General features: G+C 53.5%; 119 protein-coding genes, 1 tRNA gene and 2 riboswitches (2 of these 122 only partly in view). Of the genes, 80 read left to right on the forward strand and 40 right to left on the reverse strand.

The window, feature by feature from the left end:
- Nucleotides 1-565, forward strand: the 3' portion of a protein-coding gene (locus DPEP_RS08395) for a putative PEP-binding protein (protein WP_005661257.1). It extends 275 nt beyond the left edge of the window; 565 of the gene's 840 nt are visible here — the last part of the coding sequence; the start codon falls outside the window, past its left edge; it ends in the stop codon at nt 563-565.
- Nucleotides 566-669: 104 nt separating this feature from the next.
- On the opposite strand, the gene DPEP_RS08400 is transcribed toward DPEP_RS08395, so the two are convergent.
- From DPEP_RS08400 to DPEP_RS08410, 3 genes are all read right to left on the reverse strand, one after another.
- Entirely contained in the window at nt 670-1,305 is a 636-nt protein-coding gene (locus DPEP_RS08400) for a tetratricopeptide repeat protein (RefSeq protein ID WP_005661258.1), read from the reverse strand.
- 136 nt (nt 1,306-1,441) lie between these two features.
- Nucleotides 1,442-2,500, reverse strand: coding sequence for a FlgT C-terminal domain-containing protein (locus DPEP_RS08405; protein WP_005661260.1), 1,059 nt, complete (start codon nt 2,498-2,500; stop codon nt 1,442-1,444).
- Nucleotides 2,501-2,536: 36 nt separating this feature from the next.
- Nucleotides 2,537-3,307 carry an SIR2 family NAD-dependent protein deacylase gene (locus tag DPEP_RS08410; RefSeq protein WP_005661264.1) on the reverse strand — a complete coding sequence of 257 codons (771 nt, stop codon included), beginning with the start codon at nt 3,305-3,307 and terminating at the stop codon, nt 2,537-2,539.
- An 82-nt stretch (nt 3,308-3,389) separates the two neighbouring features.
- On the opposite strand from DPEP_RS08410, the gene DPEP_RS08415 reads away from it, so the two are divergent.
- From DPEP_RS08415 to DPEP_RS08435, 5 genes are all read left to right on the forward strand, one after another.
- Nucleotides 3,390-4,760 (forward strand): uracil-xanthine permease family protein, encoded by a 1,371-nt coding sequence (locus DPEP_RS08415; protein WP_005661265.1) that lies wholly within the window; start codon nt 3,390-3,392, stop codon nt 4,758-4,760.
- Nucleotides 4,761-4,851: 91 nt separating this feature from the next.
- Nucleotides 4,852-5,343, forward strand: coding sequence for a ferritin (locus tag DPEP_RS08420; protein ID WP_005661266.1), 492 nt, complete (start codon nt 4,852-4,854; stop codon nt 5,341-5,343).
- 379 nt (nt 5,344-5,722) lie between these two features.
- Nucleotides 5,723-6,253, forward strand: a complete 531-nt coding sequence (locus tag DPEP_RS08425) for a flavin reductase family protein (RefSeq protein WP_005661267.1) — start codon at nt 5,723-5,725, stop codon at nt 6,251-6,253.
- The gene (locus DPEP_RS08430; protein WP_156775186.1) at nt 6,228-7,064 is read left to right on the forward strand and encodes a TIGR02757 family protein; all 837 of its coding nucleotides are present in this window, start codon (nt 6,228-6,230) and stop codon (nt 7,062-7,064) included. Before DPEP_RS08425 ends, DPEP_RS08430 begins: the two co-directional genes overlap by 26 nt.
- Nucleotides 7,057-7,638: a 3'-5' exonuclease gene (locus tag DPEP_RS08435; protein ID WP_005661269.1), complete on the forward strand. Its 582-nt coding sequence runs from the start codon at nt 7,057-7,059 to the stop codon at nt 7,636-7,638. Before DPEP_RS08430 ends, DPEP_RS08435 begins: the two co-directional genes overlap by 8 nt.
- Here the strand turns inward: DPEP_RS08435 and DPEP_RS08440 are convergent.
- Nucleotides 7,635-8,015 carry a response regulator gene (locus DPEP_RS08440; RefSeq protein WP_005661270.1) on the reverse strand — a complete coding sequence of 127 codons (381 nt, stop codon included), beginning with the start codon at nt 8,013-8,015 and terminating at the stop codon, nt 7,635-7,637. The genes DPEP_RS08435 and DPEP_RS08440 overlap by 4 nt on opposite strands.
- A gap of 63 nt (nt 8,016-8,078) precedes the next feature.
- Here DPEP_RS08440 and DPEP_RS08445 point away from each other — a divergent pair, with 63 nt between their 5' ends.
- Nucleotides 8,079-8,264: a hypothetical protein gene (locus DPEP_RS08445; RefSeq protein WP_005661271.1), complete on the forward strand. Its 186-nt coding sequence runs from the start codon at nt 8,079-8,081 to the stop codon at nt 8,262-8,264.
- A 2-nt stretch (nt 8,265-8,266) separates the two neighbouring features.
- On the opposite strand, the gene DPEP_RS08450 is transcribed toward DPEP_RS08445, so the two are convergent.
- Entirely contained in the window at nt 8,267-9,520 is a 1,254-nt protein-coding gene (locus DPEP_RS08450; protein WP_005661272.1) for an MFS transporter, read from the reverse strand.
- Nucleotides 9,521-9,607: 87 nt separating this feature from the next.
- On the opposite strand from DPEP_RS08450, the gene DPEP_RS08455 reads away from it, so the two are divergent.
- From DPEP_RS08455 to DPEP_RS08500, 10 genes are all read left to right on the forward strand, one after another.
- Nucleotides 9,608-10,093, forward strand: a complete 486-nt coding sequence (locus DPEP_RS08455; RefSeq protein WP_005661273.1) for a deoxycytidylate deaminase — start codon at nt 9,608-9,610, stop codon at nt 10,091-10,093.
- An 11-nt stretch (nt 10,094-10,104) separates the two neighbouring features.
- Nucleotides 10,105-10,683: an HDIG domain-containing metalloprotein gene (locus tag DPEP_RS08460; protein ID WP_005661274.1), complete on the forward strand. Its 579-nt coding sequence runs from the start codon at nt 10,105-10,107 to the stop codon at nt 10,681-10,683.
- Between the two features lie 121 nt (nt 10,684-10,804).
- The gene (locus tag DPEP_RS08465) at nt 10,805-11,440 is read left to right on the forward strand and encodes a response regulator transcription factor (protein WP_005661276.1); all 636 of its coding nucleotides are present in this window, start codon (nt 10,805-10,807) and stop codon (nt 11,438-11,440) included.
- The gene (locus tag DPEP_RS08470; RefSeq protein ID WP_005661277.1) at nt 11,437-12,819 is read left to right on the forward strand and encodes a sensor histidine kinase; all 1,383 of its coding nucleotides are present in this window, start codon (nt 11,437-11,439) and stop codon (nt 12,817-12,819) included. The genes DPEP_RS08465 and DPEP_RS08470 overlap by 4 nt, the downstream gene beginning before the upstream one ends.
- Before the next feature lie 59 nt (nt 12,820-12,878).
- Nucleotides 12,879-14,480 carry an MBL fold metallo-hydrolase RNA specificity domain-containing protein gene (locus DPEP_RS08475; RefSeq protein ID WP_005661279.1) on the forward strand — a complete coding sequence of 534 codons (1,602 nt, stop codon included), beginning with the start codon at nt 12,879-12,881 and terminating at the stop codon, nt 14,478-14,480.
- A 170-nt stretch (nt 14,481-14,650) separates the two neighbouring features.
- Nucleotides 14,651-15,850, forward strand: a complete 1,200-nt coding sequence (locus tag DPEP_RS08480; protein ID WP_005661280.1) for a hypothetical protein — start codon at nt 14,651-14,653, stop codon at nt 15,848-15,850.
- A gap of 29 nt (nt 15,851-15,879) precedes the next feature.
- The gene (gene tyrS, locus DPEP_RS08485; protein ID WP_040383293.1) at nt 15,880-17,160 is read left to right on the forward strand and encodes a tyrosine--tRNA ligase; all 1,281 of its coding nucleotides are present in this window, start codon (nt 15,880-15,882) and stop codon (nt 17,158-17,160) included.
- An 18-nt stretch (nt 17,161-17,178) separates the two neighbouring features.
- Nucleotides 17,179-18,084, forward strand: coding sequence for a hypothetical protein (locus DPEP_RS08490; RefSeq protein ID WP_005661283.1), 906 nt, complete (start codon nt 17,179-17,181; stop codon nt 18,082-18,084).
- On the forward strand, nt 18,081-18,962 hold the full coding sequence (locus DPEP_RS08495) for a lysophospholipid acyltransferase family protein (protein ID WP_005661285.1): 882 nt from the start codon (nt 18,081-18,083) through the stop codon (nt 18,960-18,962). Before DPEP_RS08490 ends, DPEP_RS08495 begins: the two co-directional genes overlap by 4 nt.
- A gap of 46 nt (nt 18,963-19,008) precedes the next feature.
- Nucleotides 19,009-19,941 (forward strand): hypothetical protein, encoded by a 933-nt coding sequence (locus DPEP_RS08500; protein ID WP_005661287.1) that lies wholly within the window; start codon nt 19,009-19,011, stop codon nt 19,939-19,941.
- 50 nt (nt 19,942-19,991) lie between these two features.
- Here the strand turns inward: DPEP_RS08500 and DPEP_RS08505 are convergent, their stop codons facing one another.
- A complete protein-coding gene (locus DPEP_RS08505) occupies nt 19,992-20,645 on the reverse strand; it encodes an amino acid ABC transporter permease (RefSeq protein WP_005661290.1) in 654 nt (217 codons plus the stop codon).
- A gap of 15 nt (nt 20,646-20,660) precedes the next feature.
- On the reverse strand, nt 20,661-21,416 hold the full coding sequence (locus DPEP_RS08510; RefSeq protein ID WP_005661291.1) for an amino acid ABC transporter ATP-binding protein: 756 nt from the start codon (nt 21,414-21,416) through the stop codon (nt 20,661-20,663).
- Nucleotides 21,417-22,113: 697 nt separating this feature from the next.
- Between DPEP_RS08510 and DPEP_RS08515 the strand changes: the two genes are divergently transcribed.
- The gene (locus DPEP_RS08515) at nt 22,114-23,142 is read left to right on the forward strand and encodes a dipeptidase (RefSeq protein WP_005661294.1); all 1,029 of its coding nucleotides are present in this window, start codon (nt 22,114-22,116) and stop codon (nt 23,140-23,142) included.
- 49 nt (nt 23,143-23,191) lie between these two features.
- Here the strand turns inward: DPEP_RS08515 and DPEP_RS08520 are convergent, their stop codons facing one another.
- A complete protein-coding gene (locus DPEP_RS08520) occupies nt 23,192-24,580 on the reverse strand; it encodes a phosphomannomutase/phosphoglucomutase (protein ID WP_005661297.1) in 1,389 nt (462 codons plus the stop codon).
- A 133-nt stretch (nt 24,581-24,713) separates the two neighbouring features.
- On the opposite strand from DPEP_RS08520, the gene DPEP_RS08525 reads away from it, so the two are divergent.
- The 5 genes from DPEP_RS08525 (at nt 24,714) to DPEP_RS08545 (ending at nt 28,463) form a co-directional block, all read left to right on the forward strand.
- Nucleotides 24,714-25,643, forward strand: coding sequence for an AEC family transporter (locus tag DPEP_RS08525; RefSeq protein WP_005661299.1), 930 nt, complete (start codon nt 24,714-24,716; stop codon nt 25,641-25,643).
- 90 nt (nt 25,644-25,733) lie between these two features.
- Nucleotides 25,734-26,939 (forward strand): MFS transporter, encoded by a 1,206-nt coding sequence (locus DPEP_RS08530; RefSeq protein ID WP_005661301.1) that lies wholly within the window; start codon nt 25,734-25,736, stop codon nt 26,937-26,939.
- Between the two features lie 44 nt (nt 26,940-26,983).
- Nucleotides 26,984-27,667, forward strand: a complete 684-nt coding sequence (locus tag DPEP_RS08535) for a class II aldolase/adducin family protein (protein WP_156775105.1) — start codon at nt 26,984-26,986, stop codon at nt 27,665-27,667.
- 7 nt (nt 27,668-27,674) lie between these two features.
- A complete protein-coding gene (locus DPEP_RS08540) occupies nt 27,675-27,896 on the forward strand; it encodes a hypothetical protein (RefSeq protein ID WP_156775106.1) in 222 nt (73 codons plus the stop codon).
- Between the two features lie 96 nt (nt 27,897-27,992).
- Nucleotides 27,993-28,463, forward strand: coding sequence for a hypothetical protein (locus tag DPEP_RS08545; RefSeq protein WP_005661307.1), 471 nt, complete (start codon nt 27,993-27,995; stop codon nt 28,461-28,463).
- Here DPEP_RS08545 and DPEP_RS13310 read toward each other — a convergent pair.
- Nucleotides 28,460-28,615 carry a hypothetical protein gene (locus DPEP_RS13310; protein WP_005661309.1) on the reverse strand — a complete coding sequence of 52 codons (156 nt, stop codon included), beginning with the start codon at nt 28,613-28,615 and terminating at the stop codon, nt 28,460-28,462. The two genes, DPEP_RS08545 and DPEP_RS13310, sit on opposite strands and share 4 nt — an antisense overlap.
- Nucleotides 28,616-28,705: 90 nt before the next feature.
- Nucleotides 28,706-28,823, forward strand: a riboswitch (cobalamin riboswitch).
- A gap of 243 nt (nt 28,824-29,066) precedes the next feature.
- Here DPEP_RS13310 and DPEP_RS08550 point away from each other — a divergent pair.
- The 8 genes from DPEP_RS08550 (at nt 29,067) to DPEP_RS08585 (ending at nt 36,101) form a co-directional block, all read left to right on the forward strand.
- A complete protein-coding gene (locus DPEP_RS08550) occupies nt 29,067-30,140 on the forward strand; it encodes an ABC transporter substrate-binding protein (protein ID WP_198003063.1) in 1,074 nt (357 codons plus the stop codon).
- Nucleotides 30,109-31,137: a FecCD family ABC transporter permease gene (locus DPEP_RS08555; RefSeq protein WP_050771316.1), complete on the forward strand. Its 1,029-nt coding sequence runs from the start codon at nt 30,109-30,111 to the stop codon at nt 31,135-31,137. Before DPEP_RS08550 ends, DPEP_RS08555 begins: the two co-directional genes overlap by 32 nt.
- The gene (locus DPEP_RS08560; protein ID WP_005661313.1) at nt 31,134-32,114 is read left to right on the forward strand and encodes an ABC transporter ATP-binding protein; all 981 of its coding nucleotides are present in this window, start codon (nt 31,134-31,136) and stop codon (nt 32,112-32,114) included. The genes DPEP_RS08555 and DPEP_RS08560 overlap by 4 nt, the downstream gene beginning before the upstream one ends.
- Nucleotides 32,115-32,191: 77 nt before the next feature.
- Nucleotides 32,192-32,695: a hypothetical protein gene (locus tag DPEP_RS08565; protein ID WP_005661314.1), complete on the forward strand. Its 504-nt coding sequence runs from the start codon at nt 32,192-32,194 to the stop codon at nt 32,693-32,695.
- Nucleotides 32,696-32,760: 65 nt separating this feature from the next.
- Nucleotides 32,761-32,862, forward strand: a riboswitch (SAM riboswitch).
- 299 nt (nt 32,863-33,161) lie between these two features.
- Nucleotides 33,162-33,959 carry a MetQ/NlpA family ABC transporter substrate-binding protein gene (locus tag DPEP_RS08570; RefSeq protein ID WP_005661316.1) on the forward strand — a complete coding sequence of 266 codons (798 nt, stop codon included), beginning with the start codon at nt 33,162-33,164 and terminating at the stop codon, nt 33,957-33,959.
- An 11-nt stretch (nt 33,960-33,970) separates the two neighbouring features.
- A complete protein-coding gene (locus DPEP_RS08575) occupies nt 33,971-35,032 on the forward strand; it encodes a methionine ABC transporter ATP-binding protein (protein WP_005661317.1) in 1,062 nt (353 codons plus the stop codon).
- A gap of 31 nt (nt 35,033-35,063) precedes the next feature.
- A complete protein-coding gene (locus tag DPEP_RS08580; protein ID WP_241760470.1) occupies nt 35,064-35,654 on the forward strand; it encodes a methionine ABC transporter permease in 591 nt (196 codons plus the stop codon).
- Between the two features lie 69 nt (nt 35,655-35,723).
- On the forward strand, nt 35,724-36,101 hold the full coding sequence (locus tag DPEP_RS08585) for a pyridoxamine 5'-phosphate oxidase family protein (protein WP_005661321.1): 378 nt from the start codon (nt 35,724-35,726) through the stop codon (nt 36,099-36,101).
- A 286-nt stretch (nt 36,102-36,387) separates the two neighbouring features.
- Here DPEP_RS08585 and DPEP_RS12855 read toward each other — a convergent pair whose 3' ends face one another.
- From DPEP_RS12855 to DPEP_RS08670, 17 genes are all read right to left on the reverse strand, one after another.
- Complete coding sequence (locus DPEP_RS12855; RefSeq protein ID WP_005661323.1) at nt 36,388-37,218, reverse strand: energy transducer TonB; 831 nt, start codon at nt 37,216-37,218, stop codon at nt 36,388-36,390.
- A complete protein-coding gene (locus DPEP_RS08595) occupies nt 37,215-37,595 on the reverse strand; it encodes an ExbD/TolR family protein (RefSeq protein ID WP_005661325.1) in 381 nt (126 codons plus the stop codon). Before DPEP_RS08595 ends, DPEP_RS12855 begins: the two co-directional genes overlap by 4 nt.
- Nucleotides 37,592-38,209, reverse strand: a complete 618-nt coding sequence (locus DPEP_RS08600; protein WP_005661328.1) for a MotA/TolQ/ExbB proton channel family protein — start codon at nt 38,207-38,209, stop codon at nt 37,592-37,594. The genes DPEP_RS08595 and DPEP_RS08600 overlap by 4 nt, the downstream gene beginning before the upstream one ends.
- On the reverse strand, nt 38,191-39,189 hold the full coding sequence (gene hemB, locus DPEP_RS08605; protein ID WP_005661329.1) for a porphobilinogen synthase: 999 nt from the start codon (nt 39,187-39,189) through the stop codon (nt 38,191-38,193). The genes DPEP_RS08600 and hemB overlap by 19 nt, the downstream gene beginning before the upstream one ends.
- 1 nt (nt 39,190) lies before the next feature.
- A complete protein-coding gene (gene hemL, locus DPEP_RS08610; protein ID WP_005661332.1) occupies nt 39,191-40,480 on the reverse strand; it encodes a glutamate-1-semialdehyde 2,1-aminomutase in 1,290 nt (429 codons plus the stop codon).
- Nucleotides 40,481-40,486: 6 nt separating this feature from the next.
- Complete coding sequence (gene cobA / locus DPEP_RS08615; RefSeq protein ID WP_005661334.1) at nt 40,487-41,944, reverse strand: uroporphyrinogen-III C-methyltransferase; 1,458 nt, start codon at nt 41,942-41,944, stop codon at nt 40,487-40,489.
- Nucleotides 41,941-43,305, reverse strand: a complete 1,365-nt coding sequence (gene hemC, locus DPEP_RS08620) for a hydroxymethylbilane synthase (protein ID WP_005661336.1) — start codon at nt 43,303-43,305, stop codon at nt 41,941-41,943. Before hemC ends, cobA begins: the two co-directional genes overlap by 4 nt.
- Complete coding sequence (locus tag DPEP_RS12860; RefSeq protein ID WP_005661338.1) at nt 43,302-44,426, reverse strand: NAD(P)-binding domain-containing protein; 1,125 nt, start codon at nt 44,424-44,426, stop codon at nt 43,302-43,304. The genes hemC and DPEP_RS12860 overlap by 4 nt, the downstream gene beginning before the upstream one ends.
- Entirely contained in the window at nt 44,423-45,139 is a 717-nt protein-coding gene (locus DPEP_RS08630; protein ID WP_005661340.1) for a precorrin-2 C(20)-methyltransferase, read from the reverse strand. The genes DPEP_RS12860 and DPEP_RS08630 overlap by 4 nt, the downstream gene beginning before the upstream one ends.
- A complete protein-coding gene (locus DPEP_RS08635) occupies nt 45,136-46,842 on the reverse strand; it encodes a cobalamin biosynthesis protein (protein ID WP_005661342.1) in 1,707 nt (568 codons plus the stop codon). The genes DPEP_RS08630 and DPEP_RS08635 overlap by 4 nt, the downstream gene beginning before the upstream one ends.
- Entirely contained in the window at nt 46,839-47,612 is a 774-nt protein-coding gene (gene cobM / locus DPEP_RS08640; protein ID WP_005661344.1) for a precorrin-4 C(11)-methyltransferase, read from the reverse strand. The genes DPEP_RS08635 and cobM overlap by 4 nt, the downstream gene beginning before the upstream one ends.
- Nucleotides 47,609-48,196 (reverse strand): bifunctional cobalt-precorrin-7 (C(5))-methyltransferase/cobalt-precorrin-6B (C(15))-methyltransferase, encoded by a 588-nt coding sequence (locus DPEP_RS08645; RefSeq protein WP_005661346.1) that lies wholly within the window; start codon nt 48,194-48,196, stop codon nt 47,609-47,611. The genes cobM and DPEP_RS08645 overlap by 4 nt, the downstream gene beginning before the upstream one ends.
- Nucleotides 48,193-48,831 (reverse strand): precorrin-6y C5,15-methyltransferase (decarboxylating) subunit CbiE, encoded by a 639-nt coding sequence (gene cbiE / locus DPEP_RS08650; RefSeq protein WP_005661348.1) that lies wholly within the window; start codon nt 48,829-48,831, stop codon nt 48,193-48,195. Before cbiE ends, DPEP_RS08645 begins: the two co-directional genes overlap by 4 nt.
- Nucleotides 48,810-49,943: a cobalt-precorrin-5B (C(1))-methyltransferase CbiD gene (gene cbiD, locus DPEP_RS08655; RefSeq protein ID WP_005661349.1), complete on the reverse strand. Its 1,134-nt coding sequence runs from the start codon at nt 49,941-49,943 to the stop codon at nt 48,810-48,812. The genes cbiE and cbiD overlap by 22 nt, the downstream gene beginning before the upstream one ends.
- Nucleotides 49,940-50,572 (reverse strand): precorrin-8X methylmutase, encoded by a 633-nt coding sequence (locus tag DPEP_RS08660; protein WP_005661351.1) that lies wholly within the window; start codon nt 50,570-50,572, stop codon nt 49,940-49,942. Before DPEP_RS08660 ends, cbiD begins: the two co-directional genes overlap by 4 nt.
- A gap of 229 nt (nt 50,573-50,801) precedes the next feature.
- The gene (locus tag DPEP_RS08665) at nt 50,802-52,184 is read right to left on the reverse strand and encodes a cobyrinic acid a,c-diamide synthase CobB (RefSeq protein WP_005661353.1); all 1,383 of its coding nucleotides are present in this window, start codon (nt 52,182-52,184) and stop codon (nt 50,802-50,804) included.
- The gene (locus tag DPEP_RS08670) at nt 52,181-52,696 is read right to left on the reverse strand and encodes a cob(I)yrinic acid a,c-diamide adenosyltransferase (RefSeq protein ID WP_005661354.1); all 516 of its coding nucleotides are present in this window, start codon (nt 52,694-52,696) and stop codon (nt 52,181-52,183) included. The genes DPEP_RS08665 and DPEP_RS08670 overlap by 4 nt, the downstream gene beginning before the upstream one ends.
- 65 nt (nt 52,697-52,761) lie before the next feature.
- Between DPEP_RS08670 and DPEP_RS08675 the strand changes: the two genes are divergently transcribed.
- The 24 genes from DPEP_RS08675 (at nt 52,762) to DPEP_RS08785 (ending at nt 72,451) form a co-directional block, all read left to right on the forward strand.
- Nucleotides 52,762-53,988 carry a sensor histidine kinase gene (locus DPEP_RS08675; RefSeq protein WP_005661355.1) on the forward strand — a complete coding sequence of 409 codons (1,227 nt, stop codon included), beginning with the start codon at nt 52,762-52,764 and terminating at the stop codon, nt 53,986-53,988.
- Nucleotides 53,985-55,553: a helix-turn-helix domain-containing protein gene (locus DPEP_RS08680; RefSeq protein ID WP_005661356.1), complete on the forward strand. Its 1,569-nt coding sequence runs from the start codon at nt 53,985-53,987 to the stop codon at nt 55,551-55,553. Before DPEP_RS08675 ends, DPEP_RS08680 begins: the two co-directional genes overlap by 4 nt.
- Before the next feature lie 227 nt (nt 55,554-55,780).
- A complete protein-coding gene (locus tag DPEP_RS08685) occupies nt 55,781-56,128 on the forward strand; it encodes a BMC domain-containing protein (RefSeq protein ID WP_005661357.1) in 348 nt (115 codons plus the stop codon).
- On the forward strand, nt 56,125-56,613 hold the full coding sequence (locus DPEP_RS08690; protein WP_005661358.1) for a EutP/PduV family microcompartment system protein: 489 nt from the start codon (nt 56,125-56,127) through the stop codon (nt 56,611-56,613). The genes DPEP_RS08685 and DPEP_RS08690 overlap by 4 nt, the downstream gene beginning before the upstream one ends.
- On the forward strand, nt 56,610-56,891 hold the full coding sequence (locus DPEP_RS08695) for a BMC domain-containing protein (protein ID WP_005661359.1): 282 nt from the start codon (nt 56,610-56,612) through the stop codon (nt 56,889-56,891). Before DPEP_RS08690 ends, DPEP_RS08695 begins: the two co-directional genes overlap by 4 nt.
- Nucleotides 56,892-56,921: 30 nt before the next feature.
- A complete protein-coding gene (gene pduB / locus DPEP_RS08700; RefSeq protein ID WP_005661360.1) occupies nt 56,922-57,743 on the forward strand; it encodes a propanediol utilization microcompartment protein PduB in 822 nt (273 codons plus the stop codon).
- 30 nt (nt 57,744-57,773) lie between these two features.
- Nucleotides 57,774-59,444: a propanediol/glycerol family dehydratase large subunit gene (locus tag DPEP_RS08705; RefSeq protein WP_005661362.1), complete on the forward strand. Its 1,671-nt coding sequence runs from the start codon at nt 57,774-57,776 to the stop codon at nt 59,442-59,444.
- Nucleotides 59,445-59,458: 14 nt separating this feature from the next.
- Complete coding sequence (locus DPEP_RS08710) at nt 59,459-60,130, forward strand: propanediol/glycerol family dehydratase medium subunit (protein ID WP_005661363.1); 672 nt, start codon at nt 59,459-59,461, stop codon at nt 60,128-60,130.
- Between the two features lie 6 nt (nt 60,131-60,136).
- Entirely contained in the window at nt 60,137-60,682 is a 546-nt protein-coding gene (locus tag DPEP_RS08715; protein ID WP_050771318.1) for a diol dehydratase small subunit, read from the forward strand.
- 9 nt (nt 60,683-60,691) lie between these two features.
- Nucleotides 60,692-62,524: a diol dehydratase reactivase subunit alpha gene (locus DPEP_RS08720; RefSeq protein ID WP_005661366.1), complete on the forward strand. Its 1,833-nt coding sequence runs from the start codon at nt 60,692-60,694 to the stop codon at nt 62,522-62,524.
- On the forward strand, nt 62,521-62,991 hold the full coding sequence (locus DPEP_RS08725) for a glycerol dehydratase reactivase beta/small subunit family protein (RefSeq protein ID WP_005661368.1): 471 nt from the start codon (nt 62,521-62,523) through the stop codon (nt 62,989-62,991). The genes DPEP_RS08720 and DPEP_RS08725 overlap by 4 nt, the downstream gene beginning before the upstream one ends.
- Nucleotides 62,988-63,749, forward strand: a complete 762-nt coding sequence (locus tag DPEP_RS13685; protein ID WP_005661369.1) for a BMC domain-containing protein — start codon at nt 62,988-62,990, stop codon at nt 63,747-63,749. The genes DPEP_RS08725 and DPEP_RS13685 overlap by 4 nt, the downstream gene beginning before the upstream one ends.
- 23 nt (nt 63,750-63,772) lie before the next feature.
- On the forward strand, nt 63,773-64,078 hold the full coding sequence (locus tag DPEP_RS08735; protein ID WP_005661370.1) for a BMC domain-containing protein: 306 nt from the start codon (nt 63,773-63,775) through the stop codon (nt 64,076-64,078).
- Nucleotides 64,079-64,091: 13 nt separating this feature from the next.
- On the forward strand, nt 64,092-64,745 hold the full coding sequence (locus tag DPEP_RS08740) for a PduL/EutD family phosphate acyltransferase (protein WP_005661371.1): 654 nt from the start codon (nt 64,092-64,094) through the stop codon (nt 64,743-64,745).
- Nucleotides 64,742-65,593 (forward strand): ethanolamine utilization protein EutJ, encoded by an 852-nt coding sequence (gene eutJ / locus DPEP_RS08745; RefSeq protein ID WP_005661372.1) that lies wholly within the window; start codon nt 64,742-64,744, stop codon nt 65,591-65,593. Before DPEP_RS08740 ends, eutJ begins: the two co-directional genes overlap by 4 nt.
- Entirely contained in the window at nt 65,580-66,224 is a 645-nt protein-coding gene (locus DPEP_RS08750; protein WP_005661373.1) for a hypothetical protein, read from the forward strand. Before eutJ ends, DPEP_RS08750 begins: the two co-directional genes overlap by 14 nt.
- A complete protein-coding gene (locus tag DPEP_RS08755) occupies nt 66,218-66,520 on the forward strand; it encodes a hypothetical protein (protein ID WP_005661374.1) in 303 nt (100 codons plus the stop codon). Before DPEP_RS08750 ends, DPEP_RS08755 begins: the two co-directional genes overlap by 7 nt.
- The gene (locus DPEP_RS08760; protein ID WP_005661376.1) at nt 66,517-66,819 is read left to right on the forward strand and encodes a EutN/CcmL family microcompartment protein; all 303 of its coding nucleotides are present in this window, start codon (nt 66,517-66,519) and stop codon (nt 66,817-66,819) included. Before DPEP_RS08755 ends, DPEP_RS08760 begins: the two co-directional genes overlap by 4 nt.
- 4 nt (nt 66,820-66,823) lie before the next feature.
- The gene (locus DPEP_RS08765) at nt 66,824-67,792 is read left to right on the forward strand and encodes a cob(I)yrinic acid a,c-diamide adenosyltransferase (RefSeq protein WP_005661378.1); all 969 of its coding nucleotides are present in this window, start codon (nt 66,824-66,826) and stop codon (nt 67,790-67,792) included.
- Nucleotides 67,789-69,195, forward strand: coding sequence for an aldehyde dehydrogenase family protein (locus DPEP_RS08770; protein ID WP_005661380.1), 1,407 nt, complete (start codon nt 67,789-67,791; stop codon nt 69,193-69,195). Before DPEP_RS08765 ends, DPEP_RS08770 begins: the two co-directional genes overlap by 4 nt.
- Nucleotides 69,196-69,210: 15 nt before the next feature.
- Entirely contained in the window at nt 69,211-70,539 is a 1,329-nt protein-coding gene (locus DPEP_RS08775; protein ID WP_005661382.1) for a 4Fe-4S dicluster domain-containing protein, read from the forward strand.
- Nucleotides 70,539-71,096 (forward strand): BMC domain-containing protein, encoded by a 558-nt coding sequence (locus tag DPEP_RS08780; protein ID WP_005661384.1) that lies wholly within the window; start codon nt 70,539-70,541, stop codon nt 71,094-71,096. Before DPEP_RS08775 ends, DPEP_RS08780 begins: the two co-directional genes overlap by 1 nt.
- Nucleotides 71,097-71,150: 54 nt before the next feature.
- Nucleotides 71,151-71,297, forward strand: a complete 147-nt coding sequence (locus DPEP_RS13315; protein WP_156775108.1) for a hypothetical protein — start codon at nt 71,151-71,153, stop codon at nt 71,295-71,297.
- Between the two features lie 50 nt (nt 71,298-71,347).
- The gene (locus DPEP_RS08785) at nt 71,348-72,451 is read left to right on the forward strand and encodes a glycerol dehydrogenase (RefSeq protein WP_005661386.1); all 1,104 of its coding nucleotides are present in this window, start codon (nt 71,348-71,350) and stop codon (nt 72,449-72,451) included.
- A 72-nt stretch (nt 72,452-72,523) separates the two neighbouring features.
- On the opposite strand, the gene DPEP_RS08790 is transcribed toward DPEP_RS08785, so the two are convergent.
- From DPEP_RS08790 to otsB, 3 genes are read right to left on the reverse strand one after another with little or no spacing between them, the layout of a single operon-like run.
- Entirely contained in the window at nt 72,524-73,744 is a 1,221-nt protein-coding gene (locus tag DPEP_RS08790; RefSeq protein WP_005661388.1) for a glycosyltransferase, read from the reverse strand.
- 22 nt (nt 73,745-73,766) lie between these two features.
- Nucleotides 73,767-75,263, reverse strand: a complete 1,497-nt coding sequence (locus DPEP_RS08795; RefSeq protein WP_005661390.1) for an alpha,alpha-trehalose-phosphate synthase (UDP-forming) — start codon at nt 75,261-75,263, stop codon at nt 73,767-73,769.
- 6 nt (nt 75,264-75,269) lie between these two features.
- Nucleotides 75,270-75,992, reverse strand: a complete 723-nt coding sequence (gene otsB / locus DPEP_RS08800; RefSeq protein ID WP_005661391.1) for a trehalose-phosphatase — start codon at nt 75,990-75,992, stop codon at nt 75,270-75,272.
- 167 nt (nt 75,993-76,159) lie between these two features.
- Here otsB and DPEP_RS08805 point away from each other — a divergent pair, with 167 nt between their 5' ends.
- The 11 genes from DPEP_RS08805 (at nt 76,160) to DPEP_RS08855 (ending at nt 86,468) form a co-directional block, all read left to right on the forward strand.
- Nucleotides 76,160-76,696: a hypothetical protein gene (locus DPEP_RS08805; RefSeq protein WP_005661393.1), complete on the forward strand. Its 537-nt coding sequence runs from the start codon at nt 76,160-76,162 to the stop codon at nt 76,694-76,696.
- A gap of 24 nt (nt 76,697-76,720) precedes the next feature.
- Complete coding sequence (locus DPEP_RS08810; RefSeq protein WP_005661394.1) at nt 76,721-78,205, forward strand: cobyric acid synthase; 1,485 nt, start codon at nt 76,721-76,723, stop codon at nt 78,203-78,205.
- Nucleotides 78,202-79,059, forward strand: coding sequence for a GHMP family kinase ATP-binding protein (locus DPEP_RS08815; protein ID WP_005661395.1), 858 nt, complete (start codon nt 78,202-78,204; stop codon nt 79,057-79,059). The genes DPEP_RS08810 and DPEP_RS08815 overlap by 4 nt, the downstream gene beginning before the upstream one ends.
- Complete coding sequence (cbiB, locus tag DPEP_RS08820) at nt 79,056-79,967, forward strand: adenosylcobinamide-phosphate synthase CbiB (RefSeq protein WP_005661396.1); 912 nt, start codon at nt 79,056-79,058, stop codon at nt 79,965-79,967. The genes DPEP_RS08815 and cbiB overlap by 4 nt, the downstream gene beginning before the upstream one ends.
- Nucleotides 79,964-81,079 (forward strand): pyridoxal phosphate-dependent aminotransferase, encoded by a 1,116-nt coding sequence (locus tag DPEP_RS08825; protein ID WP_005661397.1) that lies wholly within the window; start codon nt 79,964-79,966, stop codon nt 81,077-81,079. The genes cbiB and DPEP_RS08825 overlap by 4 nt, the downstream gene beginning before the upstream one ends.
- Nucleotides 81,080-81,081: 2 nt before the next feature.
- Nucleotides 81,082-81,663: a bifunctional adenosylcobinamide kinase/adenosylcobinamide-phosphate guanylyltransferase gene (gene cobU, locus DPEP_RS08830; RefSeq protein WP_005661398.1), complete on the forward strand. Its 582-nt coding sequence runs from the start codon at nt 81,082-81,084 to the stop codon at nt 81,661-81,663.
- Nucleotides 81,660-82,394: an adenosylcobinamide-GDP ribazoletransferase gene (gene cobS, locus DPEP_RS08835; RefSeq protein ID WP_005661399.1), complete on the forward strand. Its 735-nt coding sequence runs from the start codon at nt 81,660-81,662 to the stop codon at nt 82,392-82,394. Before cobU ends, cobS begins: the two co-directional genes overlap by 4 nt.
- Before the next feature lie 97 nt (nt 82,395-82,491).
- Nucleotides 82,492-84,132 carry a nucleoside kinase gene (locus tag DPEP_RS08840; protein ID WP_005661401.1) on the forward strand — a complete coding sequence of 547 codons (1,641 nt, stop codon included), beginning with the start codon at nt 82,492-82,494 and terminating at the stop codon, nt 84,130-84,132.
- 2 nt (nt 84,133-84,134) lie between these two features.
- Entirely contained in the window at nt 84,135-84,722 is a 588-nt protein-coding gene (locus DPEP_RS08845; RefSeq protein WP_050771319.1) for a L,D-transpeptidase, read from the forward strand.
- A 12-nt stretch (nt 84,723-84,734) separates the two neighbouring features.
- Entirely contained in the window at nt 84,735-85,565 is an 831-nt protein-coding gene (locus tag DPEP_RS08850) for a LacI family DNA-binding transcriptional regulator (RefSeq protein WP_005661407.1), read from the forward strand.
- 84 nt (nt 85,566-85,649) lie between these two features.
- The gene (locus DPEP_RS08855) at nt 85,650-86,468 is read left to right on the forward strand and encodes a P-loop NTPase (RefSeq protein WP_005661409.1); all 819 of its coding nucleotides are present in this window, start codon (nt 85,650-85,652) and stop codon (nt 86,466-86,468) included.
- 28 nt (nt 86,469-86,496) lie between these two features.
- On the opposite strand, the gene DPEP_RS08860 is transcribed toward DPEP_RS08855, so the two are convergent.
- Together DPEP_RS08860 and DPEP_RS08865 are read right to left on the reverse strand one after the other, a co-directional pair.
- Nucleotides 86,497-87,504 (reverse strand): sensor domain-containing diguanylate cyclase, encoded by a 1,008-nt coding sequence (locus tag DPEP_RS08860; RefSeq protein ID WP_156775109.1) that lies wholly within the window; start codon nt 87,502-87,504, stop codon nt 86,497-86,499.
- Nucleotides 87,505-87,695: 191 nt separating this feature from the next.
- A complete protein-coding gene (locus DPEP_RS08865) occupies nt 87,696-88,505 on the reverse strand; it encodes an MBL fold metallo-hydrolase (protein WP_005661413.1) in 810 nt (269 codons plus the stop codon).
- 186 nt (nt 88,506-88,691) lie between these two features.
- Here DPEP_RS08865 and ychF point away from each other — a divergent pair, with 186 nt between their 5' ends.
- The 3 genes from ychF to DPEP_RS08880 are packed head-to-tail and all read left to right on the forward strand — an operon-like array spanning nt 88,692 to nt 92,081.
- The gene (gene ychF / locus DPEP_RS08870) at nt 88,692-89,783 is read left to right on the forward strand and encodes a redox-regulated ATPase YchF (RefSeq protein ID WP_005661415.1); all 1,092 of its coding nucleotides are present in this window, start codon (nt 88,692-88,694) and stop codon (nt 89,781-89,783) included.
- A 17-nt stretch (nt 89,784-89,800) separates the two neighbouring features.
- Nucleotides 89,801-90,229, forward strand: coding sequence for a hypothetical protein (locus DPEP_RS08875; protein ID WP_005661417.1), 429 nt, complete (start codon nt 89,801-89,803; stop codon nt 90,227-90,229).
- Nucleotides 90,230-90,233: 4 nt separating this feature from the next.
- Nucleotides 90,234-92,081: a polysaccharide biosynthesis protein gene (locus DPEP_RS08880; RefSeq protein WP_040382551.1), complete on the forward strand. Its 1,848-nt coding sequence runs from the start codon at nt 90,234-90,236 to the stop codon at nt 92,079-92,081.
- Nucleotides 92,082-92,104: 23 nt separating this feature from the next.
- On the opposite strand, the gene DPEP_RS08885 is transcribed toward DPEP_RS08880, so the two are convergent.
- Nucleotides 92,105-92,800, reverse strand: a complete 696-nt coding sequence (locus DPEP_RS08885) for a lipid-binding SYLF domain-containing protein (RefSeq protein WP_005661421.1) — start codon at nt 92,798-92,800, stop codon at nt 92,105-92,107.
- A 354-nt stretch (nt 92,801-93,154) separates the two neighbouring features.
- Between DPEP_RS08885 and DPEP_RS08890 the strand changes: the two genes are divergently transcribed.
- A complete protein-coding gene (locus tag DPEP_RS08890; protein WP_005661423.1) occupies nt 93,155-94,126 on the forward strand; it encodes an HAD-IA family hydrolase in 972 nt (323 codons plus the stop codon).
- Complete coding sequence (locus DPEP_RS08895) at nt 94,123-95,394, forward strand: replication-associated recombination protein A (RefSeq protein ID WP_005661424.1); 1,272 nt, start codon at nt 94,123-94,125, stop codon at nt 95,392-95,394. Before DPEP_RS08890 ends, DPEP_RS08895 begins: the two co-directional genes overlap by 4 nt.
- Here the strand turns inward: DPEP_RS08895 and DPEP_RS08900 are convergent.
- The 3 genes from DPEP_RS08900 to DPEP_RS08910 form a co-directional block, all read right to left on the reverse strand.
- Nucleotides 95,345-95,962, reverse strand: a complete 618-nt coding sequence (locus DPEP_RS08900) for a YdcF family protein (protein ID WP_050771320.1) — start codon at nt 95,960-95,962, stop codon at nt 95,345-95,347. The genes DPEP_RS08895 and DPEP_RS08900 overlap by 50 nt on opposite strands.
- A gap of 199 nt (nt 95,963-96,161) precedes the next feature.
- The gene (locus tag DPEP_RS08905; protein WP_005661429.1) at nt 96,162-96,842 is read right to left on the reverse strand and encodes a GntR family transcriptional regulator; all 681 of its coding nucleotides are present in this window, start codon (nt 96,840-96,842) and stop codon (nt 96,162-96,164) included.
- Between the two features lie 66 nt (nt 96,843-96,908).
- A complete protein-coding gene (locus tag DPEP_RS08910) occupies nt 96,909-97,430 on the reverse strand; it encodes a cob(I)yrinic acid a,c-diamide adenosyltransferase (protein ID WP_005661431.1) in 522 nt (173 codons plus the stop codon).
- Between the two features lie 231 nt (nt 97,431-97,661).
- Between DPEP_RS08910 and DPEP_RS08915 the strand changes: the two genes are divergently transcribed.
- The 4 genes from DPEP_RS08915 (at nt 97,662) to DPEP_RS08930 (ending at nt 101,564) form a co-directional block, all read left to right on the forward strand.
- Complete coding sequence (locus tag DPEP_RS08915; protein ID WP_005661433.1) at nt 97,662-98,612, forward strand: TAXI family TRAP transporter solute-binding subunit; 951 nt, start codon at nt 97,662-97,664, stop codon at nt 98,610-98,612.
- Nucleotide 98,613: 1 nt separating this feature from the next.
- On the forward strand, nt 98,614-99,819 hold the full coding sequence (gene gltS, locus DPEP_RS08920) for a sodium/glutamate symporter (protein ID WP_005661435.1): 1,206 nt from the start codon (nt 98,614-98,616) through the stop codon (nt 99,817-99,819).
- A gap of 67 nt (nt 99,820-99,886) precedes the next feature.
- Nucleotides 99,887-99,972, forward strand: a tRNA-Leu gene (locus DPEP_RS08925).
- Between the two features lie 320 nt (nt 99,973-100,292).
- On the forward strand, nt 100,293-101,564 hold the full coding sequence (locus tag DPEP_RS08930) for a GNAT family N-acetyltransferase (RefSeq protein WP_005661437.1): 1,272 nt from the start codon (nt 100,293-100,295) through the stop codon (nt 101,562-101,564).
- A 62-nt stretch (nt 101,565-101,626) separates the two neighbouring features.
- On the opposite strand, the gene DPEP_RS08935 is transcribed toward DPEP_RS08930, so the two are convergent.
- The 5 genes from DPEP_RS08935 to DPEP_RS08955 form a co-directional block, all read right to left on the reverse strand.
- Nucleotides 101,627-103,264, reverse strand: a complete 1,638-nt coding sequence (locus DPEP_RS08935) for a M20/M25/M40 family metallo-hydrolase (RefSeq protein ID WP_005661439.1) — start codon at nt 103,262-103,264, stop codon at nt 101,627-101,629.
- Nucleotides 103,265-103,275: 11 nt separating this feature from the next.
- On the reverse strand, nt 103,276-104,580 hold the full coding sequence (locus tag DPEP_RS08940; RefSeq protein ID WP_005661440.1) for a TRAP transporter large permease: 1,305 nt from the start codon (nt 104,578-104,580) through the stop codon (nt 103,276-103,278).
- A gap of 34 nt (nt 104,581-104,614) precedes the next feature.
- Entirely contained in the window at nt 104,615-105,154 is a 540-nt protein-coding gene (locus DPEP_RS08945) for a TRAP transporter small permease (protein WP_005661442.1), read from the reverse strand.
- 66 nt (nt 105,155-105,220) lie between these two features.
- Nucleotides 105,221-106,231, reverse strand: a complete 1,011-nt coding sequence (gene dctP, locus DPEP_RS08950; protein ID WP_005661443.1) for a TRAP transporter substrate-binding protein DctP — start codon at nt 106,229-106,231, stop codon at nt 105,221-105,223.
- Nucleotides 106,232-106,302: 71 nt separating this feature from the next.
- The gene (locus tag DPEP_RS08955) at nt 106,303-107,055 is read right to left on the reverse strand and encodes an IclR family transcriptional regulator (protein ID WP_005661445.1); all 753 of its coding nucleotides are present in this window, start codon (nt 107,053-107,055) and stop codon (nt 106,303-106,305) included.
- 350 nt (nt 107,056-107,405) lie between these two features.
- Here DPEP_RS08955 and DPEP_RS08960 point away from each other — a divergent pair, with 350 nt between their 5' ends.
- The 5 genes from DPEP_RS08960 to DPEP_RS08980 all read left to right on the forward strand — a co-directional run.
- On the forward strand, nt 107,406-108,044 hold the full coding sequence (locus DPEP_RS08960; protein ID WP_005661447.1) for a class I SAM-dependent methyltransferase: 639 nt from the start codon (nt 107,406-107,408) through the stop codon (nt 108,042-108,044).
- Nucleotides 108,045-108,106: 62 nt separating this feature from the next.
- Nucleotides 108,107-108,304, forward strand: a complete 198-nt coding sequence (locus DPEP_RS08965; protein WP_005661449.1) for a YwbE family protein — start codon at nt 108,107-108,109, stop codon at nt 108,302-108,304.
- Between the two features lie 89 nt (nt 108,305-108,393).
- Complete coding sequence (locus tag DPEP_RS08970; RefSeq protein WP_005661451.1) at nt 108,394-109,455, forward strand: DUF2157 domain-containing protein; 1,062 nt, start codon at nt 108,394-108,396, stop codon at nt 109,453-109,455.
- Nucleotides 109,456-109,459: 4 nt separating this feature from the next.
- Nucleotides 109,460-110,680, forward strand: coding sequence for an exonuclease SbcCD subunit D C-terminal domain-containing protein (locus tag DPEP_RS08975; protein ID WP_005661453.1), 1,221 nt, complete (start codon nt 109,460-109,462; stop codon nt 110,678-110,680).
- Nucleotides 110,677-112,098 carry the start of an AAA family ATPase gene (locus DPEP_RS08980; protein WP_005661455.1) on the forward strand. The gene runs 2,163 nt beyond the window's last position, so 1,422 of the gene's 3,585 nt are visible here — the first part of the coding sequence; the start codon lies at nt 110,677-110,679; its stop codon lies beyond the right edge, outside the window. Before DPEP_RS08975 ends, DPEP_RS08980 begins: the two co-directional genes overlap by 4 nt.

The following is a 112,098-nucleotide window of genomic DNA, read 5'->3' on the forward strand; positions in this document are numbered from 1 at the left end:
GTTTCCGATGATCTCCGGGATAGAGGAACTTCGACTGGCCAAGGGGGTTCTTGAGGATGTTAAAAACGACCTCAGAAAGGACGGAGTTCCCTTCAATCCGGAAATAGAGGTCGGCGTTATGATAGAGGTGCCTGCCGCAGCGGTGGTATCGGACCTTATCGCCGAGGAAGTGGATTTCATGAGTATTGGTACCAACGATCTCATCCAATATACCTTAGCGGTGGATCGTACCAACCGTAACCTATCCCATCTCTTCAGCCCATTTCATCCTGCAGTTCTTCGTTTGGTCAAGATGACAATAGATAACTGCAGAAAGGCCGGGGTAAAGGTGAGTCTCTGCGGAGAGATGGCAAGCGATTCACTTTTGATCCCCGTTCTTATGGGCATGGGGCTTGAGAGATTCAGCATGAACGTGGATTCCATTTTAAAGGCCCGATGGATAATTTCTCAGCTTGGCAAAAAAAATATGGAGGATACTCTGTCGGAAATATGGGAATTGGCTACTGCTAAGGATGTCCGCCGTTTCTGCGAGGATCGATTCGGATCCCTCAGGAAGGCTTTCTGATGGAGAACTATAAAGGGGAGGATCTATCATAGGATAGATCCTCCCCTTTATTTTTTGTAGTAACCTTATAAAATTCACATCCAGGTTTTTTCATCAGGTGGTTTTTACGGGGTTTCTGATGTGTCGAGGTTGGGCTTGGGCGGTACATATACAGGTTTTTTGTCATTCGAGCTACCCTGAAGGGGTATTTCCTCTACCTCCACTGTCGGAATACCCGGTCCTTCCGGTTCCCCTGTCAGTTCTTTCACGGGAGGGATGGGAACTGCCTTGACCGGGGTTCTGTCGTGGTTCCCCTGCGGAGGTAGTATGATTTTTCTCGCTCCCATTGCTGAGAATCCTGGAACGGTCTGTACCGTTTCTTTCTGTGTCGTCAGATTGTCGTTGGGGCCAGGATCAGGCGGGGTAGGGCAAGGTATCGGGGCCGGTCTCGCTTCGACGTGGTCCCTGTATATATCCCTGCCAGGGTCTATAACCGGAAGTGCATGTCTATATGCTTTCCTCGATCTATCCCACAGAGGTATGGCTTCGCCTTCTTTCCTGTTTTGAAGGACCCTGGATAGCTGAGGAAACTCGGGATCTATCTCCAGGACTTTGGTGAAGGCTCTTTGGGATTCCTGAAGTTTTCCCATGCCCTGAAGACCTTTTGCTAGCCAGTACCAGCCGTCGCTTGAATTTGGACGCTGTTCCAGGTAGGCCTGGAGGTAATCGACTCCTCTGTGGTAGAGTCCAGCCTCTATCATCTGTTGTCCTCCCCGCCAGGCTTGTTCCATAACTATGTCCGTTTTACCTCCTCCGTATAGGGACGTAGCAGTTGCCGACAGCAAGATTAAAACATAAAAAAATCGAATTATTCCGTTCAACGTCAGATCCCCCTGTCTACTTGTGGTCTATATAGAGAGGCATGACTACCAGATCCTTTAACTTTATAGGTTCGTCCTTGTCCTCTTTCACTACCTCTACGATCGCTTCGTGGCTCTGTACCTTGAGAACCTTTACGGTACCGCCTTCCGTAGGTAGGATTACGACCGGCCTTTCAGGGTCTACCGTATCGTATCTATCGCTTCTCATCACTTTCAGAAGATCTCCTTCTCTGACTCCCTCTACCATCCCTAAGCTGATTATGTACCTTCTCCTCTTGGGAGGATGTTTTTTTAGTTCGTCCTTTGTAGGTGATATTATCCGTCCTACCATCTTATAACCCGAGATCCCGTCAAATAAGGTGTCCCTGCTTTTTCGGAGGGCTTTTTTGAAGGCGTTCCAGTAGGGGGTTCCCTTAAAGGAGTTCCAGAGAGGTTTTCTCATAGGCTGCTCATATTCCTTAGGATCCGGAAAGAGTTGCCAGAAGTCCAGCCCTCTTGGGAACATCTTGTTCACCGGTAGAAGGTCCAGAGGGCGGAGGAACAGCAGTTTTCCGCTCTCCGGCTGGTGGGTCAGATAGAAGATCCTTCCATCCCCGGGAGAGAAGGTAAAGCGCCTGTCCTCGCCTGCGATGGAGGACGCATAGGAGAGTTGTCTGGTCACTCCATCGAATATCTCCATCCTGAGAGCTACGTAACCCATCCTATCGGATCCTAGATGTTGTCTGTCGGTCATCTTTAGCCTGTAGAAATGGAGCCTTATGCCGATGTCGGTATCTGGGGCACCACCTCTAAGCCAATAGGGCTCTTCCTCTTTCGTGAGTGTTACGATCCTGGCATATGGATATTCCATCAGGAGGGCGATGAATTCCTCTGTGACCTTTTGATCGAAGACGTCGAGCGGGTAGTATTTGCTTTCCCATACCTCTATAGGGGTATCGTTTATCACCGGAAGCACGGCGATATCGATTCCCGGAGTATCCAGTACGTTCCCCCTGGCATCGGAAGGAGCTAGGGCGAGCGTCGAATAAGACAGGATGATGCAGAGAATCAGCTTTATGGAACGATGTAAGCTCATGGTTTACTTCCTCTCTTCCTGGGTACGGACATCCTCTTATTGTATCGTCAGATTTAGCTCTTCGTTTAAATCTCCGAAGAATTCGTCCAGGTCTCCGTCTATTCTAAGATCTATCCTGTTGGGAGAGAGGTATGCTCCCGAGACATCGCCTTTGTTTACCACCACTATTTTGCCATTGCAACAGGAGGGTAGCAGAGCGGCGGGAACCACGGTCAAGGACGATCCCAACACGAGTAGCAGGTCTGCCTGAGAGATTATGGAGCGACTTTCCTCCAGATGTTTTACGTCTTCTCCGAAGAAGACTATGTCCGGTTTTATCACTCCGCCGCATTTTTCGCAGTGCGGGATCTCCTCCTCCATGGTCTTTTTCCAGGATGTCTCGTAGTCGTAGCTTTTTCCGCAGGAGAGACAGGTGCTTTTCCAGACTCCGCCGTGTATCTCCAAGACGTTTTTCGATCCGGCCTTATGATGGAGTGCGTCGATATTTTGGGTCACTATGCCTTTTAAGCTTCCTTCTCTTTCGAGAGCGGTGAGAAAACGATGGGTATAGCTGGGGGATACCTCCTTCAGGGCCTTCAGAAATTCTCTGTGAAACTTGAAGAAAAAAGCTGGGTCTCTGGAGAAGAAATCAATGTCGAATATCCTTTCTGGCTCGATATCGTATTTTCTCCTGTATATACCGTTAGGTCCCCTGAAATCTGGGATGCCTGAACTGGTCGAGACTCCCGCGCCGCTCAATACGGCGATGGATTCGGCTTCCTTCACCATCGATGCGCATTTTAATATCGTTTCGTGGTTATATTTCATTGAGCTTCCTCCTTTTTGTTAATGCAACCGGTTACGCGAGGTGATACAATCCCTGTGACGAAATTACTGAGGAGGTTTTACTATGTCGAAGCTGATTTACGGAGTGGACGACAAACCGCGTTTTCCCATAATGGTTCTGGCCGGGGCCCAGCATGTTTTGACCCTTTTTGGAGCGACGACCCTGGTCCCTCTTATCTTCGGTCCCGCCATGAGCATGACCCCGACCCAGATAGGTTTTTTCATAAGCTGTGTGTATATGTCTATGGGGTTGGCTACCCTGATCCAGACCAGCACGATGGGTTCTCGCCTGCCGATAGTACAGGGATCCAGTTTTAGCTTCATCCCCCCCATAATGACCATTATAGGGGTTTATGGAGCTCAGGGGGCTAACGTTTGTCTTCAGTACATAGGAGGGGCTTTGATTCTCGGCGGCGTCCTCATGGCGTTGATCGGATACACAGGTTTGGTGGGAAAGGTGAGAAGGTTCATCACCCCTGTCACGGTGGGACCTACCATAATGGCCATAGGTTTTTCCCTCGCTCCTGTAGCTATAGGTGGCAACGCGGCGAACTATTGGCCGGTCTCCATTGCCGTCGTCGTCCTGATCTTCCTTTTCAGTCTCGGCATGAAAAATCGTTACATCAATATATTTTCGATTCTATCCAGCGTCGTCATAGTTTACCTTCTCTGTCTGGTCCTGAGTTTTTCCGGAGTTTTTACTCCCGATCATCCTGCCTACATAGATCTTTCTAGCGTAATCGCTGCCAAGTGGTTCCAGTTTACCGGCATTGCACCTTGGGGCGCTCCTAAGTTCAGTCTGGTGGCCTTCGGGGCTATCGTTGCCGGGTTCTTTGCCGTCTTTATAGAGAGCATAGGCGACTATTATAACGTAAGCCACGCATGCGGTCTGAACGATCCCAGCGAGGAGACCATAAATAAAGGAATCGGAGCCGAAGGGCTGGGATGTGCTATCGGAGGCCTTTGCGGCGGCGTCGCCTGTACCTCTTATACGGAGAACATCGGCCTTATAGGACTGACCGGAGTCGGATCCAGGTGGGTCGTTAGAACCGGAGCTGTGCTTCTGATCGTCATGAGCTGCATCGGGAAGCTTGGCGCTCTGGTAGCGACCATACCTACACCTATAATAGGAGGCTGTTATATCGCCCTGTTCGGCATTATAGGGGCCTTGGGAATACAGGCTTTGTCCAGGGCTGATATGAACTCTCAAAGGAACGTCATGATAGTGGGATTTTCTTTTCTTATGGCGCTTGGTTTGCCTGGATGGGTAGAGGGACAGCAGGAGATGTTCTTCTCACTGGGAATCTTTGGACAGGTTCTGTGGGCCATAGGTAAGACCGCTATGGCGGTCGCGGGAATATGTGCAGGCGTTTTGGATAACGTTATTCCCGGAACCGATGAGGAGAGAGGAATAAGGGAAAAAAAGTCCCATTGACGAAACGTCTTGTCAATGATATGCTATCCCCAGCAAGTAACTAGGAATTATTCCTGTTTTGTATGGATAGGATATCACTGGAGGGATTTAGATGGTATTTACAGAGAAGATGCAAAAAGCTATGAACGATCAGATAAACGCGGAGATGTTTTCCGCATATCTCTATCAGTCTATGGCAGCTTGGCTGGAGTCGACGGATATGCCCGGTATGGCTCATTGGATGGAGGTTCAGGCTAAGGAAGAGATGGAACACGCCTTCAAGTTCTACAGCTATATCATGGAGAGAGGCGGGAAGGTTACGTTACAGGCCATAGAGGCCCCTCAGTCCGAGTGGGATTCTCCCGTCAGCGTTTTCAGCGATGCCCTGGATCATGAAAAGTACATATCCAAGCGCATAGACGATCTCATGGATATGGCCATATCGGAGAAGGATCACGCCAGCAGGATAATGCTCAACTGGTTCGTAGAGGAGCAGGTGGAGGAAGAGGATAATGCCTCTACTAATTTGGCCAAGATCCGTCATCTTGAGGGATCTAAAAGAGGCATGTATATGTTGGACAAGGAGTTCAGCTCTAGAGATTAGCGTAATCGCTACAATGCTTGATTTCTGATCTGTTTTGAAAGACGGAGCTCTGTCTCCGTCTTTTTCTCTTTAGGGCACCTCTAAAAACTAACGTTCGGGTCTCCTCGTAGAGGTCGTCCCACCTGCGCCCTGTCTCGCACGAGCGTCTTTTCGACCTGCCTGTTTCGTACGGACCGCCTCGGAGGGCACGTCCTGTGCCCCCTCGGCTTGGGACGACGTCCTGTCGCCCCATTCGTACTACACGACGGCAGGTCGAAAAGACAGGCTCGAACGGGCTCCGTCGGAACGACCTCTACGAGGATCAGCGTTTTTAGAGGTGCCCGTTATATCGATCTCTAGATGATATAGTTATAAAAAAACATAGAGGAGGTCTCGAATCATGAACGTAGTAGATCCTAGAGCTCTTTACTCTCTTTCCTACGGTGTATACTTGGTGAGCAGTGTCAACGAGGACGGTCGCTTCAACGGTCAGATTGCCAACTCGGCCATGCAGGTTTCGGCGGAACCTCCGACCATCGCTGTGTCCATACATAGAGAAAATCTGACCGGAGAGTATATCGAACGCAGCGGCGTTTTTTCGCTTTCCGTGCTTGATCAGTCCGTTCCAATGATCTTCATCGGCCCCTTCGGTTTCAAGTGTGGCAGATCTGTGGATAAATTCGTAGATTGTCGTTATAAGGTCGGTTTGACCGGTGCTCCTCTGGTGCTGGATTACACGGTGGCCACAATGGAGGCGAGGGTTATCTCCGTTACGGAGGTTTATACCCACAGGATTTTCGTCGGAGAGATCGTTGGGGCCACCGTGGTAGGCGACGGAGAACCCCTTACCTACGCCGAGTATCACACGGTCAAGAAAGGAAAGTCGCCAGCTAATGCCCCGACCCATGCGTTCAACGAAGTTCCGCGCTAATGTAGACGTGGAGAGACTGGCTCCCTTTCTGGAGGATATATACGGTAAGTACAACAGGAAGGACCTGATCCATCCCGATCCTCTGGAGTTTCTCTACGATTATTCCAGGGTAGAGGATCGGGAGATAGTCGGCTTGATAGCCTCGTCCCTGGCTTACGGGCGGGTTGTCCAGATACTGAAGAGCGTCTCTAGCGTACTTGCTACCATGGGTAGTTCTCCCTTCGATTTTGTGGTTGCTGGCGATCGCTCCGTATGGAAGAGGTGTTTTTCCGGTTTTCGTCATCGTTTTTCTGGAAGCGAAGACATGGTAGACCTTTTCTGTGGAGTAAGGAGAGCCATCGATCTTTACGGTTCTCTGGATAGAACCATGGCGCAGGCGTTGAAAGAGACGGATTCTGCTTTTCAAGGGTATTGCAGATTTGCGGAATGGCTCGTGGGGAAGGAGAAAAGGAACTCTTTGCTTCCCTTCCCGGGAAGAGGAAGCGCCTGTAAGAGGCTGATGCTGTATTTTCGTTGGATGGTCCGTAGAGATGAGGTCGACCCTGGAGGTTGGTCCTCCCTTTCTCCATCGGACCTGGTAGTTCCTCTCGATACCCATATGCATAAGATAGCTCGCGTTTTAGGTTTTACATCTAGAAAGAACGGTGATTTCAGGACTGCCGTCGAGGTCACCGAGGCCTTTGGACTCATTGACCCGGGAGACCCTGTGAAGTACGATTTTGCCTTGACCAGATTCGGTATAAGGGACGATATGGAGTTGGAGGCCCTTTTCGAGGAGGTAAAACCGAAAGTAGGTGGTACCGTTGGATAAAAGTCTTTGGGATTCCGGCTTCGTCGCGATAGACGTGGAGACCACAGGGCTTTCCAATAGATGGGACAGAATAGTGGAGATAGGGGCGATCAGATTTACCCCTGGTTCGGAGACAGAGTCTTTTCAGACCTTCGTGTCTCCCGGTAGACCTATACCTTCCGAGGCGGTGGCAATACACGGGATAACAGACGAGATGGTCGAGGGGGCTCCGGGCCTTTCGGAGGCTTCAATAGCCTTGGCGAGCTTTCTGAAGGATGAAGAGCCGATGGTGTTCCATAATCCATCCTTTGACCTTGGTTTTTTGGATGCCAATATGAGAGCTATAAAGGGATCATGGAATGTCATGCCGGTTTTCGATACCTGCGGGTTGGCTCGGAAGGCTTTTCCCGGCATAAAGGGATACAGCCTAGTCGCTTTGGCCCGTCACTTCGGACTTTCCGGAGGAGGACACCATAGAGCTTTGGAGGATTGTAGGTATAGCGCATCGCTTTTCAATCTCATACTGGAAGCTATAGACGGTTTCCGTTGTATGAGCCTGAAAGATCTGATATTGGACTACAGCTTTAAGCGTTAACGGAACTTGTTGAGGGTTTTCAGCACCCTAGGGACCTCGAAGGGTTTTACGATAAAGTCCTGAGCGCCAGCCTCTATGGCCTTCACCACCATGGGTTTTTCGCCTCTGGCACTGATGATGACTATCTTTGCGTCCGGATCGATTTGACGTATCTTCTTGGTGGCCTCCAAACCATCCATGAGAGGCATGGTTATGTCCATTATGACGAGTTCCGGCTGTATGCTTTTGTAGAGTCTCGTGGCCTCTTCGCCGTTTTCCGCCTCTCCGGCCACGAGAAAACCGTTATCCTCTATCAGTCTTTTCAGCATAGCTCTTATGAAGGCGGCATCGTCCACTATCAGGACCTTTTTGAATATGCTCGTTTTGTCCGACGTCATGTAGAAGTCCTCCTCTCCGCTTTTTCGGGATGTCGTTTTGTACTTTGCCAAGGAGATGTTTTTATGAAAAAACACCTGATAAGAGTGTGGAAGAGCACTCATTGGGGACACCAATTTGCCATGTTGTTTCTCGTTATATTCCTGGCTTTAACGATGGTTTTCGTCGTGGATGTCCTAAGCCATCCCGGTCGAAGCTGGACTGAATCTTTGTTGGTGAAGATGATAGTAGAACGCAGAGTTCAGGATTAATACTAATAAGACCGTCTCATTATACCCTTTTGTCTGCCCCTGTCCACGTCGACGAAGGATAGAAGGAAAAGTCCGATTATGAAGGTGCTTCCGATGGCTAAAACCGCCAGCCTCGGGGATCCGGTCAGCTGGGTTATGATTCCGAAAGCTGCCGGACCGGCTATGCCGGCGAACTTGCTCGATATATCGTAGAAACCGAAGAACTCGGCGCTTCTTTCCGGCGGGAGCATCGACGCATATATGCTTCTGCTTATGGCCTGGGCTCCGCCCTGTACCATTCCCACCGATATGGCTAGCATCCAGAAATGCAGGGAGGTCCTCATCCAGTAGGCTCCTATGGCTATCAACAGATACCATGACAAAGCTCCGTATAGGCTTTTCTTGCTGCCTATTTTTTTTGCGATCTTTCCGAATAGCAGTGAGAAGGGGATACCTATGAACTGGGTGGCCAACAGTGCCATGACCATGGATTTTCGATCGAGGCCTACCTGGGCTCCGAATATGGCGGACATCCTTATTACCGTCCCTATGCCGTCGTTGTATAACCAGAAGGCCAGCAGAAAAACAAAGGCGTCCCTGTACTCTCTGATCTCCCGAAAGGTCTTAGCCAGAGAAGCGAAGGTTCCCATTTTCTTCAAGCCGTCGGGGAACGCTCTTTGCGGTTCCGGAACCACTATCATAAGGGGAACGGCGAAAGCGATCCACCATAGACCTACGGACATGAAGGAAAGCCTCGCCCCTAACGCTCCTGGAAATAGGCTCATGGTTCCCAGATTAAGGGCCAGCAGGGTTCCCCCTCCCAAGTATCCCATAGCGTACCCCTTGGTGGATATCTCGTCCATCCTCTCGACGGGTGCTATGTGAGGCAGCAGGGAATCGTAGCATATGGCGGAACCTGAAAAGCCTACGGAGCCTAATACCAAGAATAAAAGTGCTGTCTTCCAGTCTCCGGATTCTACCGATCCCATCGCCAATGCCGAGATAGCTCCTAACGCTGTGAATATTGCGACGAACTTCTTCCTTATCGATCTGATGTCGGCGAAGGTCCCCAGAAAAGGGGCTAGAAAAGCCCCTATAAGGAGTCCTAGAGAGGAGGCATATCCCCAATAAGCGGTGGCGGACGACGGAGATAGCGTGGATGCCGCCACCTGTTGGAAGTATATGGGATATATAACTGCCATTATAGTCGTGGCGAATGCCGAATTGCCTACGTCGTAAAGGCACCATGCTAGGATGGAACGGTCGTTTTCTTTCATTCTGTCCTCCGTGAGACGATATTTTTATTTCGTAATTGGTTAATTCGTGCCGAGTTCTGCCGCGTAGATGTCGAGGAAGGGGTCTTCATGATGAAACACATTCGTCCCGACTGGGACACTTATTTTATCAAAATAGCCCAGGTGGTGTCGGATAGATCCACCTGTCTCAGGCGCCGTTACGGTGCCGTCTTGGTAAAGGATCACGTTATAATAAGCACCGGTTATAACGGGGCCTGTAGAGGAGAGCCTAACTGCGTAGACGTAGGGGTATGTCACAGAGAAGCCCTCAAAATTCCCAAAGGGGAGAGATACGAGCTCTGCGTGGCTGTCCATGCGGAGCAAAACGCTATAATAAACGGGAACCCAGAGAAGATGGTCGGTGGAACCATATACATAGCGGGGGTCAACGCCTCCGACGGTACGTTGGCCAACGGCGAGCCCTGTATGCTGTGTCGCAGGATGATAAAAAACGCCAGAATCGAGAGGGTGGTCTACCAGAATACGGACGGTACCGTATCCTCCGTCGCAGTGGAGGATATGAAGGAGCCGGTTTTCAAGAAAGACATCGAATAGGAGGGATTCGTATGACCGTAACCAGAGAGGATGCGTGGGAACTCCTGAAGGAGTATAACCAGGACGAGGGACATCTCAGACATGCCCTGGCTGTGGAGGCCTGTATGAGATATTTTGCCTCTAAGTCGGGAGAGGACGAGGATATGTGGGGGCTTGCCGGACTAGTTCACGACCTTGATTGGGAAAGGGTCTCAGATAAGGAACCGGAAAACCATACCAAGTTGGCCGCTGCTGTTCTGGAGGAGAAGGGGTACCCTAGGGAAGTGATCAGGGCTGTTCAGGCTCACGGTTGGGGAATCTGCTCCGACGTGGAGCCTCTGTCCGAGATGGAAAAAACCCTCTACTCCGTGGACGAGTTGACCGGTTTGGTCATGACCACAGCTTTGGTGAGGCCGAGTCGATCTCTTTCGGATTTGACCGTAAAGTCGGTGAAGAAGAAATGGAAGGATAAAAGATTTGCCGCAGGTGTGGACAGAGAGCTCATAGAGAGAGGGACCGCAATGATGGGAATCGAGCTGTCCGACCTGATAGATGGGGTTATACAGGCCATGAGATCCATAGAAAAGGATCTGGGGCTTGGAGCCTCTTAGTGTGATATATAGGAGTTTTATGTATATATGCCGATGAGATTCTCTCTCATCGAGAGGTATACTAGGTACCCTAGAGGCTGGGCTTTGCTCGGCCTCCTTTCTTAGTGAGGAGGCTGATATCGTGGAAAAGATCACAGTTGTACTGGCGGACGATCATCCCTTGACCAGACAGGGATTGAAGGCTTATCTGGCCAGGGAGAGCGGTGTGGAGCTGGTAGGAGAGGCTTCAGACGGCAAAGAGGCCTGGGAAATGATAGAAAAACTCCGTCCCAGAGTGGCATTGTTGGATATCCGTATGCCGGTGGAGGACGGAATCTCCTTGGCTAGAAAGATAAAGGATGCCGGTCTTCCGGTCGCTCCCGTGATGTTGACGTCTTACGATTCTCAACAGTACGTTCTGGCATCCCTGAGGGCTGGAGCCAAGGGTTTTCTCCTTAAGACGACATCGCCGGAGGCTTTGGCCAAGGCTCTTCAGACGGTGGTATCCGGTGGTCTTTATCTCGACAGCGAGGTAGCCTCCGCCATGGGAGAGGTCCCTCAGATGGAGGACCTCTCTCCGAGAGAAAGGGAAGTCTTGCTCTTTGCTGCCAGAGGACTTTCCAGCAAAGAGGTGGCCTCCCATCTTTTCATAAGCGAGAGGACAGTTCAAACCCACTTGGCCTCGATCTACGATAAGTTAGGGGCTCATAATAAGACGGAGGCCATGTTATTGGCTTTGAAGTACGGCCTTTTGACCTTGGAGGAGCTGATAGAATGATTCGAAGGGGCATGCCTATAAGATGGAGTCTTCCCGCTATATTTCTGGTAGCAGTGCTCCTTCCGACAGCTGCTGTATTGGTCACAGCCGGAATAGGTATAGTCCACCACGATAGGGCGATGAAGAGGGTTATGGCTTCCTATGTGGAGAATTTAGCCGATAACGTGGCTTCCAGAGTTGATCTAGAAGATTCCAAGTGGGTTTTGCCCATTCCGATGGTTGAGCTTTTACGGCAGCTTCAGGTCTTTTCCTGGGGGCCTTCATTGCCGGGATGGGTGGTCGTGGTAGACGGAGATGGCAAGATCCTGTTGGCCTCTCCTGGAGCGGAGGTCACCTTCAAACGGCTTTGGCGGAAGGACGTTCCAATAGGTAGGGCAGTCGAGCTCATGGACGATAAGGGCGATCGCTACACCGTGGCGGTGTATCCTGCCGCGTCCACTTTCGTCGTCGCGGCGGTTGCATGGAACCAGCTGATGGGTCCTATGGTACAGGCATCCAGGTTATGGTCCATCCTTATAGGAGCGGTGATAGTAGCATCGGTTATCTCCGGGGTCATGTTATGGCGGTGGGCCATAGGCCCTATAAAGAGACTTTCCGACGAGCTTACCGATCTCAAATGGGGATGCGAGGTCCCTATCGCCGAGGACAACCGGAATACCATCTGGGAGGTTCGCCATCTCAGGACGGTCCTGTGTCGTCTTTCCAAAGCCGCCAGAGAAAAGGTAGAGCTCTGGAATCGTTATCTTCAGGATGTCGTGAGGGTTCAGGAGAGCGAAAAGTCCCGTATAGCCAGAGACATACACGATGGGCCCGTCCAGGAGGTGACGGCCCTTATCCAGAGGATAAGACTAGCTTCTCTTGAGCCTCTCGAAAAAAGAGAGGAGCACCTTCGTCTTGCCGAGGACATCGGGAAGGAGACCATAAAGCAGCTCAGAGAGATGTGCAACCAACTATCTCCTCCATGGCTCGATCTCGGCATGAGGCACGCGTTGGACGAGTTGGCCGACAGGCTTTCGAGACATCTGGGTTTATTCGTCCAGCTCGATATATCCGACGATGTCGAGGCGGATCCCGACGCGATCCTGGCTTTCTTCAGGATCATACAGGAGGCCATTCATAATTCTTCCAGACATGGAGGGGCGAAGAACGTCGATATAGAGATATCCAGGGATGAAGAAAATATCTATCTCTCCATAAAGGACGACGGTTCGGGGTTCCATTGGCCGGAGGATTTTGAGCTGCTTCGATCGACGGGGCACCGCGGTTTATTGAATATGAGGGAAAGAATAGAGCTAATAGGTGGTTCGATGACAGCGGAGACCTCGCCGGGTGAAGGGTGCTCCCTTTTTTTCACCGTTCCTGTAATCGATCGAACGTGATACGATCTTGTCGTTTATACTTGTATCGAATCGATACATCCTTTTGAGGAGGTGTTCTTATGAGGTTGAAGGTCTTGGGTGCTGCTGAAGAGGTTACAGGATCCAGCTATATGCTGGAGGTCGCCGGACATAGGATTCTCATCGACTGCGGACTTCACCAGGGCAGAAACGAGGACGAGAGAAACAGAGAGCCCTTTCACTTCGATCCCCTGTCCTTAGATGTCGTTCTTTTGACCCACGCTCACATCGACCATACCGGAAGGGTCCCTCTTCTGGTCAAACAGGGATTCTCCGGCAAGGTCATGTCAACCTTGCCAACAGTGGAGCTTACCGAGGTCCTGTGGAGGGATTCTGCCCGTCTGATGAAAGAAGAGGCTGAGTGGAAGACCAAAAAGAACGCCCGTAAGGGGCTCCCAGCAGTGGAACCCCTTTTCGAGGACGAGGACGTCTCCGAGGCGTTGAACCTATTGGCGCCGGTTACCTACGACGACAAGATAGAGCTGTTTCCCGAGGTGTTCGTCAGGTTCAGAGACGCGGGACACATAATGGGAAGTGCCATACTCGAGATATGGGCGACCGAGAAAGATGATACGGTTAAAATCGTCTTCAGCGGAGATCTCGGACCACAGAAAACCGTTATGGAGAGGACCCCAGCTGTTATAACCGGGGCCGACTACGTTGTAATAGAGTCCACCTACGGTGACCGGGAGCATAAGACGAACGAGGAAAGCCGCGAGGAGTTCCAGACTCTCATGAGACAGATCCTAGCCAAGAAGGCGAAGGTCTTCATTCCCACTTTCGTCGTGGACAGGGCTCAGAGGGTGGCTTACGAACTAATGCTCATTCAGGATCAGGGGCTCGGTAAGGACATTCCCATATACTTCGATTCGCCTATGGGAGTAAAGGCCACGAAGATATACGAGGATCATCTCGATCTCTGTTCCAGCGAGATACAGGAATATCGTCATAAGGGGAACCATCCTTTTTCACCGGAAAGGTTGACCTACGTTTCCTCCGTCGAGGACTCCCAGGCCATAAACGACGTGGATCACGCCATAGTCCTGGCCGGAAGCGGTATGTGCAACGGTGGCAGAATAGTCCATCATCTGAAACACGGCATATGGAACCCTGAAAACCATGTGGTTTTCGTCGGGTATCAGGCGGTGGGGACCTTGGGACGCCGTCTGGTGGAGGGGCAGAAAAAGCTCCGCATCGCAGGAGAGGACGTTACCGTTAGGGCTCAGCTTCATACCATAAACGGTTTCTCCGCACATGCAGATCGCAGGGATCTCCTCAAGTGGGCGGAGAATTTCTCCGAAAATTCGCCTACTTTCTTAGTCACTCATGGAGAGCCCAAGTCGGCCAACGCTCTCGCCGATGGCCTGATGGAAAAGGGTCTTCAGGCTATAGTTCCATCGGTCGACCAAGAGTTCGAACTTAGCCCCAATAAGCATGAAAGGGAGGAGAGGATAGTACTGTCCACTCCTCAGAGAGACGTCTCCTCCTACGTGGAATTGGGCAGAGCCCTGGATGATATCGCTGCCATAATCGGTCGACTCACCGAGACGGCCTCAAAGATAAACGACATAGACCAGACCCTTCCTATGCTTAAGTCCGTAAAAATTCTTCTGGAAACGGTCTCTAATAAATCGAAGTGCTGAGCTTAAGGTACACTCTTTCCCGTTTCGACCTGACACGCAGCTGGTTTCTCTTCGGACTTACTTTATCGGGTCTTACTGCCTTTTTGGTGTTTGGAGCTATTTGGGCCGTCCCCTCTCGTGTAATCCATCCGATAGAGGCGATACCAAAGGTTTCGGATCGAATTCCCCATATGGTTTTTGCGGGAGAGGGTGGTTTTTTTTACGACAGCTCGATAGGGAAACTAGGTCTTGATTTTATTTTAGAGATGGACGAGACTGGATCGATAGGCCATCTTTCCGAGCTTTTTCGATTCTCAGATAGAATGGCCTGTTGTGTTCTCTCTCCGATCGACGATGAGCCCTTCGGCTGTTTTGCCTTCAGGCTGAATCGGTCTTTCGGCAAGGATTTCGACGAAGAGAAGCTGATGGGCATTGTCGATGAATCGTTCATCGGTGTGACGATGACGCCTTTCTTGGAGGAGAATCGTAGAGGTCTGATTCTTAAGGGAGAGCAACTCGGTAAGCCATTGTTCTGTTCCTTTTACGAAGGATTATTTATCCTGTCTTCCTCGAGGAAGGGTTTTAGATCCATGCTGGAGGCCATAGACGGAAGGTTGGAGTCTTTTTACTCGGCCTGGGACGTAGAGCCTTTCTGGCCTGGTCATCTGGAGGTCTCGGGGGGAGAAGGGGCTTTCAGGTCAGGCAGGGCTTTATCCGTTATGTTTTCTTGGAGATCCGACGATGACGGAGGGATCTTGAGGTGGAGGATCAAAGGAGCCGAGGATCTTCTTCCGGATTTGGAGCCATTCGAATGGGAGAATCTGCCGGATCTTCCTTTTCCATTGGGAATGGCGGCCGGATCGATTTTGCCCGAGCCGGTAATAGTGTCTTCCGGAGGAGAGACGACCCTTCTTTCCGCCCCGTTCCCGGGGTTTGTGGTACATTTTTTGGGAAACGACACCGTCGATGGGATCGTTCGATCCCTGTGGACGGACGTCCTTTCCGACTTTTTGTCTGTGGACGTCTCCGTCGACAGTGGCGGTATCGCCCTGTCTCCTTTTCCCGTGGTGGCAATTAACGAAGGAAAAGGAGGAACCCTTGGGCTCTTGGATCCCGATTCTCTTAGATCCTTCGAGTCCTCCGACATGGATGACAGATTGGTCGATCCATGGAGGAACAGCGTGGCATGGGGGTATATGAACGGCCCATCTTTCGCACTCTTTATGGAGGGTATGATAAAGTCCGGAAGGATCCTTTTCACCGAGGAGGCAGAGAGCTCCATCGGTATGGATTCTCTCGTTAATTTGACTAGGTATCTTCGTCCTCTCTGCGATATATCCTTCGTGGTAACTGAGATAGACGAGGGTGTTCTGAGATGGACGTGTTTTTAAAAATCAGGTTGTGCTTGGAGGAAGCAAAGATGGCTTTGGATGCGCTTAAGGTTCTTAGGGACAGAGGTTATATAGATTGGTGTAGTCACCCGGAGGAGCTTGAGGAGCTCTTCAGAGAGGACAGAGTTACAGCATATGTGGGATTCGACCCTACCGCCGACAGTCTTCACGTAGGGCATCTGATACCTCTGATGGGGTTGGCCTGGCTTCAGAAGTTAGGCCATCGTCCGGTCGTGCTTGCCGGAGGCGGTACCGGCATGATCGGAGATCCTTCCGGCAAAAGCAAAGAGCGGAACCTTCTGTCCATAGAGCAGATAAGGAAGAACGTAGAGGCGGTAAAGAAACAGCTCTCTCATTTCGTCAGCTTCGATTCCGGAGATAACTCGGCTCTTCTGGTCAATAACTACGATTGGTTGAACTCTATGACCTTTCTTGAGTTTCTTAGAGACGTAGGAAAGCATTTCACCGTCAACTACATGGTAGCGAAAGAGCACGTCAAATCCAGACTAGGAGATCCAGAAAAGAGCATTTCCTTTACCGAGTTTTCCTATACGTTGCTCCAGGCCTACGACTTTTTGCACCTATACAGGACCTACGGTTGCAAGCTCCAGATGGGAGGTAACGACCAGCAGGGTAACATAGTATCCGGCATCGACCTGATAAGAAAGACCGACGGTGCTCAGGTATACGGTGGAACCAATCCACTCCTTCTCACGTCGTCTGGAACCAAATTCGGAAAGACAGAGGGCGGAGCGGTGTGGCTCGATCGTGCGAAGACCTCTCCCTACCGTTTTTACCAGTTCTGGGTTAACAGCGAGGATCAGGCTGTGGAAAAACTTCTCAAGCTTTTTACTTTTTTATCACTTGAGAAAATATCGGAGATAATGGAGGAACATTCCGTTTCGCCGGAGAGAAGAGAGGCTCAGAAAATTTTGGCGATGGAGTTGACGTCTCTGGTCCATGGAAAGGATAGAGCCGAGACCGCTCGCAGGGCAAGCGAGATCCTGTTTGGTGGAGCGTTCGATCCGGTCGAATTGTCGTCGGAGATGATGAAAGTCCTGGCTGCAGAGGTTCCCTATTTTGAGGTAGGGGATATCTCGAGGCCCTTGATCGACATAATGGTGGACTCTGCGGTTTCCTCCAGCAAGGGAGAAGCCAGACGCCTCATAAAGGGAGGCGGAGTATCCGTCAACGGAAACAGGATCTCGGATGAACGGATGGAACTCGATGGTTCCTGGCTCCTGCAAGAGGGATATCTTTTTCTAAAGGTCGGTAAAAAGAAGTTCTTCGTCCTGAAGACGGCGAACTGAAGGAGGAGGCATTTCCTGATGAGATCAAAAGGTTGGGTTTGGTTTTTATCCGGAAAATTACGCCCTTGGGATCTTATGTCGCTGGGTTTTACAGCTAGACAGCTGGGGCTGGAGGGTACCAGGCTAACCGTCATATCCGAGTCCGGTTTTTTCCCGGGATCGTTGGTCGAGGTGGTCTCCTGGAATGGCCAGGACGCTTTAGCGAGGGGGCTGACGTTGCTTTTTAGAGGCAATGCATGGCATCTTTGGGGGAGCCCTCCCCGATGGTGGCCGGTTATCTCGACCAGGGCCCTTACTGTCCATTCCTTCAAGGATCCTGAACAGAGATGGAATGGCCATCCCTCCGTATTTTCCGGCATAACCGCCGAAGCCGACCCGAACTCCTGGAGGCCTGCCTTCGAGAGAGACCTATCGTGGGGGCAGCCGGGGGATAGCCACGGCGACCCCATGGCTCTCGTCGTTTTTCCCTCCTCTATGTCCAGGCCCGATAGAAGGACGATTGAGGTACTGCAACGAGGCGTAGGACTTCCCGTAGCCAAACTTACAGATCAGGGAGGGGCCTTTCCCGGTGCCTCTGGAGCTATAGACGATAGAGATGCCGTTAGGTTTTTATCTGGAAGGGGACGGTTGCTAGTCCTGCCGGGAGTAGACCTATCGTCGGCCATATTGGCTGGTTTCGCCGCTCTTTACGGGGTTCCCACCGTCGCTCCTTGGTCTCCCATACTGGACGATCTGTTGGGTATCGATGGATATATAGCCTTGAGAAAGGACGTCCCCATACCGTCTGGGGACGAGCTGGCAGGCGAAAGAGGCAAGACAGCTGCCGTGTCCGCAAGGCATAGGATCAGCCTTCACTTTACCCCGGATGCCTCGGCTCTTTCCATATCAAATATGTACAAGGCTCTATCGGAGGGAGCCCTTTGAGTATTAGAGTCAGATGTGTAGAGATGTTGGCCCGATGGGTTCGCCCGGGATGGCGGGCTTGGACTCTCTATTTTTTCCTACGGTGTGTTTTAGGACTGATCTCACCTAGAAAGACGGTGGCCTTGGACAATATGGCAAGGGCCTTTCCCGATAGAGACGAACAGTGGTGTCGTGAGAACCTGAAGGCGGTTTACGATCACTTCTGTTGGATGGTGGTGGAGTATCTGGCTCTCGTGAATGACCCATCCCAAGCATTGACATGGATCGATAAGGTGGAGGGCAAAGACATCCTCGACGATCTTCTCTCGTCCAAGAAAGGTTGCGTCATATTGGCCAGCCACGGAGGCAACTGGGAACTTCTTTCCGCCTGGTTGTGCCGGAGCGACTACCCTCTCTACGCTGCCGTCAGAGATCCCGATGCCGAGGATCTTGCCGTCCTTATGGAGTCTTACAGACAAAAAGTGGGGTTGAAGACCCTGAGAAAGGAACGAAAGGGTTTCCGAGAGATGGTTCGTCTACCTATGGTCGGTAACTTCGTGGGGTTGGTCGCCGATCAGGACGGAGGACCTACAGGTATACCGGTAAAATTTTTAGGGCGTCCATGTACCATGCCCAAAGGACCTGCCGCCATATCTGTGATGTCCAAGGTCCCGATAATTCCGGTTTCCATAGAGAGAATAGCCCCATTTAGACACAAGGTGAGGGTTTATAGTCCTCTCTCTACGTCCGAAACCGTAAAGGGAAAAGAGGATAAGGTCGTTGCCCTGGCTGCCGAAGTCAATGGGGCCTTGGAGGATATGGTTCGTGCCGTGCCAGGGGAGTGGCTGTGGATGCACCGAAGATGGAAGACCGATATGACAGGAAAGAACTCTATTTGAACTGGGCTACTCGAGATGGTATGCTCAGAAAGAGGAGGTGGGCAGAATGATCGTCTATGAGCTCATGACCGACGGGCATATCGTCAGACTGCCCGATCTAGTATCCATCGGGGATATTCCGAAAGAAGGAGACCCCTTGGTGATATTGCTGATGCCATACAACAGGGCATTGGTGGGTTTCAGACAGGGAGGAGCCTACGAAAAGTGGCTTTGGGGTAAGCCGGGGGAATATGACGCGTCTTGGAGAGAGAGCTTCTTATACGACGACGTTCCCTGTCGTTTCGACACGGGAGATACGATAATAACCATAGGTGGAGAGGTCTCCACGAAATTACGGTCCGAACTACTGAGGCAGCTTCCTCCTCCTGGCGACCATGGAAACACGATGTCGATTCTCAAGGGGTTTCTCAGTTCGACTTCCCTTTTCGACGAAGAGGATAACTGGGACGATGAGGATCTCCTGCTTTCCTCTCTGTCCGGGATGGGAGAGTTCAGGTTGCTCTACTGGGGGGTCCGTAAGGCCCTGTCTCTGGGTGACCATTCCATGGTTGGCCGGATAAAAATATGGGCCAGGAGAGGAATTGACGTCTTTAGGGAAGAACCGGTTTTGCCTAAAATGTGGGTTTCCGTAGGAGAGTTGCCTGGAAACAAGGGAATAGCCGAGCTGGAGGCTCTTCTCTTCAAACCCGATCAGCTTAAAAGGATGAACGCAGAAAAAAGCGGTTCCGTTGTATTTCGAGGAGACTCGGGGTACCTGGTCCGTTTTGAGGGACAGCGTCCCTTCGGAGAGATACCGGTCTCGGTCTGGATGTATTTCCCCTTCTATATGTGGGAGGAAATGAAGGATCGGAGGGGGCTAAGGCCCCAGGAAATAGTGATCCTCTCCTGGGGATATCTGGATGCTCTGGAGGCCACGGAGGACATGGAACGCTACATGCTTCCTGTCTCTCTGGAGGAACCCATAAAGGTAGATGGCTAAGGCCATTTTAAAGGGAGGATGGGGTATTGAAAGCCCATCCTCCCTTCTTTCTATCTTGTGCTCCAACGTTTTTCCAGAAGCTGAAGGGCAAAACTGGTAGAGCTGGTCAGGCATAGGTATATTATTCCAACGGCGATAAACGTCTCAAAAGACGCATAGGTTACGCTTCTGACCTGTTGCCCCGCCATGGTCAGCTCCGTTATGGCCAAGGTGGAAAGAAGTGACGATTCCTTTATCAAAGTGACAAACTCGTTGCCTATTGCGGGAAGCATGCTTCTTATCGCTTGCGGCAGTATTATGTATCTCATGGATTTTAAATAGGAAAGGCCGAGCATCTTGGACGCCTCCCATTGTCCCTTAGGGACGGCCTCTATTCCGCCTCGGACTATCTCTCCTACATATCCAGAGGAGTTTATCCCTAGGCCTATTATCCCGGCCACGAAAGCCGGTAAATTTATGCCGAGGGACGGCAATCCGAAATATATTAGAAAAAGCTGTACCAGAAGAGGAGTGCCCCTTATGACGTATATGTAGGTCGCGGCCAACCCTCTTACCGGAGCGAAGGGGACTACCCTAATGGCGCCGACGATCAAACCGAAGGCGGATCCCAGAACGACGCTGCAGAGAGATGCCTTTACCGTAAACCAGGCTCCAGCCAGAAGCATAGGGATATAGGGCAATAGTATGGAAAAATCCAGGGTCATCTGTAATGAGCCTCCTTAATCCGAATCCGCTACCTGATGAGCCAGCATTCTGTGAAGGAAGGACTTGGTCCGATCCATCTCGGGTGTCTCCAGAATCAGCTTTGGTGAACCTTCTTCGACTATGACGCCGTCGGCCATGAAGATAACCCTGTCGGAGACCTCCTTGGCGAAGAGCATCTCGTGGGTGATGATCATCATAGTCATTCCGCTTTTTGCCAGCCCAGCCATGACGTCCAGGACCTCTCCCACCAGTTCGGGGTCAAGAGCACTGGTAGGTTCGTCGAATAGCATTATCTTGGGCTCCATCGCCAAAGCTCTTGCTATCGCCACTCTTTGTTGCTGACCGCCGGAAAGCTCTCCCGGTCGGGAGTCCCGCTTATCCGCTAGGCCGACCCTGTTGAGCAACTCCAAGGCCTTTGTCTTCGCTCTCGTTGTTGGTAGTTTTTTTACCTTGGTAGGGGACAGGATTACGTTATCGAGCACGGACAGATGAGGAAAGAGGTTGAATTGCTGAAAGATCATGCCTACAAGCTCCGATTGGTCTTCGGTGGAGATACCTCCATGATCGATCCTCCGTCCGTAGAGACGGATCTCTCCCTCGTTTATATCCTCTAGGCGACAGATGCAACGGGCCAAGGTGCTCTTGCCCGATCCGCTGGGGCCTATTACCGATACTACCTCTCCTTCCGACACGTCGATATCGATGCCTCGAAGCACCTGAAGATTCCCAAAAGACTTGTGGAGCCCCTTTATCTGAATGGCAGGATCCATAAAAGTACCTCCTGTTTATATTTGCTTGTCTCTTCAACTTGAGAACACTAGGCTGGAATCATATAGGATATCTTGGCTCGTGGCAAGAGGGGAAGGGAGTTTTTATTGTGTGCTTGAATAGATATTTCCCAAAATAGATTATCTTCGATTTTTAAAGGAATATGGCTAAAATCAGGGCTCTTTGTCCTGGAGATTTAGGGATCCCGATCCTTCGGAGTTTTCTCTTAGGATAAGTCGGTGTAAAATCAAGGCATGAGGAGAGAGCGAGCTAGTTCCTTCAGCATCTCAGACTCCTCCTTCAGGTCGGAGCATCGTCGGTTGCGGTGTGCTGAAGGAAAAAATAGAGAAATACGAGGTTCTATAAGCCCGGTAAGGAACGCCTCCTGTGGCGTTGAAAACGAGTAGAATGAGTATCGAGTACAGTAAGGGTTGATGCGATTGACAGAAGAAACTCACGACGATGCTCCGGCCGTTATCGTCCATCTGGAGGGGATGAGGCCCATCGAAGAATTGAACACTCCAAAACCTCATAGGATTTCGAGACCGCTGTCGCCTGGCGGTGAGAGCGTTAGGGAAGGGTTCCCTGTATAAGACCTACAAGGAGGGTCCGTAATTGGGCTCTCCTTCCTTTTTTGTGGTGTTATAATTTGAGGATGAGATTGAGAGGATCCTCGATCAGGCCACAAGGAGGGATAGAATGAAACAGGAGAGTTGCATCGATAGAGCCAGGAAGCTGCATGGTACCGGTCTAGTGGTGGACGCTCACTTCGATCTTCTCAAGGACGTTTTGGACAAGAAAGAGAAGGGGAGAAGAAACGTAATAGAGGAGGATCACCTTCCTGCTATGAAGAGAGCCGGTCTCGACCTGGTTGTTTCCTCTATCTTCGTAGAGGATCGTTATGTCCCCGATATGGCTCTCAAAAGGGCCCTGGATCAGATAGGAGCCCTATACGACGAACTGGACGAGTGCTCGGATTCTTTCTCTCTATGTGTGAATTGGGAAGAGGTAGAAGCTGCCAAGGCGAAGGGGAGATTGGCGATATTGCTATCTTTCGAGGGAGTCGAGCCTATCTCGAACGATATGGGGCTTCTCCGGATATTTTACGAGCTCGGCGTCCGTGGAGTGGGACTCGTCTGGAGTAGAAGAAATTACGCCGGAGATGGTTGCTTCTTCTCCCGGAGACGGGAGGGTCGGAAAGGAGGTCTTACCGATTTTGGGGTAAGGCTTTTGGACGAGGTTTCCCGTCTCGGTATGTTCCTGGACGTTAGCCATCTGAACGACGAAGGATTTCAGGACGTGCTGGAGTTCTACGAAGGGGCGTTCATCGCCTCTCATTCCAACTGTCGTTCTCTTATGGGGACCATGAGAAATCTGAAGGACGATCAGATTATAGCCCTTGCCGATAGAGGTGGGGTCATGGGAATGAACAGCTGTAGTACCTTTGTGGCCGAGGAATCTAAGGTAGGACCGGTAGGGGGTTCTCATTTGGCCGACCACGTGGATCACGTAAAAAAACTCGTAGGTATTGAGCATGTAGGTTTCGGATTCGATTTCTGCGATATGTTTCGTGAGTCTACTGGAAGCCAAAGTTACGACTGCATATCCGGTTACGGTCAGGTAGTTGAGCTTTCCGCCGAGCTACTGAGCAGAGGATACTCGGACGAAGATGTCTTGTCGGTGATAGGGTTAAATTTCGCCAGGGTGTACAAATCGGCTCTTTCATGAGTCGATTTTGGAAGGGGATCCTATGTGGGATCCCCTTCCAACTGGTAGATCAGTAGGTCCACTCGAAGTCGGGCAGTCCCGCGTCAAGCATCCTTTTCTTCACGTCTTTAGCGATATATTCCAGATCTTCCGGGGTTTTGCCCTCGCATCTGGTAGCCAACACCGGTTGGGTGTTGGATGCCCTTATAAGTCCCCAACCTTTTCCGTCGGGGTATACGATCCTCAGTCCGTCCACAGTTATGGCCTCGTGCTCTGCGAGGGCTTGGGACGTTATCCGTTCCATAACCTCGAACTTTCTGTCGTCGGGGCAGTCGACCCTTACCTCCTCGGTGTGATAGTAGACGGGCATGTCGGAGAGCATCTCCGATAGGGTCTGGTCGCTTTTCGAAAGCATCCTTAGAAGTCTTCCCGCGGCGTAGAAGGAGTCATCGAAGCCGTAGTATTCGTCGGCGAAGAAGATGTGTCCCGAGTATTCTCCGGCGAACAGAGCCCCGATCCTCTTCATCTCCGCCTTTATAAGGGAGTGGCCTGCCTTGTAGTAATGAGGGACTCCCCCCAGTCGCCTGACCTCGTCCTCCAGGGCCTGAGAGCATTTGACCTCTATTATGGCGGTTGATCCTGGGTTTTTCGGGAGGATCTCTCTCCAGTAGAGCGCCATTAGGATGTCTCCCCAGACGATCTCGCCCGAATCGTCAACGACCCCTATCCTGTCGGCGTCTCCGTCGAAGCCGAAGCCGACGTCCGCCTTGTTCTCCTTTACCGAGGCGATGAGATCCTGCATATTTGCCCTCTTCTGAGGATCCGGATGGTGATTGGGGAACGTCCCGTCCGGATCGCAGTAAAGAGGAATTACCTCGCAGCCCAGGCTTTCCAGGAAATCCACTATCCTGAGAGATGCCGTTCCATTGGCAGCGTCCGCCACGACCTTGAGCTTTCTCGGCCCCAGTTGGATCTTGGATTTCAGCATCTCAAGATAGTCGGGCCACAGGTCTTCCACCGAAACATCTCCTGGTTTGCCTGCCATTTCAAAGTCGTCCTTCTCCACCATCTCGCGGATTTTCTGTATCTCATCTCCGTATATGGTGGATTTTCCCAAGGCCATCTTGAGACCGTTCATATCCTTGGGGTTATGGCTCCCGGTTATCATTATCGCTCCATCGATATCGTGGTGAAATAGGCTCCAGTACAGCAGAGGACTCGTCACGGTACCTACGTCTATAACGTCTATGCCGGTATCGGTGAGCCCTTGGATAACGTCTTGTCTGATCCTCTCGGTGGAGATTCGGACGTCTCCTCCCACGGACGCCTTGGTTATGCCCTTGCGGCTTAGGTAGGTCCCGTACGATCTCGCTATGGCCAGTACGTTCGGGGAAGATAAGTCAGTTTCAGCCTCTCCCCTTATATCGTATTCTCTGAATATATTGGAGGGGACGTTCATTGGCGATCACTCCTTAAAGATGATTGTCGGTTGTTTCCGTTTCCGTTACAGTATAATCCAGGTTTACGTTCTGCGTCGACTTTTGATTTTCCCATTTCATGGGTGGAATTCGTCCCACTTAGGAGTGATATTAATGTTGCATGCTCTGCTTATAGTTCTTCCTCTAGGTCTCATAATGGCGATCGGATGGATCGTCAAACGGATCGGTCTCGTGACGGATACAGGGGTGGCTGAGATGAATGGCATGTTGTACTGGGTGTCCATGCCGGCTATCCTATTTAGGTCGACCATAAAGGTGGACCCCGCCCATTTCTCGAACTTCCCCTTCATGTGCGGCGTCTACGGGGTTTTCGTAGTTTTGCCTTTTATATCTTGGGTTCTGGCTAGGCTCAGAGGACTTCCCAGAGATAGGCTTGCCGTTTCGGTTCTAGTCTCGATAAGGGGCAACAACGTTTTTATGGGGCTTCCTGCCGTTACTATAGCTCTGGGCGAACCGGGGCTCGTCAGTTACGGGATTTATCTGGCCCTGTCCCTGGTGGTCTACCAGATGATCTCTATTGCGATGGGACAACTCGCTCTATCCGGTGAGTTGTCCATCAAGTCCCTTTTAGATACGGTCCGTAAACTAGCAGGAAATCCCATGCTTGGAGCCTGCGTTCTAGGAGTGACAGGTGCTTTCCTGGGAATGGGGGAGCTGCCCGGATGGTTGGACCAAACTCTCGGTATACTGGGTAACGTAGGCAGCGGAGTTGCTTTGATGGCCTTAGGGGGCTCTCTTCAGATAGAACATATTTTATCCTCCGTCAGGAGGGTTTGGAACGATATCCTGATTCGTCTGTTTCTGTCTCCCCTCATGACCTGGGGGGCTTTGACTTTTATGGATGTCGATCCGATGCTGACTAAGACCGCCGTACTGGTGGCGGCCATGCCCGCTGCTGTAAATAATTTTGTCCTGGCCCAGGGGATGGGGATGGACGGATCTTACGCCGGTGAGGTGATTATAACCACGACGGTCTTTTCCATATTCTCCTTGACTTTATGGATTTCCCTGTTGGGAGTTTAGAGGTTGCCTTTTAGTTACTTTATCGGAGGACGGGGGTGACCCCTCGTGATAAAATAAAATGGGTACGTTTTACCGAGGGGGTGTATTTTTTTGGGTTATGGGGAAACCAAAGATCACGTATTGCTGGTGCTTTCTTTCTCACTGTTTTGTTGCATGATGGGAGTAGGTGTGATAAGTCCCATACTGCCTCTTTACGCCGTTCAGATGGGAGCCAGCGGCACATTGCTGGGACTGGTGTTTGGCGCTTTTTCCATGTCGAGGCTTTTCTGCTCCCTCGTCTCCGGGTCAATGGCCGACAGGCTGGAGAGAAAGACCCTGATTCTCTTCGGGCTCTCTATCTATACCATATCGTCCCTAGCCTATCTTTTCGTTGAATCCGCCTGGCATCTGGTAGCTATAAGGTTCTTCAACGGTCTCGGGTCGGCGTTCGTGGTTCCCGTCGCCATGTCTATCGGTTCCGACGTGAGCGAAGAAGGGGAAGAAGGGGCTTTTTTTGGCTCCCTTCAGATGGCCCTTTTCGCTGGGATAGGCGCAGGTCCCCTTATCAGCGGTCTGTTGACCGATTGGTTGGGGGTGCAGGCGCCCTTTCTCGTCATGACCGCCATGACCTTGGTGGCCCTTACGGGCATAGCTCTTTGGCTTCCCAAGGGGTTGCCTGTCAGTCCGTCCGGAAAGGGGGGAGATCTCTCCGTCTATTCGGCTCTCCTGAAGGACCCGGTCTTGAGAAGGGTCTATGTCTATAGGTTTTCGACCGCTCTCGGGCGCGGTTCAATGTTGATGTTTCTGCCTTTGATCGCCACCGAATTGGACCTATCTTTTGTTAAAGTAGGGGTTATACTTTCGACGGTATCGATCGCCACGTCCCTCTTTCAGAAATACACCGGAGGTCTGGCCGATCGTTTTCCCAAGAACCGTCTTGTTCTGGTGGCTGGGGTTCTCTCCTCCGTGACGTTGTTCTCCATGCCGTTGCTCCGTTCCTTTCCTGCGTTGCTTTTAGGTGCTTTGGTCTTCGGGATCGGAACCGCCATAGGAGCTCCTTCCATAACATCTCTGGCCGCTATCAGAGGTCGTGATTTCGGGACGGGAAGGGCCATGGGTTTTTTCAATATATCCTTTGGGCTGGGCATGATGAGCGGGCCTATTCTGGCCGGATACATAAGGGACGCCGGGATACTTTCGTCTCCGTTCGTTCCTATTGGAATCATCCTCTTGACGGCGTCGTCGTTTTTTATCCTAGATCGACCTTTCAGAGCCGTCGGCATCTCTTCCGGAAGAGAGGAATGCGTATCTGGTTGACGCTTTGGTAACCGTCCAGATTTTTATTAGGAGGTACTCCTTTGTTGCTAGAGGAAAAAAGAGAGTTAGTGGTTCGATACGGCAGGATGATTCAGGAGGAAAAACTCACGACCGGTACGGGGGGAAACCTCAGCGTCCTGGAGCCCTCGTCGGGATTAATGGCGATAAGCCCCTCTGGGATAGGCTACGAGAAGATCGTTCCGAAAGACGTCGTTATAATGTCCCTGGACGGAGTTTTTCCTGAGGAGGATCACAGAGAGCCCTCCTCCGAATGGCAGCTGCATTCAGCCCTTTATCGGCATCGGCCCGACGTCGGAGCCATCGTGCACTGTCATTCCGATTACGCCACGGCAGTCTCCTGCCTTGGTATCGATCTGCCTCCCGTAAACTACATGATAGCGGTAGCAGGGGATAAAGTCCCTCTGACTCCTTTTGCCGTCTACGGGACCTCCGATTTAGCCCAAAGCGTGGTGAATTCCATCGGGGATTCCGACGCGGCCTTGATGGCCAACCACGGTCAGATCGCTTTGGGAAAAACGATAAAAGCCGCTTTCACCGTAGCACTCAACGTCGAGTACGTGGCGAGACTGTTTATCTTGGCCAAGGGAGCGGGAGACCCCGTATTGTTGTCGAGGGCGGATATTTTAGAGACCAGGAAGCGTTTTAAATCCTATGGCCAGATAAGAAAAGACCGAGGAGAGGGTGATCACGATGCCTCTGTGGGGTAGATACCGTATGGATCGTTTTATAAGTTCTCTGCCGACCCCCCTTTATTGGTTGCTTTTGGGGCTGGCGTTATTTTTTCTGGTCGGCTGTCTTCTGTCCGTACTGGGTATGCTTTTGCCTCTGCTATTGTTAGGGGCCGTCGTTTGGTTCTTGATGGGCTGTGCCAGGGATCCCAGGTTTTTAGATGTCGTCAAGGGCAGACGAGGCGGAAAAGGTCCTCGCCGCTTTTAGGCCTCTCCTGTAGCGCACCGCAGAGGTTTAGAGTAAAATTACTCGAGCGCGTTTTTTGCGATGAACATAGGGATTAAGAGAGGAAGTGTCAATCGGATGGAGAATATTCGATACGCACAGATAAACGGAGTGGAGATCAGAGACATGAAAGACCTTCCAGGTGAGGAGGTCCTTTACAGTGGAAGCCTTTACCTGGACGGAAAGGAGATCGGAGCCATAGAGGAAGATCCTGAGGGAGGCCCTATATCCTTGGATGTGTTTCCGAGATACGAAGAGGTCCTTAAATCCAGGATCAACGACTACGTCAGAGCCATGGCCTTGGAGGAGGGAGAGATACCCCATAGGGACGTGTTTTTCCTCGACCTTATAGATATGCAGATCTTCTACGATATGTATCGCGAAGGATTGGCAGAGGGGTACATGTGCCTGGTAGTCGACGCGTCCGGTGAGGATCTTGAAATATACAGCGTCCAGTCCGAGGAGGAAGTGGAGAATCTGGTAAGGGAGAAGGACCTCTCGGATTTCGAGGTATATGCATCGCCTACGGATTTCATAGTCAGCTGTTAATCTCTGCGAGAGGAGGGAGTTCCCTTCTCTCTTTTTTCGTCTCTAGATATTTTCGATCTTTTGCTGATCTCATCGTCCCTCAGAAAAAGGAATGGATCGTCTCCTCCGTCGAAATAATCCTCGCTTCGCCAATTCTCGGTCCCGTCTGCCATAGCGTCACCCCCTTTATTTTCGATATACGGCTTGCATTTTACTTTCCCCTAGAGTATATTTCAACGTGGAATATAGCAGGGAAGTTCGTTCAGGAAGCCGGTGAAAATCCGGCACAGCCCCGCTACGGTTAGGATGACGACGGAGACACACCGCCTCTGACTTCGGTCGGAAAGGCGTCTCCTAGGTTGAATCCAAGTCCGGATACTGAACGGAACTACCGTCGATTGTATCTCCTCGAGGGCGGAGATGATCGTTTTTTTGTCCAATAAGGCGGCCCTTGGGCCGTTTTTTTTATTTGCCCCCATACTCCGTCTTCAAGGCGGTTAGTGTAGGACAGGAGGCGGCCTTAGGCCGCCTCCTCGTCCTATATCGAATTACTTACTCAGCAAGGTGGTGTTCTTGATCTTTATTTTTAATCGATCTGTCCGGACTATGTTGGTCTTTTGTCTCTTGTCTTTTCTAAGCGTTTCTTCCTCCTGTGGAATGACGGTGGATTACGCCACCAACCTGAAGGTGGAAAATGTCGATGGGTGTTATATGGTGACCGTGGATCGTCCCTACTACGGTGCGACCGAACCGGAGGTCGTCCTGTTGGTGCCGGAGGGAACTAAGCCTTCCGCATCGCTGGAAGGAATCTCTAGGATAGATATTCCTCTTAATCGTATCGTCGTGGGAACTACCCCGGCGGTTGCGTGTCTTGATGCGTTGGAGGCGTTGGATCTGCTTGTGGGGCTGGCGGGAGGCAAGTATGTCTACTCCGATTCGGTCAGAAAGATGGGGCTTCCAGAGGTGGCATCCGACGGAGGTATGTCCAGATCCCTGGATAGGGAAAGACTGCTGGAGTTGGCCCCCGATGGGTTCATCACCTATCTTTATGGTGACGAGGAGCGTCGGGACGTCGATTTTTTAAGGAATTGTGGCGTGCCAGTACTGTTCATGGCGGAGTATCTGGAGGACTCTCCTCTGGCCAGAGCGGAGTGGATAAAGTTTATCGGACTTTTGGTCGGCATGGAAGAGCAGGCCATCGAGATATTCGATAAAGTGGTCCGGAGATATGAAGTGCTGGCGAGTATGGTCGATAAATCCCAAGTCCGGCCGTTGGTCCTTTCGGGAGCTCCTTTCGGAGGGGTCTGGTACGTTCCCAGGAGGGACAGCTGGCCGTCCATGATGTTCCGGGCGGCCGGGGCGAAATCTCTCTGGAACGATTTAGAGGGAACCGGCACTGCTCCGATGGATCTGGAGGCGGTCCTGGTGAGGGCGGAATCCAGCGACATCTGGTTGAACTGCGGTTCCTGGCGGAGCCTTGAGGATGCAGAGAGATCGGGACTTCCTATAGAGGCTTTCCCCCCCTTCGAAAAAGGGGAGATCTACAACAATGATCGCAGGGTTACCTCCGAGGGAGGTAACGATTACTATCAGTCCGGAATAGTAAGACCGGATATGATACTTGCGGATCTCATATCCATAATCCATCCGGAAAAGATGAGGGATCATGAGCTGTTCTACTACCGAAAGCTCCAGTAGATCCCTTCGTATCTTTTTGCCTTGGATACTACTTCCCATGGCACTTATCATCGTGGCTTTGGCTGGTCTCTGTCTGGGGTCCGCATCAATTCCGGTCTCCTCTATCTGGGCGATTTTCTCCGGCGGAGATGTCTCCGGCAGTTGGAAGACCATAGTCTTGGATCTGAGGTTGCCTAGGGTGGTCTCGGCCATCCTGGCAGGAGCAGCTCTGTCTTCCTCCGGGTTGATCATGCAGACCCTTTTCGGAAACGGTCTCGCCGGTCCATCGGTCCTAGGGGTTAGTTCCGGCGCCAGCCTGGGAGCCGCTCTGGCTTTGCTTCTCGCACCTGGAGCCGGGCTGATCTCTCGTTTGGGTCTTCTCGGCTGTTCCTTCGCCGGAGCCTTCATCACGATGATGCTCGTAGCCTTGATAGGCGAGAGGATAAAGAGAGGCGGCACCTTGCTAATTCTGGGGTTGATGATAGGATACACGGTCAACGCGGTGGTCTCCGTGTTGATACAGTGGGCGCCTTCGGAGCGGGTTCACGGATTCGTCTCCTGGAGTTTCGGGACATTTTCCGGCATAGGCTGGGATCGTATTCCCTGGATGGCCTTCTCCGTGTTCCTGGGGCTGGTCTTGGCCTTCATGGGGAGCAGACTTTGGGATGCCTTCTTGCTGGGAGAGACGTGTGCCGCCACCATAGGGGCAGACGTTCCCAGGATAAGGAGAAGGATGATACTGATATCGGCTTTGTTGGCCGGAACGGTCACGGCGTTTTGTGGTCCCGTGGCCTTCCTGGGGGTGGCCGTTCCCCATATGGCCAGGGGTATCTCCGGTAGCGCCAGACATGGTCGGCTTCTTCCTGTCACCGTTCTGTGCGGTGCCTCTTTGGCGGTCGCCGCCGATCTGCTGTCAAGACTTCCAGGCGGAGCGTCGTCTCTTCCTCTGAACTCGGTGACCTCGCTGATAGGTGCGCCTGTGGTGGCCTGGGTGGTCTTTCGGGGTGGAGACCGATGAAAGATCCTATACTTCAATCTATTGGGTTGGCCGTGGGATATAAGGACAGGACAGTCGTATCTGGGATGGATTTTTCCCTCTTTCGAGGAGAGGTCGTCTCTCTGTTGGGTCCCAACGGATCGGGTAAATCCACGGCCCTGAGGACTCTCCTGGGGCTTCAGCCATCTCTCGACGGTGTCGTTCTGTTGGACGGAGCTCCGTTGGAGGCCTACTCTCCTTTGAAGAGAGCCAGAATCGTAGGAGCCGCCCTTTCCGACAGACCTAGGCCCTGGGGCATTACCGCGTTGGAGCTGGTGGAACAGGGGCGTTTCTCCAGGGAGCGTGACGAAGAGAGATGCGTCAGGGCAATGGAGGATATGGGGGCCATGGAGTTGGCGGGCAGACAGCTGACGGAGCTCAGTGATGGGGAGCTTCAGAGGGTCCACGTAGCCAGGGCTTTGGCTCAGGATCCGTCACTCCTGATATTGGACGAGCCGACGTCTTTTTTGGACCAGCCCAGAAGGGTAGAGGTACTTCGGAGACTGAGACGATTGGCTGCGGAGAGGGATATCTCTGTGTTGCTCTCGCTTCATGACCTGGATCTGGCTCTTTCCCAGTCGGACAGATGTATCTTGATAGTCGACGGAGTAATATCGGTGGGATCTCCGGAGGATCTGGTCTTGCGAGGAGCCTTCGGAGATGCATACGGCCAGCCTAGGGACTGGGATCCTCTGGAAAGGCCGGAGCCCGACTATCCCGATACCTCCATAACGGTAGAGCTTAGTTGTCCGGACCATCTCTCATATTGGGTCCTCCGAGGACTCAGACGAGGTGGTTTTGCCTTGGGATCTTCCAGCTGTCGTCTTATCGTGTCGGTCGATGACGGAGATATCCTGTTTCGTGTCGATAACGAAGGGACGGTCTCCGAGCATGGAAGGCTGGACTCGGTGATAGACGTTCTGTCCGGCGATAGGGAAAGTTCGCGATGTCCTCGATAGAGACATTAGATGCCGTCCTTTCCCGTAGCGAAGTGGAGGATGCTCTGTCTAGGTGGCACTTGGAGGAGCCGGATTCCATGGATGATCGACTTCACAGACTTTACCGATTGGCCAAACCCGTTCTGGCCTGGGCCCATCTGTCTCCGGAATTGGTGGAAAGACGGGGCGGATGGGGGCCCGGCGTATCGTCGCTTATGGTAGGGGCCGGAACGGTCGGAGATGGACTTTCCCGGATAGCTGAAGAGGAGGGAGCTTTTTCCGCGGCCATGACGATAGCTTTATTGGGAAAGGGGCAGGAGCGATTTTTCGAGATAGTCCGATCCGAGGGCGAGGGAAAGGGACTCCCTGTAGGGGCTTTTCACACTCCAGGATCCGCCGGGGATATGGACCTATCGGTGAACCTGGATCTGGGAAAGGGATTGCCCCTGGAGAAACTGGGAACGTCGGTCCTTCCTGACGGACAGCTGAGCCCGTCCTATTCCTGGATTGGGGTAGTCCCCATCGGAGAGGGAACCGATAGGGTCACCTTTCTATGCCGAGGTTGCCCATTTCATGAAAGATGTCCTCTAAGAAGGGAATGATTTTTCACCGTTGACGTGTGCTCCTGCGGCGTATATAATGCACATCATTAACCTAAAAATAGATCGAACCATCCAGAGCGGCGGAGGGACTGGCCCTACGAAGCCGCGGCAACCTTCGCTATAGCGAGACGGTGCCAAATCCAGCAGGAATTCCTGGCAGATGGTCGAGGCTTTTATCGCTTTTTATGGATGCCTCTTCCTCTAAGCCGGAAGAGGTATCCATTTTTTTAGAGAGGAGAACCCGCCTATGAGACTCAGCGATTCCAACATGATGATGTGCGATATGATGTGCTGTCTCTGCGGGGCTCCTGAGGGAGAATACGGCGGCTAATCGATCGTAGCCGTTTTTTCTTACCGGGATCTCCGTATGAGAGATCCCGGTTTTTTTATTTTTGAAGGGAGGGGTAGAGAGTTTCATCGTTTTTTGATTCGGAAAGACCAAGACAAATCCACAGGAGGTTCTGAGATGAAAAAATATATCGCTTATCTGTTCGTTTTTCTGTTCTCTCTGTTCGTGGCGTCCGGTTCCAACGCCGAGGATCTCTCGGTCCTGAAGGTCGGCGCTACCGCCGGACCTCACGCCGAGATACTGGAGTTTCTGAAGGATCGTTTGAAGGATCGTGGTATCGATCTCCAGGTCTATAGCTTTAACGATTATATAACCCCCAATGCTGCCCTGGACCAGGGAGACCTGGATGCCAACTCCTATCAGCACGGGCTTTTCATGGATACCCAGAACCAAGACAGAGGGTATAGTCTGGTATCCGTTGCAAAGACGGTGGTCTGTCCTATGGGATTCTACTCCAAAAAGATAGACGACGTGGATGATCTGAGGAAAGGGGCCAAGGTCTCGGTTCCCAACGATCCGGCCAACGTAGGGAGAGCTTTGGCTTTGCTGGAGGAAAAGGGTTTTATAAAGCTCGCCGACGGAGTGGGCTACAGGGCTTCCGTGCTGGACGTGGTGGAAAATCCTAAGGGGATTAAATTCGTAGAGATAGAGGCCCCTCAGCTTCCCAGGGTCCTGGACGACGTGGATATGGGAGCTGTCAACGTCAATTACGCAGTGGAGGCGGGATTATCGCCCCTGGAGGATGCCATTCTTCTCGAGGATCCCGAGACCTCTCCTTTCGCCAATATCATAGCTGCCAGGGAGGATAACAGGGACGATCGGAGGATCGAACTTTTGATAGAGGTCTATCACAGCGATGAGACCAGAAAGTTCATTCTCGATCGATTTAAGGGTTCCTTCGTGCCGGCCTGGTAGAGGCGTGAGAGATGACCATACTTCTGGAAAAAGTCGGCAAGGTCTTCGAAGCTGACGGATCGTCTCTGAAGGCTCTGGACGGGGTGGATCTTCACGTTCCTAGGGGCTCCATTTTCGGAATAATAGGCCAGAGCGGAGCGGGAAAGAGTACCCTGGTTCGCTGCATAAATCTGCTGGAGCGCCCTACGTCAGGCAGGGTGACGGTGGGAGGCGTGGAGTTGACCTCTCTGGGGGAAAGCGATCTTCGGGAGGCGAGAAAGAAGATAGGCATGATCTTTCAGTCCTTCAACCTCCTGTCGAATCGAACTATATTCGGCAACGTGGCTCTGCCTTTGGAGTTGGACGGATGGAGTAAGGGCGATATAGAGGTCAGAGTGGAGGAGCTGCTTGATCTGGTCGGACTGGCGGACAAGAGAGATCAATATCCCTCTCAGCTGTCGGGAGGGCAGAAACAGAGGGTCGGTATCGCCAGGGCCCTGGCCAACCGCCCCGATGTGCTCTTGTCTGACGAGGCTACATCTGCCCTGGATCCCATGATGACCAAGTCGGTGCTCGCCTTGCTCAGGGAGATCAACGAAAAGCTCGGTCTAACCATCGTCCTCATCACCCACGAGATGAACGTGGTGAAGGAGGTCTGCTCCCACGTTGCGGTCATAGAGGGAGGACGGATCGTGGAGAGGGGAACGGTTCTCGATGTTTTTACCTCTCCGAAGAAAGGTGCCACCAAGGAGATGTTACGAGAGGTCGTGGGGGTGGAGCTTCCGGAGAGTTTCGCCGGATTGGACTTCCTGGAGGACGATCCCGCAGGGGGAGAACCGGTCGTACAGCTTCAGTTCTTCGGCTCATCCGCGGCGGAACCGGTCATCTCCGGAATGCTCCGTCGTTTCGACGTGGACGTGAATATCTTGGTCGCCAGGATAGACCATATACAGTCGGTTCCCTACGGAACTCTGGTGCTTCATCTATCGGGGGAGGAACGGGAGAGAGACTCCGCTCTGGACTATCTTAACGCCCTGGATCTCAAAGTGGAGGTGATCGGCCATGTGGGCTCAGCTGTCGCGAGTGCTGTTTAACTCTTTTCTTGAGACTCTCTATATGGTGGGAATGTCCTCGACCATTTCCTTTATCTGCGGAATACCGTTAGGGGTGTTCCTCCACGTCACCGCCAAGGGTGAGATACTGGAGCGACCGAAGGTCAACGGGGTTCTTTCGGCTGTGGTGAACGCAGCCAGGTCCACTCCGTTCATCATATTGATGGTACTTCTCATACCGGTTACCAGGATGATAGTTGGTACATCCATAGGCATAAACGCCGCCGTAGTCCCCCTGGCGGTGGCGGCTATCCCCTTCGTGGGGCGGATAGTGGAGGGGGCGTTGAAAGAGGTCGACAGAGGAGTGGTGGAGGCTGCCCAGTCGATGGGGGCCACTCCCCGTCAGATAATAGGCAAAGTGCTACTGCCAGAGGCTCTGCCGGCCATTATATCGGGACTTACCCTGGCGGTTATAAACCTGATCGGATATTCGGCCATGGCTGGGGCGGTAGGAGGGGGAGGTCTGGGAGATCTGGCGATACGCTACGGATATCAGAGGTTTCGGATGGATATAATGTTCGCCACGGTGGTCATACTGATAGCCATGGTCCAGTTATGTCAGGCCCTGGGAGATCGTATGGCCGGAAAGGCCAGAAAGTCTTGAATTAAAACTCCTCTGGGTGGATAATGACACGGTGAAAGTTCGTCCATTCTAAGAAAGGGAGAGGGTTTTATGGCTAAACTTCCGAAGAACGTTTGCGAGGCCTGGGACGACAGGGACGGTGCGATCGTACTGTCTACCGTAGACGGAGAGGGAGTTCCGAACTCCATCTATGCCACCTGCGTGAGCCGCTTCGACGACGAGACACTGGTCGTCGCGGATAACTATTTTGACAAGACCAGAAAGAACATCTCCAAAGGCGGAAAAGGATCTCTGCTTTTCATAACCAAAGCGGGCAAGTCCTTTCAGGTCAAGGGCAAGATCGAGTATCACGACAACGGTCCGATCTTCGACGATATGAAGACCTGGAATCCCGAAAAACATCCGGGACACGCCGCGGCGGCCTTGAAGGTGGAGGAGGTCTACTCGGGGGCGGAGAAGCTCCTTTAGGGCATCTCTAAAAACGCTATCCCTCGGAGAGGTCGTTTCGGCTCCGCCCTGTCTCGCCCGAACGTATTCCCGACCTGCCTGTTTCGCACGACCGCCTCGGAGGGCACGTCCTGTGCCCCCTCGGCTTGGGGCGACGTCCTGTCGCCCCATTCGTACTACACGACGACAGGTCGGAAATACGGGCTCGAACGGGCTTCGCCGAAACGACCTCTCCGAGGAAACTCGGACGCGAGTTTTTAGAGGTGTTCTGTAGTAAAAGCGATCGGCCCGGGCCGATCGCTTTTACTCATTTCGTGAGCTTGAACAGGACGGGAATCCTGACCTTGGCGGAGAGGTCGGAGGAAAAACGCCAATCCCTCAGGGCTTTAAGAGCGGCCTTGTCTAACCTTGGAGCTCCGGAGCTTTTCTCTATTCTGGTATCGATCACCCTGCCTTTTTTTACCGAAAGCAAGACCGTGACGGTACCCTGTTCCTTTCTCTTCCTGGATATGAGGGGGTATTCCGGTATCTCTCTGTGTTTTACGGTCACGTCATGTTCCGACAGTATCTCCCCTCTGGATGAAGCGGCCGGTTTTTTAGCTTCTCCATCTCCTTTATGGGGTCCTTCTTTCTGAGACGTCCCTTCTTTCTGACCCTTGCCGGGAGGAGCTTGCCCCGCGGATTTTGTAGTTTTCTCGTCCTCTTTTTGAGGAGGTAGGGAGACTTTCTTCTCGGGGCCGTCTTTTTTTTCCTCTATCTTCGGCTTTTCTGTCTTTTCCCTTCGTGGTTTGGCTACAGGTGTTTTTTTTACGACCGGTTTCGTCTTTTCGACGGTTTTTTGAGGTTTTTCTGGAGTCTTTATCTTTGAGTCTTCTTTTGTGTGTGGGGGGTCCACTTCCTTGGATGTAGTTGGTTTTAAAGGGGCAGCTTTTTCCGCCTTGGGTCTTTCCGTAGGAATCTCGGCCATGGCGCTCCCGCCGTCTTCTCCCACGGCCGACTCGGTTTTCGACCGTGTCCTGACCAATTTTACCGATATGGTTCCTATGGAGTCGCTTTCCTTCGGAGCCCACGGTATAAGAAATAGCAGCCCTGCATGGAGGATCAGACTAGCCGCGATAGTGACGATCCATCTTTTCACGGTTCGGTTCCCTTGAGACCGAGCCCTATGGTGGTTATGCCGTTTTCTCTCATCCTGTCGAGGAGGGTCGCAACGTCTCCGTAGGGTATCGAACGGTCGGCGGTGAGTATCAGGGATCTCCCGGCGGCGATCGCTTCCTTGGCCATGATTATCAGATCGTCTTTTTCGACGGGAGTGTCGTCCCAGTAGATGGTTCCGTCGTGAGAGATGGTGACGGTTATTCCCTGTTCCTCCGGCGGGTTTCCCCTCCCGTCCGGGAGGTCCACCGGAATCTGGCCTTGAACGAAGGACGCTGTCAAAACGAAGAATATGATGAGTATGAAGAGGACGTCTATAAGAGGGGTTAGCTCAACGTCCGCCTGTGGACGACGTTTCACGGTCTCATCATCTTTTCCCTGAGGATAAAGTCTGCCCCTCTGGAGAGGGTTTCCTCGATATCGTCAACCTTGGAGCTAAGGAGCGAGTGGCACAGAACCGCCGGAACAGCCACAGCCAGCCCGGCCACCGTGGTTAGCAGGGCCTTCCATATTCCACCGGCCAGGGCCACCATGGGGGCCTGATCTGTCTCGGGGAGGGATTGGAAGATATCCACCATGCCTAGGACCGTCCCCAGAAGCCCGAGTAGGGGAGCTATTCTGGCGACGGCGGAGAGGATGGACAGCCCCTTGCTCCATCTGAAGACCTCTCTCCTTATCTGGCCGTCCAGCAGCATCTTGAGCGAGTCTCCGTCGGTCTTCCAATGGTTGACACCAGCCAGGAAAAGCCGTCTCAGAGAGGTGTCCTTTTCCCGGAGGAGCGACGTGGCTCCCGCCGGATCTCCCTCGTAAAGTCGCTCGCATAGGGCCTGTTCGACCTTTTCCGGATTCTCCCAGGAGTTCATGAAAAAGAAGGCTCTTTCCAATACCACGGCTAAGCCTATCACCGAAAGTCCGGCTATGCACCAGACCACCGGTCCGCCTAGATTCAGAAAGCTCAGGATCGACTCAGCCATCGTGCCACCTCCACCGCTCCGTAGGTTATTACAATGTCCGCTCCGGACCGCCTAAGCGCCATGTGGGCCTCCAGCATGGATTTCTTCCAGTCCAGCGCCCCTGCCTCGGAGGCATGTCGCAGCATCATGTATTCTCCACTTACCATATAGGCAGCCATGGGGAGCAGAGAGTTTTTTCTTATCTCGGATATCATGTCCATGTAGAGCAGAGAGGGCTTTACCATCAGTATATCCGCCCCTTCCTCCTCGTCTTGAAGGGCCTCTCTGATGGCCTCTCTGCCGTTTGCGGGATCCATCTGATAGCCGGAGCGGTCGCCTTTGCCGGGAGCACTGTGTGCGGCCTCCCTGAAGGGGCCGTAGAAGGCGGAGTGGAACTTGGCCGAGTATCCCATTATGGACGTTTCGGTGAAACCAGTTTCGTCCAGGGCGTTTCTGATGGCTCCTACCTGCCCGTCCATCATGGCCGACGGGGCTACCATATGAGCTCCGCTTCTGGCGTGACTGACGGCGGTCTCGGCCAGCCTGCGGAGGGTGGCGTCGTTGTCCACCGATCCATCTTCCCTCAATATGCCGCAGTGGCCGTGGTCGGTGTACTGGCAGAGACATACGTCTGTTGCTACGAGAATAGAGTCCCCGTATCGTTTCAACATGTCTGAGACGGCTCTCTGGACCGGAGCCTCTCCGTCGCTGGCTGATGTCCCCCTGGGGTCCTTTTCTTCCGGTATTCCGAAGAGAAGGAACCTCTTTATGCCCGCCTCCATCGCTGGTTCCACTACCTCGCAGAGTCTGTCGACGCTGATATGGTCGACGCCTTGGAGAGACGATATGGGGGTCTTTACCCCCTTCCCCTCGACGACGAAGAGGGGAAGCATCATGTGTTCAGGTCTCAGGATGGTCTCGCGGACGGAGTCGGCAAGCGCCCCGTTGCCTCTCAGTCTTCTTAGCCTGTTGTGGGGATAGCCGCATCTGATCTCCTTCAATTTACAGTCCTCTTTTCTTCATCTCGGCGAAGACCTCTTCCACCGCTTTTACCGTGGAAGTCACGTCCTCTTCCGTGTGGGAGGAGGATACCATTATGGTCTCGTAGGCGGAGGGGGCGAAGTAATGCCCTCTGCTTAGCATTCCCGAGAAGAACGCCGGGTAAAGGTCCACCCTTCCGGCCTTGACTTCATCCAGGTTTTTAGGCACGTTCTCGGAGAAGAACATGCCCACCAGCCCTCCCAATCTGGTGGTGCTCATTGGGAAACCCCATTTTCTTCCGCCGTCTCTAAGTCCTATCTCGAGAGATTCCGCCGCTTTTTCAAGCGCCTCGTAGGTTCCCTCCCTGGACAATTCCTCCAGCGTCGCCAAGCCTGCCGCCATGGCCAGAGGATTGCCGGACAGGGTTCCCGCCTGGTAGATATCTCCTACAGGGGAGAGGCGGTCCATAATGTCGGACCTGCCTCCGAAGGCTCCCACCGGAAGTCCTCCTCCTATTACCTTTCCAAGACATGTTAGGTCCGGGACGACGTTCTCGACCTGTTGGGCCCCTCCCATTGAGTTGCGGAATCCGGTTATGACCTCGTCGAATATCAGAAGGGATCCGTGTGTTTCTGTGAGCTTCCTTAAACCGTCCAGGAAACCGGGAACAGGGGGGACCAGCCCCATGTTCCCCGCCCATGGTTCCACTATGACGGCGGCTATGGTGGATCCCTCCGACTCGAACAGTGCCTCCGCTTTGTCCAGGTTGTTGAAGGGGAGCACCAACGTGTCTTTTGCGGTTCCCTCGGTTATCCCAGGACTGGTCGGAACGCCGAAGGTCAAGGCCCCGCTACCTGCAGCCACCAGGAGAGAGTCGCTGTGGCCGTGGTAACACCCGTCGAATTTAACGATCCTGTCTCTGCCGGTGCAACCTCGGGCCAGCCTAAGGGCCGACATGGTAGCCTCTGTTCCGGAGCTTACGAAACGGACTTTCTCCATGGAGGGGAATACCGATTTCACCGCCATCGCCAGCATTACTTCCTGTACGCAGGGGGCTCCGAAAGAAGTGGATTTTTCAGCGGCGCTCTTTACCGCCTCTACCACCAAGGGGTGGGAGTGACCGAGTATGAGAGGTCCCCAGCTGCATACGTAATCGGTGTAGCGGTTCCCCTCCAGGTCATAGACCGACGATCCCTCGCCTCTGACCAGAAACAGAGGCTCCCCGCCGACGGCCTTCCAAGCCCTGACCGGGCTGTTGACCCCACCGACCAGGTGTTTGCAGGCGGTGTTGAACATTTCTTCGTTGGTCATCACAAGTCATCCCTTTCGTCTTTGCAAGGAGGTCAGGCATTCTATCAGTCCCTCTATGGAGGGATCGCCCATGACCTCCGGTTCCATGGATAGAGTCTCCCGGATTGCTTCGGCGCAGTGCGCCCCCCAGGCCACAGGGATTATTCCCTCACTAGATCTTCCGAACCTGGCTGCCCAGGCCTCTACCATGGCGGCGCTTCCGAATACGACGCAGTCCAACCCCGATTCATCCCAGCAAAGAGGATAGATATCCTCTCCCGGGAGCTCGGCTCTCTCCATCCTGTAGGCCGAGGATGTGAGCACCGTCGCCCCAACCCTGCGAGCCGCCTGGACCGGCAGATCGGAGGCCCTCTCGTTTCGGAAGAAGAGGATCGACTGACCGTATGAGACGTGTTTTTCTACCGTGTCGGCCAAGCCCTCGGAGGTAGGGATCTCTGCCTCCAGGTCCGGATGAATCCCGATGTCGTAAAGGGCCTTGGAGGTCCCCGGCCCGATGGATATTATTCTGCCGCCTATCTTTCTGAGGTCCGTGACCTCAGAAAGCAGTGAAACTCCTCGAGGGCTTGTGAGGACCAACCAGTTGGAGTTCCCGATAGCTTCTTCATTCCAGTTTTTTTCTAATTTTCTGAGATTCACCAGGGGGAGACTGTAACAGTCCGCCCCGAGGTTTTCCAGGATCCTGGCCGTTTTCCAGGATTCCGGTGCGGGGCGTACTATGCCTATCTGGAGTCCCTTAAGCGGTCCTGAAGCCGGGGTCAGTCCAAGAGCGGAAGATTCTCCTACCGCTATGACCGTTGGACTTCGTAGCCCCATGTTCCTCATGTCGTCCAATCGGAAATCGGACCTCTCCTGGCGTCCCCATCCTCCCCAGCGGATGGCGGAACAGCTTCTGTCGCCGGGTTCTCCTTCTTTCATAAGCTTTTCGGCTATACTGTCCGCTCTGGAGGCTCCCATGTATATGACTCTGGTTCCTCCTGCCTCGGCCATCCTTTGCCAGAGACGGTCGTCCTCTTCTGCAAGGTCCTTCCTCCTGTGTCCGGTGACCAAGGTCGCGGTCTCCGCCACCCCCCTGTGGGTCAAGGGAACGCCCGCAGCCCCCAGGCCGGATACTGCGGCTGTGACCCCCGGCACGTAGCTCCAGGGGATGCCCTCTTTCTGGAGGGCCAATGCCTCCTCTCCGCCTCTCCCGAATACGAAGGGGTCTCCTCCCTTGAGCCTTACGACTCTGTCCGAGATTCGTCCCAGCTCTACCAGCAGTCGACAGATATCGTCCTGAGACGTCGAGTGGCTGTCCTTTCTCTTCCCTACGTAGTGGAAGCTACATGTCTTCGGTGCAAGCTGGAGCAGGTCGGGATGTATCAGCCTGTCGTAGACCAGGTGTTCCGCCAGAGAGATCCTCTCTCTGGCCTCTTCCGTGATCCATCTAGGACCACCGCATCCCGCTCCGGTCAGGTAGACGGTCATGGTTTTTCCTCCAACATGGAAATGGCTTCGGTGGATGCCTTTATGGATAGGGCAACGTCTCTGCCCAGGTCTCGGGCGTCGTCGTCGGAGCGCACGGCCAGCGAGCCTTCGAAATCGATGTGTCTTCCGTCGTAAGAGAGGGTCTGAGCTCTCAATCTCAATTCGCCGCCGACCCATTCGGAGAGAGCGGCGAAAGGAACGTGACAGCCTACCTGTAGGGATTCCAGCAGCTCTCTCTCCGCAAGGGCCATCAGCCAGGTCGGACGATGGTTTATCGCCCGGAACTCCTCGGCCAGTCTCGAACCGCTTCGTGCCTCGACGGCGATTATACCTTGACATGGGGCGGGGAGAAACGGGAGGGTCGTCGCCCCCTCCGGCGATATCCCGAGTCTGTCGAGCCCTGCCTTGGCCAGTACTATGGCGTCTGCGTCTCCCGACTGGAGTTTCGCCAGCCTGGTGTTGACGTTGCCCCTTATGAGGGTGTAGTCGAGGTCCGGTCTGGTGATCGCAAGCTGCGCTTTTCTCCTTAGACTGGAGGTCCCTACCACGGCCCCTGCCGGGAGTCCCTCAAGCCCCCCTTTATGGTTGGAGACGATTACGTCCGAGGTCGATGCTCTGGGAAGTACCGCCACCAGTTCCAGTCCATCTGGCAGAACGGAGGGAACGTCCTTTAGGCTGTGAATTGCTCCGTCTCCCTTGCCCTCCATGATCGCTTCCTCCAGGCATTTGACGAACGCTCCGTTTCCTCCGAAAGCGGATAGATGACAGTCCTGTTTTTCGTCGCCGCAGGTCGACATGGTCTTTATCTCCACCGGCAGTCCCTTTTTAGCCAGGGCCCTGGCGGCCTCCATGGTTTGAGCTCTGGCGAGGGCGCTCTTGCGGCTGAAAAGTATAGGTCTCTCCCTGTCGGACTCCATCCAACTCTGTATGTTCATCCGCAGATCCGCCGATGCCGACGGCGACTTGCCGAAACTGCCTACTCCTACGAGATTGGTCTCGGTACGGAACTGAGCCGCCAGAGACCAGTCTCCCAGTTCGCCTGCACCACAGCAGTCGACCAGACATCGCGCCTTCGATGCCGTGGGAAGGATCTTTTCCGTGTCCTCCTTGGCAAGGGCGATCACCGCCAGCCTATGGGATAGGAAATCATCCGCCGTTACCTCCCGGGCGTGCCACTTTATCAGCCCCTTGGAGGCCAGGCTCTGAAGCCCGGACGTTGCGGTCGGGGATATCAATGTGACAGGAAAGTCGGCGCTCAGTATGGTTCTTACCTTTCTCTCCCCGACGCAGCCGCCTCCTACGACCAGGATAGGTCCCACTCTGGAGTCCAACGATACCATCAGTGAAAATCTACGGTTCACGATCTTTCCTCCTCCGAGAGGGCTCTCCATATCCTGGACGAATGAGGGCTGTTCATCTCCAGGACCGGGGACAATATGCCCTTAGCGACGCTCCAGGCCATCTGTCTTAGGATTTCCTCGGAGGCACCGGTTTTTTGAGCGGTCCGAGCGGCCCTTTCATCGACTATATGGCCCACCCTCATCATGGCCAGCCGACGGTAGGTATCGGTCCTGACGGTTGTCAGATCCGCCCACAGAGCCTGAGCAGCCTCGTCCGTCTCCTCCTCCAGTTTGCCGAGATGTCGACGGTAGTCGTCCAGAATCTCCAGGGTCCGGTCTTTAAGTTCGTCCACCGAGATCCTCTTGAGTCCCGGAACCTCTACCTGAGGGATCGCTCCCATGTCGATTATCCAGGGACGGTTTCCCCCCGCTATCTCGGATAGCAGCGGTTCTGGGGAGGATGTAGCGAATATCAACACGTCCGAGGTCTCGGTCAGATCCTTCCATCTCTCCCAGGGTATCCAGTCGGCTCCGGCCTCCTCCGCCAGGGATCTTCCAGTTTTTTCAGTTCTGTTCGATACGGAGAAGGGAAGTCCCATCGCCTTTAGCACCTTCGCCGTCTCGGTTCCCATGTCGCCGGCTCCTATCAGGGCTATCCTGGGGGAGGGCCAGGCCGGATGGTCCTTGATGGCTTGGCCCATAAGCCAGGGTATGGACGGAGCCCTTCCAGGATGATACTCGGTTCTGAGTATCCCAGCCAGGTTGAAGGATCTCTGAAATAGCCTGTTCAGTATCCTCCCGCAAAGGGGAGAATATCTATCGTATTCCTTCTTGACCTGGGATACCACGAAAGACTCCCCGCATGCCATGCTCTCCAATCCGAGAAGGACCCTCAGGAGATGTTCCACCACGTCCTTACCCGTCAATATATCGGCGCAGGAGGGAATGGAGTCCGAAGGGAGCTCACTGCCTTCCGATATAATCCCGTAGAGTTCGGTCCTGTTGCAGGTGTGGATGGGGAGCAGCTCCGAGAGCGGCCCTCCGTCCAACATTAAGCGCAGGGTCTTTTCGTCCTCCCAGAGTCCAGCTCTGTCGGCCAATTTGCTGTTTTCGTAGTTGACGGAGAGACAGATGAGCCTCATAGAGAGGTCGCCTCGGATCCCTTCCGTCTCAGCAGAAGGATCGAAAGGTAGTTCTCACATGGAGACAGGGCGTCCTGTCCTATCGATATCTCCTCTTCAGGAAGTCCTGCCTTGACTATTCGGACCATCTCGTCCCATGGTCCGGTGGATCCCACCAGTCGTTGTAGTTCCTCTCCCAGCGCCGAAGGTTTGTAGATGGCGGCGCAGTCGGTATGTCTGAGGCTTTCCTGGAGATCGGAGAATGAGGCCGTTCCGGGAAGTATCGACAGCCTTTCTTCTCCCATGGCGAGAAAACGACTTGTCCTCGACGCCGCCAGAGCGTGGGCGGATATTCCCGGTATAAGCTTAAGTTTCATGTCAGGATCCAGCTTTTTCCACTGTTCGTACAGCCAAGCCACGGTCGCGTAGAGGGTCGAATCGCCTATAACCGGAAGGACCACGGTCTCGGCTTTTTCCCACAGTGGCCTTATCTCCTCAAGTTGGGTCAGTATGGTCTCGTCTCTCTCGTCCTCTCGTCCCTTCATGGGGAAGACCAAAGAAACCCAGTCGCGGTCCACATGTCCCTTCACTATTCCGCCGGCTACGCTGTTTCCTCCCTCTTTCGATAGAGGGAGGAGGGCCAGGTCCGCCTTTTCTATGGCCTTTATAGCTCCTAGGGTCACTAGATCGGGATCCCCCGGTCCGACTCCTATCCCAATAAGAGTTCTTGTCATGTTCTTTTCTTCCTTTCAAAGTGGTACCCTCTCGTATCCACCAGACAGCCTTTCCTGGCGACGGTGTCCTCGCCGGGAAGAAGAAGCAGCGTTCTCATGTCTATATCGGAGGACGTCAGCTCGGATAGGTCCATCACTTTTCTGGACTCTCCGGGCCGTCCTACGTCCCTCATTAGCCACACGGTTTGCCCGTCTCTGGTCGAGTAGGCCTTCTTCACTCCCTCGAGTTTTACGTCCAGATCCCTTCTGACCGGGTTGTAAAGGGCAACGGTGAGCCCCGTGGATGCCGCTCCAGACAGGGCTCTTTCTATAGACTCCCAGGGCTGTAGATAGTCGGACAAAGAGAGCATTATAAGTCCGTTGGAGTAGGGGGCTCCTGCGGAGGCTCCGGCGAGCTGGGCGGCGGATAATCCCGGTATAACCTCGACCGGCAGTTCCTCCGCCATGTTTCTGGCCAACCCTGCCATGCCGAAAAGAATGGGATCCCCCCCCGATACGAGGGATACCCGAAACCCCTTCTTGGCCAGGGCCATGGCCGACGCCACTCTGGCCTCCTCTTCTCCCATGCCGTATCTTTCCACTTTCTTCCTCTTCAGCCATTCCTCCGGTAGCTGGTCGACGTAGAGTCGGTAGCCTACCACGGCGTCCGAGTCGTCTATCGCTTCCTTAGCCTGAAACGTCATGTACTTTCGATCCCCCGGACCGGTCCCCACGACGTAGAGTTTTCCCTCGATCCTGGCCGGACGGTGCCCCAGTGCCACAGTGGTCCCTCGCTCGGCCGATCTTGGGCCTATAAGTCTTCCCGCCGAGGCAGCGCAGGGTTCAGCGACTCCGGGCAGATCGAAGTGGGCTGTGGCGGCGGAGGCGGAGAAATTACCATCGATCGATCTAATCTCCTCGTCCTCCAACTTAGTCAAAGGTACTCCAAGTTCCTCCGACAAGGAGAGGAGCCCCTTTTCTCTCGATTTGACCGTCGAGGTTCTTATCTCGCCTAAGGAATAGATGGAATATCCCTGTTTGGAGAGGTGACGTAGCAGAGTCTCCTTCAGGATCTGTCTGTCCACTCCTTTTCTGCAGCCCATACCGGCCACCAGCGACGGAGGTATCAGCTGTACCTGGTGGGATCCGAGGGAAAGAGCTCGGGGCGACACCAGTACGTCCGCCTCGTCGGGGGTTTCGCAGGGGAGGTATCCCTCCGGGAACGGAGGAGTTTCCTCGTTTTCGTCGACCCAGAAAAGCAATTTCCGCCCGTCCAGAAGGGCTCCGTTCGTCTGGACCAGGGCCTTTCTGCCTTCGAGTTTCCATCCCCATCGAGAGCAGAGCAGATCCGGAGCGGCGACGTTCATCCTGTCCGTGGATGTCGTGGATACGAGATGGGCTCCCAGATCCGACGCCAGGGAGCGGGCCAGGTCCGACCCCCCTCCAAGGTGGGCTCCGGTTAGTGGCAGGACCAGCTCTCCGTCCTCCGTGACCACTATCACCGCAGGATCCGCCTCTTTATCCCTGAGCAACGGGGCAGTAACCCTGGCGGCCACTCCGGTGGATCCTATCATCACCACGGCGTCCGATCGATGCCAGATTTCGGACAGAGATGCTTTCAGCTCGTCTCTCCTGGGAGTTATAAGTTTACCGTTCAGAGCTTCGGCGCATCTTTTCCCCACCGATTTCCCCCTAGCAGAGATCGCGAAGACCGCTATATTCAAAGGGAACCCTCCCTGAATCGGTGAGAAAAGCCGCTGTTGTAGAGCAGGCTGGAGGCTTCTCCTGGGTCTAGGCATTTGCCTACAACTATGAGAGCCTGATGGTCTATTCCCCTTTCTCTCATAGCCTCGGCAAGCCCGGAGAGGTCGGAGCGAACGATGGTCTCGTCGTCCCAGGAGGCTCGGTAGACGCAGGCGGCGGGGGTTTTAGGATCGAGCCCCCCCTCTATCAGTTCGTCGGTAGCTTCCTTCACTTGCCCGGCCGTGAGAAAGAGCACTATGGTCGAGCCGTGAGCCGCCAGTTTATCCAGCGACTCTCTCTCTGGAACTGGGGTCCTTCCTCCCCGTCTGGTGCATATCAGGGTCTGGGTCTCTCCCGGAACTGTGTACTGGATGCCCAAAGCGGCGGCAGTCGCCTGTAGGCTGCTTACTCCAGGTACGAATCGAACTTCGATCCCTCGTTCCTCCAACAGCCTTTTCTGTTCCGCCACAGCTCCGTAAAGGCTGGGGTCTCCGGTATGGAGTCGAACCACCGAAGATCCGGTCTCCGCGGAGGCGGCCATGGCTGACACCTGTTCCTCCAACGACATGAAGGCCGAGTCCATGATTGTGCAGTCGTCCCTGCATATCTCCAATATCTCCGGGTTTACCAGGCTGCCGGCGTACACGACCAGATCCGCGGTCTTTAGAAGCTCGCTTCCCCTTACCGTTATTAGGTCCGGTGCGCCAGGTCCGGCCCCGACGAAGTTCACCGTTTTAGCTTTCTCTATCATAAGCAGTTCCCCTTCCGATCTCCCCACACTATGAAGGCGGGGTTCCAGGCTTTAAGCATCCATCCCGCCTTGGTCCTCCGTCCCTCCGAGGGGGCCAGTTGCCACATGGAGGGCTCTATCGACAGGGACTCCAGGGCCGTTAGGGCTTCGTTCGCCGTAGAGAGCATGTTGGCCGTGATGATTATTCTTCCGTTCTCTTTGAGTTTAGATAGACCGGCTCGGATTATGGAAGTAAGCCGCCCTCCGTGTCCTCCTATCGTCAGGCCGTCCAAGGGGGGGAGGGAGGAAAGATCCTCCGGCGCTTTTCCACAGATCAAAGTCACCCTGTCCGTCAAGCCCATTTTAGACAGGTTCCTGGACGCCAGATAGAGAGCCTCCTTCGATGGGTCCAGAGAGAAGATCTTTCCCGGTCCCACCTGTCTCGCCAGCTCCGCCGTTATGCCTCCGCTTCCGGTTCCCACCTCTCCCAGGACGGATCCGTGGAGGGGCTGCAACAGAGATGTTACGATCGCCCTTATCGGGGCTTTGGTCAGAGGTATCGACGGCTCTCTGATGAAGGAGTCGTCCGTAAGAGGGCCTCTCATGACAGCGGCTCCAGAAGGACCAGGGTCAGAGAGGGCCAGGAAGATCGATCCTCTTCGGACAGATCTGATAGGTTTGTCGATTCGACCCTTTCGTCGTCGGTCCCCAGGTTCGACATGGTCCAGCACTTTCTATCCGATGCCCCTATTTTTAGAAGTTTCGAGGCAACCTCCATCGGGTTGTTGAGCCCGCCGGTCAGGATAGCTATCGGGCCGGTCTCTTTTTGCAGCCCGTTCAAGGAATCCAGAGGTCTTCCGTGGACGCTTACGAAGGTTCCTTCCTGCCAGGATATTCCCAGTCTGGAGAAGGCCAGGGAGATCGAGCTCAGTCCCGGTATGATCTCGTATTGATCTTCCGGAAGGGATGCGGCCAGGGAGCTGCCCAGACTGAAGAAGCAGGGATCTCCGGAGACCAGGACGGCCAATCTCTCGTTTCGACCTCTCTTCGAGATGATTTCAAGCGCCTCCGACGGAGATCCCGACAGGGTCACCGTTTTCTTGTCCGCCATGTCGGAGAACATCTTCAGAACTCTCGGGGATCCCAGGAGGGTGTCGGAGCCCTCTATTGCCTTTAGGGCTATAGGAAGGAGGTAGTTCCTGGATCCAGGCCCCACCCCTACGATGTGAATTTTTTCCATGATTTCCCCTCCATGACGTCTTCAGGCCAGGTGGACAGGATCGTTCCCTCCAGGTCGGTTAGGGCCGTGGCTATCTCCATCTCTCCCTTGAGGAACTCTGTCAGCCGTTCCTGAGATCGTCTGGATATGTGGCTGAATGTTTCCTCAAGACCCTCTCGGATTATTATGGGAACCGCCGCCTCGGCCAGTTTGAGGTCCAATATCTCTCGAATCACAGATTGAGATGCTCCAGAGGCTCCGGCCCATGCCGCTACGGTTTCCAGTCTTCCGTCTCCCGATTTGTAGTTAGTGTCGAATATACCCGCGGCCAGCTTGGTAAGCTTGCCGATATGTCCCACGATGAGGGTCTTCTTTATCCCCTCGGCAATACATCGTTCAAGCGTGTAGCCCACCTTGTCTCCGGTCTTGACGATCTTCTCCGCCGGGATATCGAATCTCTCTTTCAGGAGTTTTTCCCCGATATACCCGAGAGGAAGGAACAGGGGGCCTTTTGCGACCTCTTCGGCTGCCACCTTGACGTAGACGTCGATGGACGCCTCCCAGGCCGCGGTCGACTTGGGTTCCACTATGCCGGTGGTGCCTATAACGGAGATTCCTCCCTGGATCCCCAGCCTGGGGTTCCAGGTCTTTTTCGCCAGCTCCTCGCCGTCCGGAATGGAAACCTCCACTTCCAGTCCCTTGCCGTTAGGCGTCAGAGCGGAGAGGTCCCGTAGGATCATCTTCCTGGGAGTGGGGTTTATGGCGGGCTCTCCAGGAGGAATAGGTAGGCCTTTTTTGGTGACTTTGCCGACGCCCTTGCCCCCTATGACCGTCACGCCCGGGAGGTCCGATATTCTCACGGTGCAGCAGAATCTGTGCCCGTCCGTAACGTCAGGGTCGTCTCCGGACCTCTTGATCACGCAGCAGGAGGCCCACCCTTTTCCTATCGCAGCGTCCTCCACCGGGACCTCCAACTCCATCCCGTTTGGCAGTTCCACCGTCACGGTGTCCGTCGTCTCTCCAGTCACGGCCATGTAGGTGGCCGCCTTGGCCGCGGCCTGAACCGACGTGCCAGAGGTGAATCCTCTTCTGAGCCCTCCGACGGATCCCAGAGATTCGAATCGGGCCGTCATGGTCTGAGGGCCAGTTTTATAAGGGCGTTCACTATCGCAGCTGCGACGGGGCTTCCTCCCTTGGGCCCCGGGGCGGTTATGGACGGATAATCGAGCTCTATCAGTTCCTGATGGGACTCGGCGGCTCCGACGAACCCTATGGGCATTCCGATTACCAGAGCGGGGCTGGCCTCCTTCGCCTTTATCCTGTCTATGATCTCGAAGAGGGCGGTAGGGGCGTTGCCTATGGCGACGATGGCTCCTTCCATGTGGGGAAGTGCCTTCCTCATGGCCATCTGGGACCTGGTGGCATTCTCAGTGTTTCTGGCCATCTCGGCCACTTCGGGATCGTTCAGGAAGGTCAGCACCCTGCCGCCCATGCTCTCCAAGCCGTCTTTTCTTATTCCGGCCCGGACCATCTCGACATCGGTTATAACCGGCGCTCCCGACCGGAGGGCGGATAACCCCGATTTTATTGCCCCTGCGTGTATGTACAGGCTCATGCCGAAATCCACGTCGGCCGTGGCGTGGGCCACCCTGGTGACGATGGCCAGCTCCTCTTTCGTTCCGTAGAAAGGGCCCATTTTTTCCTGGAGTATCCTGAAGCTCTTTGCCTCTATGTCGGCGGGAGCCATGAATCTCTGAGTCATGTTTTTCCTCCTAATCTAATAAAGGCAGACCCTCGAGGGTCTGCCTTTTACCGGTCCGAACCTCGCGGAGCTTTCTGCCTTCGTCTTCTTCTCGCGATCTGGCTCCCCCCTGCGGAGGCAGGAGGATACAGTGGCGGGTCCGCGCCGGATTTTCACCGGACTTTCCGAAAAGAGACGTCTACGTGTCTGTCTGAAAATGATAGGGCTTCGGCCCGGTTTGTCAAATGTCCTATGCCCTTTTTTCTTGCCATCTTAGAGCGGTCTCAAGAAAACTCTCTGGGACCGTCCTGTCGCTTCCGAAATGGATGTGGAGGTAGCTCGCCAGTACGTTGTTTTTCGCCAAGCCCTCCTCTGTCGTCCTGTCTCCCTTGGAAAGCCTCAGGGCTATGGGAGCGTCGTCGGGGCCATCGTAGGACGACCAGTGAAACACGTGACCGCGGATTCTTTTGCCCTTTGGACCCAGCAATGTGTCCATCAGGGTCTCCCCATCGCAGTATCCCAGGGCCCTGAGCCTCTTCCCCATGGACATTCGGCCGGGAAAGACTCCCGCCATGGAGTGGACCTTGCCCTCAGGGGTCTCTATGGCCTCCACCAGATACATCAGACCTCCGCACTCGGCGAGGATGGGCATTCCCTCCTCGGCCTTCTTCTTTACGTCCTCTCTCATGGACAGGTTCGTCTCCAGAGCCGGAGCGAAGAGCTCCGGGAAGCCTCCCCCTATGTAAAGAGCCGATGCTTCTGGAGGTATCTTTTCATCGTCTATCGGGCTGAAAGGCACTAGATTCGCTCCCATGTGAGTCAGTATATCCAGGTTGTCCTGATAGTAGAAATGGAAGGCCTTGTCCATGGCCACGGCTACATCGATCCTCTCGGGAACGGAGGGGTAGGGGAACAGTTCGGATCTGTGGCATGGGAAGGGACGGGCTTTTCGGGCCAGAGACAGCAGGGCGTCTAAGTCCACGTTATTCTCCACTAGCCCTGCCAGATGCTCCAGATAGGAGGAAAAATCATCTCTCTCCCATGCTGGGACGAGTCCTAGATGTCTCTCTGGAAGATCCAGGGCCTCGTCTCTAGGGAGATATCCCAGTACCTTCACCTCCGTGGTCGATTCTACCGCCTCTTTTACCATTTCGAAATGTCTCGGACTGCCTATTCTGTTGAAAATGACTCCCTCTACTGAGACAGAGGGGTCGAAAGACGCGAAGCCTCGAACGACCGCAGCTGCGCTTCTGGCCATGGACCTGGCGTCCACAACCAGGACAACGGGAGTCTCGCTTAATCTGGCCAGACTTGCTGCGCTTCCCCTGTCGTCCACTCCCGTTGCTCCGTCGAAAAGTCCCATCACGCCCTCGATGATGGATATCTCCGATCCCTCCGATCCACGGTGGAAAAGCTCCAGCAAAGGGTCTTTCTCCAAAAGCATGGAGTCCAGGTTTCTGCACGGTCTTCCTGATGCCGCCGAGTGGAATCCCGGGTCGATATAATCCGGACCGGTCTTGAAGGTCTGAACCGACATCTCCCTAGCCTTGAGGGCCGCGGCGATTCCCATGACTATCGTTGTCTTGCCTGTCCCGCTGTGAGTTCCGGCGATGACTATCCTCGGGGTTGTCATCTCTCTATGCCTTCTCTTGCCTGTACTCCCAGGCGATAATGGTGTTTTATATCCACCATCTCGGTTACTACGTCGGCCCTGTCGATTATGGCCTGGGTCGCCCCTCTTCCCGTCATGACGAGCTCCACCGACTCCGGTTTCGACTTCATGAGGTCCAGCAGCTCCGACTCCTCTAGCAGGCCGGAAGACATCGCTACCAGTATCTCGTCGGCTATAACCAGATCGTAGCCGTCGTCGATAGCTTTTTTCAGTCGTGTCAGCCCCTCTTTTGCCGCCTCCCTGTCTCGCTCCGTCATGGGTGACCCTACATTTCTCTCTATGCCGTAGGTTTCGGTGAGGACCTTGGACGAGATTTCTCGAAGGATCCTTATCTCGCCGGAGCGATCGCTCTTCAGAAATTGACCGACGTAGACGGAATATCCCGCCCCGAGGGCCCTTAGAGCCTGTCCTACGGCGGCGGTAGTCTTGCCCTTTCCGTCGCCGGTGTTTACCGATAGATACCCTTTTTTCATGGTATATGGCTCCTTTCGTTTTTTCTCTTCCTCGTTTACACTTCCTTTTGGGAGGTGAGATTATCGTGGAAGAATTGGAGTACGGTTCTCTGGAGTGGTGGCATCAGACCGTCAATATAGGAGTCCTACAGGAGATCCTGGATAGATTCGCCCAGATATTGAACTGTGGTGCGGTTCTCACTACGGCCTTGGGAGTTCCGATAACCACCCCCAGCAATTTTACAAGGTTTTGCCGTCTCATGCGGTCCACCGAGGAAGGTCGGAGACTGTGTTGGGAGAGCGATGCCGCCGGTGGAAGGGCTGGGCTGGAACAGGGAAAGGTAAGAATATATCGCTGTCATGCGGGATTGATAGATATGGCTCTCCCAGTGGTAATAGAGGGTCGTCTGGCCGGGGTGGTGCTTTGCGGTCAGGTAAAGCTTAGACACTATACCCGTCAGGAGGTGGAGGAGCTCGCCGGAGTCGGTTGGCAGAATCTCTCCAACCGGGACGAACTGGTGGACCTGTTCATGGAAGCTCCGGTTGTCCCCAGGGAGGTCATAGACCAGGGAGGAGAGCTTATAAAGCTGGTCTCGTCCCACGTCGTGGAGCTATGCGAGCGCCGTTTGGCGGAGAAGAAGTTACTCGTAAAGGACCTGGTCCTCATGAGGGAGAAATGCGATAAGCAGTCTCTCGAGAGAAACCTGAAGATCAGTCAGATAAAGGCTCTCAGACATCAATTGAACCCCCACTTCATGTTCAATACCCTCAACGCCATAGTTCGCCTCGCCATGTTCGAGGATGCGCCTGAGACGGAGTCCTTGGCCTACAGATTTTCCCAGTATCTGAGATATGTCTTGAGAAGACAGTCCAGAGAGGAGCTGGTTCCCCTTGCCGGAGAGGTGGAGTGCGTCGAACATTTTCTCTCTATAAACAAGATAAGGTTCAGCGACCGGTTCGACTTCGATCTCCACGTCGGTCCCGGAACCAGGGACGTGAGGGTACCCTTCATGATATTGCAGCCTCTGGTCGAGAACGCCATAGTGCACGGAGTGGAACCCTCGACTGACCGATGCCACCTTTCCGTCGAGGCCTCCATAGAAGAAGGTTCCCTTGTGGTCACCGTTTCCGACGACGGAGTAGGATTCGATTGTTCCAATTTCTCACCCGGAGTCGGGGTGTCGAACGTCATGGAAAGGTTGGATCTTCACTATGGGAAAGATGGATGTCTCCGTTGGTCCTCCTGTCCCGGTGATGGAAGTAGATTCGAGGTTACCATGCCTTTGAGACGAGGGGAGGAGATGACGGGATGACGGGAGATATCTTCAAGGTCCTGGTGGTGGAGGACGAGCCTCTTGAACGGAAGGCTCTGTCGATTCTCCTGGAGAGGATGAAGGACCCTCTCGAGATAAAATCGGTCGGAACCGCCCCCGAGTTCGAGGAACTCTGCGGGGCCTGGGATCCCGATGTCGTCCTTCTCGACATACACATACCGGGAGGGGACGGTTTAAGCTCTCTCAAAAGGCTCAAGGAAGACGGTTTTCTAGGGGACGTCGTGTTGATCACGGCTTACGACGTGTTTCAATACGCCCAGAACGCCATGGGACTGGGGGTCAAGTCCTTTTTGGTAAAACCCGTCACGGGGGAGCGTCTCCAGGAAGAGCTCGACAGGGTCTTGCGGGACGTCAGGGAAAGACGGCTCAGAACTCTGGAGATAGATCAGCTTAAGACCTTCATAAAGAACAACAGAGGCTCATTGGCCCTTAGGATGATACAGGATCTGCTTCGTTCCGGTCAGGTAAGCGAGGGAATGATGGACGTCATGGCCAGCCTAAGATTGCCCCCTTCCAGACCATGTCACCTTTTCGGGGTGATCTCCGTGGCGAGCGAGAGAGGGCTTGGAACCGACTCGCTCTTCCTGTGGGACGATTTCGACAAGGCTCTGGGAGAGGAGGTAGTGACGGTCCCGTGGGACGGGTCTCTGTCCTTTTTTCTGGTGACCTTCGAGGAGGCGTTGTCGGACGTCGACCGTTGGCTTTCCCGTTTCCTTGAGGTAATACTTAGAAACGACGCAATGGCGAACGTGGCTTACGGAGGACTTATAGACCGACTGGAATCGATCCCCTCCGCCGTTACCAGGTTGGAAGAGGCCCTCGAAGAGAGTTTGCTGGAAGGGATGGGGAGGGCCGTCATGGTGGAGAACAGCGTGGACGACCCTCCTACGCCGGATTACGATTTCGATCTGGAGACTGTGCAGCAGCAGTCTGTGGAGGCTTTTCTGAACAATAGACCGGATCTTCTCTCTTCCGTCAAGGAAAGCTTGGATGTGTTGATAAGCAACTCGTCCCCTTCGGATCTCAACATGGTCAAGTTCATGGTGACAGGTCTTTTAGGACAGGTATGTCATGTCTTGCTTCGGCTGAAATGTGATGCCGGAGCGGTGGCTGGATGGAGCAGGCGGCAGATGCTTAATCTCATATCGATACAGACTCCCATGGCTCTTACCAAAGCTCTTCCGGAGGCCTTCGATCAGGCCTGGACAGTGAGGGAATCCGCCAGCGATCCTACGGTCATAATGGTTCAGCAGGCGTTACACTATATAGAGGCCAACTACGACGACGTTACCCTTGAGAGGGTGGCCGACGCAGTACACGTCAGTCCCAGTTATCTGAGCAGGACCTTCAGACGGGTTCTTGGGGATCGTTTCGTCGACAAGGTAAAATCGGTGAGGATGGATCGAGCCAAAGCCCTCTTATCCGACGGAGTCTCCGTCAGAGACGTGGCCATCTCGGTGGGGTACGGCAACATCGCCTATTTCAGCACCATCTTTAAGCAGTCGACCGGGTGTAGCCCCAGCGATTACAGGAAAAAAAACTGAAGAGCAAACGATCTACGAAAGCGCCGCCCTCAGAGGCGGCGCTTTCGTTTTTTTGATTACTTGTCGTCGCTTCAGAGAGACGAAGTTTTTTCATCCCTCGTTCAGCTTCATCTTGTGGCGCTATCGGTCAAAAACTCCGCCCTCTCTTTGAATGCTTTCAACTTCTCCCTCCTATAACATCATATGGACGATTAGTTTCCGCGAGTGTTCAGGAAGGAGGATGCCCAGTGTCCGAATCGGGCAAGTTACCCCGTTCCATTCAAGAGTTCGTGCCGGGAAAACAGATCACTTTGGCTCACGTGGTCAGGAATCCCAGATCCAATCTCTGCGAACGCATAGGAGTCGACAGAGGAGGAGCCCTGGGATTGATGACCATAACTCCAGGGGAGGGCTCCATCATAGCGGCAGATGTCGCGTCGAAAGCGGCGGTCGTCGAGGTCGAGTTCGTGGACAGGTTCACCGGTTGCGTGATGATATCCGGTGAGATATCTGCGGTCGAGAGCGCCCTATCCAGTGCCGTATCGGTCCTCAGGGACGCCTTGGGATTTACTCCCGCCGAGGTCACGAGGACATGAGTCGACCATGGCGGGTTATGGTCATCGGTTCCGTCGATTCCGGCAAGACCACCCTTTTGGGAGTCCTTTCCGATAAGGCGGTTAGGACGGTAAAGACCGAGTCCATCGATTTTTGCGGCGATTTCGTTGACACGCCCGGGGAGTTTCTGGACATCCCTCTACATTACAACTCCCTGATATCCACATCCTCCAAGGCATCGGTCGTGCTGTTGTTGGTGGATCCCACCAGGAATTGTCCCCCTCCTCCGACGTTTTCGAGCGTGATATGCGCCCCGATCGTGGGAGTTGTCACCAAGTCCGATCTGGCGTCTTCGGAGCAGATCGAGAGGGCGAAGAAGTCGCTTCGTCGAAGCGGAGTGAGGGAGAGCTGTGTCATCTCCTCCGTCACAGGGGAGGGATTGGAGTTTTTGAAGTCCACGATGGAAAGGTATCGACCGACCTCTTATGAGGACGGAAAGCTAAAACAGGAGGTGTCATCGGAATGAATGCAGAAGCGTTGGGCATGGTCGAGACCAGAGGATTGGTAGGAGTTATAGAGGCTGCCGATGCCATGGTCAAGGCGGCTAACGTCCGTCTCGCCGGATACGAAAAGATAGGGTCGGGCTACGTGACCGTTATGGTGAGAGGCGACGTCGGGGCCGTCAAGGCTGCCGTCGACGCCGGAGCCGCGGCGGCCAAGCGGGTCGGAGAGGTCGTCTCCATTCACGTGATTCCCAGGCCTCATTCGGATACCGAGAGGATCCTGCCCAAGATAGAGGGCTAGCGATAACTGACTGATAGGAGGAGCAAAGGGATGGAACAGGATGTAATGAAGAAGGTTATGGACGAGGTTATGAAAAGGCTTGGAGAGGGTGCCGCTCCTGCCGCCGCTCCCGCTCAGGAGAGCAAGGCAGTCGAGGAGAGTTGCGGTTCGTTCTGCTCTCCCTCCGTTGGGGTCACCGAGTTCGTCGGTCTTGCCAGAGGACACACCATCGGTCTGGTTATCGCAAATGTCGAGAGCTCCCTTCATGAAAAGCTCGGGATCGATCCCAAGTACAGGTCCATCGGAATCATCTCCGATCGCATCGGGGCCGGACCTCAGATAATGGCGGCCGACGAGGCCGTAAAGGCCACCAACACCGAGATCGTCGCTCTCGAACTATGCAGGGACACCGAGGGAGGGGCCGGACACGGATGCCTGATCCTTTTCGGGGCGGAGGACGTATCGGACGCCCGTAGGGCCGTCGAGGTCGCCCTGAAAGACCTGGATCGCACTTTCGGCGACGTCTACGGATGTGCGGCCGGTCACCTCGAGTTTCAGTATACCGCCAGGGCCAGCGACGCTCTCAACAAGGCGTTCGGAGCCCCTGTCGGAAGGGCCTTCGGTCTCATAGTCGGAGCTCCTGCCGGAATCGGCTTTGTGATGAGCGACACCGCTCTCAAGGCTGCCGAGGTAGAGCTTCTGGCCTACAGTTCTCCCGGCCAGGGCACCTGCTGGACCAACGAGTGTATCATCGCATTCACCGGGGACTCCGGTGCCGTCCGTCAGGCGATCATAGCCGCCAGAGAGATGGGACAGAAACTTCTCGGGGCTTTCGGAGAGGCACCTGCGACCGACACCACTCCCTACATTTAATGTCGGTCTTTAGCTACGGAGGTGACAGCGATGGCAGATAAAAGAAGCAAGAGATTCGAGATCCTGGAGAACCGCCCGGTTCATCAGGACGGATTCATCGGAGAGTGGGTAGACGTCGGCCTCATAGCCATGGATAGTCCCAACGACCCCAAGCCCTCGGTGGTGGTAAGGGACGGTCTGATAGTCGAGATGGACGGACGTCCCCGTAAGGAATTCGACATGATAGAGCAGTTCGTGGCGGACTATTGCATAGATCGGTCCGTCGCCCAGGAGGCCATGTCCAAGTCCTCTCTGGAGCTGGCCAGGATGTTGGTGGATATATCGGTCTCTGCCAAGGAGGTCCGCAGGGTTTTCTCAGGACTTACCCCTGCGAAGATGGCCGACGTTATCGGTCAGATGAACATCGTCGAGATAATGATGGCAATGCAGAAGATGAGGGCTCGTCAGACTCCGGGCAACCAGGCCCATATCACCAGTGCTACGGACAACCCCATCATGCTCTGTGCCGACGCGGCGGAGGGAGCCCTGAGAGGGTTCATGGAGGAGGAGACCACCGTGGCGGTAGCACGCTATGCGGCTCTCAACGCTATTTCCCTTCTGGTCGGATCCCAGACAGGACGTCCCGGCGTTCTAACACAGGACGCTCTGGAAGAGGCCTTCGAGCTCCAGATCGGAATGCAGGGACTGACCAGCTATGCCGAGACCGTCTCGGTCTACGGTACGGAGAGCGTCTTCGTGGACGGAGACGACACCCCATGGTCCAAGGCCTTCCTAGCCTCCGCCTACGCCAGTCGAGGAATAAAGATGCGATTCACCAGCGGAACTGGTAGCGAGGTCCAGATGGGTGCGGCAGAGGGACGGAGCATGCTTTATCTGGAGGCCCGGTGCATCATGGTCACCAAAGGTGCCGGCGTTCAGGGACTTCAGAACGGATCGATATCCTGTATCGGGGTTCCCGGAGCCGTTCCCAGCGGTCTTAGGGCCGTGGCGGGAGAGAACCTCATAACCATGATATACGGTCTCGAGGTCGCTTCCGGAAACGACCAGACCTTCTCCCATTCGGACATGCGTCGTACCGCTAGGACAATTCCTCAGATGTTCTCCGGTGCGGATTTCATCTTCTCCGGGTATTCGGGCGTTCCCAACAAGGACAATATGTTCGCCGGCTCCAATTGGGACATAGAGGACGTCGACGACTATCTTACCCTTCAGAGAGACTTCCGTGTCGATGGAGGACTCATCCCCGTAACGGAGGACGAGGTCGTGGCCTGCCGTAACAAGGCGGCCAGAGCCCTTCAGGCGGTTTACGACGAGCTGGGATTCCCTGCCATCTCGGACGAGGAAATCGAGGCGGCCACCTACGGTCACTCCAGTTCGGACATGCCCCCCAGAAACATCCCCGAGGACCTCAAGGCAGCAGAGAGGGTCATGACCGAGATGATCAACGGTATCGACATCATAAAGGCCCTTTCCAAGAGAGGATTCCGAGAGGAAGCCGAGGCCCTGGTCAGGATGATGAAACAACACGTCTCAGGAGACTATCTCCAGACCTCGGCCTGGGTCGATAGGGAAGGCGGGGTCTGGAGTGCCGTAAACGACCCGAACTCCTACCAGGGACCCGGCACGGGATATTCCATGTCGGAGGAGCGTTGGAACCAGCTTAAGAACGTGCCCTGGGCCATAAAGGCCGAGGACGTTTAAGGAGGGACTTGGGAATGATAAACGAAGAATTGGTCCGTAAAGTCATAGCCGAGGTCCTGCAGGAGGTCGCTGCCTCGGAGAACGTGGAGTCTGCCTCCGTCACGGCAAGACCGTCCGCTCCCGCCGTAAAGGCCGAAATCTCCATGGAGATGACCGAAAAAGAGAGGGCTACCCGTGGCACAGATGCCAGAGAGGTTGTAGTGGCCATACCTCCCGCATTCGGAACCGAATTCGACGCCACCATCGTGGATGTCTCCCTGGCAGACGTGCTCCGTCAGGTCTTTGCCGGAATAGAGGAGCAGGGCCTTTCCTGGAGACTCGTCAGGGTCTATCACACCGCAGACGTGGCGTTCATCGCCCATCAGGCGGCGAAACTCTCCGGGTCGGGAGTCGGTATAGGGATCATATCCAGAGGTACGACCGTCATACATCAGAGAGACCTGGCCCCTCTCAACAACCTGGAGCTGTTCCCTCAGTCTCCCCTATTGGATCTGGAGACCTTCAGAGCCATAGGCAGAAACGCCGGCATGTACGCCAAGGGAGAGCAGCCGGTGCCGGTGGCTACTAAAAACGATCCTATGGCCAGGCCTAAATTCCAGGGAATAGCCGCATTGCTGCACAACAAGGAAGTCAAGGCACTGGATCGCTCCAAGTCTCCCATGGAGCTTCAGGTCCGGTTCAGGTAGGGAGGGATGACAGTGGAGATCAACGAGAAGCTTATAGCCGAGATGGTCCGTCAGGTCCTACAGAGTGGAGGAAACCAGGAAAAAGGGGCGTCTAATTCGCCTCAGGAAACTTCCGTAAAAGACCGAAAGGTATTGTCCAAGAACGATTACCCTTTAGCGGTTAAAAGGCCGGAGCTTTTGGTCGGGCCCAGAGGCAAGGGGTTCGACGAGCTGACCTTGTCCAATATAGAGAGCGGAAATGTGGCCTTCGAGGACTTCAAAATAACCCCCGATGCCCTGGAATATCAGGCTCAGATAGCCGAGGACGACGGATGCCATCAGATAGCCGTCAATCTTCGCAGGGCCGCGGAGCTAACCAAGGTCCCAGATTCCAGGGTGTTGGAGATATACAACGCCATGAGACCCCATAGATCCACGAAGTCCGATCTTTTGGGAATAGCCGACGAGCTGGAGAAGAACTACGGTGCTATGGTATGTGCCGAGCTTCTTCGGGAGACCGCCGACGTATACGAACGCAGAAAGCTTCTCAAAGGCGATCTGCCTACCGGATAGAGGTAGATCATGGCGATCGTCGCTGGTATCGATATAGGGAACTCCACGACCGAGGTCGCCTTGGCGGAGGTGTCGTCGGGGGACGGTAAGACCTTCCTAGCCTCCGCTCTGCATCCGACTACGGGACTCAAGGGAACGGTCCAGAATCTGAGAGGCATAAGGTTGGCCTTGGGCAAGGCCATTGAAGCCGCTGGTTGGGATAGAGGGGATTTTGGCAAGGTAGACCTGATTCGACTTAACGAGGCGGCTCCGGTCATAGGGGACGTCGCCATGGAGACGGTCACTGAGACTGTCATCACCGAGTCCACCATGATAGGTCATAACCCCTCGACTCCTGGAGGTCTCGGAATAGGCGTAGGGGTGACTGTGGCCTACGATGATCTGCGGAACCAGGCTAGGGACGAGTCCGTAGTAGTAGTCATTCCGGGCTCCATCGATTTCGAGGCCGCAGCTGGGGCTGTCAACGAGGCTATCGATAGAGGCGTAAATGTCAAGGCTCTGATATGTCAGAACGACGACGGAGTGTTGATATCCAACAGGCTGAGTCGGCCTCTCCCTATAGTGGACGAGGTCTCTGCAATAGACAAGATTCCTCTCGGCATGGACAGTTGCGTGGAGGTAGCCGGTCCCGGGAGGGTAATAGAGGTGCTTGCCAACCCCTACGATGTGGCCACCATCTTCGGTTTGTCTCCCGAAGAGACCAAACAGATAGTTCCTGTGACCAGAGCCTTGGTGGGAAATCGATCCGCGGTGGTCATAAGGACTCCCATGGGAGAGGTGAAGGAAAGGTCTATCCCTGCCGGAGAGATATCCATAGATTCGCCTAACGGCAGAAAAAACGTGGACGTCGAGGCCGGGGCTGAGGCCATAATGAACCTCCTATCTGTCTGTCACCCTATTACGGATATCTTCGGTCAGCCCGGCACCAACGTCGGAGGGATGATGGAGAGGGTCCGTACCACTATGGCGAAGTTGACCGGGCTGTCGATAGCAGAGATCCACATACAGGATCTCCTGGCCGTCGATACCATGGTCCCTCAAAAGGTCGTAGGAGGTCTGGCCGGAGAATTTTCCCAGGAGAACGGGGTGGCTCTGGCTGTCATGGTTAAGACCGCCAAGCTTCCGATGCAGGCGGTCGCGGAGGCTGTATCGGAGGACATAGGGATAAAGGTCGAGATAGGCGGGGTAGAGGCCGACATGGCCATCAGAGGCGCCTTGACGACCCCCGGAACCGATCGCCCTATCGCCATCCTCGATCTCGGAGCCGGCAGTTCCGACGCCTCTTTCATGAAGTACGACGGATCGGTCGAGCTGATTCATCTGGCAGGCGCGGGAAACATGGTCAACACCGTCATATGCAGTGAGTTGGGGATCGAAGATCCCGAGCTGGCCGAGTCGATAAAGAGATATCCGCTGTGCAAGGTGGAAAGCGCCTATCACGTCAGGCAGGAGGACGGCACGGTCCGCTTTTTCGATAGACCTCTTGCTCCGGACCTTTTCGGGAGAGTCGCTCTGGCTATATCGGACGATATCCTACAGCCCATTCCCCTAAGAGTCTCCATGGAAAAGGTTCGGATGGTCAGGAGAAAGGCCAAGAAAGAGGTCTTCGTGACCAATGCCTTGAGGGCGTTGGAGCATGTGGCTCCCGCCGGGAACGTAAGGATGATAGATCACGTGGTCCTGGTGGGTGGGTCGGCCAAGGATTTCGAGATCCCCACCATGGTAACCGATGCCCTGGCCAGATATGGGGTGGTCTCAGGCAGAGGTAACGTTCGAGGTTCGGAAGGTCCGAGAAACGCCGTCGCCACCGGACTGGTCCTCTCATACAGAGGTACGTCATGACGTCCTGTTTGAGGATAGATGAGGACGACAGGCCCGCGATCCACCTTTACGTGTCTCCCGAGACGGAGGAATCCGCCGTTTCTCTGGTGGCGGCCGGAGCGGAAGAGGAGGGAATACCCCTCCGTTGGATCTTCGGAAAGGGATCGGCCTCGGATCTGGCCAAAGAGGGCAGTCTGTCTTCTCCTCTTCAGGTTGGGGCGGGGCTGGATTCTCAGGGAGTAGCGGTGACCTTCGCAACCTACAGAGAGCGAAGAGCTTATCTGGAGGAGAGTTTCGAGGAGTTCGATAGGTCGCTGCTCCTCCGATGGCTGGGACAGGCCGCGGCCAGATTCGTGAAAAAAGAGCCTCTGCCGGAGTGGAGATGCAGGTCGAACCGGGAATCGAACCGATCCGGCGAGGATGGAATCGAAGCCATTGTGGCTCAGGTATTGAAGAGCCTTAAGAGGACGGAGGCGATGCACCGATGAACGAACCTAGAACGGCTATGGGGTTTATCGAAACCGTCGGTCTCGTTGCGGCCATCGCTGCGGCCGACGAGGCCCTTAAGAGCGCCAACGTGAAATTGATCGGCAGAGAGAATTCCAGAGGAGACGGCATGGTCACGGTGAAGATCGCCGGAGACGTCGGAGCGGTCAAGGCGGCCATATCGGCGGCGAAGGCTGCGGTAAAGCCCTTTGGAACTGTCGTGTCCGCTCAGGTAATCCCTCGTCCTGCTGTCGGGTTCGGACCGGTGATGGTCTATAACGACGATACCGAATCGGCGGCGGACTGGCTCTTTGAGGTGGCTCCCGATGAAACTACCGGTAAGGTCGTGACTGTCAATGGAACTCCCTCGATAGGGGAAAAAGACCGATGGGAGGCGGACATGGAAAAGGCCTCTCAAAGAAAGACGAAAGGACGCAGAAAGGCGAGTAGTCGTAAAAAATCTAGCTCCTCTAAAGAAGGGGCATCCAAGGAACCCCAACAGGGTAAACCCGGTGGAAGAAGGCGCAGGAAAACCTCTTCCAACAAAGGAACGGTGAAGACCGACGTCCCCGATTCAATCGAAAATGAAATGGAAGAAAATAAGGCCGAGATAAAAAAGGTTGAGGAACCGCCAAAGAAGCAGGCTAATTCCGATTCTGAGAAGAACTCCAAGACGGAAGTCGGTAAGTCTAGTAAGACGGAGAACGAGAAAATTCAGGATAAAACATCCGACGACGCCTCCGGGCCCGTCGAAGGATAAGTTCGAGAACGGGAGGAATCGTTATGGGACAGGAAGCATTGGGATTGATCGAGACTAGAGGGCTCGTAGCAGCTATAGAGGGAGCGGACGCGATGGTCAAGGCAGCCAACGTCGCACTAATAGGCCAGAGGCTCAGCGGAGCCGGATTGGTGACCGTAATGGTACGAGGCGATGTAGGGGCGGTAAAAGCTGCGGTAGATGCCGGTTGCGCCGCGGCTAGCAGAGTCGGAGAAGTCGTCTCCACTCACGTGATTCCCAGGCCTCACATGGATACGGAGAAGATCCTTCCAGCCGGAGGAGTAGATACCCTCTCCGCATCGAACGACTAGGCGGTGATGTGCGATGGCGATTTCGAGAGAGCTGGTGGACAAAATAGTGAGCGAGATCCTCCAGAGCTTGCCCGAGTCGCGTGTCGAGCATGATCCGGCTCTCGTAGTGGCCGGGGTCAGCAATCGCCACGTTCATCTTTCCAGGAAAGACGGCGATAGGCTTTTCGGTTCCGGTCATGAGCTTACTCCCATCAAGGATCTACGTCAGCCCGGACAGTTCGCCTGCAAGGAAACGGTTACCTTGGCCACAGCAGGAGGGGTTTTGGAATCGGTGCGTGTCCTTGGCCCCTACCGTAAGGCTACTCAGGTGGAGATCTCCGCGTCCGACGCCAGGCGGCTCAGGATCAAGGCTCCCTTGGTAAAAAGCGGATCCGACCTTCCCTGTGATCCCGTCACGCTAATTGGACCCGCCGGTTCCATGACGGTAGAAGTCGGGGTGGGCATAGCCTGGAGACATCTGCATCTCACTCCTCCCAGGGCGGCGGAACTATCCCTGAAGGATGGGCAGGAAGTGTCTGTGGAGGTGCCGGGAGACAGAGGGATCGTTTTCAACCGCGTCTGGGTGAGGGTCAGCGATTCTATGGAGGTAGAGTTTCACGTGGACGTGGACGAAGCTAATTCCTGCGGCCTTTCCACCGGCGATATGGTCAGGGTACTCGGATCATGACCTCTTGGCTTACCCCCGAACTCTCTCTTTGCGGACAGGTCTTTCGAGAAGGGACGGCAGAAGGAGAAACCCCCGGGAATATCTGTCTCGGCTTCGATCTGGGAACCACCAATATGGTACTGGTGGCCTTGGACGAGGAGGGCTTTCCGATAGGAGCGGTTATGGAGCCCTCTAAAGCCTCCGTCAGAGACGGAGTCGTGGTCGATTATCTCGAGGCGATCAGAGGAATGAAGGTCTGTCTCGACCGGCTTTCGAGGGGGATCCCCATCGACGAATCCATTGCGGTGGGAGCCGCCGCTTACCCTCCTGGGATATCCTCTAAAACCGCCAAGGTCTGTGCCAACGTGGTGGAAGCTTTGGGATTCGAGTGTGGAGGGCTGTACGAGGAGCCCTCCGCCGCGGCAGAGGCGTTGGGCATGGCCGACGGTGTGATCGTCGACATAGGCGGAGGATCTACAGGCATGTCCGTCGTGAGGGATGAAAAAGTGATATTCTCCTCCGACGAACCTACTGGGGGTACCCATATGACACTTGTTCTGGCTGGAGCCTTGGGCGTCGATTTCGACAGGGCAGAGGAGGAAAAGAGAAAAAACAGGAATAGATATGCCCCTCTTTTGAAACCCGTACTCGAGAAGATGGCGACCATAGTCAGGGACGAACTGGAGGGATGTCCCGAGTCGGATGGACTTCCGGTAGTCCTGGTAGGGGGGGGAGCCGACATCGTCGGAGTGGAGGGCGTGATGGAATCGATAATAGGCCGTCCCGTATCCATGGCCCCCGAAAGTCTTTTGGTTACGCCGCTGGGGATCGCCCGTTCTCTCTGGAGGGACCGTTATGGATCTAAATAAAACGGTTGACATGGTACTGAAGAAGCTGTCGATTCCCAGAATAGGGGTCCTGTGGCATTCCAGATCCCGCTGGGAGGGCGATCGTGGCTTTGTGGACTGGGTCCATTATGTCGATGGAGGCCCGGGCCCTGCCGATCCCTGGTACGACCTGAATTCAATGGACAGACCGGAAAACGAGGGGTATTCCCTCGACGGCCTAATGGTCCTATCAGCTCCACCCTCTCTTTTGAGGGAGTTGGTGACCTTTCCCGAGACCTCCGGTGGGAGACTCATAGCCGGATGTCTGGGAAGAAATCTGCCGGTGGTGCTGGATGTCACCTCTCTCAGGGGATGGAGCGCCTGGCAGGGCCCAATGGGAGAGAGACTGGCGAGGGCCATGTCAGATTTGACTTTTTTGGGATGTTCTCTCGTCGGCTGGGGAGCCGACTCGGTGAAAGACTCCGGTCTTACGGATAAAAGGGACGAGGGAGTAGCCCTGTCAGATCCCGGCTGGTACAGCTGGTCCGAGATAGCTTCGTCGGTGAGGCCTGGAGCGGTTTTGCATTTGGGGAGTGGCGTAAAACTTACCGATCAGGCCAAGGATAGGCTGTCCGCCATAGGCGTGACCCTGGAGGTGAGCCGACGTTGTTGAGCTACGAGCTTATAGTCAAGCCGTCAGATACGGCCAAGAGGATGATGTTAAGACGGGTCCCGTCCAGCGAGAAAAAAAGGATAGAGACGGCTCGCTGGGGCGCTGTACTGCTTTTACAGGGACAGGTCGCCGAGCTTGTCGCCGCGGTGGACGACGGGGTTAAAAGGGCCTCCGTTGAAGCCGTGGAGATCCTGGGTAACTGTCCGCAACACATACAGACCGTCGCCCTTATCGGAGGGGTCTCCGAGTGTCGTGCGTCCCTTGACGGACTGAAGGAAGGGGGACGACTGAAATGAAATTGGGCAGGGTCGTAGGCAACGTGGTAGCTACCAGAAAAGACGATCGACTTATCGGACATAAACTTCTGATAGTTCGTCTCCTCTCCCCCAAGGGGGACGGCGATCTAGGCCCTTCTGTCAAGGGAGAAAACTTTATTATAGCGGTCGATATGGTTGGTGCCGGCATAGGAGAGGACGTAATAGTCTGTTCCGGTAGCTCTGCTGCTAAATCCTCCGGTGTTCCGGATGCTCCTATCGACGGCGCTATAGTCGGTATCGTCGATTCTGCCGACGTGGACCCAAGAGAGGTCGGTTAGGCAGATGACCAGACTCTACACTGGAGGAGGGGACGGAGGCACTACGTCGTTATTGGACGGGACCAGGGTTCAAAAAGACGACCCCCGAATCGATCTCAACGGGACCCTCGACGAAGCTCAGGCAGCTATAGGAATGGCCAGGAGCATGGCTCCCGGGAGGTTTTTATCCGATATGGAGGAGCTGGAACACACCCTTTTCCTCCTGATGGCCTACGTGGCTCGAGGGGACAGGGACATATCGTCGCCACCGGCCGATCTGTTTGAGAAAAAGATAGACGGACTCGAGAGCCTTTGCCCTCATGATAGATCTTTCGTCAGGCCGGGAAAGTCCCCTTCCGGTGCAGCGCTTCATCTGGCCCGCACCATAGCCAGAAGGGCGGAGAGAGAGGCTCTACCGTTGCTTCGTCGTCATCTGATAGACGAGGACTCGTACAGGCTGATAAACCGCCTGTCGGATTACATCTTTGCTTTGGCCGTGGCATGCGACGAGGAATCGGTGGTCGAAGAGATCACCCGAAAGGTAATAAAGGAGCTGATAAAGATGCCTTGCAAAGATGGTGAAGATCGCCTCTCCCTTAAGACGGCTCTTGATCTCGTGTCAGCCGCGGAGGATAGGGCGTCGCAGATTTCGGTCCCTATGGCTATCACCGTCTCGGACGAAAAGGGTCCTTTGGTCTTCCATAGAATGGACGGAGTTTTGCCGGTCAGTATAGGACTAAGCGGTAAAAAGGCCAAGACCTCCCTGGAACTCCGTAAAACCACATCCGAGGTCTACGATCTGGTCCAGCCGGGAGCTCCGCTGTACGGACTTCAGTCCGATCCCGATCTGTGTTGTTTCGGCGGAGGCATCCCTTTGACGGATAAAGAGGGCAGAGTCGTAGGAGCCGTAGGAGTCAGCGGTGGATCCGTGGAAGAGGATGTCGAGGTAGCGGAGGCTGTGGTATCCCTTTGGAAAGAAAAGGAGGTTCGATGAAGCCGATGGATGAGAAAATGCTTCATGAACTCGTCTCTGCCGTAGTGAAGAGGATATCCTTCGAGGATGTCGTCAAGGACGGTGGATTCTCTCCGGCCTTCGAGAAAGTAGACGATGCCGTCGAGATTTCCGTGAAGGCGCAGAGAAAGTGGCAGTTCGAATATTCACTGGACAAGAAGAAATTAATCATAGATTCTCTCAAGGCGGATCTTCTCCCTCAGGTGGAGGAATTTTCGTCTCTGGCCTTGAAGGATACGGGCATGGGGAACCTGAAGGACAAGATAATGAAGAACCGTCTCGCCATAGAGAAGACCCCCGGCCCCGAGTTCATCCGTACCTCCTGCACCACCGGGGACGAAGGTCTGGTGCTGGAGGAGCACGCTCCATTCGGTGTGATCGCTTCGATAACTCCGTCCACCAATCCGACCGCCTCGGTCATAAATAACACGATCTGTATGCTCTCCGCCGGGAACAGCGTCGTGTTCGCCCCGCATCCTGGAGCTGCCGAGAGCAGCATCGATATGGTCCAGCGAGTACACGACTCCTTGATCTCCCACGGCGCTCCCGAGGGCATAATCACGGTGTTATCCCGCATCAGCATGAAGAACGTCGGAGCCCTCATGTCCCATCCTGCGGTTCGTCTGGTATCGGCTACGGGAGGTCCCGGCGTAGTCAACGCAGCCCTCTCCTCAGGAAAGCCCGCCGTAGGAGCCGGCCCGGGGAATCCTCCGGTGGTGGTGGACGAGACCGCTCACGTTGAACAAGCGGGCAAGGATATAGTGGCGGGGTGTTCCTTCGACAACAATCTTCCCTGTACATCCGAGAAGGCCCTGATAGTGGTCAACTGCGTCGCCGATCAGCTTAAGAGAAAGATGCTGGAGGAAGGTGCCTTCGAGCTGAAGGACCCGGCGAAGATAGAGGCTCTTAAAGAGGCGGCCCTCAACGAAAAACGAACCGATCCCAACAAAAAGTTCGTAGGCAAAGACGCGGTGTGGATCTTGGAAAAAATCGGCATAAAGGCGCCTGGGAACGTCAGACTCATCCTCGTAGAATGCGAGCTGGACGATCCCATAATCCAGGTCGAGATGCTGATGCCCGTCCTCGGGATGGTGAGAGTTCCCGATTTCGATGCGGCTCTCGAGGCTGCTATAAAAACGGAGCACGGTTTCAGGCATTCTGCCCTGATCCACAGCACCAACGTCGATCATATGAGCGTTATGGCCAAGGTCATGGAGACTACCATGTTCACTAAGAACGGTCCTTCCTTCTCTACTTTGGGCTTCGGCGGCGAGTGTCCCACTGCATTCACCATAGCAACCACCACCGGGCAGGGACCGACCACCCCCCTTTCGTTCTGTAGACTGCGCAGGTGTAACCTCCACGGTTCGTTTAGGATCGTCTGATCGGATGTGTCTCGAATGACTGCCCCCAATCTACTGGATAAGATCCTGGCGGCAGGGGTTGTGGGAGCCGGAGGTGCCGGTTTCCCCACCCACGTCAAGCTCTCAGCCGACGGCGTACATACGTATCTGATAAACGGAGCGGAATGCGAGCCGCTATTGAGAAACAATATGGCCCTATTCGACGAAAAAACGCCTTTTCTCGTCGAAACCGCCCATAAGATCGGATCCATTCTTGGCGCCGAAAGGGTTACCTTCTGCGTGAAGAGAAAGCATGTCTTCCAGATAGACAAACTCAGGCTGGCCGGGGCCGATGTTTTCGAGATGGACGATTATTATCCGGCAGGCGACGAGATAATCATGATTCAGGAGGCCACTGGATTGACAGTTCCAGAAGGAGGCCTTCCTCTTCAGGTCGGAGTGGTGGTCAACAACGTGGAGACCCTGTACAACCTGGGGCGAGCCGTGGAAGACTCTCCTGTCACCAGGACTTGGGTTACCGTCGGAGGTGCCGTCGCCAACCCCGGGGTCTGGTCGGTTCCGATAGGAACTATAGCGTCGGAGCTTGTTGCCCTGGCCGGTGGGGAGACCATCTCGAATCCGGTCTACGTGGACGGGGGACCTATGACGGGAACCTACAGAAAGTCGGCGAAATTCCCTCTAGGCAAGAGGTCCAACGGGATACTGGTCGTCCCATCCGACTCGGCATTGGTCCGCTACGAGACCATGCCGGTGGAGACCATGGTCCGTCAGGCTCGGTACGCTTGTTGCCAATGTACCCAATGCACCATGGTTTGTTCCAGAAACCTTATAGGTTACGAGCTTGAACCTCACAAGGTGATGAGAGCCATGGCTTATCCGGAGCAGAGGACCCCGGAGATACTGAAAATGGCTATGCTCTGTTCCGATTGCAATCTGTGTAGCGGCCTCCATGGTTGTCCTATGCAGTTGAGTCCCAGAAGGATCAATCAATTGCTGAAGGCCTCTTTCAGGGAGAAAAAGGTCAACTTCTCCTTCGACAAAGCCCTGGATGGACCGGACGAGAACAGACCGTATCGACTGCTACCGAGCAAGCGGCTGGTAAGGCGTATAGGACTTGCCAGATGGGATGTAGATTGTCCCTTTATGGGCGAATACGCTCCTCTCCGTGTGGATATAGCGATGGGGCAGCATATAGGGGCTCCCTGTATCCCGATCGTCCAGGTAGGACAGGCGGTATCGGAGGGGCAGACCATCGGCGTCGTGCCGGAAGGAGGAGCGTTAGGGGCGCCGGTTCATTCGTCGGTTAACGGATCTGTGGAATCGGTTAGCGATAGCTCGGTGGTCATAAAAGCCAGGAGGGGGTGATGGGGTTGGTTTTCCGTGCCATTGGGGCCATCGAATTGATAAGCGTGGCGAAGGGGTTTTTGGTGGCTGACGGTATGGTCAAATCGGCGGACGTTAAGCTTCTGGCCGCCAGAACATTATGTCCTGGAAAGTTTATCGTCATAGTCGCCGGGCAGGTCGGGGCGGTCTCGAGTTCATTGGAGATGGGGCTGTCGATCGGAGGCGAGGCAGTTTCCGATTTCACGTCCATACCGAACGTCCATCCTGCCGTATTTCCAGCTCTTATGTGTTCTACCGAGTTGGATACGATGAAAGATCTAGGCGTGGTGGAGACCATGTCCGCCACTTCGGCGATAGAGGCCGCCGATGCCGCAGCCAAGGCGTCCAAGGTCAGCTTGATAGAGATAAGGATCGGTCAGGGAATGGGAGCCAAGGCTTTTCTGTCCTTTTCAGGGGAGATCTCCGACGTCCGTTCCGCCTTGAAATCAGCCAGATCCGTTGTGGAGGACAGAGGACTCTTGGTAGATGCGGTCGTCATAAGCGCCCCTGACAGGCAGTTGAAAGACGCTATAAGGTAAGATTTTTATCCCTTCTACGATATGTAAAAAAAGACGATATAGGGAGGTTAGACCGTGGAGAATCTGTTCGGACTGGGGCTATCCCTGGATTCCTATAGTTGGTCCCTTCATAGGAGCAGGGCTTTCCTATGCGATAGTCAAGGCCATAGGGGTAGCTTTCGTAGGATAGGATGTCTGACAGCCCTGGATATCGGGTTATAGTATATTGTATAATTAGATTGATCGAAAGATAACGAGAGGAGGTAATTTAAGTGCAGAAAATACTTATCGCTCCCGGTAGGTACGTCCAGGGAGCCGGCGCTTGCTCGCAGTCCGGTGCTCAGGTGGCAAAGCTTGGAAAGAAGGCTTTGGTCATAGGGGGCAAGAGAGGACTAGGGGCAGTCGAGAAGACCATGAAGGAGAGTTTCGAGGCCAGCGGAGTGGCCTTCGTCAAGGAGTCCTTCGGTGGAGAGTGTTGTTTCAAGGAAATCGACAGGGTAGCTTCCGTAGCCAAGGATAAAGGTGCCGATTTCATCGTCAGCGTGGGAGGCGGCAAGGCCCACGATACGGGTAAGATGGCCGCTTTCAAGCTGGGTATCCCGGTGGTTGTGGTTCCCACCATAGCGGCTACCGATGCTCCATGCAGCGCTCTCTCCGTGGTATATTCCGAGGAAGGTGTCTTCGAGAGTTATGAGTTTCCACCCAGTCCCGATATGGTCATAGTGGATACGGAGATAGTGGCTAAGGCTCCGACCCGTCTTTTAGTCTCCGGGATGGGTGATGCTCTGGCCACGTGGTTCGAGGCCGAGGCCTGTTACAAGACCAGAGCTTCTAATATGCCAGGAGGAGCCGCTACGGAGGCGGCCATGGCCCTGGCTAGGCTCTGTTACGATCAGCTTCTTGAGTATGGCTACGAGGCCAAGTTGGCTTGTGACGCCGATGTCGTGACCCCGGCCTTGGAACGAATCGTTGAGGCCAATACCCTGCTTTCCGGTATGGGGTTCGAAAGCGGGGGGCTGGCGGCGGCTCACGCCATCCATAACGGAATGACTGCGATAGAGGAGATGCACCAGATGTATCACGGAGAGAAGGTCGCCTTCGGAACCCTCACTCAGCTGGTCCTTCAGGATTCCCCCAAAGAGATTATGGAGGATGTGCTGGATTTCTGCTCCTCCGTAGGGCTCCCGATCACTCTGGCCCAGCTTGGCTTGAAGGACCCCACTCCCGAAAAGATAATGGCGGCTGCCGAGATGGCTACTGCCGAAGGGGAGACGATACACAACCAACCCTGCAAGGTTACCGCATCCGATGTCGCTAACGCCATGATGGCTGCCGACGCCCTTGGACGCAGCTGGCTTGCCCTGGATAAATCCTGACCCCAACCCCCTCGGGGTACGACCACATATCCTGATATGGAAGACGGGCAGCGTTTTTCGCTGCCCGTCTTCTCAGTCGGATAAAGTGTATTTGCATCGGAACGAGAGAAACAGGTCCAGGTAGTCCTCTAGATATCTCGTCATGAGGAAGTTATTTCTGACCTTTTCCCTGCCTTTTTCGCCCATGGACTTTCTGAGTTTTTCGTCTCTCAGGAGTTTGATTATCCTGTCGGCGGCCTGATCGACCGTGTCTACCAGATAGCCGTTGACCCCGTCGTCTATCTGGTGTTTTATGCCACCTACGTTGCCGCCTATCACGGGAGTTCCCTTCCACATGGCTTCGGTGACGGTAAGTCCGAATCCCTCCCTCAGGGATTTCTGGACCACGACGGCCGCCCTGCTCTGTACGGCGTTGACTAGGGCGGTGTCCTCGACGCTCAGCAGGACTATCCTATCGTCTTTATGGTCCAGAAGGGAGGTGTAGAGTTCCATACCCTCAGGGTCGTCCGTGGCGGTGTTGCCCAAAAGGACCAAGGTCGCACCTTCCTCTTTTCGTACTTTCTCGAAGGCCTTTATGACCCCTTGGGGATCCTTCCATCGATCGAACCTGGATACCTGTGCCACTATAGGGAGATCTCTAGGTATCCCATAGTGGTCCAGTCTCTCGTCGATCTCCTCCTCCGTCATAACCCGGTTTTTTATGGAAAAAGGGTCTATGGCTGGCTTTATGAACCTTAGAGGAATTTTTAGCTCCTGTCGATACTCGGGAAGAGATACCACCGCTCCGTCGTATTTTTCTATGGTCGGTCTGAGATACTTCCACAGTTCACCATTGGGGTGGGACAGATCGACATGGCAGACCCATATCCAGGGACCTCTCTTTCTGTAATGATTTATGAGAGGTAGAGGTTGAGGGTCGTGGACTACCACGAAATCGTGTTCCAGGTGCATTCGGACCGAGTTTTGCTCCACGACCGACTCGTAGATCTCGTCTTTCCTGTCGCTTAGGTTGATCTCCGCACCCTGGAGGGCATTATGCATCTTTTTGGTTACCCCGAAGAAGTCCGGAGATCCTACTATAACTCGCCATCCCGTCTCTATCCCGGCGTTGTTCATCAGGACGGTCATGGCGTTCAGCAGCTCCGCCACCCCTCCGCCATAGTATGTGGAGTTTATGTGAACGACTTTTCTTCCGCGAAGTTTCTCCGCTTTCGCCGCTATCCGTTCCGTAGCCTCCGATCCGATGTACGGTTCGTAGTCCTCTATGGATGGTAAATTAGGATATATTTTCATTTTTTGCCTCCTTGGTCTTATGTCAATTGCGTTGCTGGATTCCGGTGATAGAGGGAAGTTCCCTGTAGGGCCAGTCTTCCAGTCCCGTGCCGTAGGATGCCTTGAGGATTTTATCGGTCCACCAGAATATGTCCTGCCTCTTGACGATCCTTCTGAGCTTGGACATCCTGTGTCTCTTTTCGTTTTCGTCCATGGAAAAGACCTTTTCCATGGCATCGGCGGTCTGCTCGTCGCTGTAGGGATTTATCAAGAGGGCACCGTCCTTGAACTGTCTTGCGGCTCCTGCGAATTCGCTGAGGATCACGGTTCCCCGGTTGTCCCAGTGGGAGGCGCAATACTCCTTGCACACCAGGTTCATCCCGTCCTGGACGGAGGTCACCACTATGGCGTCGGAAGCGGAGTAGAGGGAGACAAGGTCGTTCCTCTCCATAGGACGATAGCGGTATACGACGGGAGTCCAGTCGAGGGTAGCGAACTCTCCGTTTATCCGGCTGACCAGGAGTTCTATTTCGGTCTTAAGCTCTTTGTATTCGAGGATCTCCTCTCTGCTTGGTATCACTATCTGATACAGAACGACCTTTCCCCTGAGGGAAGGGGTCCTGCGCAACATCAACTCGAAAGCCCTGAGCTTGTTGGGCAAACCTTTTGTGTAGTCGAGCCGGTCCACTCCCAAGAATAGAAAACGGTTTCCCAGCTCTTCCTTAATGTGTTCCATCCTCTCCACCGACTCGGGTCCTTTCGACATATCGGAGAACTCCCTGAAGTCTATCCCGATCGGGAGGGCTCCTGCCAGAACCCTTTTACCCATGGAGTGGAGCTCCACTATTCGACCATGACCTCTCTGTCTGGTGCTGCGGTCCAACTGGCGTAGACATTCGGAGAAGTGCCTTCTATCCCTGGGAGTCTGAAAACCTATCAATTTATAGGACATCATCGCCGAGAGAATTTCCTCTCTCCAGGGAAGTTTGAAGAATATGTCCGGCGAGGGAAAAGGTATATGGAGAAAAAATCCCATCGACCGGTTAAGTCGCAGCCGGGACAGCCTCTCTCCGAGAGGGATCAGTTGATAGTCGTGGATCCAGATGAAGTCGTTAGGCGCGGTGTGTTTGGCGAGGACCTTGGCGAATTTGTCGTTGACCGATATGAAGGATCGGTAGAATCTGTTTTCGAAGCAGCATCTACTCTGTAGCCCATGGAACAGCGGCCATAATATGGCGTTGGAAAACCCGTAATAGTGGCTGTCTACGTCTTTCTCGGACAGAATCACCGGGGTGAGACGGAATCCCCATTCCTCGGATAGGGGGCCTAGCAGGTTTCTTATAGCTCCCAGAGGGGCCGGTTCCCTGTTTCCGGGCCATCCGACCCAGAGTCCTCCACGATGCCTCAGCAACGGGCTCAGAGCGGTAACCAACCCTCCCGAACCGGGTTTGCCCTCCCAGACTCCCTCGGAGTGGTTGAGTTTTACCGGGAGTCTGTTGGAGACTACTACCAATCGGCGATTTTTTCCCTCTATATCCATTGCAGGTCACCTCCTGTAACCTTTGAGCTTTTTCTCCAGAGTCTTGAAAAAGGCCAGGACTTCCTCCGGCGGATGGAGGCGGATAGCCGCTTCTGTGTCTTTCTCTTTGTCGGAGACCAGTATGGGAAGTCCTCTCCCCGACAGGGAGCGAAAAGCGTCCTCGTCGGTTTTATCGTCTCCCAAGTAGCACGCCGGTCTGTGGGGAAATTTGTTTAGTATCGATGACACGGCGTTTCCCTTATCCTTACCTCTCTGCTTGGCTTCGAATCCTCCGTCGAAACGGTCTATGATCCAGCGATCGATGGGGAGAGCCTTTCTCCACAGGGAGACCACTTCCATGGCTTTATCCCGCGATTTTTCGTCGATATTTCGCAGGTGAATGGCGATGGCCGTGGTCTTTTTCTCCACGGCTTTCGCTGGTAGTCCCTTAGTCAGCCTCTCCAGTTTGTCCAGGGTTTCCGAGTCCGGGGATATCAACGTTCGTCTCTCTCCGTTTGAGGAAAGATGGACGGATCCGTGCTCTCCGTATATATCTATAGGACGTTGTATGGAGAGGAGTTTCTTCACCTCTTCGGGGTCCCTTCCGGTGATTACGACTACCGGACAGGCAAGGGTCTCCAGAGTCTCCACCACTCCCGGCCAGGGCTCTGCCCTGTCTCTGTCGGATACGAAAGGGGCTAGAGTGCCGTCGTAATCGGTCATCACCAGGCAATTTCGGGTTATATTCATGGATAAGTAGAAGTTTTCGAGATGATCGGGGCTTTTTTTCAGTTGGCATCCTTCCTTTCATGTACAATCTCATGTGTATTGCCTATAAGGGTGAAGGTCGAAACGTGTTTAATTATATATCGTTTTGGGATTTTATGCAATTCATGCGCAACTCGTGAGGTGAGATCATGGATCTATCGGGACTTCACAGACTGTGTCGTCGAGACAAAAGGGGAGACTACGTTCTGGATAGGGTAAAGGCGGCGGAGGAGCTAGGCTCCCTGCCTGGGCGTCTTTCCCTGGAGGGGCTTTTGGAGAGGATGAGAGGCTGGTGTCTCTCCATGGGCATCAAGAGAGACGGCGATAGTTTTTCATTCAACGACGTTCACGAAGGCCTGCCTTTCTCCGGATCTGCGACCCGTTTTCAGGACGAGCTCAGCGTTCTTCTGGTCGTCCCCGGGAGAGGTCGTCAGAGATACCGTATTCCCGGTCTTTGGGGGGATTATCGTTGGTCCGTCTGTTATCAGGAACCGCTGTTGGCCGAGTGGAGAAGCTACCCCAGCGGCGAGAGATGGTGGGGAGCGGTGGGACGGGACTCTTGCGACGAGACCGAAGCCAGAGAGAGGTTTCGCTGGCTTTCCAGCCGTAGGCAGATCCATCGGGCCCGGTTGATTCACGACGGCAAAATAGTGGATGAGTATGTCTCCACAAAAGGACAAAGGTGAAACTTTACTTCTAGAGGTGATTTTATGAAGGCCAAGACCCTGATGTTGCAGGGGACCTCCTCCGATGTAGGTAAAAGCGTTCTCGCCACCGGGCTGTGTAGAATTTTTTACAGGAAGGGGTATTCGGTGGTCCCCTTCAAGGCCCAGAATATGGCTTTGAATTCCTACGTGACCATGGAAGGAGGGGAGATGGGGCGGGCCCAGGTAGACCAGGCCAGAGCTGCCGGAATGGAGCCCTCGGTGGATATGAACCCGGTGTTGCTAAAACCGGAGGGCAATTCCAAGTCTCAGGTGGTGGTGATGGGACGTCCGATGGTGACATTGTCCGCCATGGACTATCATTCGAGAAAGGTGGAGCTTTGGCGTTCCGTTACCGACTCTTTGGATCGTCTTGGCGAACGACACGATCTTATAGTGATCGAGGGCGCTGGCAGTCCGGCGGAAATCAACCTCAAGGCCAACGACATAGTCAACATGAGGGTGGCCAGACATCTAGGATCTCCGACCCTTCTCGTGGGGGATATCGACAGAGGAGGGGTTTTCGCCTCCCTCTACGGCACTCTGGCATTGCTTGAGGAAGAGGAGAGAGACCTGGTCCGAGGATTTATCATAAACAAATTCAGGGGCGATCTTTCCTTGGTCGGATCTGGTCTGGATATGCTCCTGAACCTGACGGGGAAACCTACTTTAGGAGTCATCCCCTATCTTAACGACCTCGGGGTAGCTCAAGAGGACTCTGTTTTTCTGGAGGAGCACGACTGGCTTTCCCGAGGAAGCTTGGACTTGGTGGTAATAAGGTATCCCAGAACCTCCAACTACGACGACCTGGACGCTTTGGCCATGGAGCCCGATGTCGGAGTTCGCTTGGTGGATTCCCCCTGCGATATGGGGCGGCCTGACGGGATAATATTGCCGGGAAGCAAGAGCACCGTGTCCGATCTGCTTTGGATGAGGGGAAACGGTCTGGAGGCGGAGATCCTGGCCTTGGCGGGATCTGGCGTACCGGTCGTTGGGATATGCGGAGGTTTTCAGATGATGGGGCGGGCCATTTTGGATGGAGACCGAGTGGAGAGCTCCGATGAGTGTGTAAAGGGCATGGGGCTTCTCGACTCGGTGACGTCCTTTAAGGCTGAAAAAAGGACGGTTCGGACCAAAGGGACGGTCCGGGGCAAGCTGGGCTTTTTTGGAGAAGTTCAGGGGATCGATGTTGAAGGATACGAGATACATATGGGACGGACCGACTCGCCTATGAAGGATGGGCTGTTTCTCCTGGAGAACGGCGACCTTGACGGTGCAGCGGATTCCGAAGGGTTCCATTGGGGCACCTATCTTCACGGGGTTTTCGATTTGCCCGATTTCAGACGATCGTGGCTTAGATCCATCGGTTGGAGGGAGTCAGGCCAGGGGATTTCTCTGGAACAGCACAGGAACAGGGCTTTTGATCGTCTGGCCGACCATATGGAAGAGCACATGGATATGGGCGAGCTCAGGCGCATAGTGGGGCTATGAGGGCTCTGGTCTCCTGTCCCGGAACCTGCGGAGAACTCTATCAGGGATGGCCCGGAGGAATCTGCAGTTTGATATCGTGTCCCATAGACAGAACCACCTATCTGGAGGTGGAGGTTAACCCCGGAACGGGCGAGATATCAGTCCCGGAGGGAATGGATAAGACCGGGGATGTCCTTAGGCTGGCCTCAAACCTTTGGCGATGTCGACATCTGGATGTGTCTGTACGTAGTTTTAAAAGACTGCCGGTATCCAGAGGATATGCCAGTAGCACCGCCGACATGATATCGGCACTGTACGGCCTTGCTGTCTGCATCGATAGGATCGTATCTCCCGAGGAAGTCACTGAGATGGCCGTGGCGATTGAACCCTCCGATGGAATCGCCTGGTCTGAACTGGTGTTGTTGGATCATCGTTCATTCTTGAATTATACGGTTATCTCGGAGGTGCCTCCTTTAAAGGTGGTTCTCTTCGATCCGGAGGAAGAGGTCGATACGGTGGAGTTCAACCGACGGGTCCATCCCTTAGAGGGCGTCGACTACGACGGGATACTTCACGATCTGATAGGTGCATTGATAAAAGAGGACTGGATCGCTTTGGGTAGGTCCGTTACCGCCAGTGCCAGAGCGAATCAGGATGTTTTGTTCAAGCCCTGCCTGGAGGAGCTTATAGACGTGGCTTTGTCCGACGGAGCTTTAGGTGTGACCGTCGCCCACAGCGGGTCCATCTGTGGTGTGTTGTATCCTCCGGATGCGAATCCCCGTTGGGCTGATTTGCACTGGCCCGACGGGGTTGGACCTCCTCGGCTTACCAAAATGGTCCCCGGAGGAGTTCATGTGTTGGGGGTAGCTAGATGATCTTCGATCTCATATCGCTGACCGTGGCCGTTCTGTGGGATGTTTTTCTGGGAGAGCCTTCAAACGCCGTTCATCCGGTGTGCTGGATGGGATCTTTCGTCGATTTCCTCTGGAGAAAGAGACCTGGAAGATGTCTGTTCCCTTATGGGTGTCTCATAGTCTTGTCCGGTATTTCTTTGGTCATGGTTGTGGTGTCGGCTGTGTATAGTCTGCCTCTCGTGTTTTCCTTGCCTATTTCCGTCTGGTTTCTGAAGGGGACTTTCTCCCTTAGTGGTTTGCTGGAGGCGGGAGGATCTATTGACCGGGCCCTGAAATCCGGCGATTTAAGCCGGGGCAGACGCCTTTTGGGATATCATCTGGTGAGCAGAGAGACCTCTAAACTTTCCTCCTCCGAGGTGGCAGGGGCCGCGATCGAATCGCTGGCGGAGAACTTCGGCGACGGCCTGGTTGCCCCTCTCTTTTTCTTCGCCCTTTTCGGACTTCCCGGGGCTTTAGTATATCGTTTCGTAAATACCTGCGACTCGATGTTGGGATACCGTGGAGGGGATTTCGAGTCGGGGGGCAAGTTCGCCGCTAGACTGGACGACCTTTTGAACTGGATTCCCGCCAGGCTGGCTTCTCTCCTGATTTTGGCTGGGGCCGCTATCGTAGGAGCCAACTGGAGGGGCGGCGCGATCTCGGCCTTAAGGGACCACGGTAGGACCAGTAGCCCTAACGCCGGTTGGCCCATGGCCGCCATGGCAGGAGTTATATCGGTCGTCTTGGATAAAAGAGGGGTGTATCGTTTGAATCTTTCAGGAAGAAGGCCCGTGTCGAAGGACCTTAGAGAGGCGATGTCCATTCTCATGGTAGCCCAAGGTCTGGCTCTGGCCTCATTTTTTATGTGGATATGTGTGGGTGCGTCGTGATTCCTAGACCGGTATCGGATCTCGACGGATTGGGGCCGGTGGTTCACGGCGGAATAAACCGTGGAAAACTGGACTCCATGGGGTTGGGCGTCGATGATATCCTGGATTTCAGCGTCTCGATCAATCCACTGCCACCTCACGAGGATGTTTTGAAGGCGTCTCGTTCCGCCGAGTTGGATATCTATCCCGACAGGTCGGCCTGGGAGTTGAGGGAAAGACTGTCCGATCTTCACGGAGTGGACAGTCCCAGGGTTTTGGTCACCAACGGAGCCTCCCAAGCGATATGGCTGGTGTCTATGGCATATTTGAGATCCGGCAGGAAGACCTCTGTCGTGGTACCGGCCTACGGCGAATATATTCAGGCGGCTTCCGCCCTGGGAGCCTCGGTTTCCCGATGGGATTTCGGAGATTTAATGACAGGCGATTCCTCCGGTTTCAGCCGTTCGCTTCACGACAGAATCCGAATCGAACCTCCTGAGGTGCTATGGATCTGTTCTCCCAATAACCCGACGGGATACGCCCTTTCAAGGTCGCAGATCGAGTCCATTCTGGATATATGTAAGGTCGGTCCGACCATGGTGGTCCTAGACGAAGCCTATCGCAATTTCATGGAGGATCCTCCTGATTTGGAGGATCTTCTCGACACAGGCAGGCTCCTCATACTGAGATCCATGACTAAGGACTACGGTTTACCTGGCGTCAGGCTGGGGTATGTCCTGGGTTCCTCAGATTCCATATCGGCTATGGAGAAGGTCCAGCCTGACTGGAGCGTGGGGGCCCAGGCCCAGGCTGTGGGGGTGGCTCTTCTGCAGAACCGGGAGTATTACGAACGACAGTGGGAGCTTTTGAGGATCGAGAAGAAAAGGCTATCCGACGGTCTGAAACGGATTGGCGTAACGGTGATCTCAGGAGAAGGCAACTTCCTGCTCTGTTGTCATCGTCGTTGGTCCGAACTCAAAACGTATCTGTGGAACAAGAGGATACAGCTCAGGGACTGCGGTTCCTTCGGGCTGAAAAATTATTTTAGGATAGGTATAAAAACCGTCGATATGGACGATATGCTTCTAAAGGAAATATCGTCTTTTTTGCTCGGAGAGGAGGCTTTAGGCTGAACATGGGAAATATAATTTTGGTGTTGGGAGGAGCTAGAAGCGGTAAAAGCGGATTCGCCCAGAGCTTGATATCCGACCAGGAAAGACATAGTCTTCGAGCTTCCATCTTCTACGTAGCCACCGCCGGGATAGAGGACGATGAGATGGCTCGTCGGGTGGCCCGTCACAGGGCGGATCGTCCGGATAGATGGAAGACCTTGGAGGCCCAAAACGACGTGGTGGGAACGCTTGAGGAAATTCCTTCGAAAAGTATAGTCCTTTTGGACTGCGTTACAATGATGGTCACTAACCTCATGTTTTCTCGTAGAACAGAATGGGACGGTCTCTCTATGGAGGACGAGAGGTTGGTAGAGCAGTTCGTACTGGGAGAGGTGGACCGTATGTTGGAGGTCTTTAGACGAAGGGATCTTTCCGCCGTTCTGGTCTCGAACGAGGTAGGGCAGGGGTTGGTGCCTCCCTATCCTCTGGGGAGGATCTTCCGGGATATTGCGGGATGGGCTAATCAGAGGATCGCAAAGGAAGCCGATAGCGTCTATCTTATAACCGCCGGTATCCCCCAGATCATCAAGGAGGCTACGTCATGAGGTTTCTGTTGGCCCTGTCTTTTCTGACATGCATCCCGGTTTCGTTGAAAAGGACTATGACTGAGGAGGATCTGGGTCACGCTACGAGATGGTTCCCTCTGGTAGGTGCCGTTATAGGCTTGATCCTGTGGGGTGTCTTCCGTATCTCCTCATCCGTATGGGGTGCCTATGTGGCAGGAGCCTCCACCCTGGCTGTGTGGGCTGCCTTGACCAGAGGGTTGCATCTGGACGGTCTGGCCGATACGTTCGACGGACTAGGCGGCGGAGTCACTAAAGAGAGGGCATTGGAGATCATGAAGGACAGTCGGATAGGAACCTTCGGTGCCGTAGCGATATTCTGTCTCCTTACGTTGAAGCTGGCCGTTCTGTCGTCTATGGGATCCGAGCTATCAGAATGGATCTTCGTGGCTCCCGTCCTCTCCAGGTGGTCCATGGTCCTGGCCGTCGCAGGTTTCTCTACCGCCCGTAAAAACGGTCTGGGACGCCGTTTCAAGTCCTATTGCGGGGTTACCGAGATGGTGTTTGCATCGTTTTTGGGCCTCGTTCCGGTTGTCGCCCTCACGGGATGGAAGGGACTGGCCGTCATGGGCGGGGCGGGATTGACGATGTGGTTCGTGGGATATAGGATTTCCTCCTCTCTCGGAGGTCTCACGGGAGACAGCTACGGCTGTATCTGCGAGGTCGTGGAGCTTTTCGTCCTGTTGTCCGGTACAGCCGTGGCGTCTCTTTAGGTTATAATCGGAAAATATCGTCTCGGATAATAGTTGTCTTTAAGAGAGTCGTCCTACCTCGGGCGTACCGTTCTACAGTCAGGAGGAGATCCAGAATATGTCGTTCGTCATTCGGATCAAGGGTTTTTCCGATATACACTGTGAGATGCCGTTGTCGGGGCAGGGAGTGTTGGCTTCCACCGGACTATACAAAAACAGGAACATAGTCGCCTGGCGGGTAAATAACTATCTTCGCCCCCTCGAGTGGGTCGTCGACGGAGACGCAGACGTCGAATTCGTCGATACCTATTCCTTCGAGGGGACCATGGTCTACAGGAGTTCTCTGGGTTTTCTGCTTGTCCTGGCCTCGAGGAAGGCTTTGGGCAAACCTATCTTTATCCGTCATTCGATCTCGGAAGGTCACTTTTGGGAGCTGGAGGACGAGGATATAACCGAGGAGGACCTGGCGTCTATAGCGGAGACGATGAAGGATCTGATCGGTATGGATATTCCGATAACCAGGGAGGTCGTCTCGCTCGATAAGGCCTGTCGAATATTCGAGAGACAGGGAAACCCGGAGAAGGGGAGACTTTTCTCCAGGGTCTACATGGATCCCATAGAGGTATATCGTTGTCTCGATATGTACGGTTTTTTCTATTGCCCTCTGGTTCCGTCCACGGGATATCTCAAGAATTGGGATCTTAAGCTTCTTGCTCCGGGAATGGTGCTTCAGTTTCCCACTGTCGCCTATCCTACATCCTTGCCGCCCTTTCAAGCATCCAGGAAGCTGTCCGGTGTTTTTCTCGAATACGCTAACTGGCTCAGGACGATGGGAATAAGCACCATGGTCAACCTTCACGACGCCATAGCCGCTGGAAGAGGGCAGGAACTGATATTGATATCCGAGGCCTTCCACTCCCAGAGGCTGAGCAATTTGGCCTACGATGTGGTGAAAAGAAATGCAAGGGTCGTCTGTATAGCCGGTCCCTCCGCGTCGGGCAAGACCACCCTGTCTAAAAGGCTTAAGATACAGCTTCAGGTCTGTGGAAAGAGACCTGTGACGGTGTCGCTGGACGACTACTTCGTGGACAGGGAGAGGACACCTAGAGATGAGAAGGGCGACTACGATTTCGAGGCTTTAGAGGCTCTGGACCTCGAATTGTTGAATCAGCAGCTGAAATCCCTGATAGAGGGGGAGTCGGTACAGCTTCCTCGTTTCGATTTTCTCACCGGAACCCGTAAGGAAGGTCGTTGGTTGAAACTGGACGGGGACGACATCCTTATAATAGAGGGCATCCACGGATTGAACGACCAGGTTACCCAGTCCGTGCCTCGGGACAAGAAGTTTCGTATCTTCGTGTCTCCTCTGACAGGGGTAAGCCTCGATAGACAGAACAGGACAAGCACGACGGATAACCGTCTTTTCCGAAGGATGATAAGGGACCACAGGACCAGGGGGCATGGACCGGAAGCCACTCTCAAGAGGTGGCCGTCGGTCATAAGAGGGGCTCAGAAGTATATCTTTCCGTATCAGAAGCACTCGGACGTTATGTTCAACTCCGCCCTTCTTTACGAGTTGCCTGTGTTGAAAGGCTATCTGGAGCCGCTTTTACAGACGGTTCCCGAGGGGTCTCCCGTTTTCGGAGAGGCCAGGAGGCTGTTGTCCCTGCTGCGATTCGTCCCTCCTCTCCCGTCCGATACGGTTCCCAACGAATCCATCATAAGGGAGTTCATCGGCGGCAGTCTTTTCGAGGACTGAGGATGGGGCGAACCTTTGGCCTCCTGATCTGTCTCCTGACGGTCGTCTTTTCTTCTCGGTCATGGGCTTCCGATATCGATGGGCTCTCATATTGGAAGAGACTTGAGCCGTCTCTGTCGGCTTATATCCCCTGGGCATCGGAGGTCGTTCTCTCGGAGGACTGCGTTCCATCAGGTAGTGTTATGTGGATCTGCCACAAAGGGGCCCATCTTCTTTTCGGAGTGGACGAGAAGGCCAGGCGTCTTTTCGGATGCTGGCCCGTCGCGACCGGTAGAAACATCGGTCAAAAGCGTAAGGTCGGGGATATGAGGACTCCCGAAGGTCTTTTTCCCGTCCAGAGCGTTCACGATGCGTCTTACTGGCAGCCCTACAGGGATAAAAAGACCGGCGATACAGTAGGGTACGGGCCCTGGTTTATAAGGCTCAAGACTCCGCCATGGAGCGGGATAGGTATCCACGGTACCGACGAAGGACATCTATCGGAGATCGGTACCGACGCCAGCCACGGTTGCATAAGGATGAAGAACGAGGATCTGTTGAGGATAAAGGAAGTAGTCAGGCCGGGACAGAAGGTCCTGATCGTTCCCTGAGGGAGTGAGCCTATGGCTAAGGTTACTATGGCCGATGTCGCCAGAGAGACGCAGGTAAACAAGGCAACGGTTAGCAGAGCGCTTAAAGGCGATCCCAGAATATCCCTGGCTACAAGAGAAAAGGTCTGGGAAGCTGCAAAGAAACTCGGCTATCGGGTAGACACGGTTGCCAGAGGACTTTCCAGTCAGAGAACCGACGTTATCGGGGTGGTCCTGCGCGACCTGGGGGAAAGCTGGGTGGGATCCTTCCTCTCCGGAGTGGAGAGGGTTCTGGCCAGGCATCGTATGGAGATGCTGGTAAAAGAGGCCAACGATCTGGATGCCTCGTCCAGGTCCGCATATCAAAGGTTGTTGGATAGAAAGGTGGATGGCGTCATATGGGCATCGGATGCGCCTTTCCCCTCCGGCGAGGATGGCATTCCTTCCGTGATCGTCGGTAATGGGGAGGGCGATCCCTCCATGAGGGTCCTTCTGGACGAGGAGGCGATCTCCCGAAATGTCCTCTCTTTAGCCGAAGGACGTCCCATCTCCTATAGAGGCGGAGATCGTCCCTTTTTCCCTTTTCTGGAGGGGCTTTCCTCTATCGGAAAAGAGGCAGGGCTGGTCCTCTGGGATGGGACTCTTCCGTCTCTAGGTGACCTGGCTGAAGGGGGCCTGGTGTGTGGGGATCGCTCGATTTTGGCCTCTCTGATGGTTCCCCACCTGCCCTGGCCGGCTTTTGATATGGGGCATCTTTCCGCTAGAGGTCTTATAAATGTAGTAAGGGAAAAGGGAGTCAGACCTAAAGAGATAAAGGTATCGTCCGGCATCGTGGGGGTGGAGAGAAGCGATTTGGGATATTGAAAACCTATCTCAACTCTTGACGAGTAGACGGATGGACCTTATAACTGGAGTCAGTATATCGTTTCGAGGAGATGAGGACGAAAAATGGATCAGGAAAACCAGTGTAACGGGAATTGCGATAGCTGTTCCAGCAAGGAGAGCTGTCCCGATTTCCCTAAGCCTACCAAGAAAGACGTCTGCAAGGTAATAGCGGTGGGTAGCGGCAAGGGTGGTGTAGGAAAAAGCTCCGTAGCAGCCCTTCTTGCCGTTGCTTTGGCCAAAAGAGGGGATTCCGTCGGAGTTCTCGATGCTGATATAACGGGCCCGTCCATACCTAAACTGTTCGGTATCACCGAACGTCCCAAGGGAGACGAGTCGGGAAAGATCGTCCCTCCCAAGACCGAGAAGCTGGACATATCGATCATGTCCATGAATTTGTTGCTGGATGATCCCAAGGCTCCGGTCGTATGGAGAGGCCCTCTTATTGGAGGAGTCGTAAAGCAGTTCTGGGACGATGTGGAGTGGGGTAAACTGGATTGGCTTGTGGTGGACCTCCCACCCGGAACGGCGGACGCCCCTCTGACAGTGATGCAGACCATCGCTCTCGATGGGATGGTCATAGTCACGACACCTCAGGAACTTTCTGCTCTGATAGTCGGGAAACAGGCCAGGCTCGCAGAGATGATGAAGGTTCCGATACTGGGTATAGTGGAGAACATGAGTTATGTCGAATGTCCCAAATGCGGAGAGAGACTCAATGTGTTCGGTCCCAGTCATTCCGAGGAAATAGAAAAGGCTTTCGGAATAGCTACGATAGCGAAAATCCCCGTGACCGATGGCTTCGCCGCCATGGGCGACGATGGAAGTATCGAGAGTTTTTCCGACGAGGCAGTTCTTGGGGCCCTAGTGGACGGGATCCTTTAATTTAGAGAGATCGACCGAGGGTCTCCCATTAGGGATGACCCTCGGCCTTTTGATTGGCTGTATTTGTGTTTCCTACAGGTGAGAATTCTTCTTCCTCCGTCAGGTTCTCCTCAAGCTTTTTCATTACAGTGTGGTAGTCTACCTTTTCATTACCGCTACAGTGGTATAGGCTGGTAAATATCACGGCAGAGACCGAGTCCTTTTCCTCGAACTTATCCCTGATATCGTCCGGTAACTTCTTTAGTTTGGATGCGGCTATCTTTGCTCCGGCGTTCGGGGTTTCCGGCAGGAGTATCAGAAAGTATCCGCCTCCTATAAAAAATCCGAGGTCGCACTCTCTTGTGTGTCTTTTTACGAATGCCCCGTACTCGTTGAGGATTTGCTCTTCCCATACTTTATCGGCTGATTCCTCTCCGTCGTAACGGAAGGATAACCGGATCATCACTATGGAAAGCCACCTTCTGTATCTTACGGATCTTTTTATCTCCGATGGGGCCATGATATCGGCATATGTATGGGAGTAAAGGCCTGTGGGATCGTGTATCATGTCGTTGTTCTTCGTATCCTTGCTTGATTTAGGGGATTCGATCTCCTCTACCAGACATATAAGTTTGGACTCGTCTAAATTTTTTCTCAGGACTTGCCAGCCTTTGCCTCCTATATCCACGCGATCCATGTCCTCGGGAAATATGTTTTTAGCGCTTTGCCCCAGCAGAAATTCTTCGCTTACATCCAGCAGTCGTGCCATGTCATCGTTGATGGAGAGGATGTTTCCATCCAGGTCGGTGTCCAGCGATGGCAAGGGGATTCTCTTCGAGATGTCTCTCTTTTCCTCTACAGCTGGGGTGTTATCTTTGTTCCTGGGGCTTAACGCGGAAGCCACCTTTTGCAGGAGCGATATCGTTCCTGCAAAAGACATGGCCAATCCTATCCAGGAAAGACCGTAGGGAGCACCCATTCCGAGGGGCAGAACGAGTAGAGCTATTCCTTGAGCCAGTAACTGCAGTGGGAATAATCCCAGAGTGATCTTCCTCATGAGACATATAGCATACCCCGAGGATATCGAAAGATATATCAGGGCTACGAATAACCAAAAAGTAGCCCCCATATATAACCTGTTGGAGGGGTCGGAAAAAGGAAGCAGAGCTACGATTACCATTATCGTAGGGATTGGTGGGACGGACAACCACGACCCCGAGTTTTGTCTAGCCTTGTCTTGGGGTGACATCATATATCCATATTGGTGCCCGAGGAGGCCCAGACCACGTCTGTATAGCGGCTGGCCATTTGACTGGCAGCGTAAAATCCGGTGCAATGGCAGGGACGCCATCTCTCGACGGGGGCGTCGTCGAAGAAATGAACCATGGCGGACCATTTATCGGAAGTCATCCCTCCTAGGTGCATACCTCCTATGACGGTGTTGATAGACGTTAGATCGAACTCCTCCATAACGTAGCGCAGGATATTAAGTACTCCGGAATGAGCGCATCCCAGCACTATAGAGGGCCCTTTCGCCCCGAAAGCAAGCAGCGACATGTCGTCGTGAAAGGGATCCTCTGCCCAGGATTCTCCTTGCGGAACGACCAGCCTGGAGGTCCTGAGGGTTAGGTTCGGATCTCTCTTTTCCGCCGGTACCGAGAATGCCCACAGATTGGGAAGAATCTCCGTTGGTCTTTTTACCGGTCGAAAATCTCTACGTTCCAGATCCAAATCGAGCCCGATGAAACATTCTCCCCGAGCGGTTCTTCTGTAGTGGGGAGCCATAATGGACGAGCTCCCCCATATAGGAAGGTCTGGACGCCGCCAGAGCAGCTGAGGGGCTCCTCCGCAGTGGTCGTAGTGACCGTGGCTCAGGGCCAGTCCGTCTATAGCGTCTATAGATACGTTTAGTTCCGATAGGTTGTGCGTCAGGGAATGTCCCTGTCCGGTATCCCATAGCAGAGAACCTCTGGGGGTCTCGAGAAAGAAGCTTAGGCCGTGTTCGCCCCACAGGTTGGACGAGCCGCATAGATTGTCCACGATTACCGTTATACGCATATCCATATCCCCTCGTTCCATCGTTTGATCCAAACCAAGAAGTCATTATCTCATATTTCTCGGAATAGATGATTTTACGTGCCTATACATAACTAATCATACATCAGACTATGGTATTTTGGAGGATCTCGGGTACAATGGTCAAGCGACTCCTCCAGAAAAAGAACAAGAAAGTAGGGACCTTTTATGAAACTCGGAATAGTGGGCTTGCCCAATGTAGGCAAGAGCACCCTTTTCAACGCTATAACCTCCGCTGGGGCGGAGGCCTCGAATTATCCTTTCTGCACCATAGAGCCGAACGTGGGAGTTGTCTCCGTTCCAGACGAAAGGCTGAGCGTGCTGTCCAAGATGTTCAATTCGGCGAAGATAACCCCTGCTACAGTTGAGTTCTTCGATATAGCTGGTCTGGTTCGCGGAGCTAGCAAGGGAGAAGGGCTGGGCAATACGTTTCTCTCTCACATTAGAGAGGTCAACGCTATAGTTCATGTCGTTCGTTGCTTCGAGGATGACAATATAGTTCACGTGGACGGTTCGGTCGATCCTATAAGGGACATAGAGACGATCGAATTGGAACTGGTTCTCTCCGATCTTGAGATGCTGGAACGGCATAAGACCAAAACGGAGCGAAACGCCAGAAACGACAAGTCCCTTCGTCCATATCTGGAATTGGTCGGCAAGGTTAAGGAAAACCTTGAGGCAGGCAAGATGGTCCGAGCCATGGATCTTACAGATGACGAGAGGAAGGAGCTAAGAGGGCTTGGCCTCCTTACTGATAAGCCCGTTATCTACGTGGCGAACGTCTCGGAGGACGATGTCTCCGATTCGGAAGGTAACGTCCACGTCAAATCATTAAAGGAGTATGCCGACAGATTCGACTGCGAGGTAGTCACGATATGTGCCAGGATAGAGGCAGAGGTGGCTGAGCTGCCGGAGGAAGAGAAAGGGGAGTTTTTAGCCGAACTGGGACTTGCGGAATCCGGTCTGGATCGGCTGGTCAGGGCTGGCTATCGTCTGTTGGGGTTGATATCTTTTCTCACCGCCGGAGAAAAGGAGTCCAGGGCATGGACCATAAAGAGAGGCTATAGAGCACCTCAAGCCGCAGGGACGATACATACGGATTTCGAGAGAGGCTTCATAAAGGCTCAGGTTGTGGCATACGATGCACTTATACGATGCGGAAGCCTGGCCGAGGCCAAGGCCGGCGGCCTGGTTCGCATGGAAGGGAAAGACTACGTAATGCAGGACGGAGACGTGGTCGAGTTTAGGTTCAACGTTTAAAGAAGGGAATGGTAGATATGCAGCAGATCAGTTTGGATGAAATCCTATCGGTCGTACTGTCCAGGATGGATGGTCTTGCGGCCTCGGAAGAAAATCTCAAGAGCAAGTTCAACATAATGGGGAGGGTGTTATACCGCAAGGGGTTGCTGTCCGATCAGGACGTGATCGACGCTATAAAGGAAGAACACCGACTTCTCGTCGAGTTAGGAGCGTTAAAAGAAGAGCCGGACGAAGAGATGGTCCAGGCCATAGCGGATAGCATGCTTCAATGGCTCAAGGGAGACGTGGAGGCCATAAAAGAGAGCATGAAGGTCTACGAGGAAAAAATGCGCCAGGCCATAGCCAAAGAGGAAAGAAAACCCCGCATAGACGTGGCTCCTTCTTCGGCGCTCAAGCAGCTGGACCAGATGAGCGGCAATAAAAAAGGCAGCAAGCTGATCCTGTAGGACCATGAAGGAGAGCTGGTCTGTCCGGTTGCTTGGCAAATGGTTGGAGGTCGGCGTCAGAAACAGGTATATGTTCTTTCTGGACGTCCTTTTTTGCATCTTTGCTACGTGGCTGGGGTTTGCCCTTAGACTCTCGTTTTTTATGGACCATTTTTACGGAGATATGGTGGTCTCCGGTTTTATCTTCGCCGGTGTCTGTGCAACGTCCTTTTATTTGGGAGGGGTATATCGCATCTATTGGCCTCAGGCCAGTCTAGAGGAATTCGCCCTGCTTTTGCGGTGTTTCCTGGTAGGTTCTTTGATATTCGTTCTCTGTCATCTCCTCCTACCGTTCATGTTTATTCCTCGCTCCTCTCTGGCGATAACCCTTCTGAGCTGTTTTCTACTGGTGGCGGCCTATAGAGCCTCTTGGCGTTTCTTCGTAGCTGCCCGTCACGGTCAAGATTCCTGTATCAGAACTGTCATAGTCGGAGCGGGAAATGCCGGAACCTCTCTGGCCAGGGATCTGCTGCGTAACGGAGACGAACTTTTGCCGGTGGGGTTCGTGGACGATGACGATCAGAAAAAGGACAAGGTCATCGCCGGACTTCCTGTGCTGGGTCCGGTTTCGGATCTGGAGAACATTATACTGGACGAACGTATCTCCGTTGTTTTGGTCGCCATACCGTCGGCATCCAGAAAAGTCATAGGAGAGATGCTGATGAGGCTTTCTTCCTTGGGTGTGGAGACCCGGGTTTTGCCGAATCTCAGGGATATCGCCGGAGGTATAGTTACCACCACCATGCTTCGAAAGGTACGTCTAGAGGATCTGCTGGCGAGGGATCCGGTCGAGCTGGACAGTAGGGTCATAGCCGACGTGGTTCGTCAGAGAGTCATCCTGATAACCGGAGCGGGAGGATCTATCGGCAGTGAGATATCCAGACAGATATGTTCATACGGATCTTCTCGGGTTCTCCTTCTGGGTCATGGAGAGCACTCTATATACGGGCTTTGCGAGGAATTCAGGGAGAAGAGGGTCTCCGTCCCTTACGAACCAATCATAGCGGACGTAGCCGATTCGGATGCCATGGAGGCGGTTTTCTCCAAGTGGTCACCCTCGGTAGTCTTCCATGCTGGGGCCCATAAGCATGTCCCCCTCATGGAGGTTAACCCGAGAGAGGCGCTCCGAGTTAACGGAAAGGGAACATGGGTCTTGGCCGATCTCTGCGGACGATTCGGGGTGGAGCGTATGGTCATGGTTTCGACCGATAAGGCTGTAAATCCTACGAGCGTTATGGGAGCGACCAAGAGAGTTGCTGAGATCATGGTACAACAGGCTCAGTTGGATTACCCCGATACCAAATACATGGCGGTTCGTTTCGGGAACGTCCTGGGTAGCAGGGGCAGCGTAGTCCCTAAGTTCGAGAAACAAATAGAATCCGGCGGTCCTGTTACCGTGACCCACCCTGACATGAAGCGTTATTTCATGATTATACCGGAGGCGGCCGGATTGGTGTTGCAGGCCGGTGCCCTTGGAAAGGGCGGAGAGATATTCGTCCTGGACATGGGGGATCCCGTTAAGATAGTGGATCTGGCAGAGACCCTCATCCGTCTTCACGGCTATTCCCCTGGATCGGACATAGCCGTCGATTTTACGGGGGTCAGACCGGGAGAAAAACTGTTCGAGGAGCTTTTTTACGATCCGGACTTCGTCGACAGAACTGCTCATCCGAAAATCTTCAGAAGTCATCTTTCGGATAAGCAGCTGTCGTACGATCCGATCATATCGGAGGTGGATGGATGTTTATCCTGCAGGGGCAGCTCTACGTTGTCGACCCTGCGTAAGCTGGTCCCAGAGTTCAACCACCCTTAGCCGGAGGATTCCTCCGGCTTTTTTTATTTCCCCATCCGTATGAGTTTTTCTATCTCCTTAAGTAAAGGCTTTATCTCTTTCGAGCTTGCCTGCTTGTTGAGTATGTCCGCAGGGGAGATTTTCTTGCCCCAGTAGAGTTCGTTCGCGCTAGGGTCGTGATTTATGGTGGCTCCTTCCAGCGATAGCCCGGCGAAGAGACCTTTGCTCATAGAGTAGCTGTATATGGGGGTATTCATGTTTATGTCCGTCGCCGCAGAGGTCCTCCTTCCTACCGGTCCCGCAGCTACGGCTACGTCGCCTCCCAATGTGAAGGTATCTCCTCTGAAGGCCTTCAGACCGTCTTCGTTTACGACCGCAAGCACCAGTGCCGTAGACTGTACTCCTATCTGAAGACCGAAAGAGCCCCCCGCTATGTTGAAAAAGGACGGTCCGTACCATTTTCCGGTCTTTCTGTCGTGCCTAAGCAGAAGCCCCTCACCGTACTGTCCCCCTAGGACGAAACCGGCCTTTACCACCGAGGGGAATATGGCGACCGCCACTCCCTTATCTATAACCTCGCCCATCGTCTGAGCGTCGTCCTGTTCCGACATGTTTCCTATCGTTTTTATGGCTTCGTTTATGCGATGTTCCGGTGTCTTCCCTGCCCACAGAGGACAGGACAACGATAGTGTCAGAAACGTCACCGCTATGGCTAAGATGTTTTTCCCTGCTTTAATCACTGGTATTTCCTCCTTTGGATTGGGTTATATCATGTTCTGAGGCTATTATACAATGTGCGAGCTCTACAATGGACCATTCCCTCGGTCTGCTGTGATATAATGTTGCCGAAATCAAGGAGACCTGCGGTGTGCGTGATCATGTCCTACGTCTTGAGCCAACACTCGAGCCATGTAGGGCTGAGTCCGAACCGGTTTATGAGGCGGTTTTCCGCTTCAGACGCCCAGGCTCGGTAAGCCCCTTTCTAGGTAGGATCGGGTCAAGACAATCATGACACGGCACTGCGGGCTACCAATTTTATACGGCGCTGAGCTGTGCTCGGCGCCCTTTTCGTATATGCTGGGGGAGGCCTGTTCATGTCCAGTTCGCCTTTATGGAATCCTTTGAAAGGATCGGGGGTGATCTTCGATTGGGATGGTGTTTTGGCGGAGACCCGATTGGATTTCTCCGGTATCAGAGAAAGATATTTCGGCGGTAAAAGAGCTGCCATACTTGAGGAAATGAGCCTCATGGACGAGGAAAAAAGGAGAGCTCTTTCCGAAGAAATCAGGGCTATCGAGCTCGCCGGAGCGGAAAAGGCGGTTCCGGTTCCGGGATCCAGGGAAGTGGTCGATCTTGTATCAAAGGCGGGAATACCTTGGGCGGTAGTCTCTCGGAATTGCCCGGAATCGATAGAACTTGCTGCCCGTACCATAGGTTTTAAGCTTCCTGTGCATACCTTTCATAGAGAGAGCGGCCCGATAAAGCCTTCGCCTGAGGCCCTTTGGATGGCTGCCGAGGCTATCGGATCCACCTCCACGGAATGTACCGTCGTGGGAGATTTTGTGTACGATCTTTTGGGTGCGAGGAGGGCCGGGATGAGGGCGGTCTTGGTGGAAAGGTCCTCTGTAGACTGGGGGCACTGGGCCGACGTCTCCTATCCCCGCATGACCGATTTTCTATCGGCATTGATGAACGAAGATCCGATAGTCCCCTGGGAATACCATGGTCTAGTCTCTGAAAGAGGACTGTCGTGGTTGACGTCGGCTTGGAATGTCTCGATTGCCCTCCCTGAATTATGGGATGAGGCGATCCTAAATAGTCTGATGAACCTGGCCGGTTTGGGAGTGGGACGCTTTACGGTAAAAACCGGGACCTTGGCCTTCGACGAGTGGAGGGGGCTGCCATGGCTTTCGCCGAAAGATCTGGAGCGTCCGAAAGCTTTCGTGCTTGCAAGAATCCTTAAAAAACGATATCCGAAGGTCGTCGTGGAGGAATGTGAAGAAGGGCTCTCATTGTCCTCCCTGGAAGGCGATCTCGTTAACGGTTTGGAGAGGCATCTCAGTTGATTCAATGGGAGATCCCTCTGGCGGAGAGGATGCGACCGTCATCCTTAGATCAATATATCGGACATCTCGACGTAATGGGGCCCACCGGATCCCTAAGGGTTCTGCTCGAAAAAGGCGTGGTCCCCTCCTGTATATTGTATGGGCCTCCTGGAGTCGGTAAAACTGCGTTGGTGCGTCTGATGGCCTCGGTTACCGATAGAGAGCTTTTCGAGATAAACGCCGTCTCCGCAAAGGTGTCTCAGTTGAGAGACCTCATAGAGAAGGCCGCCCGTTTTAAGGCTCTTTCCGGTCGTTCCGCCGTGGCCTTCGTCGATGAGATATACCATTTCAATAAAGGACAACAGAACGCTCTTCTGCCTTCGGTGGAGAAGGGCGATGTCGTTTTGGTCGGGACTACAACGGAGAATCCCTGGTTCGAGATCAATAAAACCCTTCTGTCCAGATTGTTGGTCTTTTCCTTGAAACCTCTAGAGAAGGACGATTTGGTCGGGATAATGAATAATGCTCTTTCCGATGAGGAAAAGGGGTTGGGAAAACTCGGCATGAAATGGGAGGACGGCGTTTTGGAGGAGCTTGCCTCGAGCGCATCCGGAGATGCCAGGCAGGCTTTGACCAGGTTGGAATATCTTGTAAGGGTAATTTCAGCCTCCGGTGGATCTCTCCTCTCGCTGGATAGAGTCCGTAAAGAGCTGCCGGCGGCGTTCGTTCGTCACGATAAAGACGGCGACGATCACTATGAGGTAATATCGGCTTTCATAAAGAGCATAAGGGGGTCCGACCCCGACGCGGCGGTGTATTGGCTTGCCAGGCTTCTGGAGGCGGGGGAGGATGTCCGTTTCATCGCCAGGAGGATGATAATATCCGCGGCGGAGGATATCGGTTTGGCCGATCCTATGGCGTTAATATTGGCCACTTCCGCTGCTAAAGCCTCGGACATGACCGGCATGCCCGAAGCTAGGATAATTCTATCGGAGGCCGTGATTTACCTGGCCGCGGCACCTAAAAGCAATCGAGCTTACGATGCCGTAAATCAGGCTATTTCCTCCATAAGAAAGGGGGATATACAAAGGGTCCCCGATCACCTCATAAACGGTAATCCCGATTATCGATATCCTCACGATGACCCCAGACACTGGGTTCCTCAGTCCTACCTGAGGGAGCCGCGCAGATTTTACCGACCTTCGGAAATGGGGGCCGAGGCGAGAATAGCTCAGAGGCTTAAAAGGTACTGGCGGAGGTTCCGGGACGGTCGGGACGGGGAAGTTTAGGTTCCAGGATGCGGTAGACCGTGAGTCCGACTATCTCTTTCCATGCCAGACTTGAATCTCTTAAAGCTCCGGCAGTGGGTATCCATTTTAGCGGATCCGAATCCATGTCGTCTGCCAAGGATCCTATCGCATATGGGTAAACTTCAATATCTGGCATCGCCTTTTTTGCCATCCATAGTGATCTTTTCATATGGAAGGAATTTGTAACCAGTATGATCCGATCGATTCCCTTGCGTCTCAGTATCGAGGCGGAATATGTCATGTTTTCCCACGTAGTTCTTGAGTTTTCCTCCAGCATTATCTCGCCCTTATAGCCCCATTTTCTGATAGATCGTTCCATGGAACGGGCTATGGATTCGCTTTTGTCGTAGCTTAATCCTCCAGAGAGGAGTATCGGATATCCTTTTCGTCTTGCGAGCGAAGCTCCCTCTATCAGGCGCTGGGTCGTAAAAGGCCCCGGTTCGGTCTTTCCGGAATTTTTTCTGGTGAAGCCTCCACTGAGTATCATTACCACCGGTATAGGTCCCTCCGGGGGGAGTTCTTTTCTGTAGATCTCTACCTGTCTCAACAACAGGTGACTTGTTACAGGTAAGGACAGGGACAACAAAAACACGACGCTTAAGATTATGATGGACGGTACAAAGCAGAAAAGGGGCCCTCTCCGACGGTTTGAAATCGTCAAGAAGGTCCCAATGAGTATCGTAATGGATAAAAATACTAAGGGGGTAGTTGCGGCTCCCAGTAATTTATAGACGAAGAACATGATTTTAAGAGCGTATAGCTCCTGGATGGTTCTGGAGGTACTCTTCGACTCCGCTTCTGGTTAGGTTTATATGCTCTTTCATCTCTTCTCTTGCCTTTACTCCGTCTTTTACTAATATCGCGTCTATGATGGCGATATGACCCTCCGATAGTGCTTTCAGATAATTCCTCTCCGCCAGAGAGTAGGGACGATAGAGATTTATCATGTCCAGGATATCCAACAGGACGCCCTTGAGGAAGCGATTTCCAGAGGCCTCATAGAGAAAATTATGAAATTTTCTGTCCTGCACGAGGTATTCTTTTGGGTCCGTGTCGTTGTTCATGTTGAAGAATATATCTCTGAATTTTTCCAGGTCCTTTTTGGGAGGCGATTGGGCTATTAAAGTGACGGCAAACATCTCCAGGTTTGCCCTCAGTTCGTATAGTGCCGATGCGTCTTCCAGGGTTGGAACGGTTACGAAAGCCCCTTTTCTGGGAGTCAGTGAGACCAGTCCGGTTTTTGCCAACTGACGAATAGCCTCTCTGACCGGGGTTCTCGATACCGCCATCTTGTTTGCAAGTTCTACCTCGGAGAGCTTTTCTCCCGGTTTTATGATGCCTTCCACTATAGCTTCTTTTATCTTTTCATACACGATCTGTCTTAGATCAACGTTTTTGGCCGGGAACAACGGATTCTCCCTGGTCATGAACACTCCTCCCTAAATATCAGATGCGGTGTTCATTATACAAAAAACAGAAAAAAAGGGAAAGTCTTATTTTCCTTCTGCTGGGAAGAACTCTTTTTGATACCACAGAATGAGAGCATATATGGCGTCGGAAAGCCTGTTTATGTAGGCGAATATATCCAAAGGCAGTGTACCTGAACGAAGCATCCTTACCGCTTGGCGTTCAGCTCTTCTCGCTATGGTTCGAGCCATATGGAGCGTCGCACAGACAGAGCATTCTCCCGGCCTTATAAACTGAAATTCCCCTTCGGTAAACATCGAGGAGACTTCTTTGATCATATCCTCCATCCAATCGGTCTTGGGAGGTTCCATGCCCTCGCATAGGGCCATGCACCCCATAAGGGTATAAAGCTCGTCTTCTAAGCGTTTTAAGTTTTCGTTTATGGGTTCAAAGGAGCACATAGACCTAGCTAGGCCTATCGATGCCTGACATTCGTCGATGGTTCCGTAGGCCTCAACCCTGGGGTCGTCCTTAGGGACCCTCTCTCCGTTGCAGAGGCTGGTGTTGCCCTTGTCGCCGCCCTTAGTGGTTATGGTCATCTTGTACATAAGACAAGCCCACCTTTCTTTTATGATACCAATTGTTATAGCAGAAAAACAGATAGAACGAAACCTAGGAGGTTTCGAAATTGCTGGATTTTCTATTCTTATTCGTTGTGCCGAAGAATCAAAATAGTAGAATATGCCATAATATCTCTGTCGGCATAAGATCGATGATAAAATATCGAATAGTGCTTTATTTTACCTACCGTCACATTTTATATTTTAGGGGGAGTTTTAGTGGGTACAAGAAAAGGTCTATTATGTTTGCTTGTCGTCTCCGCCGTCTTGGGAGCGGCAGCGGTTGTCTCCGCTTTCCAGCCGGTCTATATAATGGCCAGCGGTAACATGGGGGGGACCTATTACAGTTTGGGGGGCATCCTTGCCGAGACCGTAAACGAGAAACTTCCTGGCGTCAGGTTGGCGGTTTTGCCTTCCGGTGGATCTGCGGAAAACGTCGATCTTATGGAAAAGGGACTGGCCCAATTCGCCTTGATCGACAGCTTTGCCGTTATGGCCTATCAGGGGCGTGATCTCTACTACGAGGCTCCACAGACCTATCTCAGAGGTGTCGTGCCGCTTTATCCGGAGGTTGCCAGGATCTTGGTCCCGAAGGGTTCCGACGTCGTGACCCTGTCCGATCTGGCGGGTAAGAAGGTGGTCCTGGGCAAGAAAGGCTCAGGAGTCCTCATTACAGCTCAGCAGATTTTGATGGCCTCCGGCTTACGTCAAGATCAGTTGGAGCCGGCCTACCTAGGGATGGGAGAGGGGCTTTTGGCTTTACGGGAAGGTTCGGTGGATGCGGTGATTTTCGTCGGCCCTCTCGGTGGAGGATCCGCCATGGAGCAGGAAACCTTGAAAGAAGCCAGAATAATAGGTCTCGACGATAAGACGAGAAAGAAACTCATGGATACTGCCCCTTACTGGAAGGAGTTCGTCGTTCCTGCCGGGACTTTTGATGGACAGACCGAGGATATCAAGACGGTAGGAGCCTGGACTGTCCTGTGTTGCAGGGAGGATCTAGACGATGACTTGGTGAAAAGGGTCGCCGAGACCGTGTACGACAATGCCGAGGATATCTCTTCATATATTCCCGGATCGGTCAAACTTAGCCCAGATAACGTCGACGAGGTCCTCATTCCTCTCCACGATGGAGCGAAAAATTTCTTCGACGGGAAGGGCGCTCTGTAATATGACTTTAGAGTTTGATCTCATCGGGACAGTAGCGGTGGCTTCCATCGTGCTGTGGTGTGGCCTGTTTCTGCGTAGAAAAGTAGATATCCTCAGGGAATATAATATTCCCGCCCCTGTTATCGGCGGCATAATCTTCGCTTTGCTTCGTTGGGGCTTGATGGGGAAGATAGATTTTTCCTTCGATATGACACTTCAGTCTCCTCTGATGATAACTTTCTTTACTACAGTGGGGCTAGGAGCCAGCCTTAAGCTCCTCAAGAAGGGAGGCCCGCAGGTACTTCTCTTCTTGGGATTGGCCTCGGTTCTCGTCTTCTGTCAAAATCTGGTGGCGGTCGTAATCTCAAAGCTTACCGGACTTCATCCGTTGTTAGGGTTGCTGGCAGGTTCTGTCACCATGTCGGGCGGTCATGGAACCGGTGCTACTTTTGCGAAGACCTTTACCACCCAATACGGTTTGGTTGGTGCAATGGAGCTCGCCATGGCGGCTGCGACCTTCGGTTTGGTTGTAGGGTCGATAATAGGTGGTCCGGTGGCCAGAAGACTGATAAGAAAATACGACCTCAAACCTAATATGGACGACGAAAGTGACGGTATTCACGGGGAAAGCGGACCTCTTGATTCCAGTGGGGATCATAGTGGGGTTACGGTTAACGACGTATTGCTGACCATCCTTCAGATATCGGTGGCTATGTACCTTGGTTCTCTGGCTTATTTCAGGTTAATGGGTATGGGGATCACCCTCCCGACCTATCTGTGTGCCCTTTTTGTAGGCATAACAATTCGGAATATATCCGATTTCTCGGGGGCATTCAAGGTTCATCTTAAATGCATCGATTACATAGGGGCAGTCGCTCTGTCGCTGTTTTTGGCCATGGCCTTGATGTCCCTCAAACTGTGGCAGCTTATGGACTTGGCCGGTCCTATGGTGGCCATTCTGCTGGGAGAGATGCTCCTTATGGCCTCTTTCTCGTACTTCATTACATTTCGCCTTATGGGCAAAGATTTTGAAGCGGCCATAATGGCTGGTGGACACTGTGGTTTCGGGATGGGGGCTACTCCCAATGCCGTAGCCAACATGGAGGCGCTTTGTTCAAATTACGGTCCCGCTCCGAGGGCTTTTTTCGTGATACCGATAGTCGGAGCGTTTTTTATCGATATAGTAAATGCCTTCGTGATCCAGGGTTTCGCTATCTTTCTATCGTAACTTTTGAGGGTAAGCCCCTCTTGGAGCTGGACAGATTAGCGGTTCTGTGGTAAAAAATAGCCTACGTGCCGGAGTGGCGGAATGGTAGACGCAGCGGACTCAAAATCCGCCGGGGGCAACCCCGTGGGAGTTCGAGTCTCCCCTCCGGCACCAACACCAATATGGTATTTAAGCCCTCCCGAGGAGTTTTTCGGGAGGGCTTTTTATATCGGTCAATATTGAGTCGGATAAGATCTTGTGTTATCATTAAAAACATCTCTTTTTGAAGAGGCATATCTCTGGATAGAAGGAAGTGTCTGTTTGTTCAATCCCTTGGGGGACCTGAGGACTGTGTCGCGGTCGCGATCGAAGCGGCCTCTGATCAGTCTGCTCTAAGATTTTCTGTGTAGCCGTTTCGATCGCCGGAGACAAAGTGTTTTCTCTGGAACGTCCCCTTTGTCGGGGATGAGCGATCGAAAAAGGAGTACGTCAAATTGGACCGATATTTTGTAAGAAAAGCCGATTTTAGTAAGGATATCGACGATCTTCGCGACTTTTTCAACCGTGTTTTCGAGCCCGAAAAAGTCGGCGAGTTTGCGTCAAATCTTATGCGCCATTTTCCCGGAATGAGCGGCGACCTGTGGTTCGTGGCGGAGGAACGGGATAGTGGCGATATAGCCGCGGCCTGTGCTCTGTTGCCATGGCGATGGCGTATGGGGAAGATCCGGCTCAAGGTAGCCGAGATGGGCATCGTCGGCACCGGCGAGGCCCATCGGCATAGGGGATTGATGCGTCGTCTTCACTCCGAGCTGATGGATACGGTACGGAGAGAGTCCTACCATCTGGTGGTGATCCAGGGTATCCCAGGATTTTACGATCGTCTGGGGTTCCGGTTCGCCCTGCCTCTGTGTTCTCACATAGATCTGCCGTTACACGGCATCCCAGGGGGAGGTTCTTCGGATGTGTCCGTGCGTTCCGCTACGGTGGACGATATTCCCTTTCTGATGGAGGAGGACGAGCTCTTCGGATCCTCTAATTTTGTATCCGCCCTCAGAGGGCCCGAGGTATGGCGGTATCTCTTGAACGAAGGGCAGTCGACCGAGTACGGCTCGGATTTTCTCGTAATAGAGGCCCCGACCGGAAGGCGATCCTATGCCAGAATCTCCAGACAGGGGTTCGGCAAGGGGCTCATCGTTAGCGAGGTGGGAGAACGTATGTCCCACCAAATGGCGGTGGGTTTTATGAACTACTGTCTTCGATTGGCCGAAGAAAGGGAAAAACCCTACGTTCGTCTGGACCTCCATCCGGAGGCTTCCATATCTAGGCTGGCGATCGCTTCCGGCGCCTCCTCGGATGAGACCTACGCTTGGCAGGTTTCCATCCCCGACGTAAAGAGGCTGTTGACCGTGATGGTTCCAATCCTTGAAGAAAGGATTTCCTGCGGGGTTTTCGAAGGCTATACCGGACGAGTCCGTCTCGATTTTTTCGATGACAGTTTGGATCTGGTCTGGATCAACGGTAAGCTGGAGGATATTCGCGCCGGAGGCGACGGAGAATGCGACGCCCATTTTTTCATCCATAAAGAGCTGTTCCCGGCCCTCTGTCTGGGGCATCGGACCTGGCGGGAGCTTCGAGCCAACAGACCCGACGTCTTTCCAGCTCTGTCCAACGTTGGTCCCAGGACGGGCCGTTTCGGAGATTTAACCGGAACGTTTATAGACGAGCTTTTCCCCAGGAGGCGTTCTTGGGTATACGAGCAGTATTGACGTAAAATCAGGGCCCCGAGATCTTCTCGGGGCCCTGATTTTACGCGTCTGTGCCTCTTATCTTACTTTCCTAGAGTCTCTATCAGATGGCGTAGAAGCTTCGGGTAGGATTTCAGGTAGAAAGGCAGATGAAGCCTCTCTGTCTCTTTGTGTGCGTCCTTGCCTACCGGTCCGAAGTTTAGTACCGGTATGGATAGCTTCAGCAGCTCCTCCGTGGGGAAGTCGTAAAGAGTCTTCCCTCCCGGCATATTTTCCTCGAAGGCTTTGGCGTCGGAATGGTCTCCTGTGAAGCCGCAGTAGCTCAGGTCCGAGACCCCCTCGAACATCGTACGGACCTCCAGTTTAACGCCCTGTCGAAGGCTTTCCAGTACCAGTTCCTTAGCTGCTTTTCTCGGAAGTTCGTCCTGAGGTAGCCTTTCCTCGTTCACCCTGTGAGGATACCAAGGAGGAAGAAATCCCACTACCGCCAGAGGGCCTCTGAGTCCCAGATTGTCCACCACTTGGGATATTACCTTCAGGCCTTTAGCTCTCTCGTCGTCTTTCTTCGGACAGCTGGCAATTATCTCAGAGACTATGTCCTCTACCGATCGTCCGGTTTTCTTCTCCGCCAAGCTCATTATCTCTCCAACCGTGTATACCCGAGCATTAAGCCTTTCCTGAGGGGCCGCCATGCCGTTTTCTCTGCGGTATGTGGCTTTTCTGCTCTCATGTTCAGTTATCGAGTCGTTCAGGGCCTTGAGGGCCGTGTCTTTAAGCAGCTCGATTATCTCTCCTGGCATCTTGGTGGAGGTGAGATAGCTGAAGGCCATCGCGGATCTGGACAGGATGGTGGCGGAGTACTCGTCTCTCATGTCCTCTATCTTCAGAGCGGCGAAGGGAGGATAGACGTTGCCGCCCAATCGATCGGACAGTGCGATATTGCCATCCAGACTCAGCCCTATTCGGGAGACGGTGGGGCCTACGCTGAAACCGTCGTAGTACTCTCCGGCATGAGCTTCCTTGCCCAGGCAGTAGATGAAGGGGTTGATCTTTCCCAGGCTTCCCAGGTATATGGTCGGTTGGGCGTCCTCTCCGGTGGCGAAGGTCGGTTCCAGGTCGACGCAGCATAGAAAACTCAGGCCCTCCTCCTGGAACTTGGCAAGCCACCTCGCCGCTCCTAACATTCCGGCCGAGTTATTCTCTTCGTCGGGAACGAACAGCACTGCCACGTTGGATTTCAGATCCTCTGTCTTTTTCGACAGCTCCATAAGAAGCTCCGTTCCGGTGCAGACTCCCGACTTCATATCCGCTACGCCTCTTCCGAAGAGCCATTCACCGGAGCGGAGGTCTTTGGCTGCATCTTCTCCCAGCTCTTCCGGGTCGAGTTTCTCCGTGTAGCTCTCGGGATCGAAGGCCAGACCTTTCAACGGACCGAAGACGTCTACCGCCACGACATCCATATGCCCCATCATGAGTACCGTTTTATCCGTCTTTTCCGAAGCTCGGACCATGGCGAACACTATGTGTCTGTTAAGGCTGTCTCCTTCAACGGGTAGGAGTCTGAGATCATCCGGGTGGGCTTTGAAGTACTCCTCTTGGGATATCTCGTCGTACAGTTCCTGGGCTACCCGATTTTCCTCCTCGGAGGAGGGAGAAATGCTGGGTATCCCAACGATTTTTATCAATCTTTTGTAGGTGCTGGAGTTATCTTTTTTCACCATGTTTTATCCTCCTAGAAGCGTCCTCCCAGTACCAGCCTGGGCAGCCAAAGCGATAGTTCGGGAATGTAGGTCACCGCCACCAGGGTGGGAAGCCATGCGAACAAGATAAATATCATCGCTGGCCGGAGCATCTGAGATACCGGGGTGTTGGCTATTCTACCTCCGAAATAAAGGGTGGGTGCGGTGGGAGGGGTTACGTTTCCAAGCCCAAGGTTGACCCCTATTATTGCGGCGAAATGTATGGGGCTTATGCCGAGTTTGGTTACCACCGGTAGCAATATGGGGGTGCACAACAGCATGGCACTGACGTCGTCCATTATCATGCCTATTATTATCATGAATAGGTTTATCATTAGCATTATGACGTACTTATTGCTCGATATTGAGGTCAGGAGGTCTATTATCATGGAGGGCAGTCTCTCCTGGACGTAGATACGGCTCAGCATCATTATGCAGAACATCATGAGCATGACGACGCCGGTGGTGGTGGCGGTCTCTATGACGACCTCAAGGAAGTTCTCCTTGTTGAGTCCCTTATAGATCAGGAATCCTACAGGCACGGAGTATAGTACCGCTACCGCTGCGGCCTCTGTCGGAGTCATAATCCCTCCGTATATGCCCCCTAAAACTATCACCGGCATTATGAGGGCAGGAAGAGCCTTGCCAGAACGGTCCCACAATATCTTCCTTTTTTCGGTACCTGTTATGGGAGGGGATACATGGACGTTGGGATCGTCCTTGAGCAAGACCAGGTTTATGATCGATAGCAGAACCATGAGAAGAAGTCCCGGCCCAACGGTAGCCAGGAAACATGCCAGAACCGACTGCTGTCCCACCCAGGCGTAGAGTATCATCTGAGAACTGGGTGGTATCAAAAGACCTAGAGGGGCAGCACAGGATACCAAGGCAGCGCTGTGTCCCATGGGGTATCCGTTTTCCCTTAGCCTGGGGAACATGATTGATCCTATGCAGGATAGGGTGGCTGCACAGCTTCCGGAGATGGATCCGAACACGGCGCAAGATACAACCGCTACCACGCCTAGTCCGCCTTTTATCCTCCCTACTAACACCTCGACCAGCTTTACCAGCGAGCCGCCTATACCTCCTCGGTCCATAAGCCCGCCTACCATGATGAATAGAGGTATGGCGAGAAGGACCAACGAGCTCATCTGGCTGAAGCTGTAAGGCAGAAGAAAAGATGGATCGTAGCTGTGGGAGACCACCATGAACAGAGTGGACAGCATGAAACAGAAAGGTACCGGAAGCCCCAGCAGGAGAGTCACTATTATGAGGATTAAAGCTATGGTTATCGCCATTTTATTTCCCTCCTAGGGTAAAAGATATAGGGACTCATGATGTGAAGGCTCCTTTTTTATCTTCTTTTCCGAAGGACAGAAATTTCCCCAGGTCCTCGAGAAAATAGACCAGCGAGTAGAAACTCATAAGTATGTAGCCCACAAGAATCGATACCTGAGATATGAATATCGGTATCCTGAGTCCGGTGGTCCTTGGCATCCATTCGATGCTGTAGAGCACCATGTCCACCGCCCACCAGCTGAATACGACGCATAACACCGTCATGGTGAGCCTGACCAGGACGGATAGAAAAGCCTGTGCCCTTAGGGTCAGAAGCTGAGGTATTATGTCCGCCTTGACGTGGCTTTTATCGTAGACTCCATAGGAACTCCCTATGAGATAGAGCCAGAACGCCGCAATGACCACTATCTCCTCTATGCCGAACAGGTCGGATTTGAAGACGTACCGCAACAGCACCTCGAAGCACATTATCAGAACCACGAAGACGCTGGTGAGTACCATGAGGACCTGCTGGAACCGTATAAGCCCCCTCCATAGAGGGGAGTTCTTTATCTTTTCGACCAGTGCAAGCATATATTTATCCCCCTCGATAATAGGAGGCCGACGAGATAGCCTCGCCGGCCTCCGATAACTCACGACCTAGAGGTCTTTCTTTATTTTCTCCAGTGTTTCTTCTCCGTAGGTCTTTGCCAGTTTGGGCCAGGTGGTTGCTCTGATATGTTCCGCCAGAGCGGCTCTCTCTTCGTCGGAGACCTCTATTATCTCCACTCCGGCTCCTTCGAGTTTCTTCTGGAACTCCAGATCCTCAGTGGTGCTGTCGGCGAAACTCTTATCCGCCTCGACGTTAACCGCGTCCAGAAGGGCCTTTTGCTCCTCCGGCTTCATCGACTCCCACAGTTTCTTGTTGATTATGTAGGCAGTCTGATCGAAGAGGCAGTTATAGGGTATGTAGTAGTCTATGACGTCTCTGAAGCTGAGATAGTTTATCTGGGACGACCCGCCGATCCAGCCGTCGCAGACGCCGGTCTGAATGGCGCTGTATGTGTCGGCGTAAGGTATGTTGGTCGTCCGGAATCCCATGTCCTCGGCGGTTTCCTTGTAGACCGCTACAGGGGCGACCCTTATCAGGGCATCTTTATCGGCAGATGGATCTGTGGGATTCGATGGCTTTTTGGCTATGCCGACCCCGATGAATCCGTCTCCGTAGAGCCTTAGAAGCTTGACTCCCAATTTATCCAGCGACTTGTCTATGATGTTGTAGACAACCGATCCCGGCGAAAGCTGTTTTTTCATTTCCTCTCCTGTGGAGCCCAGGAAGGGAAGGGAGCCCACCTCCAGCATCACGTCGAACTGACTGGGAAGGAAGATAAGCCCCATCTCGATGGAGCCTCGACGAATTTCCTCGAATACCTGTGTGTAGTCTCCAAGCTGGTTGGCGGGGAATACGTCGAGTTCTATCTTTCCATCTGTGGCTGCCTCGAACTTGTCCTTGATGGCGTAAAGAGACTTCGTCCCTCTGTACTCCGGTGCGGATATGCCGGCTACCTTGAATTTATCCCCCTTGGCTTCGGCCATGTCGGGAATAGCCGTGGTGCAGAAAACCGTCGCCATGATTCCCAATAACGCTGCTGCTAAAAAACCTTTTCTCATGTTTTCGCTCCTCCCTGTTTTTTCTCGATTTGAAACCTGAACCTCTTTCCCCTTTTGTAGATCCCTCTGTTTCACCGTCTTAACTGCATCTGCATGCCTATCTCGTCCGCTCCGTCTTTTAGCCTTTGGAGCCATATGGGTATGAGGTCATCCGAGACCGCTTCCCTAGGAGCTCCCACCGATAGGGCACAGTGGACCTCTCCGTTTTTGTCGAATATAGGCACCGACAGACACCACTCCCCCAGGCTGAAACTCTGATCTTCCACTGCATACCCCTGCGATCTTATAACCTCGTATTCCTCCAGAATTTCCGAGATCGACGTCACAGTGTAGGGTGTCACCGGTTTTAGATCCAATTCGTCGAGCAGTTTTCTAATCCTGTCTCTGTCCTGATATGCCGCCAGCAATTTCGCCGAAGCTCCTGCGTTTATGGGAACGCTTTTCCCGATGAAGTCGTTGGCGTCGTAGATTCCGCCGGGACGACACTTTTTGCAGGCCGGATATGCTCTATCCCCCTCCCATATACTGATGTAAACGGTTTCTCCGAGAACTTGGCATAGATGGGACAGCACCGGTTCCGCCAGATCCTCGATCCCTATCAGTCTGGAATAGACGTTTCCCATCCTCAATACGATGGGTCCCAGATGGTACTTTTTGGAGGAATTCTCCTGAACTACAAAATTCTTTTCCCTGAGGGACGATAGGATTTTGTACAGACCGCTTTTACCCATTCCAGTGGCGGAAGCCATCTCCGACAGCGTGTAACTAAACGGTGGATCCGCCAGAAGCCTCAGGATATCGAGTCCTTTTTGCAAACTGCTCAACGAGACACCCCCCAAGATAGCTATCCAAATAGGAAAATATATTTCCTTTGTAGAAACCACCCTAATTACACTAGCAGAGGTTTTTGAACTTGTCAAATAGTTCAGAAATGATGCCTAAAAAGGTGCCCTTAAGTTGCTTTGCAGGGGGGGAATCCGTAGGGATTTATCTCGAGTAATTCCTCTTCCTATATGGATCCTCTGTTCGACGGGACTGACATGGAAAATAATCTTGCCCAACCCGAAATATTCATGCATTATATGAAGTCTAATGGAGTGTCGGAGAGATGGCTGTCAAACTGTTCCGTACGACCTAACGAGCTGTTTTGCTAATACGAAAGGAGATTCTGCCTTTGAACGGGAACGACTGGGGATATTACGATAGAAAGGCTTCGGATATCGCTCAAACTTATGACGAGGCGACGGAAGGGATATCCTCTTGGTTCACCAGAGCCTTCTCCGAGGGGGGGAAGGTCCTGGACGTGGGATGCGGGTCTGGAAGGGATTTAGATCGCCTCCTAGCCGGGGGATGGGACGGTTTTGGGGTGGACCCTTCCGAGAGGTTCCTCCAGGAGGCTTTGAAGCTATATCCCTCTCTGGAGGGTCGGGTCGTCGTGGATGGGTTGCCCGATCTGGCCTCTCAGACTGATCTTTCCTTCGACGGAGTGCTCTGTTCCGCAGTTTTGATGCATCTGTCCGAGGATCTCCTTGAGAGGTCTCTGATCTCCCTATCCAGGGTGCTTCGTCCCGGTGGAACTCTTCTGGTTTCCTTGCCGTTGGATGGAGGAGGAGTTCCTGTTAGAGGAGTGGACCGAGACGGTCGGTTCTTCAGCGGAATATCTCCCCATCGATTGGGAGCTATGGCCATTCCAGTGGGGTTTTGTCTTTTGGATGAGACACTGAGCGAGGATTCTCTGGGACGCCGGGGCAGAAAGTGGTTTACCGCCCTTTATCGTCTGAATAGGCGATGGGACCGATCATGCGGAGTATAGGCCGTTGTGTTATAGTTTTTAGGAAAGTTGCTTTACCTTGTAAAAGAATTGGAGGGCTGAATTTGTCTGGAAATATAAGAAGCGAGATAAAACCTGGCATGAGGGTAATGGTCGTACAGAAGCAGGATCAGAGAACCGGAAAGCTTACCGAAGGGATCGTCCAGGATCTTCTGACGAAAAGCCCCAGCCATCCCCACGGAATTAAGGTTCGACTGGAAAGCGGAGTGGTCGGAAGAGTAAAGGAAATAGTGAAGGACTGAACGGCGGCATCTCTCTTTTTAGGGAGTGCCGTCTTTTTTTGTTGCGTTATAATGGTGGAGTAAAAGACTTTAACCCGGAGGCTCTATTCATGGGCGATAAAGATGTTGTGATGAGGATAACAGGTCTTGACTTGGACGAAGCCGTATCTCAAGGGCTCCTCTCGACGGAAAACAGAGAGGAGCTCGAGGCTTTTTTAGTCGAACGTTCGATCGATAGAGGAGAGGGTCTGGGATTCGTTAGTTTGGCTTACTATCTTGGAGCGATGGTGGTCGTATCTGCTTTGACCTGGTTTGTTGCCGATTCCTGGGATCGTGTAGGAGGCTGGGGCCTTAGCGCCATCGCTTTAGCGTATGGTTGTGGCTTCGCTGCGGCGGGATTTCGATTTTACGGCCGTAGCGACACGAAGACTCTGGGGGGGCTTTTGATAACCATGTCGGTCTGTCTGACCCCCCTTTTCACCTACGGACTGCAGAAGGGTACCGGACTCTGGACGGGGTCTGCTCCAGGAGAGTATGTCGATTTTTTCAACTGGGTGCGGTCCGGTTGGTGCGTGATGGAGATATCTACGGTCCTGGTCGGATTGATAGCCATGAAATACGTGAGCTTCCCCTTTCTGGTAGCTCCGGTCTCCTTCTCTCTGTGGTTCCTCTCTATGGATATAACCCCTCTTTTAGGTGTCGACCATAGGGTGGTCTCTTTGGTGTTCGGGATTTTTATGATTGGTTTCGCTCTTTGGTGGGATCTGAGAGAGGACGTGGAGGGACGGGAATACGGTTTTTGGCTCCATCTCTTCGGTGCCGTAGCGTTCTGGGGCGGACTCTCCACCATGGACGGAAGGACAGAGCTGAGAAGGGCTCTATATTGTCTGATAAACCTCGGATTCGTCCTGTTCTCACTGTTGGTGGATCGGTCGATATACCTGGTAGTGGGAGCATCGGGTTTTTTCGGTTATCTAGGTCACCTTGCCTGGGTGGTCTTCAAAGACACCCTCTATTTCCCTTTCCTGCTGGTCCTGTTCGGTTTATCCGTTATGTGGCTCGGGCTGTGGTATCACAAAAACAGGAAATCTTTGACCCTGTGGATGGAATCCAGAATGCCTGATTGGTTTTTGAGGATTCGAGAGATCCGCGGCGATTCGTCGTCATGGTGATCCCATGAGATTGCTGCATACGTCCGATTGGCATCTGGGGAAGTCCCTTTGCGGCAGGAGGAGAACGGAGGAGCAGGCAGAGTTTCTGGATTGGCTTGCCGGCCTCATACTTAGAGAGTCCGTGGATCTGTTGCTTGTAGCGGGAGATGTCTTCGATACCGGGACTCCCGGAAGCGGTGTACAACGACTTTATTACCGTTTTCTGTGTTCGGTTGCCGAAAGTGGCTGTAGCGTCGTCGTGGTGGCCGGTAACCACGATTCTCCGTCGTTGTTGGACGCCCCTTCCGACATATTGGGATACATGAACGTTTTCGTCCTTGGCGTCGCAGATCCGGAGAGAGAGGTCGTCTCCATAGTCGACGGAGACGGCGAGGTCATCGCTCTGGTCGGTGCTGTTCCCTATCTCAGGGAGAGGGACATTCGGCGTTCCTCTTGGTCCGACGATCCCATGGACCGCGATAGGGCTTTGGCGTTGGGGGTAGAGGAACATTACTCGAGGATCTTCGAGACCATGAGGAAAAAAAGCGAGTCCTCGCCCGGTGTACCCAGAATAGCTATGGGGCATCTGTTCGCCGCCGGAGGCAAGGTTAAGGACGACGACGGAAGTCGGGACCTCTACGTCGGAGGGTTGGGCCGAGTTGGAACGGATATCTTTCCCGATTGGTTGGACTACGTCGCCTTGGGACATATTCACGGAGCCCAGATAGTCGGAGGGCGAGAGAGATGTCGCTACAGCGGATCTCCTATGCCCCTCGGCTTCGGAGAGTCCGGTATGGAGAAGTCTGTGTATCTGGTGGATCTGGAGGGACCGGATTTCTCCTGTAGAGCCGTCCCTGTCCCGTCCAGGACGGAGGTTATCTCCCTGAAGGGAAACAGACATGCCCTTTCCGAAGGACTTTCGGAACTGGTCCTTGTCGGACGACCCTGTCTGGTAGAGGCCGTCCTTTGTGATGATGTTCCTTTCTCCAGCCTGAGGGAGGATCTAGAATCGATAGTCGACGGTTCGTCGGTAGAGCTACTAAGGGTGAAGGACGGTACAGGTATAAACGGAAACTGGAGTTTCGAGGTCTCCGGCGGATTGGAGAGCATGACGGAGGAGGACGTCTTTTTGAGGAGGCTGGAGGGCGTCTCCTTAAAACAGGACGTAAGGGATATCTACGTTGCTATGTTCCGTGAAGTCCTTCAGGACATTCTGGACCAGGATGGAGATGAGACGACGTTATGAGACTCCTTCGACTTCGATTCAAAAACCTCAATTCATTGGAGGGACGATGGTCCATAGACTTCAGGGATCAGAGATATCTTGACGATTGCCTCTTTGCCATAGTGGGTCCCACCGGTTCTGGCAAGTCCACCGTTCTCGACGCCCTTTGTCTGGCCCTCTACGGCAGGACCCCCAGACTGAGCAGGGTAACCGGTTCGGAGAACGAGATAATGAGCAGAAAAACCGGGGAGTGTTTTGCCCAGGTCGAGTTCGAGGCTGGAGGAGAGTCATATCGCTGTACTTGGAGCCAACACCGTTCCAGGAAATCTCCTTCCGGAAAGCTGCAACAGCCGACTCACCTACTGTCCCGTTCGAATGGGGAGGTCTTGGAGTCCGCTTTGAGTAAAACTTCCTCTGCTGTCTCCGATCTGACCGGCCTGGATTTCGATCGCTTTACCAGATCGGTTCTGCTTGCCCAGGGCGGTTTTGCCGCTTTTCTGGACGCATCTCCCGGAGACAGGGCTCCTCTCCTTGAGAGGATCACCGGGACGGAGATATTCAGTCGAATATCCATTGCCGTTCATGAGAGAAAGAGGAAGGAGGAAGAGGTCCTTAAGGATTTGAAGAACCGTCTTGCCTCCGAGGTGGAAGACGGTCCTTCCGGCGAAGAGGTGAAGAGAGATCTTGACGGTTTGGAGATCGATATAGAGAGGATCTCCTCGGATCTGAAGGAGATGGAGTCTCGGATTGGCTCTCTTCGGGAAAGAGAGAGACTGGAGTCGGAGATAAAAAATATCGAGCTTTTAATCGCGGACCTGGAGGAAGAGAGACTCTCCAGAAAGATCGACCTGGGGCGTCTGGAGAGATATAGGAGCGCTCAAACCCTAGCCGCTCCCTACGAAAGACTTTCCTCCATCAGGGAACGTCTCGCCGAGCTGGATTCCTCCCTCCTGGAAATAGATAGGTCCATAGAATCCGCTTTCTCCGAGGTAAGGGCCCGGAAGGAAGAAAGCGAACGTCTGTCGTCCGACATCAGAGAGATGGAGATCGAGAGAGAGCGATTCATCCCTATATGGCGGAAGGCCAAGGATATGGACAGCCATATCGGATCTCTCCGTTCCTCCCTGTCCGAGAGGGAAAGGGCAAGAGACGATGAGAGGAAAGGCCTGTCTAAGATTGAGGAGCGGATCCTTGACGTAGAGAAAGAACTCGAGGCTTTGGAGAAGAGCAAAAAACTCTGGAGTCTCAGGATGGAGCGGATGGAGGGCTGGGATTCTCTGATCCCTCGGCTTTCGGATATAGAGGAACGGTTGAGGAGGTTTAGGGTACTGTCCTCCGAGCTGGAATCCCTGGAGGGACGCCTCCCAAGATTATCTAAGGAGGTCGTCGAAAGGTCCTCCGACCTCGATCGGTCCAGGTTGGAACTGGAAGGTCTGACC

The organism is Dethiosulfovibrio peptidovorans DSM 11002, assembly GCF_000172975.1.
In the GTDB taxonomy this organism is placed as follows: domain Bacteria; phylum Synergistota; class Synergistia; order Synergistales; family Dethiosulfovibrionaceae; genus Dethiosulfovibrio; species Dethiosulfovibrio peptidovorans.

Excerpts from the sequence above, each read along its gene's own strand:
- DPEP_RS08400 (WP_005661258.1), bottom strand. The coding sequence starts at position 1,305 with ATGATAGAGGCTGGACTCTACCACAGAGGAGTCGATTACCTCCAGGCC.
- DPEP_RS08405 (WP_005661260.1), bottom strand. The coding sequence starts at position 2,500 with ATGAGCTTACATCGTTCCATAAAGCTGATTCTCTGCATCATCCTGTCT.
- DPEP_RS08410 (WP_005661264.1), bottom strand. The coding sequence starts at position 3,307 with ATGAAATATAACCACGAAACGATATTAAAATGCGCATCGATGGTGAAG.
- DPEP_RS08415 (WP_005661265.1), top strand. The coding sequence starts at position 3,390 with ATGTCGAAGCTGATTTACGGAGTGGACGACAAACCGCGTTTTCCCATA.
- DPEP_RS08420 (WP_005661266.1), top strand. The coding sequence starts at position 4,852 with ATGGTATTTACAGAGAAGATGCAAAAAGCTATGAACGATCAGATAAAC.
- DPEP_RS08425 (WP_005661267.1), top strand. The coding sequence starts at position 5,723 with ATGAACGTAGTAGATCCTAGAGCTCTTTACTCTCTTTCCTACGGTGTA.
- DPEP_RS08430 (WP_156775186.1), top strand. The coding sequence starts at position 6,228 with ATGCGTTCAACGAAGTTCCGCGCTAATGTAGACGTGGAGAGACTGGCT.
- DPEP_RS08440 (WP_005661270.1), bottom strand. The coding sequence starts at position 8,015 with ATGACGTCGGACAAAACGAGCATATTCAAAAAGGTCCTGATAGTGGAC.
- DPEP_RS08445 (WP_005661271.1), top strand. The coding sequence starts at position 8,079 with ATGAAAAAACACCTGATAAGAGTGTGGAAGAGCACTCATTGGGGACAC.
- DPEP_RS08450 (WP_005661272.1), bottom strand. The coding sequence starts at position 9,520 with ATGAAAGAAAACGACCGTTCCATCCTAGCATGGTGCCTTTACGACGTA.
- DPEP_RS08455 (WP_005661273.1), top strand. The coding sequence starts at position 9,608 with ATGATGAAACACATTCGTCCCGACTGGGACACTTATTTTATCAAAATA.
- DPEP_RS08460 (WP_005661274.1), top strand. The coding sequence starts at position 10,105 with ATGACCGTAACCAGAGAGGATGCGTGGGAACTCCTGAAGGAGTATAAC.
- DPEP_RS08470 (WP_005661277.1), top strand. The coding sequence starts at position 11,437 with ATGATTCGAAGGGGCATGCCTATAAGATGGAGTCTTCCCGCTATATTT.
- DPEP_RS08475 (WP_005661279.1), top strand. The coding sequence starts at position 12,879 with ATGAGGTTGAAGGTCTTGGGTGCTGCTGAAGAGGTTACAGGATCCAGC.
- DPEP_RS08480 (WP_005661280.1), top strand. The coding sequence starts at position 14,651 with ATGGTTTTTGCGGGAGAGGGTGGTTTTTTTTACGACAGCTCGATAGGG.
- tyrS (WP_040383293.1), top strand. The coding sequence starts at position 15,880 with ATGGCTTTGGATGCGCTTAAGGTTCTTAGGGACAGAGGTTATATAGAT.
- DPEP_RS08490 (WP_005661283.1), top strand. The coding sequence starts at position 17,179 with ATGAGATCAAAAGGTTGGGTTTGGTTTTTATCCGGAAAATTACGCCCT.
- DPEP_RS08500 (WP_005661287.1), top strand. The coding sequence starts at position 19,009 with ATGATCGTCTATGAGCTCATGACCGACGGGCATATCGTCAGACTGCCC.
- DPEP_RS08505 (WP_005661290.1), bottom strand. The coding sequence starts at position 20,645 with ATGACCCTGGATTTTTCCATACTATTGCCCTATATCCCTATGCTTCTG.
- DPEP_RS08510 (WP_005661291.1), bottom strand. The coding sequence starts at position 21,416 with ATGGATCCTGCCATTCAGATAAAGGGGCTCCACAAGTCTTTTGGGAAT.
- DPEP_RS08515 (WP_005661294.1), top strand. The coding sequence starts at position 22,114 with ATGAAACAGGAGAGTTGCATCGATAGAGCCAGGAAGCTGCATGGTACC.
- DPEP_RS08520 (WP_005661297.1), bottom strand. The coding sequence starts at position 24,580 with ATGAACGTCCCCTCCAATATATTCAGAGAATACGATATAAGGGGAGAG.
- DPEP_RS08525 (WP_005661299.1), top strand. The coding sequence starts at position 24,714 with ATGTTGCATGCTCTGCTTATAGTTCTTCCTCTAGGTCTCATAATGGCG.
- DPEP_RS08540 (WP_156775106.1), top strand. The coding sequence starts at position 27,675 with ATGGATCGTTTTATAAGTTCTCTGCCGACCCCCCTTTATTGGTTGCTT.
- DPEP_RS08545 (WP_005661307.1), top strand. The coding sequence starts at position 27,993 with ATGGAGAATATTCGATACGCACAGATAAACGGAGTGGAGATCAGAGAC.
- DPEP_RS13310 (WP_005661309.1), bottom strand. The coding sequence starts at position 28,615 with ATGGCAGACGGGACCGAGAATTGGCGAAGCGAGGATTATTTCGACGGA.
- DPEP_RS08555 (WP_050771316.1), top strand. The coding sequence starts at position 30,109 with ATGAGCTGTTCTACTACCGAAAGCTCCAGTAGATCCCTTCGTATCTTT.
- DPEP_RS08560 (WP_005661313.1), top strand. The coding sequence starts at position 31,134 with ATGAAAGATCCTATACTTCAATCTATTGGGTTGGCCGTGGGATATAAG.
- DPEP_RS08565 (WP_005661314.1), top strand. The coding sequence starts at position 32,192 with ATGGATGATCGACTTCACAGACTTTACCGATTGGCCAAACCCGTTCTG.
- DPEP_RS08570 (WP_005661316.1), top strand. The coding sequence starts at position 33,162 with ATGAAAAAATATATCGCTTATCTGTTCGTTTTTCTGTTCTCTCTGTTC.
- DPEP_RS08575 (WP_005661317.1), top strand. The coding sequence starts at position 33,971 with ATGACCATACTTCTGGAAAAAGTCGGCAAGGTCTTCGAAGCTGACGGA.
- DPEP_RS08580 (WP_241760470.1), top strand. The coding sequence starts at position 35,064 with ATGTCCTCGACCATTTCCTTTATCTGCGGAATACCGTTAGGGGTGTTC.
- DPEP_RS08585 (WP_005661321.1), top strand. The coding sequence starts at position 35,724 with ATGGCTAAACTTCCGAAGAACGTTTGCGAGGCCTGGGACGACAGGGAC.
- DPEP_RS08600 (WP_005661328.1), bottom strand. The coding sequence starts at position 38,209 with ATGGCTGAGTCGATCCTGAGCTTTCTGAATCTAGGCGGACCGGTGGTC.
- hemL (WP_005661332.1), bottom strand. The coding sequence starts at position 40,480 with ATGACCAACGAAGAAATGTTCAACACCGCCTGCAAACACCTGGTCGGT.
- cobA (WP_005661334.1), bottom strand. The coding sequence starts at position 41,944 with ATGACCGTCTACCTGACCGGAGCGGGATGCGGTGGTCCTAGATGGATC.
- DPEP_RS12860 (WP_005661338.1), bottom strand. The coding sequence starts at position 44,426 with ATGAGGCTCATCTGTCTCTCCGTCAACTACGAAAACAGCAAATTGGCC.
- DPEP_RS08630 (WP_005661340.1), bottom strand. The coding sequence starts at position 45,139 with ATGACAAGAACTCTTATTGGGATAGGAGTCGGACCGGGGGATCCCGAT.
- cobM (WP_005661344.1), bottom strand. The coding sequence starts at position 47,612 with ATGATAGAGAAAGCTAAAACGGTGAACTTCGTCGGGGCCGGACCTGGC.
- DPEP_RS08645 (WP_005661346.1), bottom strand. The coding sequence starts at position 48,196 with ATGAGAGGCCCTCTTACGGACGACTCCTTCATCAGAGAGCCGTCGATA.
- cbiE (WP_005661348.1), bottom strand. The coding sequence starts at position 48,831 with ATGGAAAAAATTCACATCGTAGGGGTGGGGCCTGGATCCAGGAACTAC.
- cbiD (WP_005661349.1), bottom strand. The coding sequence starts at position 49,943 with ATGACGGCCCGATTCGAATCTCTGGGATCCGTCGGAGGGCTCAGAAGA.
- DPEP_RS08660 (WP_005661351.1), bottom strand. The coding sequence starts at position 50,572 with ATGACTCAGAGATTCATGGCTCCCGCCGACATAGAGGCAAAGAGCTTC.
- DPEP_RS08665 (WP_005661353.1), bottom strand. The coding sequence starts at position 52,184 with ATGACAACCCCGAGGATAGTCATCGCCGGAACTCACAGCGGGACAGGC.
- DPEP_RS08670 (WP_005661354.1), bottom strand. The coding sequence starts at position 52,696 with ATGAAAAAAGGGTATCTATCGGTAAACACCGGCGACGGAAAGGGCAAG.
- DPEP_RS08680 (WP_005661356.1), top strand. The coding sequence starts at position 53,985 with ATGACGGGAGATATCTTCAAGGTCCTGGTGGTGGAGGACGAGCCTCTT.
- DPEP_RS08690 (WP_005661358.1), top strand. The coding sequence starts at position 56,125 with ATGAGTCGACCATGGCGGGTTATGGTCATCGGTTCCGTCGATTCCGGC.
- DPEP_RS08695 (WP_005661359.1), top strand. The coding sequence starts at position 56,610 with ATGAATGCAGAAGCGTTGGGCATGGTCGAGACCAGAGGATTGGTAGGA.
- pduB (WP_005661360.1), top strand. The coding sequence starts at position 56,922 with ATGGAACAGGATGTAATGAAGAAGGTTATGGACGAGGTTATGAAAAGG.
- DPEP_RS08705 (WP_005661362.1), top strand. The coding sequence starts at position 57,774 with ATGGCAGATAAAAGAAGCAAGAGATTCGAGATCCTGGAGAACCGCCCG.
- DPEP_RS08710 (WP_005661363.1), top strand. The coding sequence starts at position 59,459 with ATGATAAACGAAGAATTGGTCCGTAAAGTCATAGCCGAGGTCCTGCAG.
- DPEP_RS08715 (WP_050771318.1), top strand. The coding sequence starts at position 60,137 with ATGACAGTGGAGATCAACGAGAAGCTTATAGCCGAGATGGTCCGTCAG.
- DPEP_RS08720 (WP_005661366.1), top strand. The coding sequence starts at position 60,692 with ATGGCGATCGTCGCTGGTATCGATATAGGGAACTCCACGACCGAGGTC.
- DPEP_RS08725 (WP_005661368.1), top strand. The coding sequence starts at position 62,521 with ATGACGTCCTGTTTGAGGATAGATGAGGACGACAGGCCCGCGATCCAC.
- DPEP_RS13685 (WP_005661369.1), top strand. The coding sequence starts at position 62,988 with ATGAACGAACCTAGAACGGCTATGGGGTTTATCGAAACCGTCGGTCTC.
- DPEP_RS08735 (WP_005661370.1), top strand. The coding sequence starts at position 63,773 with ATGGGACAGGAAGCATTGGGATTGATCGAGACTAGAGGGCTCGTAGCA.
- DPEP_RS08740 (WP_005661371.1), top strand. The coding sequence starts at position 64,092 with ATGGCGATTTCGAGAGAGCTGGTGGACAAAATAGTGAGCGAGATCCTC.
- eutJ (WP_005661372.1), top strand. The coding sequence starts at position 64,742 with ATGACCTCTTGGCTTACCCCCGAACTCTCTCTTTGCGGACAGGTCTTT.
- DPEP_RS08750 (WP_005661373.1), top strand. The coding sequence starts at position 65,580 with ATGGATCTAAATAAAACGGTTGACATGGTACTGAAGAAGCTGTCGATT.
- DPEP_RS08760 (WP_005661376.1), top strand. The coding sequence starts at position 66,517 with ATGAAATTGGGCAGGGTCGTAGGCAACGTGGTAGCTACCAGAAAAGAC.
- DPEP_RS08765 (WP_005661378.1), top strand. The coding sequence starts at position 66,824 with ATGACCAGACTCTACACTGGAGGAGGGGACGGAGGCACTACGTCGTTA.
- DPEP_RS08770 (WP_005661380.1), top strand. The coding sequence starts at position 67,789 with ATGAAGCCGATGGATGAGAAAATGCTTCATGAACTCGTCTCTGCCGTA.
- DPEP_RS08775 (WP_005661382.1), top strand. The coding sequence starts at position 69,211 with ATGACTGCCCCCAATCTACTGGATAAGATCCTGGCGGCAGGGGTTGTG.
- DPEP_RS08780 (WP_005661384.1), top strand. The coding sequence starts at position 70,539 with ATGGGGTTGGTTTTCCGTGCCATTGGGGCCATCGAATTGATAAGCGTG.
- DPEP_RS08790 (WP_005661388.1), bottom strand. The coding sequence starts at position 73,744 with ATGAAAATATATCCTAATTTACCATCCATAGAGGACTACGAACCGTAC.
- DPEP_RS08795 (WP_005661390.1), bottom strand. The coding sequence starts at position 75,263 with ATGGATATAGAGGGAAAAAATCGCCGATTGGTAGTAGTCTCCAACAGA.
- otsB (WP_005661391.1), bottom strand. The coding sequence starts at position 75,992 with ATGAATATAACCCGAAATTGCCTGGTGATGACCGATTACGACGGCACT.
- DPEP_RS08805 (WP_005661393.1), top strand. The coding sequence starts at position 76,160 with ATGGATCTATCGGGACTTCACAGACTGTGTCGTCGAGACAAAAGGGGA.
- DPEP_RS08810 (WP_005661394.1), top strand. The coding sequence starts at position 76,721 with ATGAAGGCCAAGACCCTGATGTTGCAGGGGACCTCCTCCGATGTAGGT.
- DPEP_RS08815 (WP_005661395.1), top strand. The coding sequence starts at position 78,202 with ATGAGGGCTCTGGTCTCCTGTCCCGGAACCTGCGGAGAACTCTATCAG.
- cbiB (WP_005661396.1), top strand. The coding sequence starts at position 79,056 with ATGATCTTCGATCTCATATCGCTGACCGTGGCCGTTCTGTGGGATGTT.
- cobU (WP_005661398.1), top strand. The coding sequence starts at position 81,082 with ATGGGAAATATAATTTTGGTGTTGGGAGGAGCTAGAAGCGGTAAAAGC.
- cobS (WP_005661399.1), top strand. The coding sequence starts at position 81,660 with ATGAGGTTTCTGTTGGCCCTGTCTTTTCTGACATGCATCCCGGTTTCG.
- DPEP_RS08840 (WP_005661401.1), top strand. The coding sequence starts at position 82,492 with ATGTCGTTCGTCATTCGGATCAAGGGTTTTTCCGATATACACTGTGAG.
- DPEP_RS08845 (WP_050771319.1), top strand. The coding sequence starts at position 84,135 with ATGGGGCGAACCTTTGGCCTCCTGATCTGTCTCCTGACGGTCGTCTTT.
- DPEP_RS08850 (WP_005661407.1), top strand. The coding sequence starts at position 84,735 with ATGGCTAAGGTTACTATGGCCGATGTCGCCAGAGAGACGCAGGTAAAC.
- DPEP_RS08855 (WP_005661409.1), top strand. The coding sequence starts at position 85,650 with ATGGATCAGGAAAACCAGTGTAACGGGAATTGCGATAGCTGTTCCAGC.
- DPEP_RS08860 (WP_156775109.1), bottom strand. The coding sequence starts at position 87,504 with ATGAGGAAGATCACTCTGGGATTATTCCCACTGCAGTTACTGGCTCAA.
- DPEP_RS08865 (WP_005661413.1), bottom strand. The coding sequence starts at position 88,505 with ATGCGTATAACGGTAATCGTGGACAATCTATGCGGCTCGTCCAACCTG.
- ychF (WP_005661415.1), top strand. The coding sequence starts at position 88,692 with ATGAAACTCGGAATAGTGGGCTTGCCCAATGTAGGCAAGAGCACCCTT.
- DPEP_RS08875 (WP_005661417.1), top strand. The coding sequence starts at position 89,801 with ATGCAGCAGATCAGTTTGGATGAAATCCTATCGGTCGTACTGTCCAGG.
- DPEP_RS08880 (WP_040382551.1), top strand. The coding sequence starts at position 90,234 with ATGAAGGAGAGCTGGTCTGTCCGGTTGCTTGGCAAATGGTTGGAGGTC.
- DPEP_RS08890 (WP_005661423.1), top strand. The coding sequence starts at position 93,155 with ATGTCCAGTTCGCCTTTATGGAATCCTTTGAAAGGATCGGGGGTGATC.
- DPEP_RS08905 (WP_005661429.1), bottom strand. The coding sequence starts at position 96,842 with ATGACCAGGGAGAATCCGTTGTTCCCGGCCAAAAACGTTGATCTAAGA.
- DPEP_RS08910 (WP_005661431.1), bottom strand. The coding sequence starts at position 97,430 with ATGTACAAGATGACCATAACCACTAAGGGCGGCGACAAGGGCAACACC.
- gltS (WP_005661435.1), top strand. The coding sequence starts at position 98,614 with ATGACTTTAGAGTTTGATCTCATCGGGACAGTAGCGGTGGCTTCCATC.
- DPEP_RS08935 (WP_005661439.1), bottom strand. The coding sequence starts at position 103,264 with ATGGTGAAAAAAGATAACTCCAGCACCTACAAAAGATTGATAAAAATC.
- DPEP_RS08940 (WP_005661440.1), bottom strand. The coding sequence starts at position 104,580 with ATGGCGATAACCATAGCTTTAATCCTCATAATAGTGACTCTCCTGCTG.
- DPEP_RS08945 (WP_005661442.1), bottom strand. The coding sequence starts at position 105,154 with ATGCTTGCACTGGTCGAAAAGATAAAGAACTCCCCTCTATGGAGGGGG.
- dctP (WP_005661443.1), bottom strand. The coding sequence starts at position 106,231 with ATGAGAAAAGGTTTTTTAGCAGCAGCGTTATTGGGAATCATGGCGACG.
- DPEP_RS08970 (WP_005661451.1), top strand. The coding sequence starts at position 108,394 with ATGGGCGATAAAGATGTTGTGATGAGGATAACAGGTCTTGACTTGGAC.
- DPEP_RS08975 (WP_005661453.1), top strand. The coding sequence starts at position 109,460 with ATGAGATTGCTGCATACGTCCGATTGGCATCTGGGGAAGTCCCTTTGC.